Origin of the sequence: Desulforhopalus vacuolatus (assembly GCF_016918505.1) — a bacterium.
Classification (GTDB): domain Bacteria; phylum Desulfobacterota; class Desulfobulbia; order Desulfobulbales; family Desulfocapsaceae; genus Desulforhopalus; species Desulforhopalus vacuolatus.
Map to the genome: position 1 here is coordinate 1 of NZ_JAFFPZ010000013.1, position 85,974 is coordinate 85,974.

The window sequence follows — 85,974 nt, forward strand, 5'->3', positions numbered from 1 at the left end:
CGTAATGAAGCAAGACAGCAGGCAGCAGAACAGGCAGCAGCTATGCAAATACACAAACGAAAATGCAGTCCACGACCACGAAAACGGTTAAAAAAGAAACATGCAATTTTCTAACCGGACACCACTGTTGGTCTCTAAGAGTTGGTACTTTGCAGTGATGTATTTTTTTGCCGCCGTCAACATGTTGTTGACGGCGGTTTTTTTTGTTTGGACGGCAGGGTGGATAACGCCAGTTTTTTATGCGAACGTCCTTCTGGCAGAGGACAGGGGACAATCGGCATCGCAGAAAATCACAGGTTCCAATTGTTTTGCGGAAATGTCAGGAGTTGAAGTAAATGACAGTAAGGGGACGGACTTCACAGCGGCAGCCGATGTCCTCGGATTTTTCCAAATAGAAATCCGATCAAAACGAATGCCGAAGTAAATGCCGCCAGCGACCAAATAACCAGCGCGCCGGTATTGATATTAAGGAATCGGAAAATCAGTCCCAGCAACAGCAGCCAGGGAATTAAGATTGCTGAAATGGTATAAAACTTCGCTCGCCCAGGTTTGTCCTCGTTGTTCAAAAAGATGCTTTCATAGTCATAGCCAGTGTTTGGAATAAGCGGTGCGTCAGAGAGGTCATAGGCACCTTTGTAGATAATGTCGAACAAATCACCAATAACGCGGCGATTATCGAAGTAGGCCAGATGCGACGCGGCGGGATCAGGAAAATGCAGGTTCGAGACATGGACGTTGTCGACCCGGTGTTTAAACTCCCTGCGATTGGCTGGGGAGTATAAGGCTCCGCTGATAATGTCACCTTCGTCCCAATAGTTGATCCAATGGATATAGGGTTTCCTGTTTCGTGAAAACGGGGCGTTTCCGATATCGCCCCGCAACTCTTCTACAACTCGCTTGTATCGGTGACAACGGCTCTTGTAGCTCTCGAAGAAGTAATGGATCTTGTCGATTGGGCTCCCGAGCGTCACGAAATGTTTGATCTTGTCGAGTCGGATCGGTTTCGCGATGGGATCAGTGGGATTATGGGCTCGATTATTTCGTACCGCCTCCAGCAGCGTGTCATGCGCCACGGTTGTCCCAAGGCTGTGGCTGACAATGACGGCTCGTCTGCAATCTGGATTCTTCAGGACGTGGGAAATCAGATCGACGCCACGTTCAATAACCCTCTTCCGGCGCTCGTGCCTGGCGTCTGTCTCTTCATAGGTCGCCCACGACTCGACGTCGCCCATATAGGTTTTGAGAAAACTCCCGACACCTGACAAACCACCCAGCGAGACGGCCAGTCCAAATGCTGTTGGCCAGGTCGGCTGAAGCTTGGAGGCCACGCTTTCCGGCAGCACGTTCAGAAACGGCAGGAGCACTTGCCATCCGGAAAGCTGTTGCAGCACGAGCAGGATCAAGCCTGTGGCGATGCCAGCCAAAAGTAGCAGCAGCAACGCCAGCGTGATGAGCAGGAATGCGTTTTTGGCCTCACGAATACGGTACCTGGATCGCCAGAGTCTGGAAAGGGCGAGACATCGTTTCAACTTGTCCGGACGCTTTCCAAGCTCCCTTTTTTGAAACTCAAGGAAGTCGTCAAAGCTACCTCTGCGAAACACACTGAGCGCTGGAGGTTTCTCAAATTTATTATAGAGTGAGACAAGTTCCTCAATATCATGTCGATTAACACCAGCTGCCCATTTTTCCGGATGCTCGAAAAGATCGACAAGAGTTGATCGACGCAGTCGCTGTCGTTCCCGCCAATTTGCCATAATTGTTTGCAGCGGCCGTCTGATCTGGCTAAAGAGCCACATTAAAACTCGCCGTACCGAACTGTGTTGCGCCATTATTGGTGCCCAATACACCTCATAGAAGCGTACATTCGTTGCGTGCGACCAGTCGTGATCGCTGGCATACCGGTGAATGGCCCGTATATAGGTCTCTGTACGTTTCGAATCATTTAGTGAAAGCTCCAGCCGTGGGCGTATTTTCGTCAGGTAGCCTTTCGCTTCACCACGTTCCCTATAGGAATTGGACAGGTAGATGTCGATGGAGTCGACCAGTCGACTGACCTCTTCATGTCGCCGCTGATTCCCCATCCCGTGCACGTAGATGACAGCAACATGACCTTGCTTTTCAGTATCCATGGTTTCCGTTTGCATTGTTTGTGTCGACATTTTATCTCCAAACTTCCAAGCCAGCGACGTCCGGTCGGGAATCGTCAAAAATCGCCTGACTCAACTCCGAAGGATTATCGTCGGGTAGCGACAGAATCGCGGTGTTCGACGAAGTCAACACCGCGATTCTTACTGACGCAGTTGGCAAGACGTCTTGCTCACCGGCGATTGTGTATGTATCCTGGGAGAGATCTTTATCGAGGCGTACTCCGCGAGCAAAATATTCTGCTGTGCGAAAATGGCAACGTTACCTTCACATTGCTATTGCTCGGGGCAGAGTTTTGTATAGCTGCTGGTCACCTTTGTATTGTAGAAGGCAATGGCCTTTTCCTTGACTTCCTGGTTTTCAGGATATTTGACCTGGTATTTTTCCAGTGTATTCAATGCACTGCTGAAGACAAGGGCCGCTTCCGCAGTGGTGAGGAAAACGGTGATATGGGCATCCTGATGTTGTGACACGTAAACTTTATAATAATAATCTAACACATAACGACCCGACAAATGGGAGCCATTCGAGATCACATGGCGCGGGTATGGAGGATATCCGCCAGGAAGGCTTGTTGAGTCAAATTCCAGCCGTTCAATGGCATCGCCAAAAGATGGATCTTTCTGACCATAGACGGTACGCGGCATACTGGTCAGGAACATCATCCCAGAGCACATGGCGCAAGGCTCCAGGGTGGTGTAAATCGTATATCCTTTCAAGTCATTTGGGCCATGAGTCGCCAGGTAACAGTCCATCAGCCGGACTTCGCCATGCTGGGTCATGTTTTTCGTGACATTGACGGAATTGCGTGCCCAGTAAACGACTTCATTATTCTCGTCGACCAGCACGGAACCGATGTTATAGCCTCGATTATTCGCCATATCAGAATTTTGCCAGTTCTTATAGACAACTGCATAGGCAAGCAACATGAAGATATTGTCGCGTTCCGCCGCCGCATCAATTTGAACCATGGCGACTTGCTTTTCGGCATATGCATTTGCCTCATTCAATAGTTTTTCGTCTACGACGATATTCTGATTGGTGGTCGCGGCTTGTCTGGTCAAATCCTTTGTCGCGCATCCCGATACCATTATAGCGATGAGAACAAACAATGAGATTGTCAGTTGTTTTATTTTGCCGGTCATCATATCTCCTCCTCCTGAATTTTTGTTAACCTGTTGTTACGATATCTTGCCCGAAAAGGGCCGCATAATCGCCGCGCCGTCCTTGCTGGCGCGGAGTGCGAAATCATCAGAGATGACATAACAAATAATCTTCTTTTCATTACACTATCTCCTTTTTGCAAACGCTAATAAATGATTAATTTCAGGTCTAAAATTAGCATAACCGGGCGTGAAAAAGACGAGCACCGCGCAGCTTTTACGTTCTGAATTTATGTGCTTTTCAGACTATTTATGTCACCGCTCTCCTGTGTTTCCCATATATCAACCATTCCTTCGATCTCTTTTTATATATGTCCTGACCATCATGTTTATAAATATTGTATAAGACAAATTAAAGTTGGGTTTAAATGCTACTTGAATAATTCAAAAACCTTAAAAATAGAAAGTATTCATCTGGTAGTAAAAAAATACATAACTGCTCTAAACAGCAACATTATTGGCATAATATTCAGTGTTGATAAACTCAATGATACCCTCTGTAATCATAACCTTTCTGGGCACCCCAAAAACTTTTCTTTGATACCAGTAATAGTCAATTTCGGGAAAATGAATGATTGAAATGCACGTACCCCTCTGCGATGCTCCCGCCAAACATGTAATACGCTATGCTATCAGGTAAATATATTGTGTTATTCAATGCAAGTGGTTAGTGTTATACTTCCGGGTAACACTGCAATAAATAGTGTTACAGGTATGTATAATTTAAAGGCTCATGTTGTGTTTCAGGGTCTTATCTAACCAGCACTTCAACCAGCGAGTGAAGCAAGGTTTTCCCGCGCTTGCCAACATTATGAACAAACTCGAAAAAACCAGGGTAGAAAGGGAGCTTCTCTTGTGAGATACCCCGGTGTGGGCGCAGCCAGCTTCGCAGCAGGGACCAGAAGCCTTCCATTGTATTTACATGGACTTCATGGAAACCATCTCCATCCTCGTCCCTGGCATATTCACCAGCTCCATGGTTCACGCTTTTATGGCTGTAACCCCATTCCTCCAGCCGGAAATAAATACTGTACTCATCGGTGTAAACCAAAGTTCCAGGCAACACAGTGGATTTTATCAATGGCTTGATGGTTACCTGGCGGACATTGGCAAGCATCTGAATCACGACTTGCCCAGTTCGTTGGATCATACCGAAAATGGGTGGTTTTTCTTTTTCGAATGTACTGCGGCCACGAGCACCCTTTAGGCGATTGCGGCGACCTTTACGCCCCTTCTTACTCACGGTTTCAGGATTCCCTTTGTGCCCCGCCACAATATAGACCTCATCGAACTCTACTTCACCTTCAAGGGTCACTTGAGGCTTTTTTTTATCACGCCCTCACGAAGCTGAGTGGTCATCTTTTGAACATCGCTACGATCTAACTCCAGTTCGGCCGAGATCTGTTTGTTAGAGAGGTTTAAACCCATGAAATAGAGGCACAATATCAAGACGTTAAGGGGTTGATGATGCCCGACAAAGAGAGTGCCGGTCAGATCGTCAAAGCGTTTACCACATTCTTTACACTCATAGCGTTGTCTGGCAGGTTCCTTGTCGTCATAACCTCTTTTGATAACTTTCTTCGAAGTACAAAACGGACACTCGCGGCCTTCAGGCCAGCGTAACTCACGCACAGTGGCGTAACATTGGACATCATCCATCAGGGTCTGTATGTGTACCAGCATAGTGCTGGCCTCTTTTCAGTAGTTGGTAAAAGGAAAGCGTGATTTTACCAAATCACGACCCCGAAACGCAACATGAGCCAACTTCAGTTAACTAAAATAATTACCTTTTTTAAACACGTTCAATCCTTGTAAACATTGACAGAATCGGTTATTTTCATCAATTTTATGCACAAAACTGCTACAGATAGGCGTTGATTAATATGGCTCTCAACAAAAATCAGCTGAATGATTGTTTTTTCATGAAAGTACAGCATGTTATTTAAATAAAGGATGCTTTTTCATGAGAATGCCACAGATCTCTTTAATGGAATGGCAGAAACGGTTTGGGACAGAGTCAAATTGCACAAATATTTTGGAAAAAGTCCGCTGGCCACAAAAATACCATTGGTCAAATGGTTTTGGGCAATCTCTCTGACAGTCTCCGGCAAAGGTGGAATTTCTGTTTTAAGAATTTTAAAAAATATCGGAGTTTCATGAACTTGTACCCGTAATATACTGAAGAAAATTCGCACAGCCATGTCTCATCAAGATAGCATTTACCGACTTGAAAATTTTATAGAATTTGATAGTACCTGTGTTCGCGGGAAAAGAGCTGGTTTTGTTGCCATGCAAGCTGTTGACACGTTTTCGGCAGCAACAGTTCGGCCCTTTCTTTCCCGTTATTTAAAACATGGTCAGCATGTTCGGACCGATGCCTTGCAGCCTTGAATTACGTAAGCAAGGATTATACTCACGATAAAAAAGTTACACCGCTCGATATGGCGGCTTAATGGCTGCCGCTTGTTCATATTATGATTGGAAACATGAAAACGTTGCTTAAAGGTACTTTTCATGGAGTTTCATCCAGATATCTCCAAGAGTATCTCGATGAATTTTACTCTCGTTTTAACCGGAGATTCTGGGATCCGAAATTACTTCTCAGACTGCTTAAGGCCTGCTTAACTCATGTTCCTGTCCAAATAACTGAATTTCATTGAGAGCCATATTGATTAATCGCCAAGGCTCTTTTATTATGAATAATTGTGTTTACAAATTAGGCACACCAACTCACATCACAAATTATGACTCAGAAAAAAGCTCTGATTATCGGCGCTGGCCCAGCTGGTCTCACAGCCGCATATGAACTTCTCAAAAATACCGACATCAAGCCCATAATTTTTGAAATGTCCTCTGACATTGGAGGGCTATCGAAGACTGTGAACTATAAAGGAAATAGAATTGATATTGGGGGGCACAGATTTTTTTCTAAATCCAGACGAGTAATGGACTGGTGGCAAAACATTATGCCGCTCCAGGGAAAACCTGCTATCGATGATGTAATTTTAAAAAGGGAAATTCCAATCCCCGTTGAAAATAGTGAAAATGATCCCGAAACAAACGACAGAGTTCTGCTCATCAGAAGTCGGTTATCGCGCATTTTCTTTTTGCGCTCGTTTTTCGATTATCCAATTTCTTTAAAATTTGATACCTTTAAAAATCTTGGAATTGTACGCATAGCGAAAATTGGGTTTTCATATATCTGGATCAATATTAAGCCAATAAAGAATGAAGAAAGCCTTGAAGATTTTTTGATAAATCGCTTTGGCACTGAACTCTATAAGACTTTTTTCAAGGATTATACTGAAAAGGTCTGGGGAGTGCCCTGTGAAGAAATTCCTGCCGACTGGGGAGCCCAAAGAATTAAAGGCCTTTCTATCACCAAAACTCTCATACACGCCTTTAAAACTATTCTATCAAGCGACAAATCCATCGATCAAAAAAATACAGAAACATCACTTATTGAACAGTTTCTTTACCCCAAACTTGGCCCGGGACAACTCTGGGAAGAAGTTGCCAGACTTGTCAAAGAAAAAGGTGGTGAAATTCACATGCAACATGAAGCTGTGGGGATTGGAGTGGACTCTGACTCAGCCGAAACCCTCACAATTCTGAATAATATCAATGGAGAAGAAACAACTTATAAATGTGATTACCTCTTCTCCACTATGCCCATAAAAGATCTCATTAAGAGAATGACCCCGTCCCAAACTCCTGACAAAGTTAAAGAAATTGCCAAGGGACTTGTTTACAGAGACTTTATCACAGTAGGTTTACTGCTGAAAAAACTCCAGATTACCAATAATACTAAAAATAAAACACTAAACAATATCGTACCTGATAACTGGATCTACATTCAAGAAAGCGATGTTAAAATAGGCCGTCTCCAGATTTTCAATAACTGGAGTCCGTACATGGTGGCTGACAAAGACCATATATGGATTGGTCTTGAGTATTTTTGTCAGGAAGGTGACAACCTCTGGTCTAAAACAGATCCTGAATTTATTGAGTTTGCCATCGAAGAGCTTGAAAAAATCGACATTATTTCTAAAGAAGATGTAATCGATTCTACAATTCTGAGAGTCCCTAAGACATATCCTGCATATTTTGGTACCTACGATCAGTTTGATGAACTCTGTGCCTACACAGATTCTCTCAAGAATCTTTTCATGATTGGAAGAAACGGAATGCACAGATATAACAACGCAGACCATTCCATGTTAACGGCAATGGTTGCAGTTGAGAATATCCAACAAGGTCTCACAACGAAAAGAAATATCTGGGAAGTTAATACAGAGCAAGAATATCACGAATCTAAATAGCATCGACTACTATGAATACAAATTTTTTTAAACCTGCTGAACTTACAGAAACCAACAGTAATTGTTTTCTTTTCTGGTGGATGCTTTTTCTGATTCTGGCCCAACTGTGGCTTGTTGAAGCACAGGATTTCGTTGCAACATATACCCCACACGATGATTATCTGTTTGTAAAACTTGCAAAACATATCCTCAGTGGTGCCTGGCTGGGTCCTTATGACCAGGTTACTCTTATTAAAGGACCGATATATCCGTTGTTTATTGCAGTAGCCCACCATACGGGTATGCCTCTGCTTCTTGTGCAGCATCTTCTCTATTCAGCAATCTGTATTCTGGCAACCATGGCTCTCCGTCCCCTGGTTAAGGGGCAATGGTTGTTTATGTTGATTTTTTTTCTTCTGTTATTTAACCCTTTTACTTACTCCTATCCGGGAACAGGACGTGCTTTTCGTTTTGGACTTTCAATGCCTCTGGTACTCGCTCTCTTTTCTTGTATGGGGGGCCTGCTCCTTAGGGTGAAATACAGTCTAAAAAATAAAATAAGCTGGAGTATTGCCACAAGTTTAATATTTTCTCTTCTCTGGTATACCCGGGAAGAAGGTATCTGGATTCTGCCTTCTCTCGCTCTGTTTGTTTTCTGTTTTCTGTTATTAGGCAGTCAAATTACTTTTACTAAAGTATTGACACGTTTTTTTATTCTCTTACCCATACCGCTTGTTTTTATCGCTTTCACAACTACTTTTTCTCATCTAAACCAGAAATATTATGGTGCTCCAGATATCATCGAGATAAAATCTCCCGAATTCCAATCAGCATTAGGAGGACTCATGAATATAGATATCGCAAAAAGTAAACGTTATATTCCCGTCAATCAGGAAAATCAAAATGCTGCCTACGCAGTAAGTCCTACTTTCAAACAACTTCAACCTTATTTTGAAGAAAGTAAAAAGGGGGCACAGCTGCCTGAATCCTTCTATATCTGGGTTCTAAGAGACATGGTCCGAAAGAGCGGCAATGCGAACTCTCTACCTGAAGCATTAGATTTCTATGGTAAGATGGGGGCAGAAATCAATGCAGCCTGTGAGGCAGGAACCATATCTTGTTTAAATCGCAAGGCCACAATAAAACCTGTATGGCGAGCAGAATATATACCGCTCATCCCGGCAACCTTCTGGGATATCTTCAAGCAGGCTATATCCTTTAGAACAGCTCATTTTAGTGAAAATGAGTACAGCAAGTGGAAGACAACAGGTAGCAAAGAAATGGTTGAGGATTACCGTTTTGTCACTCGTGAGAAATTAGTTCCAGGGCACTGGCATCACATACAGGCATATCCCAAATACTACATGCACATGATAGTTGAAAAATTTAGAATTTTATCTGACATTGGTAAAGGTTATAATAAAATAATTCCTCTTTTCTTCGTGCTTTCACTTCTTGTACATCTGGCCTTTCTGGTACGCTCGATCAGGAGCCGCCAGCTCGATTTTGCTTCTATGTTCGGTCTTATTACCTTAGGGGGTATTATCTCTCTGGTAAGTATTCTCACATATATAAAGATCACCCTATGGCCCATCAACAGGCCTCTTTTTTCAGCATATCCTCTTGTCCTGTATTACATCTCAACGATGGCAGTCTTTTCGTACTTATTTTTACAAAAAAGATTTAAGCAAACCAATAATAAAAAAAGAATAGTTGAATCTTAAACGGCCGCTGGATTCAAGTAATAAGTACAACACGTTTTCCAGCGTGGTTAGCCCTTTTAAGGCTTTTCGCGGTGTCAAATTCAACAACAGAACTCCGTTGTCTATTTCCTCTTGAGAAAGAGTCGCCATATCAAATTTTTTGGAGCATTCTCATGTGACGATTAAGATCGTGGTTCGCTCCGCTCTCACGATCTCACCTTGTATGTTTTTTATAAAAGTTTTAATCTTTGTCGAAGATCAGAGAGCGTGTCTTAAAGTGTGATAGATCTTCTCTTTCAAGTATTTGAAGACCGTGAAAACAGAGGTCGTCACACCGCTTATTCGCTAGAAGTTCTCACATCTTTTAAAAAATGTATCATTTGCTGTTCTTGTGCAATTTTTCCCGGCTTTTTTAGCAGCATATAATCCTTTATCTGCCTCCTTAATTAAATCTTTATAGCTTTTCATGTCAGGTAATCGAGACGCAACGCCGACACTAATGCTGCCATGCCAGGCTTCCCTCCCCGTTGGTATTCGAAGTTCTGACACGGTTTTACGGGTGATTTCAGCGATATGTATTCCACCTTCTATATCCGTATCAGGACAGATAGCGAAAAACTCATCCCCCCCGAGGCGATATACGAAATCATCATTTCGCAAAGAATGCTGAAGTGTTTTAGCCAATTTTATTAATACCTCATCTCCGGCATCATGCCCATACGTATCATTAACTTCTTTAAAATTATCTGCATCTATCATCATACACACTAAGGAAGAATCTTTTTGCAATGATTCATCCCAAATTCTGGACAGACTCTGCATGGCATGCCGGCGATTGGGAAGCCCGGTCAAAACATCCGTCAAAGCCAATTCTTCAAAATACAGATTGGCCTCAGAGAGTTCTTTAGTGCGTAGTGCCACTTTTTCTTCAAGCGACTCGTTCAGTTGTTTTAACTCTTTATTTCGTATTGACACTTGCTCGAACAAACCATTCAATGCTTCGAGCAATGGTACCGTTGCGTTATATCTCTCCTGTTTCATTTTTTCGTATGCTTCATGCGGACTCATTCCATATTGTATAGCCTTTATCTGCCTTGTCATATTCTGATCTTCACCAAGAATATGATAGGCAAGCCAATGTATGAGAAAATTCAAAAAAGTGCTGGCTTGATCAAGGTTATCGATAGAGATACTTGAATAGATTGATGTCACGTCATCCAGAAAGCTTTTGTGGATATCAATATGGTGCTTCAAGTGAGAGGCATTCACCCTGGCTTCCAACATCAGTTTTTCTTCTTCCTGGAAATGGTATACAGCATAATCTGCTAATTGATTATAGAGACAATCTACATCCTCTATATGTATTAAATTTTCAGCCAGCAGGTTGCTAAATTTATTAATGATATCGACAAGATGATGGTGTTGTTTATCAACTTCTGCCAATCCAGTTACAAAATGTGATCCCCACTGAAAATATTTCATAGCTATTTTTCCTGGTTTCGATTGTTGGTTATACTTCTAACGTGGAGCTGACGAGCCCGCGAAGGCGCATCAACGAAGCGAAGCCAGCTCTTCGTGTGTTCCGGTTGCGCAGCATGCTGGGCTCTTAATGACCTTATGGGTACATTTAGTAACATATTTGCAATAGAGGGAATTGCTTTCTTTTTTGACCGTTCCGCACTTGTCCAGGATACAGATATTTCCCTGCTCATTCCTGAAGTAAACTTTTGGCCTTTATCTGTGCCGCAAGCGTTTTGGGATCAATCAGACTGTTTGTGGTATCAACAGTTATGCTGCAGGCAACCTCTTCACTCTCCAGCGGCTGCCATTTGGCCATCTGCATCTCCAAGACCCTCAGATCGGCATCTGAAACATCGTTTGTTCTCTGTACAATACGCTGACGCAAGGTTTCGGGGCTTGCGGTAAACTCTAAAATGACAAAAGGTGTTTTGCCTGCCCTGGCCAGTTTCTCAAATTGCTGCCGTTCATGGAGGCGTAGAAATACCGCATCGACAAGTACAGAATATCCGGCGCTGAGCACGCTGCCTGCCAGTGCTGCCAATTTTCTATAGGTCTTTTCTGTGGCCTCGGAGGTGTACATTCCTTCGTCCACAGCGGCCTTTGCATCATCTTCCGGTCGACAAGCAAAGAGGCGCTTGCGTTCAACATCTGAACGAATACGCAGAGCCCCCAGTTGTTCCACAAGGGTTTTGCTCACCGTACTCTTGCCCGAAGCGGACATCCCCCGGGTAATAATGAGTTGTGGCCGTACCGGCTGGATATAGCCACGTGCCAGTTGCAGATAACCAGAAAAATCCCGTTCGGCGGTCTCCTTTTCCACCTGCTTAATTCCCGGCTGATGGATGCGGATGGCATTAATCTTGGCCCGAACCAGTGCCCGATAGACCTGATAAAAGCGCAACACGCTTACTCCTGCATAATCCCCGGTATGCTCTAAATAGTTGTTGAGAAAACGCTGCGCCAGTTCTGCCTGCTTTCTATCCTGCAGATCCATCAGCAGGAACGCGACATCACTTATCACATCGATCCAGCGCAAAGTTGGACTGAACTCGATACAATCAAAGACAATTGGGGCATCATCCTCCCAGGCAATATTTTGCAGATGCAAATCACCATGACATTCACGGATAAAACCATCGATTTTACGCTGGCAAAAGATAGGATGCAGCCGATGGAATTCTGTCGCCACCCATTGCTCCAGCTCTGTAATTTTTTGCAAAATGTTTACATCTGTAACGTGCTCACGTATCTGCCTGAAATTTTCTTCAACAGGCTGGAAAATTACATCGGGATTGCCATACCTGCTCTTCACCTCTGCAACTTCAGCCAGAGCATGAAAATCCGCTATAACCTTTGCCAGGATATCAATCTGCCGGGGTTGTATACCTCCAATGGCCAGTGCACGGTCGAGTTGTGCCTCCTGCGGGAAGGCTCGCATCTTGACAGCATACTCAATCGCCTCTCCCTCACCTGCCCATCTCGGCTGTTTAACCGAGCCGGTGATGGGCACGACTGAGAGATAAATTTCGGGTGCCAGCCTTTTATTGAGGCGAAGTTCCTCTTCGCAAAAAAAATGTCGTTTTTCCAGAGTGGAAAAATCGAGGAATCCGAGATCTATCGCTTTTTTAATCTTATAGACATAAGATCCGGCAAGTATCACCCAGGAGATGTGGGTCTCTATCAATGTACATTTCTCGGGTGGCGGATCAAATTGGTCCGGATGCATCAGGGAAGTAATCAGGGAAGCAGGTTGGAGAGTTTCTGTGCTCATAGTCAAGACCTCCAGTGTTTTCACAACTTGGGTGGATATAACTTATACTATGAGCTAACATGAAATAATGATTGCTGACAAGGGTAAACCTGTTTTTTTACTTAACAGGTTTACTTCAGCAACCAAAGATCATTCGATAATATCTTTACTTACGGGAACCTTGAATATGAACGAGATACAAGATTCTTCAAGGCACCCTGAAGTATTCTCAGATTTTGCCCTTACTGACTGCTCAGCACAGCGAAGGCTGCCGTGCAGATCGCCACTGATGATTCCGCATCTTCAGCGGAAATTTCCTCGCCATCCTTGTAAAAAGTTGCACGCCAATACGTATCGGTCATGCTTCTGGCGCAGAGGTCTTTCAATTGAAAGAAAAATCCTTTTTTTTCCAACACTCCAGCCAGTTCTACAGCTGCGTGAATGTCAGAGACGGCATTAGCAGGGAATGCCTCTCCTAAGAAATTTTTGAGTTCTTTTTCAAGTTTTTCGGGTATAGATTCAGACATTTTGGTTTCCAATATGATGTTTTTTTGTATGCAGATGAAGTCAACGTCCCAATATGCGGGAGGGTTGTTCTCTGTAATTCATTTCTTACAATTCTGGTGAACCTCCTTTATATATAGTTTTTGCTTTAGGTTACCTTTAACCTATCTGATTTATTTATGAGTTTTAACTTATGATCATCAAAATATCTTAACAATGTACAAAACGACCAGAGGATTTCTGGCCAGGGATTCCCATTTCCCTCTCCTGACTCTCTATTGCTTTATCATCGTGTTCATTATTTTTTTAGATTATAACATCAAGAGACATCCAGCACCAGCTCTTCCCACTTTGGTAATAAATCATTGTTTTCACGAATATTACGGGATGGAGAGTATCTCCAGGGATATTTCGATGTGATACCATTTACATTTTGTATTGGCGGATTCAAAGGCAGTGGGATGGGAAAAGGGAGACAGGAGAAAGGAGAAAGGAGACGGGAGAAAGGGAAAAGAGGAAAGACAAAGACTGGATGGCCAGCGAAACACGCGAAATACACGAAAGCTTCTCTATATAAAAGGCCTTTTTTCGTATGTTTAGAGTATTCCTTTGGCAAAAAGTCTTTTCGCTGTGCCGTCTTTCACAAGTATACCTTAAGCCATTTCATTCCACAACGAACTTCATCAGGTTTTGTTGCCCTGCTTTTTCCTGTCTCCTGCCTCCTTTCTCCCTTTTTGTCTTTGTCTTTTTTCGCCTGTTTATCCATTCGTAATCGCCCCAAAAGATGTCCACGCAGTCGCGTTCTCTGAAAAATGTGATTGGGATGAGAAATCCCCGACAGGGACGATCCCAATGATCTGCAACCACTCTTCAAGGATGCCTTCCGAAAAGTACAGCGTGGTAAGGTTCTGAAAAAAAGAAGTAAAAAGAACGGAAAAAACAATCTTTTACCTTCAGGATGTCCGTACTGCTGTTGTGTACCATGATTGCCGGGAGGTGATTGTTCTCATACTGCAAAGGATTGGTTCTCATATATAGAAATAAGGAATTTCTATACATATCGTTGGCACTATGTATAGAAAAGTGGCATTTTGTATGCGTATTATAAAGATTCACTTGCAATGTAGTATTCTATGGTATATAGTAGTAATGCAAACAGAACTTAGGAGGAATTTTATGATGCTATCTGCATATGCCAAGAACCTTGGCATTGGTTATAGAACAGCTTGGAATCATTTTAAAGCTGGCAAGATTAAAGGTGCTTACCAACTGGAATCTGGGACTATTATAGTTCCTGATGATATTGTAGACAACAAACTTGCTACCGTTATATATAGCAGGGTTAGTAGCTCTCAAAATAAAGCGAACTTGGAGGCTCAAGCCAGGAGGCTTAGTCAGTGGGCTACTATTAACGGTTATACAGTAAGTGACGTAGTTAAAGAGGTTGGGAGCGGTCTTAATGACAACCGTAAAAAACTTAACAGGATACTGAGCGATGAGACTATAGGTTTTATTATAGTCGAACACAAAGATAGACTTACGCGTTTTGGTTTTAACTATATAAAAGCATTACTAAACAGTAAAGGCGGTGATATAATCGTTGTTAACGTAGTTGATAATGATAAAGAAGACCTTGTTCAGGATTTTATATCAGTTATAACATCTTTCTGTACCCGAATATACGGGCAACGTAGAAGCAAAAGAAAAACTGAAAAATTATTGGAGAATTTAGAAATTAATGATAAATAAATCTTATAAAATACGCCTCTACCCTAACAAGGATCAGGAGGTGTTAATTAACAAAACCTTCGGTTGTGTTAGGAAAGTGTGGAATGTTTTATTAGATAAAAACATAAGTGGTTATGAAGCCCATAAAGATTTACCTAAGTCTTGAAAACAAAACTACAATACAACAGTTTTAAAAGCAGAGTATGACTTTATTTCAGAAGTTAGTGCTGCTGCTTTGCAGCAAAAGAGTAGAGATTTGAAAAAGACTTCCTCGCAATGATTTAGAAGTGTAACAGGGAAGCGCAAAGCTTCTATAGGCCACCCTAAGTTATCAATAATCCACTCATGGAGTTGTTTATGGATATCCCGGAAATGTAATTGTACACCACAAAAGCAGCGTTTCAACTCGGCCCGTAATGATAAACGCCTGGGTGCACAATAAAATTCATTTTGGAACTACATTTAAAGAGAATTGAATGTACAGTGCATATTCAACTCCCCTGAGTTACAGGCAGGGTAAGAGTTACTCGCAGACCGGGATTCGTGTTACTGACGATAATGTTTCCACCATGGTGATGAATAATAGTTCGCGCAATAGACATTCCAAGACCAACATTCCCTGACTCTGTATTGCGTTCTTTCCCAAGACGAACGAAAGGCTCAAATATCTCCTCTTTTTTCTCTTCTGGTATTCCCGGTCCCTGGTCCTGTATTATGATAATAAGATGGTCATGGCAATCCTCAAAACTCATCTGTACTTCAAAACCGTAGTTTATTCCATTTTCCAGAATATTACGAAAGGCGCGTTTAAGCGATATTCTGCGTCCACTGTATTGGTAAGAAGGAACCCTGGCTGTAAAGGAAACTCCTGAAAATTCATCTGTAAGTTCCTGCAGGGCAAGGACAATATCGAAACTGTTGTTCTTTTCTTTTACAGCATCCTGACTTGAAAAAAGAAGGCAGCTTGCCACCATGTTCTGCATTTCCTCAAGGGTTGCTGTCATTTTATCCCTGAGATCTTTATCTTCTATAAATTCCACCCTGAGGCGAAGGGAGGTGAGCGGGGTGCGGAGATCATGACTGATAGAGGCCAGCATCTTTGTTCTGTCCTGCACAAATCGTGTCAATCGGTGCTGCATAACGTTAAACGCTTCTATGGTGGAGGAGAGTTCCTGCGGCCCCCGTATTTTGAGAGGTTCAACTGTTTCTCCCCGGCCAAGCCGTTCTGCCGCATCTGAGAGGGTGGACAGGGGGGAGGTGATGCGTTTTACGGCAAAGACAACCACAAGTGAAATTCCTGCCAGGGTAAGCAGGGCGGAGAGGAGAACAGGAAACAAAACCAGCGCCTCACCGGGTTCTTGAACCAGCTTCACATTCAACCATTCTGTCGTATTCAGGGGCAGGGAAAGTGCAGTAGAAGGACAGCGTTGCGGCAAGCGTTCGAGATCGCCTGAATCGAAGCACTCATCCATTCTGTCGGAAAACCAGAAAGAGAGCATGGTGGAAAGAGTGACAGGTTTCTCCAGAATATATACAGGTCCCGTATTAATTTTGCTTTTGAGAACCCTTGCAAAATTGTCCCTGCCGGAAATTTCTGCCGTGCTGACAGGATCACTGGAAATGGAAAAAGAGATATCAGGATTGCTGGAGAGATAAAGAGCCTGATCTCTTGTGTCCCCTGAGAGGGATGAAATGATTTTATATGTTGAAATAAGATTGTTCAGGTAGGCCTGTTCTTCCTGTTCTCCAAAGTTTCCTTTTTTTTCGGAGAGAATGAAGAAAAAAATGACTGTCTGGGAAAAAAAGATCGCGGCAACAATCAGCAAGATAAGCTGTCCACCCATGGTTTTGGGTATCTTTTTCATGTTTGTACAGTATCCACTGTCAGCATATAACCTCCACCCCAGATCGTTTTTATGAGTTCTGGGCTTTTGGGGTCAATTTCAATTTTTTTCCGCAGACGACTTACCTGATTGTCAATCGAACGATCGAAGAAATCACTCTCCCTGTTGCTTGTCATATTCAGGAGTTGATCCCGTGAAAGGACAACTTTTGGGTGTTTGAGGAACGTCAATAACAATTTAAATTCAACGGTGCTGAGTGGAATTTCATTTTCATTTATTCCCTTTTTCAAGACTCGGCGATCAACATGAAGAGTCCAATCTGCAAAAGTGATATATCCGGATTCTATTTTAGAAAATTGCCTTGGTACACTGTTTGTTCTTCGTAATACATTCTTTATCCTCGCCAGTAACTCCCTCGGGTTGAATGGTTTTGTGACATAATCATCTGCGCCCATTTCCAACCCTACAATAACATCTGTGTCATCAACTAACGCTGTTAAGAGAATAACAGGAATGTCTTTTGTTTCCCTGATGCGACGACAAATATCCAACCCTCCTTCGCCAGGCATCAATATATCAAGAACTATCAAATCTATTTCGGAACTCCTTAAAAATTTGTTTAATTCCTCACCATTTGCGGCCATACTGACACGATAATTATTTTTTTGAAGATATTCTGCCAGCGGTTCGCGAATGCTTTTGTGATCATCAACAACAAGTATATGTGGATTTGTATTCATAATATGCAGTCTGTACTGTAGGACGGAGAAAGGGAAAGGCGAAAAACGGTAAAATATTTTTTTTCACCGCGAAGAACGCGAAGGAACACGAAGGAAAGCGAAAACGGGAGACAGGGAAAAGCAAAAGGCGGAAAGACAAAGACTGGATGGCTAAAAAATTCTTTTGTTGTTCCGTCTTTCATGGGGATACCTTAAAACAGTCTCATCCCACGACAGATGTCATCGGGTTTTATTGTCCTGCTTTTTGCGGTCTCCTGCCTTCTTTCTCCCTTTTTGTCTTTTTCCCCTCTATTTCAATGTCTCGAAGCCCTTTATATCTCTTTTCAACAAGATATAACAGGAAATTAATGTGTCAAAATATGTCAGGGGGGCCCTTTGGCACAGATTGATACATTTGCAGTGCAATGTGACATATTCTCGTGACACTCTCCTGTTAAGGTACCTGAAATCTCCAGATAAAGGCAGTTTCTATATTCATTCATTACATATTTGTTTGTAGTATTTCAAGGTGACCTGATGAGCGTAAAAAAAATAATGTATGCCCGTTATGGGAGTGTTGTTGTATTTAGCTCCATTTTTCTCCTTCTCGCTTTTATAACGAGGACAACTCTCCTTATTGCGGATTTTTCAAATGTTAATCCTGATATAGTGTGTATTCTTCAAATATATTTTTATGGCCTTTTTTATGATCTTATAGCACTGTCTTATTTTATTATTCCTCTCGTTCTGTATCTTTTCTTTATACCTGATTTTATTTATAGAAACAAGATTCATTTCTGGATATTCAACCTGTTTTTTATCGTTTCAGTAGGAATCCTTGTTTTTTCCTGTATTGGAGAGGGACTCTTCTGGGAAGAATTTGGGGTGCGATATAATTTTATTGCTGTTGATTATCTTGTTTATACCCATGAAGTTATTTCGAATATCAATGAATCATATAACATGCCCCTGATTATTTCTGAAATATTGTTTTTGTCTTTTCTTCTCTTCTGGGGAATACGCAAGTTTCTCAAAAATACTCTTGTTCATGTAACATCTTTCAAGACCAGACTGGCAGCCAGCTTTTTTCTGCTTATGGTGCCTCTCATTTCTTTCTATGCAGTAGATCAAGATACTCTTGAGATAAAGAATACAACGTATGCAAATGAATTGGCGCATAATGGAATGTATCAGTTGTTTGCGGCATTTCGTAATAACGAACTCGATTATAATAAATTTTATATATCCATTCCGAATAAAGCAGCTTTTGCCAATTTACGTACATCCCTGAAAACTCCGAACAGCGTGTATATCAGTAATGATCCCTTTGATATTCGACGTCAGATAAAATACAGCGGAGAAGAAAAAAGATACAACATCATGCTGATCACCGTTGAAAGCTTGAGCGCCTCTTTCTTTACCCGCTTTGGGGATCAGGAAAATATAACACCGAATCTTGATAGTATCGTTAAAAAATCCCTCTTTTTCACGAATTTTTTTGCTACAGGAACGCGAACAGTTCGTGGAATGGAGGCGTTGACCCTCTCTCTGCCTCCAACCCCTGGATATTCAATTGTTAAGAGACCGAATAATGAAGGCTTGTTTTCTCTCGGAAGTGTTTTGCGCAGCAAAGGATATCTCCCTTCTTTTATTTATTCCGGAATGGGCTATTTTGATAATATGAACTCTTTTTTTTCTCATAACGGATACGAAACAGTTGATCGTAAAAATTTTACTGAAGAAGAAGTTTCTTTTGAAAATGCCTGGGGGGTCTGTGACGAAGACCTGTATGCAAAAGCCATGCAGATTTCTGATGATGCCTGGAGAAAAGGAAAACCCTTTTATAATTTTCTGATGACAACATCAAACCACCGGCCCTACACGTATCCTGAGGGGAAGATTGACATTCCTTCGCACAGCGGAAGAAGCGGGGCGGTAAAATATACTGATTATGCTCTCGGAAAATTTTTCCGCGAAGCGCGTAAACACCCGTGGTTTGATAATACTCTCTTTGTAATTGTTGGCGATCATTGTGCTTCAAGTGCCGGAAAAACGGTCCTTCCTGTGGCGAATTATCACATCCCACTGATTATATACGCACCAGAAATTTTAAAACCTCAAGAAATCTCCACACTGTCCTCACAGATCGATTTTGCTCCAACAATTATGGGTTTGTTAAATACAAGCTATGTGTCAAATTTTTTTGGGAAAGATATTTTGTTGAATGAAAAAGGCAGGGCGTTCATTGGGACGTATCAAAAAATTGGAATGTTGCATGATGATACATTAACGGTGGAAATGCCGACGAAGCGCTCAGAATCCTTTACAGTCAGTGGCCTGCAGCAAACAGCATCTTCGATAAACGAGGATGAGTTGAAGGATCTCATCTCATACTATCAATCGGCAAGTTATCTTTTCCATACTAAAAAAGATAAATTTTAACCCCGACAATATTTATCATCACTGCACCGTGCTATACCAGCACATTTTTTACTGATCAGAGAACGCGACTGCGTGGACATTTTTTTTGGCGATTACGAATGGATAGGATGTAAAATTGATCTCAATGGTGATAACAGTGGCATTACATCACCATTGGTGGAAAATCGGTACGGCGGTGGTTTCCCGCAACGTTATTGTGTAGACAAGGCATGCCTTGTCTCTACGGTGGTGGCAATCAGCGAAATGGCAACTATCACCGATAACCCTCGAAATAATACACGCCATGTTGTCACTACGGGGGATAATTGCGGGATTGCATCCGGATCTGTACAATCAATATCCGTAAGATACATTCCCAACATCGTAGAGACGCCCAAATTGGTCGTCTCTACAAAGACCTTTTGCTTTTTCCCGTCTCCCGTCTCCTTTCTCCTGTCTCCCTTTTTCCTGCCTTTGAACCCGCCAATACAAAATGTAAATGGTGTTACTGTGCAAGGTCCGTGCAATGCGCCTGCCCGGGAAGTTCCCCGTTGTCATTCCCGCATTCCAGGTGCTTTGCAGCAGGACGTCTCCCGGCGAGGCCGCTGCAGGCATCTTTGTGCCGGTGCGGTAAAAGATAAAACGAATCTAATTCCGCGAAGTTGTGCGATGGCAGAGACTGACAACCAGGAGCTGTCTCCGCCTGCCCGGTTGTGGTTATGAGGGGTAAGATAAAGTCTTGCAACTTGTTCTTCAGGTGGTATTCTGGGTGGTTTCATTATTATTGCAGCATCCATTCTGGTCTTTCTTGCAGCTTCTTCGTCGCAGCCGAAAAATTTCCCCGGAAGTATCATGCAGCTCTCTGCGGTAAATTTTCTTCTGCTTCCTCGAGCTGATTGAAATCCCTTTTAATTCACCAGGCACCCATGTTGCCGTCAAGTAGCGTGTAAGGAGATATAATATGGACTACAGGGATACCCTCAATCTCCCCAGAACCGGGTTTAAGATGAAGGCAAATCTTGCTCAAAAAGAACCGCAGGTTCTCAAACAGTGGGATAAAGGTGAGCTCTATCAAAAACTGCTGAAGAATGGTGAGGGGAAACCTCTCTTTATTCTGCACGATGGCCCTCCCTATGCCAACGGCAATATTCACGTGGGACACGCCTTCAACAAGATTCTCAAGGATATTATCCTGCGTTCACGGCGGATGACCGGTTTTAATGCTCCCTACGTGCCTGGCTGGGACTGCCACGGCCTGCCCATTGAGATTAATGTGGACAAGGAGCTGGGGGACAAAAAGAAGACCATTCCTGTTCTCTCCAAACGTGCCGCCTGCCGCAAATATGCGGGCAAATGGATCAAGACGCAGAAGGAGCAATTCAAACGGCTTGGGATCCTCGGCGACTGGGATACCCCGTATCTGACGATTAATTACAGCTACGAAGCGGCCATTGCCCGTGAATTCAATAAATTTCTGCTCAGCGGGTCGGTGGTGCGCAACCGGAAACCGGTCTACTGGTGCTCTACCTGCAGAACAGCGCTTGCCGAGGCTGAAGTTGAATACCACGATCACACCTCGCCCTCCATATATGTCAAGTTCCAGGCTGCGGAAGACTTTTCTGATATTGACAAATCCCTCGCCGGAAACAAAACATATTTTGTCATCTGGACGACCACTCCCTGGACTCTGCCAGCCAACCTTGCAGTCGCCATGCATCCCGATTTCACCTACGCCGCTGTTCGTGTGGGGGAGGAGACCTGGGTCATTGCCGAGGCTCTGGTTGAGAAAATGATGGCCGAGATCGGCGTGGATTCCTGGGAGATTGTTGGAACCTTTCCTTCTTCCGGATTTGAAAAACGGAACTGCCGCCATCCCTTTATGGACCGTGACTCCCTGCTGGTACTTGCCGACTATGTTACCGCTGATGCCGGTACCGGGTGTGTGCATACTGCTCCCGGACATGGCGCGGATGACTACTTGACCGGTCTGCGCTATGGCCTTGAAATCCTTTCGCCAGTGGACGCCGAGGGTGTGTATACCGAAGAGGCTGGACGCTACGCCGGAGAGCATGTTCCCGAGGTAAACAAGAAAATCATCGAAGATCTGAAGGCTGAGGGTTCTCTGGTGTTCACTGCACCTATAAACCACAGCTACCCGCACTGCTGGCGCTGCAAGAAGCCGGTGATGTATCGCGCAACTCCGCAGTGGTTCATCTCCATGGAGAAAAATGATCTGCGCAAGAAGGCTCTTGAAGAGATTCGCCAGACATCCTGGACCCCTTCCTGGGGGGAAAACCGCATCTACAGTATGGTGGAAAACAGACCGGACTGGTGCCTCTCCCGGCAGCGGAGCTGGGGCGTGCCGCTCACGGTTATTACCTGCCGCAAATGCGGAGAGATTGTAAAGAATGACGAAGTGGTGCAGAAGGTGGATGCACTCTTTTTGCAAGAGGGTGCCGATGCCTGGTACTCCCACGAAGTAGGAGACTTCCTGCCTGAAGGCTACACCTGTTCCTGTGGTTCCAGCGAGTTTGAGAAAGAGAAAGATATCCTTGATGTCTGGTTTGATTCCGGCACCAGTTTTGCCGCTGTCCTTGAGCAGCGTGAGGAACTGCAGTTTCCAGCCGATCTCTACCTTGAGGGAAGTGATCAGCACCGGGGCTGGTTTCAGAGTTCTCTGCTCTGCTCTGTGGCCAATCGGGGTTGTGCGCCATACAAAGGTGTTCTCACCCACGGCTACACTGTGGATGGTGAGGGCAAGAAGATGTCGAAATCGGTGGGCAACGTCATCGGACCTGCCGAGGTTGTGGAAAAATATGGTGCGGAGGTTCTCCGTCTCTGGGTTGCGTCTGAGGATTACACCGGCGATGTGAAGGTGAGCGATATCATCCTGAAGCAGATCTCCGATTCCTATCGTAAGATTCGCAACACCATCCGCTACTTCCTCAGTAATCTCAATGATTTCGATCCAACTGCCAACCGTGTTGCTCCGGAGGACATGCCGGAGATTGATCGCTGGGCGCTGGCCAAATTTGAAGAGCTCCGCAGGATGGTGACGGAAGATTACGAAAAATTCGAGTTCCATGGGATCTTCCAGCAGGTGAATTACTTCTGCGGTATCACCATGAGTTCTTTCTATCTCGATATTCTCAAGGATCGTCTTTACACTGAGGCACCAGATTCGCAGATACGTCGCTCCGCCCAGACCGTGATGTATGATATCATCAGTGGCCTGTTGCGGCTCATCAGCCCGATTCTCGTCTTTACTTCTTCCGAAGCATGGGACAGCCTGCAGGGGCGTAACGATACATCGCCACTGGAAGAGTCGATTTTCTTCACTGAATTTCCTGGCGCGAACGGTATGGAGCTGGAACCCTTTATGATGGAACGATGGGACAAGCTGCTCAAGGTTCGTTCCGAGATCACCAGGGCGCTGGAGACAGCCCGGCGTGAGAAGGTAATCGGCCACTCTCTTGAGGCGGAGGTTATGCTCCGGGCGGAAGGGGATGTCGGGGAGTTCATCACACGCGAGTGGCAAACTCTCAAGAATATATCCATCATCTCCAAGATGAGCGTCTTTACTGCCGCTGCCGAGGGCGATGTGGTATATGAGAGTGAGGAATTCCCGGGTTTCACTGTTGCAGTTCATCCAGCCAGAGGGGAAAAATGTGAACGTTGCTGGATCCGCTCTGAAGAGGTCGGAGAGAATCCCGAGCATCCACAGCTCTGTGGCCGCTGTTCTTCTGTCCTCAAGGAGCTTGGACTGTAAGTGTGGTATTATCTTTCAGTAATTCTTGCTCTTGTACTGGATCAGCTTTCCAAAGCCTGGATACTTGAGCATTTCGAAAAATTTGATATGCGGGAGATTATTCCCGGTTTCTTCAATTTCTTTTATGTTACCAACACCGGTGCGGCCTTCTCCTTTCTTGCGGATGTTGATGCTTCCTGGCCGCACTGGTTTTTTCTTTCCATCAGCCTGGTTGCAGTGGTTGTAATTACTTTCTACAACCGCTTTTTGCGACACCATGGCGGAGGGATGTTGACATCCATTGCCCTTGGTTTTATTGCTGGCGGGGCTCTCGGGAATGTTATTGATCGGCTGCGTTATGGAGCAGTGACCGATTTTCTCGATTTTTACTACGGCAGCTATCACTGGCCGGCATTTAACCTTGCAGATTCTTTTATCTGCGTGGGGGCAGTGTTGCTTATCGTATTATCTTTTTTCAATTCAGGTCCCAGAGAGGACAACTAAAGGACAACAGATGAAAATTGCTATTCTTTTTCCGGGCCAGGGTTCGCAGTCAATTGGTATGGCCAGAGAATTTCGGGACAAGAGCGCAGCCTGTGCTTCCATCATGGATAACGCTGAGAAGGTGCTTGGTAAACCGCTGGCCAGACTGAGTGACGAGGGGCCGATGGAGGCTCTGATTCCGGCGGATATCGTACAGCCGGCGATCACTGTTGCCAACCTTGTCTGCTGGCAGGCCTTTCGTGAGGCTGTCGGAGGCAAAATGGCAATCAACTCCTTTGCCGGACACAGCCTTGGAGAATACTCCGCACTTTTTGCCGCCGGAGTTATCTCCGCCGATGACGCTTTGCGTCTCGTAACAAAACGCGGTGAGCTGATGGGCCGTGAAGGTGCTGCCCATCCAGGTGGGATGCGGGCCGTGCTTGGTCTTACTATTGACAAAGTGGAAGAGATATTGCGTGAGTATAAAGGTGACGGTGTGGTAGTTGCCGCCAACCACAATACTCCGCAGCAGACGGTTATATCCGGCTCCATGGAAGGACTGAATGGTGTTGAGCCAGGCCTTGTGGAGGCCGGTGCGAAGATTATTCCACTGAAAGTTTCCGTCGCCAACCACAGTCCTCTTGTTGCCGGGTCTATTCCTGATTTCACTGCCTTTCTGGATGATATCAGGTTCAATATTCCGCTGGTTCCAATTTATTTCAACGTTTCTGCACAGAAAGAGTATGCCCCTGTACGGATGAAAGAAATGATGTCCCGTCAAATCGCTTCCAAGGTTCGCTGGTGTGAAATTATCACCCGCATGATTGCCGAGGGCACCGATACTTTTATCGAAATTGGACCGAAAACAGTTCTTAAAGGGATGATGAAAAAGATTGTACCGCGCGGGGTGAAGGTGACCGCTCTGCAGTTTGACACTCCGGAAGGACTGGAGAAGGTGGTGGAGAAACTGGAAATCTGAGTTTTCCCTTTCATCGGTTTCCTGCCCCGCCTCCCTTCCTCTTTGGAAGGGGAGTGAGACCATTCCTATTAAGTTGTGACCTTACTCAATGCCATTTTCACTTTCTATTGGCGAATTCAAAGGCAGGGGGGATGGGAGACAGGAGAAAGGAGACGGGAGACAGGGAAAAGCAAAAGACGGAACAGCGAAAAACTTTTTGCCAAAGGAAAGCTCTAAACATGCGAATAAAGGCAAAAAACTTTAAAAAAGATTTTAAAATTAAACAGAGAATTGCTGTTGTTCTATCTTTACTCGTTCTCTGGTTAATACAAAATGTAAATGGTATGAAATCTTTTACAGAAGGGTATCTTGAAACAGCTTGTATTTCGTTCATATTCGAGGCACAGGAGAAAATTTATTAGAGCAATGTTCGATCTCTCGACGTCTCGTTCCTCGCTTTGTCGGAGGATAAATTTTTGACTGTAACGAAGAAGATGGGCGAAAAACTGGTTATTCAAGGTACCCAGAACAGAAAACAGGAAGAAGCCATGTATAATCAGATTCGTACAATGATAGAGAAGGGCGGTCGTCTGGAGTTTGACGAGGCCCTTGAACTTGCCCGCTCCGCCCAGGGAAATGCCGATAATTTGACGTCCCTTCTTGGCGTTGCCGATATGGTGCGCCGCCATTTCCATGGCAACCATTTCGATCTTTGCTCCATCATCAACGCCCGCAGTGGCAAATGCAGCGAAAACTGCCGATTTTGTGCTCAATCCTCCCACTACGACGTGGAAGTGGAAAGTTACAGGTGCGTCACAGAGGAAGAAACGCTGGCTCTCGCCCGGGAAAACGAGGCACACCATGTGGGCCGATTTTCCCTCGTCACGGCGGGGCACCATGTGAGTGCCGAGGATCTCCGTACTCTTTTTGCACCGCTGTGCCATACCCTGATGGAAAAGACATCTCTCGCGCTCTGCGCCTCTATGGGCTTTCTCACTCCTGAACGGGCACACCTGCTTAAAGAGATGGGTATCAGTCGCTATCACTGCAACCTTGAGACCTGTCGCGACTACTTCCCCAAAGTTTGCACGACCCACACCTGGGAAGAAAAAGTAGAGACACTGGGGATCGCGAAGGAGGCGGGGTTGTCTCTTTGCTCTGGAGGGATCATCGGTCTTGGTGAGAGTCTGGCCCAGCGGCTGGAGATGGCCTTTGAGCTGAGAGAGATCGGGGTGGACTCTGTGCCGATCAATATTCTCATGCCGATCAAGGGAACCCCTTTCGAAATGATGGAACCCATATCCCGGGAAGATGCGTTGATTGCCATCGCCATGTTTCGACTCATTCTGCCGCAGGCGGTGATTCGTATTGCTGGCGGGCGGAACCACCTCGGCGACGAACAGGAAAAACTCTTTCTGGGCGGAGCAGGAGGGGCTATTGTCGGCAATTATCTGACCACTGCAGGTAATGGACTGGTCGGGGATGTGGCGATGTTTAAACGGCTCGGGTTCGTCTTTAACTGAAGGGACCTTGAAAGGAACCCTGAATTCCAACGTTCTCTACAGCGGCTTTGCCAATCGACGCCCCTCACCTCTGAAATTCTGCCGGAATATCTCTCTATGAAACTTCCTGAACACTCTCTTGACTTCGATCGCGAACATATATGGCATCCCTACACCTCGCTGACCAATCCGCTGCCCGTCTTCCTTGTGACGGGGGCAGAGGGCTGCCGCATCACCCTTGAAGACGGTCGCAGCCTTATTGACGGCATGGCCTCGTGGTGGGCGGTTATCCATGGTTACAATCATCCGGAACTCAACAGGGCGCTTAAGGAGCAGATTGACTCCTTCTCCCATGTCATGTTTGGCGGTCTTACCAATAAACCGGCGATTGAGTTGTGCAGTCGCCTTGTTGATATGACTCCGGCGGGGCTGGAGAAGGTTTTTCTCGCAGATTCCGGTTCAGTGGCAGTTGAAGTGGCGATGAAGATGGCCATTCAATACTGGTTTGCACGGGGGCAGCGGGGGAAAAATCGCTTTCTCACCATTCGCAACGGCTATCACGGTGATACCTTTCACGCCATGTCGGTCTGCGATCCCGAAACCGGCATGCACTCGATCTATAAAGGTATCCTGCCGGAATATTTTTTTGCCGATGCTCCGCAGATTCCCTTTTCCGGGGAGTGGGATGAACTCGATATTGCTCCAATGCAAAAGTTGCTTGAACAGCACGCGGAGAGCCTCTGCGCTGTGATTCTTGAACCGGTGGTGCAGGGGGCAGGGGGAATGCGCTTTTATCATCCCTTGTATCTGCGTCGTCTGCGCAGTCTCTGCGATCACTATGGCGTGCTGCTGATTGCCGATGAAATTGCTACCGGCTTTGGTCGCAGCGGCCGACTTTTTGCCTGTGAACATGCAGAAATTACCCCCGATATAATGTGTGTCGGCAAGGCGATAACTGGCGGCTGCATGTCGTTGGCTGCGGTGCTGACCACGGAGGAGGTTGGACATGGAGTTTCCCTTGAAGGGCCGGGAAATCCCGGGGTCTTCATGCACGGGCCGACCTTCATGGGGAATCCTCTCGCCTGCGCGGTTGCCTGCCGATCCATTGATCTGCTGCAGGAAACGAACTGGCAGGCCAATGTCAGCCGTGTTGAACGCGGGCTGCGTGCCGGGCTCACGCCCTGTGCCGAAATGGTCGGGGTGAAGGAGGTGCGCGTACTGGGGGCCATCGGTGTGGTGGAGATGGAAAAACCGGTAGATATGGCTCGCTGCCAGCAGCTCTTTGTCGATCGCGGGGTGTGGGTGCGTCCCTTTGGTCGACTGGTGTATGTCATGCCACCTTTTGTGATGACTGATTCTGAGCTTGAGATCCTTACCGGGGCCATCTGTGAGGTGGTAGAGCTGGAGGGCAAAATATGAAAGAGCGCAGTGATGTGCTGCGTGAACTGGCGGAGCTCGGTCGACTTCGGGATTTTCGTCCCCTTGGCGCTCGTGCCGGGGCCCGGGTAATGCTGGACGGGCAGAGTCTTCTGAACCTCTCCTCCAACGACTATCTCAGTATCGGCGGGGATGAGGAGATGCTGGCCTGTTTTTACGCGGAGATGACTGAGAGCAACCGCATGGAGAGTTTTTCTCCCGGGAGCACCTCCAGCCGGCTGCTCTCAGGGGATAACGTTGTGGCCCACCGCCTTGAAGCGCGTCTCGCGGAGTGTTACGGCGCTGAGGCTGCACTGCTCTTCAACTCTGGTTACCACATAAATATAGGTATCCTGCCAGCGCTTTTTGGCAAACGGGATCTTATCCTTTCAGACAAACTGAATCACGCCTCCATCGTTGACGGCACGCGTCTCTCTCAGGCGACGCTGAAACGCTACCGCCATCTTGATTACGCGCAGTTACGCTCCCTGCTTGAGAAACACAGAGGAGAGGCGGAGCGGGCAGTGATTGTCAGCGAATCGGTGTTCAGCATGGACGGCGACGTGGCCGACATCGCCGAGCTGGTACGGTTGAAAAAAGAGTTTGATTGTGAACTCTATCTTGATGAAGCCCACGCCTTTGGTCTTTTTGGAAAAAACGGGCTTGGCAAAGCTGTCGAATGTGGACTGGCAGGCGAGATTGATTTCCTTATCGGTGTCTTTGGCAAAGCTCTTGCCTCCATGGGCAGTTTTGTAGTCTGCAGCTGCCAGTTGCGTGACCTGCTGGTGAACAGTGCCCGTTCGCTCATCTTTACCACCGCACTGCCACCAGTGATTATTCGCTGGAATCTCTTTGCCTTTGAACAGATGGTGCAGATGGATGGGCCGCGTGCACATTTACAGTCGCTGGCAGCAGCGCTGCGCGATGATTTACGTAAACAGGGGCTGCACACTGACGGTGAGACCAGCATTGTGCCGGTGATTATTGGTGAGGATGCCGAAACGGTACGCCTTGCAGAGCGGATGCGGGAGGCGGGTTTCCTTATTTTCCCCGTTCGTCCGCCGACGGTGCCTGTGGGAACCAGCCGCTTTCGACTCTCGCTTACTGCAGGGATGCGGTGGAGTGACCTGCAGGCACTGCCCGGTCTTATTGCGGAGGAGGTTCGGCGATGAAGGCGCTGTGGAGACGAAACGGTCATCAGAACCTGCTTGTCTTCTGTAACGGCTGGGGAATGGATGCCGGAGTGGTTGAGCATCTCACCTTTGCCGGTGATCTGTTGATTCTCTCTGATTTCACTGACTTTATATTGCCTCCAGACGTTGAAGCGGCCATTAAAGGGTACGCCCGGCGCAACCTTATCAGCTGGTCGATGGGGGTATGGATGGCAGCGCGACTCATGTATAATATCGACTATGAACGAAAAATTGCCGTCAACGGTACACTCAAACCCGTTGATGATGATTTTGGTATCCCGGAAGTGCTCTTTCGTGGTACTCTGCAGCACTTTGATGAGAAAAGTCGCCTTGGTTTTTACCGTAGAATGTGCGGAAGGCAGGACATATTGAAAAATTTTCTCCTGCAGCCACCCGCACGGAAGCTGGAGGATCAGCGTCAAGAACTTGAGTTTTACTGGGCACACCGCCGGGATGAGGCGGAGAATTTCTATGATCTGGCAGTTGTTGCCCGAAAAGATCGCATCATGCCTACGGTCAATCAGCTTCGTTTCTGGCAGGGGACACCTGTACATGAAATGGAGGGAGGCCACTATCCTTTCTTCAGCTTTTCCCGTTGGGAAGAGTTGCTCAACCTACAGAGATGACGTATGTCGCGAAAGCCGTCTCAAACTGCTCCGGTTCCCGATAAGGCTCTTATTGCCAGTTCCTTTGCCGCGAGTCTCAGCACCTACGAAAAGCATGCCGGGGTACAGCTTGCTCTTGCGCAGAAACTGCTTGAAATGGTCTGTGAATATACTGACGATGTCTCGTGGGGCCGGGTGCTTGAGGTCGGCTGTGGTACCGGCTGGCTGGCGGAACGTCTTGTGGCGAGCCGCATGCCGGAACATCTTTATCTTAATGATATTGCGTCAGAACTTTGTACTTATGCAGTCCAGAGACTGCATGCTGCACCCTGCCTCGTTGAATCTCTTGCCGGCGATATTGAGACGCTGGAGTTGCCTGAGAAGCTTCAACTGGTACTCTCCTCCTCAACCCTGCAGTGGATTGAGGACTTGCCAACCCTGTTTGAACATGTTTATCAGTCACTGCTTCCTGGTGGAATTATGGCTTTCTCTATCTTTGCGCCGGGAACCATGGGGGAAATTACCGCACTCTCCGGGCGTGGTCTGCACTATTTTCACCGTCCGCAGCTCTCGGCCATGCTGAAAGATTTTACCATTCTGGCTGAAGAAACTGTCCGGCAGCGCAGTTATTTCCCTTCCCTGCTGGCATTGTTTCGTCACATTCGCAATACCGGCGTGGGCGGGCTGAGCCGTGTACACTGGACACGTGCTTCACTCTCCCGTTTTGAGAAACAGTACCGTGACCAGTTTGGCACTGCCGAAGGACTGCCTGTTACATGGCGGGCCCATTTTTTTGTGGTTGAGAAAAGTAAAGGGTACCTTGATGAAAAAAGTATATGTTGTATCGGGCATAGACACTGACATAGGCAAGACCGTTGCCACTGGAATTGTTGCCACAGCGCTGCAGCAGGCCAAATGCTCCGTGATAACGCAAAAGTTTGTACAGACCGGCTGCACTGGTATCAGCGAAGATATTCTTGTCCATCGCCAGTTGATGGGGATAGAGCCGACGGAGAATGATCGTTCCGGACTCACCTGTCCCGGCGTCTTCCCCGACCCCTGCTCACCGCATCTTGCTGCTTCTCTGGTGGGGAAGGAAATTGATCTGAAGAAAATTGAGGAAGCATCCCGGAAATTGCTGGAGCAGTACGATATCCTGCTGCTCGAAGGTGCCGGGGGCCTTTCTGTTCCGCTGCGGCGCGATTTTCTCTTCATCGACTGGCTGATGGAGAAGAGATATCCGCTGCTGCTGGTTACCAGCCCGCGTCTTGGTTCCATTAATCACACCCTTGGCGCCCTGGAATTGTGTAAATGGCGGGAGATTAATATTGCGGCGGTCCTTTACAATGTGCACGGCTGCAATGTGGCTCCGGCAATTGTAGAAGACAGCCGCACGATGATAGAGCGCTATTTGTGGCGCTTCGGCTTTGCTGCTCCGGTTCTTACTCTGCAGAGTGTCGGTAAGAAACAGCCCGATTTCAGGTTTCTGGGTAACGGCTGCTGAGCAGGATGTTATAAAGGGAACCTTGAATAATCAGTCTTTTGCCCATCTTCTTCGTTACAGTCAAAAATTTATCCTCGGAATATCAGACATATACCTGTGGTAAATTTCTTTCTGTGCCTCGAATATGAACAAAATACAAGATTATTCAAGGTACCCTAAAGTATTCAGTGCAGAGCTTTTTGAATATATTCAATAAATACGAAATAACATGTTGATATTTCGTATTTCTGTCTTTATAAATGGTGCCGGTCAGGCGGCAGAAACAGTTTGTGGAGAAATACGTGCAAATATCAGTAGTCATTCCCCTGTTGAACGAAGAGGAGAGCCTTCCTGTTCTCTTTGAAGAGCTGAAAGGTGCCCTCAATCCCCTTGATGTGGACTATGAGCTGATTTTTATCAATGATGGCAGCACTGACGGCAGTGCTGCTATCCTTGCCGGAATGCACGGGGAAGACAAACGGGTGGTGGTGATCAATTTCCGCCGCAACTTTGGACAGACCGCTGCCATGTCCGCCGGGTTTGACTTCGCCCGCGGCGAGATCATCATCGCCATGGATGCCGATCTGCAGAACGATCCCGCAGATATTCCCAAACTGATCTCCAAAATTGAAGAGGGCTATGATGTGGTTACCGGCTGGCGTTACGACCGCAAGGATACCTTTATCAACCGTCGTCTGCCGTCGATTATCGCCAACAAACTGATTTCCAAAACCACTGGAGTCCGTCTGCACGACTACGGCTGCACCTTGAAGGCCTTCCGGCGCGAAGTGATCAAAGAGCTGCACCTCTACGGAGAGATGCATCGCTTTATTCCGGCTCTCGCCAGCGGTATCGGCATTAAATTTACCGAAGTGAAGGTTAACCATCGTGCCCGGCGCTTCGGCAGTACAAAATACGGTATTGCCCGTACCGTGCACGTAATCCTTGACCTGCTGACGGTCAAATTTCTGCTCAGCTACGCGACGCGACCGATTCAAGTCTTTGGAATGATGGGACTTATCTCTGGTGGAAGCGGCTTTCTCATCGCTCTGGTGATGACGGTCCAGCGCGAGTTTTACGGCATTGGGCTTTCCAACCGGCCGATGTTGCTGCTTGCCATCCTGCTGATTATCCTCGGTTTCCAGTTTGTATCCCTGGGACTGATTGCCGAACTGCAGGCGCGGACCTACCACGAGTCGCAGAATAAACCAATCTATTATGTGAGAAGTGTGCTTCGTGATGGTGACGAAGGGGGCGAGAGCAGCCGTTCATGATTTCGTCGGATGACAGAGTAACCGGCAATCCTTCCTTTGAAATTGTCATTCCGAACTGGAACGGGGCGAAGATGCTTGGCGACTGCCTCAATTCACTTTCCGGGCAGAGTTATCAAAATTTCATGATAACTGTGGTGGATAACGGTTCCACGGATAATTCGCTGGGCATGCTGGCACGGGATTACCCTGCCGTACGGGTACTCTCTTACTCGAAAAACCGTGGTTTCAGTGCAGCAGTCAACGCCGGGATTCGCAAGGCCCGGGCACCGTGGATTCTGCTGCTCAATAACGATATGGAAGTTGAGAAAAACTGCCTGCTGAAGCTCCTTGAAGGAATGGTGGACTTCCCTGACGCTGACTTCTTTGCGTTGAAAATGTATAACTTCTACAACCGGGAGTTGCTTGACGGGGCAGGGGACGCCATACTGCGTGGTGGAGTGGGATATCGTCTTGGCGTGATGGAGCATGACGGCGAACGTTACAGCTTTGATCGTCTCTGTTTTGGTGCCTGTGCCGGGGCTGCCCTTTACAGCAGGCGTTTTTTTGAGCGCGTCGGCTGCTTTGATGAAGATTTTTTCGCCTATGTGGAGGATGTTGATCTCAACCTGAGAGCGGCCCGGGCCGGGGCATGTTGTGTCTTTCTCTGCGAAGCAAAAATATATCATATCGGCAGTGCCACCAGCGGCTCAAAATTCAACGAGCTGACCATCCGTCTCTCCACCCGCAATAATATCAACCTGATGGTGAAGAATTATCCCGGTCGGCTCTTTCTCCGTTTTTTGCCGGCAATTATTGTTTATCAATGTATATGGCTGTTGTTCTGCATAAAAAAAGGTGTATTTGTCCCCTGGTTTCGCGGGGTATGCGAGGCCTTGTCGCCGCGTTCTCTCAGTCTCTTTTACGGTAAACACCGCGAACATTCTGCTGATATGAGTCGGGAGGAGTTGCGTCTTCTCGGTAATCGTATCGTCGATTCGGAGCGGGAGGCTGTTGCCTCCATCATGGCCCGGCGGAATGAAAACGGCAGGAGTAATCGTCTGCTGCGGCTGTATCTGAAACTCTTCTGCTGACTGCATTGTGACTTGTTATATTATTATCGTCAGCCACGATTCCGAAGCTGTATTGCCCCTTTGTCTTGATTCTCTTGCCGCCTGCGGCAGTGAAGTGAGATGCATCCTTGCTGACAGCGGCTCTGCCGATCACCGCTTCCTTAAGACCCTCGTTGAGAGGTCCCCCTTCCCCCTGCAGCTTCTCTTCTGTGGTGATGTTGGTTTCGCTGTTGCCAATAACCGTGCCTTCTCTGAGCTTTCCGCAGATATCGACTCCAATGATGCGGTAGTCTTCCTCAATCCTGACGCCTTTGTTGAAACGGGTACTCTGCAGGCTGCATTGCACGCACTCCATTCTGTGCAGGATGTCGGGGTGGTTGGCGGTCGCCTGCTTGGCTGCAACAGGGACGGAGAGTTGACGGGACGGCTGGACTCCACCGGGATATTCCGCCGCTGGTATGGTCGCTGGTATGACCGGGGCCAGGGGGAAATGGATGTCGGACAGTATATGGAGGACAGAGAGGTTCCCGCTGTCTGCGGTGCCTTTATGGTTTGTCATCCCGCCGCTCTGCAGGATTTGTGGAAAGAGGACAGCACGCTCTTTGATCCTTCCTTCTTTCTCTATAAAGAGGATATTGAGTTGAGTCTGCGCCTGCGTGCCCGTGGCTGGAAACTCCGTTATCTGCCGCAGGCACGGGTGCTGCACAGTCGGGGATGGGCGGAAGAGCGTTCGGTGATGCCGATCTCAAAACGGATAATGGCTGCGGAAAACGAGGTGCGGCTGTACGTGCGGCATCCGTCGCCATATATTTTCTGGGCACTGGCGAAATATCTGCTGGTGCGATTTGGCAGGGTGTAAACGATGATGACACGAATTTCTGTTCTTATCCCTGTCCGCAACGGAGCAAAAGAGCTGCCCGCACTTTTTACAGCCCTTGCTGCGCAGACTCTGCAGCCGTTCGAGGTGATCGTCGCCGATACCGCATCAAAGGACGGCAGTCGCGAGATCTGTCGGCAGCACGGTGCGCGGGTGATTCCCGTCGATCGTGATGAATTTGACCATGGCGGAACGAGAAGCATGCTGGTGCGGGAGGCAGCCGGAGACGTGGTGCTCTTTCTTACTCAGGATGCCATTCCGGCGAATGAACAGGCCTTTAAACTGCTGCTGACGGCACTTCATGCAGAGGAAAATATTGCCTGTGCCTATGGCCGGCAATTGCCGAAAGAAGGAGCTTCGCTGCAGTCCGCTTTTCTCCGCAGCTTCAACTATCCTGAGGTCTCTGAGGTGCGGAGTTATGATGATCGGCGTCGGCGGGGCCTGAAGACGGCTTTTCTCTCCAACTCCTTTTCTGTCTGGAAGCGCGAGCTGCTTCTCGCCAACGGCTGCTTTCGCAACGGGCTGATCTTTGGTGAAGATACCTGTGCTCTTGGCCGTCTGCTTCTTGCCGGCTGGAAGGTCGCCTACTGTGCTGAGGCTGGCGTGTATCACAGTCATAATTACAGTATTGCGGGTGAATTCCGGCGCAGCTTTGATATAGGTGTTCTGCACGAACGGGAGCGCTGGCTGCTGGATTCCTTTGGCGGGGCAACGAGGATCGGCGGCAGTTATATCCGTCTCTCTCTACAGAATATCGCTGCCCTGCAGAAATACTGGCTGGTACCGGACTGGTTCCTCCGCAACGGGATGAAATTCCTTGGGTATAAATGCGGTGGCAACTGGTACCGCCTGCCGCTCTTTCTCTGTCGCAGCATGAGTATGAACCGGCGCTGGTGGCAGCGTTAGGCTCTTTCAATGATGGGTACCCATAAACTGTTGTTTTCAACGTACTGATATTCGGAATAGAATGATTACAACGAATCTTCGTGAGCAGAGCTCGCTCATGGCCAGATTGCTCCACCTTGTCGATTGTCTGCTGATTGTTGTCTATCTCTGGGGACTGGTGCACTGGTTCCATGTCCCATGGAGTATATGGTATACCCGCTTGATGGTTCTTACCGGAGTTGCCACCTTCATCAGTTTTCAGTCCTTTCAACTCTATCGTTCCTGGCGCGGGTGGAAATTTTTTCTCGAGTTTGTCGTTATCCTGCGTGCCTGGGCAACGGTAGTGGGGGTTCTTCTCTTCTACTTTTTCATTTTCAAGATCTCCCACGCCTACTCCCGTTTTGTTATCCTCATCTGGTCGGTAACCACGCCTGTGCTCGTCTTTACGCTGCATACCTTTGCCCGTAAACTGCTGCGCAGCTTCCGTTCCCGTGGAAAAAATGTGCGGCGTGCGGTGGTGGTCGGTGGAGGGGAACTGGGGCGGAACCTGCTTGCAGAGGTGGAGTCGATGCCGTGGACGGGGATCGAGGTTATCGGCTTTTTTGACGATAAACTCGATCTGCGGCCGTATGGAGAGGTGGGAGAAGCAGAAGAACCGCCGGAGATTTATGGTAAACCGGTGCTCGGGACCACCGCTGACATTACTACCTACCTCAAAGTGCACGATGTGGATTATGTCTATATTGCATTGCCCATGCGTGCGGAACGCAAGATCTTCAAGATATTGCGTGAGTGCCGCAGTCTTGGGGCTCGGATTTATCTTATTCCCGACCTCTATCTCTACGGCCTGCACCATGCCGAAGTGCAGTCTCTCGGGAGCATGCTTATCCTCAACTTTAATCCCAACACTGAGTGGAAGCGCAGTTTTGACATCATCTTTTCCCTCGCTGCCATTTGCGGCACACTGCCGCTTACCCTGCTTATTGCACTGGCGATAAAGCTTGCGGACGGCGGGCCGATTTTTTATGGTCATACGCGCATTACTGCCACCGGCAAGAATTTTAAATGCTTGAAATTCCGTACCATGCGTGTCGGTGCGGATAAAATGCTGGAGAAAATTTTCAAGGAAAAACCGGCGTTGCGGAAGGAATGGGAAACTTCCTTTAAGTTGAAGAATGACCCGCGGATCAGCCCTATAGGCCGTTTTCTACGCAAAACCAGCCTTGATGAACTGCCGCAGTTTATCAATGTGCTCAGGGGAGAGATGAGTGTGGTCGGCGCGCGGCCGGTGGTTGGTGATGAACTGACCGATTTCTATAAAGAGAGTGCAGGGTTGTACTGCTCAATGAAACCCGGTATCACCGGTCCCTGGCAGGTGGGGCGGCGTTCCAACGTAGATGATTATCAGGAGCGGGTTGAAATTGATGACTGGTATATCCTTAATTTCTCTCTGTGGACCGATATCAAGATTATTGTCAAGACGGTGGCGTGCATGTTCACCGGCAAGGGGGCCTGTTGATGACTGTTTTTACTGGAAAAAATGTGGTGGTCGGAGTCTGCGGTTCCATTGCAGCCTTCAAGGTGGCGGGCTGGGTGAGTACACTGACGAAGATGGAGGCACTGGTCGATGTCGCGATGACCCCGGCAGCGGAGCGCTTTGTCACTCCGCTGACCTTTGCTTCTCTCTCGGGCCGGAAAGTTTACAGTGCAATGTTCGACGGCGCTGCAGATGGTTCCATGGCCCATATAGATCTCGGTCGTGAGGCGGATATCTTTGTGGTCGCACCCGCTACGGCGGACATCATCGCCAAACTTGCCCATGGGATGGCTGACACACTGGTGACCACGGTTGCCCTTGTCGCCCGCTGCCCGAAGCTTCTTTTTCCAGCAATGAATGTGCAGATGTTTGCCAGCCTGCCTGTGCAGGAAAACTTGAAAAAGCTGCGGGAATCCGGCTGGACAGTTGTGGCACCTGCATCCGGGAGCATGGCCTGTGGCGAGGTGGGAAAGGGCAGGCTGGTGGAGTGGCAGGATGCGCAGGAATACCTCGCTGCGGCGCTCTCAAGGCAGGATCTTGCCGGGATGCGGGTGGTTGTGACCGCCGGGCCGACGCGGGAAGCTATTGACCCTGCGCGTTTCCTCAGTAACCGTTCCTCCGGCAAAATGGGGTACGCTCTTGCCACAGCTGCGGCCCGACGGGGTGCGGTGGTTATGCTGATCAGTGGTCCGTCAAGTCTGCCGGCACCGCCGCTGGTGACGTTGAAGCGGGTGGAGACGGCCAGAGAGATGCACGATGCGGTGATGGCAGAGTCGGCGCATGCAGGGGTAATTATCAAGGCTGCGGCAGTTTCTGATTATCGACCGGAGAATATTGCTCCGCACAAGGTGAAAAAGGAGAATATTGAGACGGAGATGCGGCTCGTACAGAATCCGGATATTCTTTTTGCTCTCGGTGAGAAGAAGCCGAAGGGGCAGATCCTCGTGGGATTTGCGGCAGAAAGCCGCAATCTTGAGGCGGAGGGGAGGCGAAAGCTGACGAAAAAAAACCTGGATCTCATCTGTGTCAATGATATCAGTGCCAGTGATGCCGGCTTTGAGAGTGAGACCAACCGTATCCTGCTGCTTGACCGTGACGGCGGAGAGGAAAGGCTGCCCCTGATCTCCAAGCTGGAGACAGCAGACCGCATCCTTGACCGCGTGGTTGCTCTCCGTTGCACGCCCTGAATTTAAGAGAGATCTGCGTCGGCGTCTCTTCGATGCTGGAAATGTATTTACGTAAAAAGGAGAAACGATGAGCAGGCGGCGGCGTGTTCTGGTTGTGGAGCCCTACTTCGGTGGTTCTCATCAGCAGTTCCTTGAGGGGTTGATCCAACATCTGGATGCTGACTTTGTCTTTCTTGTACTGCCAGCACGCAAGTGGAAAATGCGCATGCAGCTTGCTGCTCCATGGTTGATTGGTGAACTGGAAAAAATGCCGCTGGAAGAGCGTTGCTTTGACACCCTTCTTGCCTCCACCTTTGTTGATCTCGGTTTACTTCGCGCTCTCACTGCCATGCTTCCCGGCTGGGCCCCCCACACCCGTTTTTGTCTCTATTTCCACGAAAATCAATTTGCGTATCCCTCTCAGCTGAAAGACCCGGGATTTTTTCAGTTCACCGGGATCAATTTCAACTCAGCCCTCGCGGCCGATTCGCTGGCCTTTAACTCGGAGTTTAATCGGCAGAGCTTTCTCGCTGGTGTCGCCTCCCTGCTGAAAAAGGCTGCGGACATGAGTTTTCCTGATACGGTAGAGAAATTACGGGCAAAGAGTCGGGTTATTTTTCCGGGAATTACCCTTAGTTGTGTGGAGGCATCGGTGCAGGAAAGTGAAGAAGCTGTGATTGTCTGGAATCACCGCTGGGAGGCAGATAAGAACCCGGAAGAGTTTTTCAGTGCATTGCGGGTACTGCAGGCGCAGGACGTGCCGTTCAAGCTGTTGCTTCTCGGGCAGTCCTTTCGCTTCCACCCCGTCTGTTTTAACGGGGTGGAAGAGGAGTTTGCAGGGAATTTGCTCCACTGCGGCTTTGTCGAGAGCAGGGAAGAGTATCTGCATCTGCTTGGCAAAGGAACGATGGTGGTCTCAACCGCAGTGCATGAGTTTTACGGTATTGCCGTCATTGAGGCGGTTCGCGCAGGGTGTGTACCTCTTCTGCCAGCTCGTCTTTCCTATCCTGAACTCTTCCCGCAGGAAAATCTCTATGGTGAAGGGGAGCTGGTTGAACGTCTGATTCAGCACTGTTGCATGCCCCGGAAACTCTCTGCAGCGACAGCGGTTAAGTTGACCCGGCGCTTCTCCTGGCAGGCCGTTGCCACTGATTATGAGAAATGGTTGTTTACAGTGCTGAGCCCATAATCCGGCTCAGTTCGATAAACTTTTCTACGGGGAGAGTTTCAGGACGGGTGCCTGGATCAATCCCCGCTTTTTTGAGGAGTTCGGCGGCCAGCGTCTTTGCCGCATTTCGATCTGTGTCGACCAGCCTGCGCAGGGTGGGAACATTGGCGAAGGTATTGCCAATGGTTTTGCGCCGCTGGTTGAAGGTGGTGCGGACGATCTCTTTGAAGAGGGGATAGCTGTAGCTCTCCTGCGGGGGGATGCCGGGAGCGGTGCTGCCAAAATTAATAGTGATGACAATGGAATCAATCTTTGGCCTCGGATAAAACTCGTCCGGCCGGAGCAGCAGTTTCTGTTTCACTGTGGCGCAGGAGGCAAGCAGGATGGTCGGCACGCCATACTCTTTGCTGCCCGGTTGTGCCGCGAGACGCAACGCCACCTCCTTCTGCAGCATGACCGTGACGCTCTCAATATAGCGGGCGCTGTCGACCAGCTTGAAGATGAAGGGATTGGAGATAGAGTAGGGCAGGTTGGCGAGAATCTTCAACCTGCCACTCTCGCTGGCGCAACTGCTGCACACCTCTTTCAGGTCTACATCAAGAAAATCTTTGTGGATGAGAGTGACGTTCTCCGGCAGGTCATTCGCCTGGCGGTGAAAGCGTACAATTCCGCTGTCGATCTCAAAGCCGCAGACCCGCTTTGCTGTTTTGGCAAGTGGCAGGGTGAGAGCGCCGAGCCCTACGCCTACCTCTACGATGGTTTCTTCCGGCTTGATATCGCCTGCGGCGACGATGGCTTCTGCTGTGGTCCGATGGACAAGAAAGTTCTGCCCAAAGCGTTTTTTGGGGGCAAGATGGTATTTCTGCAGGGTATCATACGCCTGCTTTCCATACTGCGTCATAAGTTATATCCTTTCTTGTTTTATCTTTAGGGTATCTTTTATTTCTCATTGTGACAGTAAGACCAATCACATTTTTTATTGACCAGAGAACGCAACTGCGTGGACATCTTTTTTGGTGATTACGAATGGATAAACAGGCAGTAAAATGATCTCATGGTTGAAGCGTCCGTTGTGCCTGAGACACCCAAATTGCTCGTCTCTACGGAAATCTTTTGCTTTTTCCTGTCTCCTGTCTCCCTTTTCCCGTCCCTGCCTTTGAATCCGCCAATACAAAATGTAAAGGGTATGACAGTACTGTTTCCAGAATGTATTTGATTACTGGGAACCTTGATTATTCAAGGGACCCTACTGTCCGAGAGGAGAGCGTGAATAGACGTCTGTATCAAGCAGGTTCTCACAGGCCCCGTTTTCAGCAAACTGATGTTGTCCGGCGAGGGCGATCATTGCAGCGTTGTCGGTGCAGAAGGCGAGCTGCGGGGCGTGAAATTTGATGCCGTTTTTTGTGCATTCCCTGGCCAGAGATTCGCGCAGGGCGAGATTGGCACTGACGCCGCCACCGATGGTAATATCCTTAACTTCGTTTTTCAGGGCTGCCTTGAGGGTTTTCACGGTCAGGACCTCTACCACTGCGGCCTCAAAGGAGGCACAGATATCGTTGACGGGAACCTCTTCTCCTTTCTGACGAAAACGGTTGACCCGGTTAAGTACGGAGGTCTTCAGGCCGCTGAAACTGAAGTCGAAGGAATCTCCGAGCCAGGAGCGGGGAAACTTGAAGGCAGCGGGGTTTCCCTCTGTCGCCAGTTTTGACACCTGTGGGCCGCCCGGATAGGGGAGGCCAAGAAGTTTTGCCACCTTGTCAAAAGCCTCTCCAGCGGCGTCGTCGCGGGTGCGGCCGAGACAGCGGAAACGGGTGAAACTCTCCGCAAGGTAAATCGCCGAGGTACCTCCGCTTACAGTCAGAGATACGCAGGGAAAATCCGGGCCAGTTTCGTTGAGAAAGGCAGAGAGAATGTGCCCAGCCAGATGATCCACACATACAAACGGAATTCCGGTAACATAGGATATCGACTTGGCAAAGCTGAAGCCCACCAGCAGCGAACCGACGAGACCTGGTCCCCGGGTGGCCGCAATCAGTTCAATATCGGCAAGTGAGACACCGGCTTCCTGCAGGGTCGCTTCGGTGAGCGGCTGGACAGCCCTGAGATGTTCCCGGGACGCGAGTTCCGGAACCACACCGCCGAAACGACTGTGGATATCCTCCTGGCCGCTGCGCAGGCTGGCAAGCAGACGATTGTCATTCATTACCGCTGCGGCGGTGTCATCACAGGAACTTTCTATAGCAAGGGTAAGCATTGGCGTAGGGGGGGAGACGGTCTTCAGGGGTTTCCTTTTATCCGCTTGCACGGCGGGATTTCTGCAGTAGTATGTGGGTGGTATCTTACAAATCTTCCTTTCACAATACTTTGAGGACATGAATATGAGCGAGAAAATACAATCTATTTCCCCTCTTGTCGACCAGTTTTCCCGAACAATCTCCTATTTGCGTCTTTCTGTCACAGATCACTGCAATTTGCGCTGCATGTACTGTATGCCAGAGCACGATGGTAACGGAAAGCCGATAAAACACGGAAAATTCCTGCGCCATGATGAACTCCTCAGCTATGAAGAACTGTTGCGCGTGGTGCGTGTCGCCGTAGAAATGGGAATGAGCAAGCTCCGCCTTACTGGTGGCGAGCCTCTGGTGCGGCGTGGAATTCTTGATTTTATTAAGGAGCTGTCAAAAATAGATGGTCTTAATCAGGTTCTGGTGACAACCAACGGCGTTCTGCTTGGAGAGTATGCCGAAGACCTGCTGGCCTCCGGGGTGCATCAGGTCAATGTTTCCCTTGATACCATGCAGCGGGATAAATTCAAGCAGATCTCCGGGCGGGACTATTTTGACAAGGTGTGGGAATCGATCTGTACGGTGGAACGTCTTGGTTTTAAGGTGAAGTTGAACGCCGTGGCCATGAAAGGAATCAATGATGATGAGTTCCTCGATTTCGCCCGTCTTTCCCTTGAGCATTCTTTTCAGATACGCTTTATTGAATTTATGCCTGCCGGGGATGCAGGGAGCTGGAGCCAGTGCCGTTTCTGCGATTCCGATGATATAATGAAAAAGATACGTACCATTGGTTCACTGGAGCCCTCTGAGAAACAACGCAGTTCCGGCCCGGCAAAACTCTATACTTTCAGTTCCGGGGGCCGGGAAGGGACGCTTGGTTTTATCAGCCCGATCAGCCACCATTTTTGTGACCAGTGTACCCGCCTGCGGCTTACTTCAGAGGGGCGGTTACGCCCCTGTCTGCTGCACGATATTGAAACAGATCTGCGTGTTCTGCTTCGCGGTAATGTTAGTGACGACGTTATACGCAATGCCATTCGCGACGCAATCTTCAATAAACCAAAAGGCCACCAGTTGAGTACAGTTCAGGATGTTGTCGAGAAGAGTCACTGCAGTGGCGGCATGTCAAAGATCGGTGGCTGAATCTGCCTGCCGCGGGTTGAACTGCGGATAGGAGCCGAGCCACTCAAACCACGAACATTTCTCATGCAGGCGTTTCACGGTTTCGGCTATGATCGGATCTTCAATATGACCGAGCATATCGAGGACAAAGAGGAACTTCCACTGCTTCCCTTTGATGGAACGAGACTCAATCTTGACCAGATTGATATTCATCTCTGAGATAACGGTGAGAATTTCACTGAGGGCTCCGGGACGGTCCATGAGGCCGAGGAGCAGGGAGGTTCGATCGGCTCCGCTGCGTGCCGGAGATTCCTTGCCGATAACCAGAAAGCGGGTGGTGTTGCCCGGTCTGTCCTCTATCCCTTTGACGACAACCTGCAATTCATAGGTTTTGATGGCCAGTGAGGAGGCGATGGCACCTGTACTCGGATTGTTCGCGGCCATCTGCGCTGCCTCTCCGGTAGAAAATACCGGCAGGGTCGGGATATTCGGCAGTTGTTTGCGCAACCATCCGCGGCATTCAGCCAGCGATTGAGAGTGGGAGGCGACGGTTTGGATATCCTCAATATTGCCGGATCTGGAAACGAGATTATAGCTGATCTGGAGGTTTACTTCGCCGCAGATTTTTACGTTATATTTCATGAAGCAGTCGAGAGTGGAGAAAACAGCCCCCTCGATTGAATTTTCCACCGGGACTATGCCATACTGGGTGCGGCCTTTTTCTACCTCAGCAAAGACCTCATCAATGGATTCGCAGGCTTTGTAATCTGCGGAATGGCCAAAATTCTCCATTCCGGCCAGGTGGCTGAAGGTGCTCTCGGGGCCGAGAAATGCGACTTCTACTCTCTTTTGAGAGAGGCGGCAGGTGGTAATGATTTCATGAAAAATTGATTTCAGAGCATCCTCGGGGAAGATTCCGGCGTTGGTGGCAAGGAGACGATCATAGATCTGTTTCTCCCGCAGCGGGTCCCATTTGGCCCGTTTTTCGTTGTTTTTCAATCTGCCGATTTCTTTAGCACAATCAAGACGCTTTTTGAGGAGATCAAGGATGGTGTTGTCGATAGTGTCAATGTCGTTGCGGACGGTGCCGATCTTTTTTTTCTGCTCTGGCATGAATTTATATGGTTTGAAGGAAGAAACGAAAAACCTGGAGCAGTCGTTTTGCTCCGTGAGAAAGACCTCAAGGTACCTTAAGAGAATCTGTTCTGGATAATGTGAAATATGAAAGATGAAACGCTGTCTGTCAAGGAAAGCCCGATAATATTTAAGAATGACACCTTGAAAGAGGTCTGTGAAACTCTGTTTGGGAGTCTGCGATTTCATAACCGGGTGGCAGTGGCTTTTTCCGGCGGGGTGGATTCTACCCTCCTGCTGAGGCTGGCCGTTGAGGCTCTCGGGGCAAAAAATGTCGTGGCCATTCACGGAAAGTCGATTCTTGAGGCGCCTGTACATCAGAGAATGGTACAGCAAATCTATACAGAAAATTTTCCAGAACTCGGGGAGCTGGTTGAGGTCATGCTTCATCCGCTGCTCTATGAAGGTTTTGCGGTCAACGATGAGACGCGCTGCTATATCTGCAAAAAAAATCTTTATACCAGTTTGAAACCCATAGCTGCCAGCCTGAGGGCTGCAGTACTGCTGGACGGCACCAATAAAGATGATCTTTCTGAGGTTCGGCCTGGTCTGCAGGCTGTGGCGGAAGAGGGTATCCTCACGCCGCTGGCGGATGTCGGGATGAGTAAAAAAGAGGTGCGACAGCTGGCAGAAGTGTTTCATTTATCTCATTATTCTTTGCCTTCAGATTCCTGCCTTGCCACACGTCTGCCGACGGGTAAAAAGATCACCAGAGAGGCCCTTGAGCTTACAGCCAGGGCAGAGACAGCATTGAAAAAGCTGGGGTTGCCACTGGCGCGGGTAAAACCTGTAGTCGGAGGTATCCTCCTTGAATTATGGGGAAAAAAAGATGAAACAGCAGAAAAACAAAATATTACCCCGGAGATTCGCGCTATTCTCATACCTCTTATACAATCTGAATCTTTCAGCGAGTGCAAAAAAGGGAGAATAACCTTTTGCAACCGTGGGTAATGCTGAAAAAAGTAAAAATATCAGTATGAGGGCGTGCCGGGTACAAATTTTTTCTTGATTCGTTATGGCTATTCAATTATGGTGCCTTCTTATAAGCGCAATAGCCCGCAGATAAAGGGTTCCGGCGTTTTTAAGAGAATCTTGAAATATCTAATTATTCAACATCTCTCCAATTTTTGTTCTTGTTCCATTGAAAGCATGCTTTTGACGGATGAGAAGAGTGCAGGCAATATTGTTTACGTAAAGCAGAAACAAATGGATGTATTATTCAAACGGTCGGAGGCCATGTCGGTGTCCGGCACAAGAAGAACCCGCAGGGAGGAATCATGAACAAGAAAGAACTTATCGAAAGTATTGCTGATGCTGCAGACATCAGCAAAGCAGATGCCGAAAAGGCTCTAAACGGCACTCTTGCCACTATTGCAGAGACATTGAAAAAAGGTGACAAGGTTACCCTCGTCGGCTTCGGCACTTTCTCTGTGTCCAAGCGCGAAGCACGCACCGGCCGCAATCCCCAGACCGGCAAGGCTATCGACATCCCGGCTCGTAACATTGTTAAATTCAAAGCTGGCTCCAAGCTGTCTGACGCTGTAAACTGATTCAGCACCCGGATTGCCGGGGCATGCAGCCCGGATTTCTCTCCGGTAAGCTCAAGAAATATGTTCTCGCTGCTCTCTTCGGGAGAGAAACATTATTTCAAAAAGGCCGTTCCCGCAGGGAATGGCCTTTTTCCATTTCCCCTCCACTATTTCACTACTATGCAAACCTTTGAAGAACTGCTTGAAGAGTCCACCCGGGTTCACGGGCATATCTGTGCCGGGCAGGTGATAGGAGTGCGGATGTCTCTCCTCGCTCTTTCTCTGATTAAAATTGAAGAGCCCAGAGGTGTTGACCGCAAGAAGTTCTGCATTTATGTCGAGATAGACAGGTGTGCCACCGATGCTATTCAGTCGGTAACTGGCTGCAGCCTTGGCAAGAGGTCGATGAAATTTCTCGACCACGGTGTCATGGCGGCTACTTTTGTCAATCTGGAGACAGGGAAGGCGGTGCGGATAACGGCTCTGGAGGAGGCTCGTGAGGGATCGAAACTGTATTGTAAAGAAATGGAAGATAAATACGCCCGCCAGCTTGAGGCCTACCGCATCATGCCGGAGGAGGAACTCTTCAAGGTGGAGCATGTGAAGGTTGAGATTCCTGTGGCTGACATGCCCGGCCGACCGACCCGCCGCGTGCAGTGTGAAAGCTGCGGTGACTGGGTACAGGATCACCGTGACGTGGAGAAGGATGGCAGAATTCTTTGTAGAAAATGTGCTGAAGGATTTTATTATACCCTGGAAGATGAATGAGGTGAAAGTATGAAAGTAACACTGCTTGATTATGGTGCGGGAAATGTGCGCAGTATTCGCAATGCCATCCTTCGCCTCGGTTATGAAATTGAGGATGTAAACCGTCCCGAAGAGATTCTCTCTGCAGAAAAACTGGTGTTCCCCGGCGTGGGCAGTTTTGGTATTGCCATGGAACAGCTGCGAAAGCGCGGTTATATGGAGCCGTTACGCCGGAGGATTCGTGAAGATAAATCTTTTCTCGGTATCTGCATCGGGATGCAGGCGCTTTTTTCCGGCAGTGAGGAATCGCCGGGTGTAGAAGGGCTGGGCATCTTTCCTGGACAGGTGCGGCGTTTTCCGCAGGGAGAGCTGGCTGTGCCGGCGATAGGCTGGAATGGTCTGCGGCTGGAAAAGGATTCGCCCCTCTTTGGTGGCTGGAAGGGGGAAAAACTCTACTTTGTTCATTCTTATCATGCCCCGGTTGCAGAAACTCCGGCGGAGTGGATTCTTGCACGCACCGACTACGGTTGTGAATTCGTTTCTGCAGTGAGCAGGGGACGGGTTTCGGCCTTTCAGTTTCACCCTGAAAAGTGTGGTACTCCAGGACTCAATATCCTCAATAACTACCTCTCCGACAATGAAACGCTCTGCCTGCGCAGTGAGGATCGGATGAAGACCCGCATGGCGAAACGGATTATTGCCTGTCTTGACGTACGTTCCAACGATGCCGGTGATCTCGTGGTTACCAAAGGAGATCAGTACGACGTGCGCGATGACAGCACAGGCGGGGCTGTGCGCAACCTCGGTAAGCCGGTTACTCTCGCACAGCGTTACTTTGAAGAGGGTGCCGATGAGATTACCTTTCTCAATATTACCGGTTTTCGCAGCTTCCCGCTGAAAGATCAGCCGATGATTGATCTGCTGAAAGAGACCTCAAAGAATGTTTTTGTTCCCTTGACCATCGGAGGTGGAATCCGCAGCTTTACGGACAGTGAAGGAAAGCAATACACGGCACTTGATGTAGCCGCCGCCTATTTTCGTGCCGGAGCCGACAAGGTTTCCATCGGCAGTGATGCCGTGTATGCCGCCGAAGAGTATCTGCGTACCGGGAAAAAAACCGGAACCAGTTCCATTGAGCAGATCTTCAATGTCTATGGTGCCCAGGCTGTGGTTATCTCGGTTGATCCCCGCAGGGTCTGTGTACAGTCGCCGGAAGAGACGAGTCACCACGTTGTGGAGCTCTCTATCCCTGGAGCAGATGGTGAAAAATATTGCTGGTATCAGTGTACTGTCAGCGGCGGTCGTGAAGGACGCGATCTTGATGTCGTGCAGCTCGTTACCGCCTGCGAGGCGCTCGGGGCAGGGGAGATTCTGCTGAACTGCATCGACCGTGACGGTACCGGTGCCGGTTTCGATATGGAACTCATTCGTCAGGTAAAGGCAGCAGTATCCATTCCGGTTATTGCCTCCAGTGGCGCAGGCAGCGCGCAGCACTTCGTGGATGTGTTCCAGCAGACAGATGCCGATGCCGCCCTGGCCGCCGGTATTTTTCATCGTCGGGAGGTGGGGATTCAAGAGGTGAAAGATACGGTCCGCCGGGCCGGTGTGGAGGTCCGCTGATGGATGCGCCACGCAGATTTCAGGTTCTGCTCGCGTCGCCGCGCGGCTTCTGTGCCGGGGTTGAACGGGCAATTGAGACGGTAAAACAAAGTCTTGAAGAGTATCAAAAACCGGTTTATGTCCTTCATGAGATTGTCCATAACCGCCATGTCATTGAAGAATTGCGGGAGTCTGGTGCCATCTTTGTGGAGCATCTTTCCGATGTCCCGCAGGGCGGAGTTGTTATCTTCAGTGCTCACGGGGTGTCAAAGGCGGTGGAGAGGTGTGCCGCTGATCTCAATGTGTTGTCAGTCAACGCCACCTGCCCGCTGGTTACCAGTGTTCACCGCATGGTGGAACGTTATCATGCAGAGGGCTGTAATGTGTTGATCATCGGCCATCACAATCATCCGGAGGTGGAAGGTTCTGCGGGTCGTGTGTCTGATGGTGTACAGGTGGTGGCATCGGTGGAAGAGGCGGAAAAGGTACAGGTGGAGAATCCGCTCAAGGTTGGCTATGTCACCCAGACAACCCTTACGCAGAGTGATATCTCCGGGATTATTACCACTCTCAAACGGCGCTTCCCTGATATTCGCGGTCCCAGATCGAACATTTGTTTTGCCACTCAGAATCGGCAGGATGCAGTACGCGATCTGGCAGAACGTACCGAACTGATCTTTGTGGTCGGCTCGAAAAACAGTTCCAACTCCAATCGCTTAAAAGAGGTGGCAGTCCGACGCAATATCCCGGCGCATTTGATTGATGACGCTTCCGATATTGACCCGCAATGGCTTGAAGGTATCAGGCGAATCGGTATTACCGCTGGAGCATCGGCTCCGGAGCGACTGGTAAAAGGGGTGATTGACTGGCTGAAAGGGTATGGTGATGTAGAGATAGAGCAGTTGAAGGGGGTAAAGGAACATACCCATTTTGCGGCGACATTTCTGCCGAAAAAAATAACGTCCTGAACACGTTATACCATTTACATTTTGTATTGGCGGATTCAAAGGCAGGGGAACGGGAAACAGGAGAAAGGAGACGGGAGACAGGAGACAGGAAAAAGCAAAAGACGGAACAGCGAAAAACTTTTTGCCAACGAATAAAAGCGGTTACCCTTCCGGGCAGCCGCTTTTTTTATATCTTCCCCGTATTTCTCAGCGTAACGCTTCCTTGACTCGCTTCATTGCGGCGATAACGTTCTCGTGGCTGTTGAAAGAGGATATGCGGATATATCCATTGCCACAGGTTCCAAAACCTGCTCCGGGGGTACAGACCACGCCAGCTTTGTTGAGCAGCAGATCGAAGAACTCCCAGGAGTCCATCTTGCCGTCAATCCAGATATAGGGAGAGTTTATACCGCCCACGCACTCATAGCCGAGTCCTTCCATGGTTTGCAGAACCACTTCTGCATTGGCGCGATAAAACGTTATCAGCTCTTCACACTGTTTCTGCCCCTCTTCGGAATAGACGGCCTCAGCGGCTCGCTGTACGGGATAACTTACGCCGTTGAACTTGGTACAGTGGCGGCGATTCCACATATCGTGCAGGCTGTGGGGGGTTCCCGCCTTGTCCCAGCCCACACATTTTTTCGGGACAACTGTATAGGCACAGCGGGTACCGGTAAAGCCAGCGCTTTTGGAGAAACTGCGGAACTCCAGTGCAACCTCTTCTGCGCCGTCAATCTCGTAGATGGAATGGGGCAAACTGCTGTCCTGGATAAAAGCTTCATAGGCGGCATCAAAGAGGATGATTGCCTTGTTTTTCCTGGCGTAATCTACCCACTTTTGCAGATCTTCTTTCGTGGCGGTGGAACCGGTGGGGTTGTTGGGAAAACAGAGGTAAATCAGATCAGCTGGACGATCCGGCAGAGCCGGGACAAAACCATTTTCTTTGTTGCAATCAAGATAGACAATATCTTTGTAACGGCCGTCGACAAAATCGCCGGTGCGTCCCGCCATGACGTTGGTGTCAAGATAGACGGGATAGACCGGATCGGGAATGGCTATGACAATATCTTCGGAAAAAATTTCCTGAATATTACCGGTATCGCATTTGGCACCGTCACTGACGAAGATCTCATCGGCGGTAATCTCTGTGCCACGGCTCTGAAAATCGTGGCTGGCGATGGCTTCACGGAGGAAATCATAGCCCTGCTCCGGGCCATAGCCGTGGAAGGTGGAATCATCGGCCATTTCGTCAATAGCTTTGTGAAAAGCTGCAATACAGGCTGGCGGCAATCCACGGGTAACATCGCCGATACCAAGCTTGATAACGTTCTTTTCTGGATGTTCCTGCTGAAACTTTGCCACTCGCCTGGCAATATCGGAAAAGAGATAAGAAGCTTGAAGTTTAAGATAGTTTTCGTTGATGGTGATCATGGATTTTCCCGGTTGTCAAATTTATGAAATTGTGTACGTTGCTATAAATCAAAAGAGTTTTTACTATAGCCAAAAGAACTTATGTGTCAATTAAAACAGGTGATTTATGAGTGAGCACGACACCATCCGTCTCTCCGATTACAAGCCTTTTCCCTTCGCGCTCGATACCATTGAGCTTGAGTTTCAACTCTACGAAGAATATACCCTCGTCTCTGCCAGAAGTACCTTCCGGCGTACCGGCGAATCTCTCGATCTCCAGCTTGTCGGTGAAGAACTGGAGCTGCAGGGGATTGAGCTGAACGGTAAGCAGTGGCACGACTTCCGTATTGAAGATGGGCTTCTCATCTTGCCAAACGTGCCTGACGAGTTTACCCTTGTTATTCGAACTTTGATTAAACCAGCGGAAAATCGAGCACTTGAGGGACTCTATAAGTCCAGTGGCAACTACTGCTCCCAGTGCGAGGCCGAGGGATTCCGCAAGATCACCTGGTTCCCGGATCGCCCCGATGTCCTTACCTGTTTTACCACTCGTATTGAGGCGGAGAGAAAACTCTACCCGGTACTGCTTTCCAATGGCAATCTTATTGACAGCGGAGATGTGGAAGAAGGGCGCCATTTCGCCGTCTGGCAGGATCCCTTTCCCAAACCCTGCTATCTTTTTGCCCTTGTGGCCGGCAACCTTGTCCCCCTTGAAGACAGCTTCACCACCTGCTCCGGACGGGAAGTTGCCTTGAAAATTTACGTTGAAGAACGTAATCGGGATAAATGTGACCATGCCATGGCTTCGTTGAAACGGGCAATGAAATGGGATGAAGATGTCTTCGGCCTTGAGTATGACCTTGATATCTTCATGATTGTCGCGGTGGACGATTTCAATATGGGGGCCATGGAAAACAAGGGACTTAATGTCTTCAATTCCAAATATGTGCTGACTTCGCCCGATTCTGCTACCGACCAGGATTATCTCGGTGTGGAAGGGGTGATCGGCCACGAATATTTTCACAACTGGACCGGCGACCGGGTGACTTTGCGTGACTGGTTCCAGCTCAGTCTCAAGGAAGGGCTTACCGTTTTCCGTGATCAGGAGTTCTCTTCGGATATGAACTCCCGGCCGGTGCAGCGTATTGATGACGTTCGTCTGCTGAAGAACTTTCAATTTAAGGAGGACTCCGGCCCTCTGGCACACCCGGTGCGACCGGATAACTACCTTGAGATCAACAATTTCTATACCTCTACCGTCTACAACAAGGGGGCCGAGGTCATCCGTATGATCCACACCCTGATCGGAGCGGAGAATTTCCGCTGCGGGATGGATCTCTATATTGAACGTCACGATGGGCAGGCCGTGACCTGTGAGGATTTTGTTGCCGCCATGGCCGATGCCTCCGGGGTTAACCTTGATCAGTTTTTCCTCTGGTACAAGCAATCCGGAACGCCGGTGCTGACGGTGCTGACCGAGTGGCGCCCTGAGCAGGGCGGGTATCATCTTATTATTGAGCAGGAGTGTCCGGCTACCCCCGGGCAACTGCAGAAACAACCTTTCCATATACCGATCACGGCTGGTCTGGTCGGGCGTAATGGTGAGCTTGAGCTGGAGGGCGGCGTTCATGAAGTAGTGTTGGAGCTGCGTGAAGATTGTCAGGAGTTTATCCTCAAGTGTCACTCTGACGAGGAGCCGGTACTCTCCCTGCTCCGTAATTTCTCTGCACCGGTTCGGGTCAAACGTTTTCAGAGTCGTGAACAACTGGCCCGGCTGGCATCTGCTGATGGTAATCTCTTCAACCGCTGGGACAGTATGACACGGCTGGCCTCGGAGGTAATTCTTGAGGTTGCCGAACAGCTTCGCGGGGGAGGCAGGACGGTATCGATAGATCCTGTCTATATGCGTGCAGTACGCAACAGTCTCACCTGTACGCCGGATGACTGTTCCCTTCTTTCGCTTTCTCTGCAACTCCCTGCTGAGACAACTCTCGCTCAGGAGATGGATTCCATTGATCCTGATGCTCTCCATAAGGCTCGGCAGCTGGTGCAGCGGCATATCGCACGGGAGAATCAGGCAACCTTGCAGCGCATCTTCGAAGTCAGTCGGGGCGATGACAATTATCTCGTCACTCCGCAGGAAGTGGGGCGTCGCAGCCTGAAAAATGTCGCTTTGCGGTATCTGATGGCACTTGATCCACTGCCGGAAGAGATCCTTGATCTGTGCCACCGTCAATTTGAAGAAGCCGGCAATATGACCGATACTGTCGCTGCACTGGCCTGTCTGACCAATGTAGCTGGTGAGGTTCGGGAAAATGCTTTTGGTGCCTTTTATGAGAAGTGGAATCAGAATCCACTGGTGATGGACAAATGGTTTGTTTTGCAGGCGACCTCTCTGCTGGAGGATACCCTCGATCGGGTGCGTGAACTGATGGATAATCCAGCCTTCCTCCTTACGAATCCCAACAAAGTGCGTTCGCTGATTGGCAGTTTTGCCTCTGCCAACCATGTGCGTTTCCATGCCCCGGACGGAGGAGGCTACAGCTTCCTTGCTGACCGAATTTTGGAACTCAACGGTATCAATCCGCAGATTGCCGCCCGCCTCTGTTCTCCACTGATCAACTGGCGCAGATATGAACCGGGGCGTACCGCACTGATGAAGGCGGAACTTGAACGGATCGCCAGCGCGAAAAAACTCTCCCGTGATGTCTATGAGGTTGTGAGCAAGAGCCTTGCCAGCTGAGCGGACAGGTTCAGGGGATGTGATGATACCTTTACATTTTGTATTGGCGGATTCAACGGCAGGGGGATGGGAAAAGGGAGGCAGGAAACGGGAGACAAGGAAAGCAAAAAACGGAACAGCGAAAAACTTTTTGCCAAAGGAAAGCTCTAATCATGCGAATAAAGGCAAAAAACTTTAAAAAAAGATTTTAAAATTAAACAGAGAATTGCTGTTGTTCTCTCTTTACTCTTTGCACTCTTCGCGGTGAAATTCTTTGTCTTTTTAGAGCTTCTTTAAGAAGTTACGCTTTTGTAAAAAATGCCCTTTTTCGCATGAATTAGACCATTCCTATTAAGTTATGCTCGTTTTACAGCCTGTTTATCCATTCGTAATCGCCAAAAAATATTTCCACGCAGTCGCATTCTCTGATCAGTAAAAAATGTAATTGTTATTAGTGAAAATTCGTGTCCATTCGTGGTTACAAATTGCAGAAGGAACCACGAATGGACACGGATAAACAAGAATTCCGGTCTTTGTCTTTCCGTTTTTTGCTTTATCCTGTCTCCCGTCTCCCGTCTCCCGCTTTTGCTTTCCTTCGCGTTCTTCGCGGTAAAAAATTGTCTTCCCGCCTTTTGTTTCTTGACCAGGTTCACTGCTACTTGCGGATATGACACAGCAGGCAGCGGTATTTCGGCGGATGGTTTTCTGACAGCGGATATTTCCTGCCCTGGGCATGACACTGTTCACACTGTTTCTCTGCCTCTTTTTTATGCATGCCGGAAAAAATTTGATGGTTTTTATCCTTTGGAACATGGGGAGTGGTCACCTCCGGCGCATTGAAGAGAAAGATGAGAATGACTCCGGCAAGAGTGACAAAGAGGATATTAAGCAGGACTACTGTATTCTTTTTCATAATATTTTTTTCAATGACAGAGAGTGGTAAATGTAACTTTCAGCCGCCCATCTCTGCCTTGTTGATCGGCAGCAGGCCGAGGCGCAGCAGCAGGCAGGTTCCCTCGCTGAGCAGGGACAGACGCTTCGGGTAAGTGCGGGCGTAGCGTACTGCTTTCAGGTGGCGGGCGTGACGCGCTTCGAGACGGGTGAAGATCTCATTTTCCCAGGAGGGGTTTATAATACGATTGCCGACATATTCACCGGAGATGACTGCCGAATAAATCCCTTCGCCGGTGAGTCCTGAAGCAAGACCGGCAGCATCTCCGACGAGGTAAATACGGGAGTCCTTTTTGAATTCGACTCCGCGATAATCAAAATTTATGTTCTCCGCGCGGAGTTGCTGGCCCTCAAGGTCGAAACCTTCGGCTTGCGTCCAGGTCTGGAAGTTCTTGCATAGTTCACGGGCGGAGATCATTTCGCTGTCACCGTAAACACCGATTGAAGTGGTTTCGCGATGAGGAAAGATCCACGCATAACCGCTGGCGAAGAGGGAGGGGTTGAGATGCCATTCCATCTTTTCCCGGGTGATCGGCAGCTGACAGTTGATGCCAAAGCCCTTGAGCTCGACGGGGAGACCGAGAAAACGGCGAACCCTTGAGTTTGAACCGTCAGCACCGACGAGGCAGGTGTAGTGCACCTGCCGCTCCTTTTCTTCTCCGAGTTTGTTTTTTACGCAGACCGTAACAGAACCGGCATTGATCTCTTGCACCTGGGCTCCCACGAAGATGTTCGCCCCGGCCCTGCATGCCTCCAGCGCCATCCTTTCGCCGAGTTCTACTCGATTGAGGGTAGCGATGATTGCCTCTTTCGCATGGATCTCGGCCCGCTGATGACGGGTAACAATGGTCTGGGCAGGAAAGGTGCGCTGGACAATATCCTTAAACCGATCAAGAATCCCGTGCATGGTGATGCCACCGGCACAGACCTTTTCTCCAATCTGCTTCCGGCGCTCAAAGACCGCCACAGTGGCCCCCGCTTCGGCACAGACTCGTGCACAGGCAAGTCCTGCAGGGCCGGCACCGATGATGACCACGTCGTAGTTTTGGAAAATGATCGGATTTGTCCCGGTTTCAGCTTTGGGAATTATGTTATTTTCGTTTTTCAAATTGATTTCTTCAGACATGTTTGATGGGGAGGTGTTATACCATTTACATTTTGTATTGACCAGAGAACGCAACTGCATAGACATCTTTTTTGGCGATGACGAATGAGTAATAATTCGTGTTTATCCGTGTCCATTCGTGATCCCTTCTGCAGTTTGTAACCACGAATGGATAAACAGGATACAAAACGGGGCACAACTTAATAGAAATGGTATAACTTCTTAAAGAAGCTCTAAAAAGACAAAGAATTTCACCGCGAAGAACGCAAAGAGTAAAGATAGAACAACAGCAATTCTCTGTTTAATTTTAAAATATTTTTTAAAGTTTTTTGCCTTTATTCGCATGTTTAGAGCTTTCCTTTGGCAAAAAGTTTTTCGCTGTTCCGTCTTTTGCTTTTCCCTGCCTCCTGTCTCCCGTCTCCTTTCTCCTGTTTCCCGTCCTCCTGCCTTTGAATCCGCCCATAGAAAGTGAAAATGGCATTTATGCGGTCACAACTTAATCGGAATGGTATTAGATGTGTTGTGGTTCCGCAGCATTCAGTTAAATAAAAAAACCTGCTTTTCCCAAAAAAGGGAAAAACAGGTTTATTTCTACATTTTTACTTCTAAAATTGCGACCGCTAAATTACAGGAAAATATGAAGCGTCTGCGTTCAGACCCATTCCTGTATCAGAGGTCTCAGTCGTCACGACCAGTGAAAATTCCTTTGAGGAATTCACGGTTCAGGCGGGCGATATTACTGATGGAGATACCTTTCGGACAAACAGCTTCACACTCTTTGGTGTTCGTGCAGTGACCGAAACCTTCATCATCCATGCATTGGACCATGGCCTGAGCACGTTCCTTGCGCTCTACCTGTCCCTGGGGCAACAGGGCAAGCTGGCTGATCTTGGCTGAGGTGAAAAGCATGGCGGCGCCATTCGGGCAGGAAGCCACACAGGCCCCGCAACCGATACATGCTGCCGCGTCCATGGCCAGTTCCACCTGTTGGGAGGAGATGCGCACGGAGTTGGCGTCCGGGGTACCACCGGTGTTGACGTTTGTATACCCGCCAGCCTGGATAATACGGTCAAGGGCAGAGCGGTCAATCATCAGATCTTTGTAGATGGGGAAAGCTCTGGAACGAAACGGTTCAATAACAATAGTGTCACCATTGTTGAAATGGCGCATGTGGAGCTGGCAAAGAGTTGTTTCTTTTTCCGGACCATGGGCCACACCGTTTACCATTGCCCCACACATACCGCATATACCCTCACGGCAGTCGTGATCGAAGGCGACCGGATCGATCCCTTCATGGGTCAGCTTTTCGTTGAGTACATCGAGCATTTCCAGAAAAGAACTGTCAGTGGAAATATTTTCGACGGAGTAGGTTTCCACCTTCCCCTCAGCCTCAGCGTTCGGCTGTCTCCAGATTTTCAAAGTCAGATTTATTTCACTCATTGTATATTCTCCCTTGTAGGTTTACTTATAGCTCCGCTGAGACGGGGTAACATTTTCGAAGGTGAGAGGCTCTATATTCAATTTGGGCTCAGAGCCTTCTCCTGTGTATTCCCATACAGCGACATGGGAGTAGTTTGCATCATCACGTAGTGCTTCGTTCTCATCGGTCTGACTTTCTTCACGAAGATGGCAACCGCAGGATTCGCCACGGGCGAGGGCGTCACGAACCACAATTTCGGCGAAATCGATGAAGTCAGCAACGCGGCCGGCACGTTCCAGAGACTGGTTAACCTCTTTCGTAGAACCAGGAATATAGACTTTATCCCAGAATTTTTGACGGATACCGGGCAGTTCTTTGAGTGCGTGTTCCAAGCCCTCTTTGTTTCGTGCCATACCACAGTAATCCCACATCAATTTTCCCAGCTCTTTGTGGATTTCGTCAACAGTACATTTTCCGGCGGAACTACCAGTGCTGTTTTTCAACAATTTCTCAAGACGGTCTTCAACCTCGCGACGGGAGGAGAGGAAAGCTTCATTGGTTTCATCAACTTTGTCAAACTTGTTGGTTCCGAGATAGTTGGCAACACAGGCTGCGATGACGAAGTAACCATCAGCCAGACCCTGCATCAGCGCGGAAGCACCGAGGCGGTTGGCACCATGATCTGAGAAGTTACATTCCCCAATGGCGAAAAGACCCGGGATGGTGGTCATCAAATTATAATCAACCCAGATACCACCCATAGCGTAATGGACAGCGGGATAGATCATCATCGGCTCTTTCATCGGGTCAACATTAACGATCTTCTGATACATCTGGAAGAGGTTCCCGTATTTACGAAAGATGACATCCGCGCCATCGCGTTGAATAGATTCAGCAAAGTCGAGATAAACAGCGAGGCCGGTGGCGCCGACACCCTTTCCTAAGTCGCATTGCTCCTTGGCGTTCCGGGAGGCAACGTCACGGGGAACAAGGTTACCAAAACTCGGGTATTTGTTCTCAAGATAGTAATCGCGTTCATTTTCGGGAATATCGGCGGCTTTACGGGTCTCACCCTTTTTCTTCGGAACCCAGACACGACCGTCGTTCCGCAGAGACTCGGACATGAGAGTCAGTTTGGACTGAAAGTCTCCATGTACCGGGATACAGGTTGGATGGATTTGTACATAACAGGGGTTGGCGAAACCGGCCCCTCTTTTGTATGCACGAAAAGCTGCGGTGACATTCGAGGCCATGGCGTTCGTGGAAAGGAAGTACACATTCCCGTATCCGCCAGTACCAAGGATGACCAGATCTGCTGCATGGCTTTCAATTTCACCGGTAATAATATTACGAACGGTGATCCCTCTTGCACGACCGTCCACAACGACGACGTCCATCATCTCGCGGCGGGTGTACATTGTAACCCTGCCAGCTTTTATCTGCCGGGAGAGAGCGGAGTAGGCACCGAGGAGAAGCTGTTGTCCGGTTTGACCGCGGGCATAAAACGTCCGGCTTACCTGAGCACCACCGAAGGAACGGTTGGCAAGGGTTCCGCCGTATTCACGGGCAAAGGGAACGCCCTGAGCAACACACTGGTCGATAATTTCATTACTGACCTGTGCGAGGCGATAGACATTGGCCTCACGGGAACGAAAGTCACCACCTTTGATGGTATCATAGAAGAGACGGAATATGGAGTCACCGTCGTTCTGATAATTCTTGGCAGCGTTAATTCCACCCTGAGCAGCGATAGAGTGAGCACGGCGCGGGGTATCCTGGATGCAGAATGACTTGACCTGATAGCCCTGCTCGGCAAGGGTCGCCGCAGCAGCACCACCGGCAAGACCGGTCCCGACAATAATAATGGAAAATTTTCTGCGGTTGGCGGGATTTACCAGTTTGCTTGAAAACCGGTAATTATCCCATTTCTTTTCAAGTGGTCCTTCAGGCACATTCGATTTCAGTTCCATAATCTATATTCCCTGGATGAATTACTAAAAATAAACGGAGTCACTTTCCTCTGTGCTGCAACGGCAACGGTGAGGAACCCGTAAGATTTCATATCAATAAGTACTTGTTGTTAACAGATAGAGCGCGATGAGGCTGAAAAAGCAGAGAAAACCTCCAGGTACGACCCATGTTGCCCAGGCGATCACTGTGTTATAACGCGGATGGTTGACACCAACCGTTTGCAGCATAGACCAGAATCCGTGGCTCAGGTGGATAAAGAGCGCGGCAAAACCGGCAAGATAAAGCAAAACATAAAAGAAATTGCTCAAGGCCACGTCTATAACGTTGGAGATCATCTGGTCATGAGTTGGAGCTACAGCAAAACCGAAAACGTGAATGAGGACGAAACAAAGGATGAACAGCCCGGTATATGGCATGGTAGACATGGCATACGGGTTTTTGGTCACCCAGGTGTTGACTACGTAACGATTTTTCCCTTCTTTGCGTCCTTCCTGCCAGAGAAGCAGACCGACTCCAATGTGGATTAAAAAGAGTGCAAAGAGCCCGAGACGGAAGATGAAAACAATGACCGGGTGACTGTGCAGGTTTTCCGCATACCCCTGGAAGACTTCACTGCCAACAAAGATAGTCACGTTCCCTGCGGCATGAACACACAGAAAGAGAATGAGACATAGCCCAGTGACAGCCATCACCATTTTCTTGCCAATCGAAGAGGTTAAGAATCTGACGAACCACATAATCGCTCCTTTGTGTAAAAAATTGCATGAAAGCTCTTGGCTTCATGGGGCTGCCGGGAAGAGAAGGCTTTCACGAGTTGAGGGTGCCCAGCTTGAACAGGCACACTTTCAGAAGTGTGAAACTTCGGGGGAAGTGGTCTGTCGAAAAACGGGTTAGGCACGTTGTTTAAAAATGAACCGTCCTTCAGTGGGGTGATTCTATCTTATATACAGAAAAAAAAAAGGGGAAAATCATTTTTTTTTAATCTTTTAATGTATTTTATATGCATTATTGTGCTTGTGCATTGAAGCTGAACCTTAACTCTAATCGTGGAGAAAAAGCAGTGAAAAATCAGGCAGTTATTTTTGATCTGGATGGAACCCTCGTTGATACTCTTGTTGACCTTGCCGAAACGTGCAATGCTATCCTCGCGGATTTTGGTTTTTTACCACACCCTGTGGATGATTATCGCTATTTCGTTGGCAATGGTCTGCGCAGGATGATCGAACAGATTCTGCCGGAGGGTGAAGAGGGAAAAGTGGAACAGGGCCTGGTCCTTTTTCAGACTCTTTATGCGAAAAACTGGCAGAAAAATGCAGTGCCTTATGCTGGAATTCATGAGGCGCTGCAGGGTCTTTCGAGGCGGGGGCTGCAACTTGCGGTGCTTTCCAATAAACCCCACGATTTCACCTGTATGTTTGTCGATCACTATTTCCCCGAGAAACCGTTTCGCCTTGTCTATGGTCAGCAGCCCGGGGGACCCCGCAAGCCTGATCCAGCCATGGCGATAAGAATTCTTGAAGAATTAAAGTGTGATGCGGAAAACTCTGTCTTTGTCGGCGACACCGCCATGGATATTCTCACCGGAGTCCGTGCCGGGATGAAAACCATTGGTGTGAAATGGGGATTTCGCGAAGAGAAGGAACTGCGTGACAGCGGTGCCTCGGTGATAATTCAACAGCCCTCCCAACTTCTGGAGCAGATCTGATTTATGGACTTTCCTACAATACTACACTGGCTCGCTCCTCCTGTTCTCGGCGCTTTCATCGGCTATCTTACCAACCGGGTGGCCATTCGCATGCTTTTCCGACCGCTGAAGGCATGGCGGGTGCTCGGCGTACGTGTTCCGATGACGCCAGGAGTGATCCCCTCAAAACGGAGTGAGCTTGCTGATAACATGGGTGAGGTGGTGGGCGAACATCTGCTCACGAGTGAGGAACTGGGGCAGGCGCTGGGGACCAGTGAGTTTCGTGGCGCTCTGCGGGGACTGCTTGAAGAGCGTCTGAGTGCCTTCCTGGAACGTGACCTCGGTCCATTGCCGCAGATACTGCCGGCTCAGCTGCAGATGTTTGTTACTCTCGGCTTGATGGGGCTGAGCGGCAAGTTGAAAGGGCTGCTCGCCGACTATGTCCTCTCTGAAAAGGTGCAGGAGCATATCCGTGAGGCAGTGCGGGTGCGTTATCGCGAGGCTGTCGCTGCTGAAAGCTGTACCCTCTTGACTGCAGAACTGTGCGACCGCCTGCAGGATTCTGCGCGGCAGGGGCTGGCAGATATCTTTGCCGGGGAAGAGGTCAGCGGGCTGGTCAGGGAATTAATACGGGGCAGGGCGTATGAGATGCTGCGTTCCGGACAGAGTTGCGCGGAGTTGATGCCACAGGAGGTTCAGAACTTTTTCCTTGATGCCATTGAGGAGATGGCCGCCGGAATGCCGGGACGCTCAGCCGTGTTGCTGCGGGATCAGGGTGTGCAGGATCAGATTGTTGCGGGCATCATGGGCGGTGTCGAAAAATTTATCGATTCTCTCGGCAGTGCATCCGACGCAGTGCGTAATTTTGTTAAGCTTGATCTCGTTGAACATCAGATTCGTAAATTCCTGCTGTCGAAAGAGGGAGATATTGCTGCCTGGCTTGGTTCTCAGAAGGTCTCTGGCAACGTAGAGAAAATCGCCAGGGCGAGGGCGGTGGAGCTGCTGAATACTCCGCTGGTTTCTCTGCTGGGAGACGAGAATGAAAATGTGGTTGAGCTGTTGTGCGAGTCTCTGAGCCAGGGTGTGGTCTCGGCCCTGCAGCGTGAGAAAACTGCCGAACGGCTTGTTTTTCTGCTGCGCGAATATACCGAAGAGCAGCTGGCCGGGGGAACTCTGCCCCTCTCTGAACTGATGGACAGACTTTTCGGTGAGGGTGCCTCTGATCATGGAGAAAAACAGGTCGTGGGGCAGGTGACAAAATTCTTTGCCTCTGCGGAAATGCGCACTGCGCTGGACAGTATAGTGGATTCGCTGCTTGCAGCGGTACGTGAAAAGCCCCTTGGCCGCCTTGCCCGGTTTCTACCGCCGATGGTGGTAAGTTCAGTGGCCGGGGCAGCGCAGGGAGTGATTACGAAGGTACTTGCGGCGGAAATTCCAGGGCTGGTGCAAACCCTCGGTATTCGGCGTATTATCACCAGTAAGATCAATTCTCTTGACCTGCTGCGGCTCGAAAGACTGCTGCTCTCCATTATGGAAGAGCAGTTCAAATATATAAATCTCTTTGGTGCGCTGCTCGGTTTTTTCCTTGGTTGTCTTAATCTCGTTTTTCTTCTTTCTTGAAGACAATTATGGGTTTCTTCTTCAAGGTTTCCTTGAGATTTATTCGTTGAGTCTCTATTATGTGTGCCTTGAATCTGAACAAAAGCCTGATTTTTTCAAAGGGTACATTACGCGACCGCAGTTGCGACCGCTTTATAAGGAGCCTCAGGCTCACAAACTGCGACAGCCCGCTTCGCCACTTCCCGGTGTTTCTCCGCTGTCGTGAGAATTTTCCGCAGGTGATTTTTCATGTATAGAAATTTTCGTATTGTTCCTCAGATCATGTTTGGCAGTGGTGCCTTCAACCAGCTTGAGGATGTCCTGAAACCGAAACGGGTAACCGGCGGTGGCTTCATGGTCTTTATTCTTGATGACGTTTTTTCCGGGAAAGAGCTGGAAAAACGCCTGCCGATGCAGGGCAAAGATCTTCTCGTACCGGTAGATGTGACCCACGAACCCAAGACCAAACTTATCGATGAACTGGTGGCACAAATCCGTCACTATGCACCGGTAAACCCGGACGGTGTCATCGGTATCGGCGGTGGCTCCACCATGGATATCGCCAAGGCTGTCTCTCTGATGCTGACCAATCCCGGATCCTCTGCCGATTATCAGGGGTGGGATCTGATTGAGACTCCGGCAATCTACCACGTGGGCATCCCCACACTCTCCGGCACCGGCGCAGAAATCTCCCGGACCTGTATTCTTACCGGACCGGTGAAAAAGCTCGGCATCAACTCCGATTACACCCTTTTTGATCAGCTTATCCTCGACCCTGAACTGATTGAGGGCGTGCCGCAGGATCAGTGGTTCTTCACCGGCATGGACTGTTTCATCCACAACATAGAGTCCCTGCACGGCTGTATGATTAATTCCTTCAGCAAGACCTACGGTGAGAAGTCGCTGGAGCTCTGCCGCGAGGTGTTCGTTGACAACCATCCCGAAAGCGCCGAAAAACTGATGATGGCCTCCTACTTCGGTGGCATGTCCATTGCCTACTCCCAGGTCGGTGCCTGCCATGCACTCTCCTACGGCATATCTTATGTTCTCGGCATTCACCACGGCATAGGCTGCTGCATTGCCATGAATGTGCTGGAAGATATCTACCCCGAGGGAGTTGCGGAGTTTCATGAAATGATGAAACAGCACAAAATTATCCTGCCGAAGGTCGTGCCGGACGACATCAGTCGTAAAGATATGGATTTGATGATTACCACCACCCTTAACCTCGAACCGCTGTGGGAAAACTGTCTCGGCAAAGAGTGGCGTACACAGATGCCGCAGGAACGGGTTGAAGCTTATTTTCGACGGATGTAATGACAAACGTACTTCCTTCAACCGGCAGGCAGATTATCAACGGTCTGCAGCGTTCCTTTCCCATTATACTCAGCTATATCCCCGTGGGATTCACCTATGGGGTGCTGGCGCATAAGGCGGGAATCTCTGATATCAACGTCATCCTCATGTCGATGCTTGTCTTTGCCGGTTCCGGCCAGTTTATTGCGGTGGGCATGATGGCGGGCGGGGCGGGGGCACTGGCGGTGATTCTCACCACCTTTGTCGTCAACCTGCGTCACCTTCTGATGGCAGCTTCGCTGTCGCCGTGGATGGCACAGTGGTCCCGGCCCCTGCTGGTGCTCTTCTCGGCAGACATCACCGATGAAACCTTTGCCATGAATTCCGCAAAGGCGGTTGAACTCAACGACTGCAAGGCAGAGGCGCTGTCGCTGAACATTACCGCCCACAGCTCGTGGGTGCTCGGTGGTGCGCTCGGGGCCCTTGCCTCGGGTTTGATCTCCGATGTCCGACCCCTTGGACTTGATTTTGCCCTCGCCGGCATGTTTATCGGGCTGATCGTTCTGCAGGTGGACAGTACAGTAAAAGTACTCACTGCCATCTGTGCGGGTATTCTCGGCACCGTCCTCTATGCCTGCGGTCTGCAGGAATTTTATATCATTATTGCGACTGTGGTTGCCGCCACTTTTGGCCTTGGAGTTGAGTTATGGATCAAACGCTGATTCTCTGGATTATTATCGGCATGTGGGCTGTCAGTTTTCTGCCGCGCATGCTGCCCCTGCAGCTTCTCAGTGGCCGGCAGCTCCATCCGCTGTTCGCCGCCTGGCTGAAACTGGTACCGGCGGCGGTACTCCCTGCTATCCTTGTTCCCCTCGTGCTGCTGGAAAAAGGGGCAGGGGGTGAGTTGCATTTCAATGCCCTTTTTCTGATTGTCACCCTCATCTGCTTTCCCCTTGCCGCGAAGTATAAATCCCTCTCTCTGCCAGTCGTGCTCGGTATGGTACTTGTTGCCGCAGGCCGCTGGTTTTTTCCTGCATGACGGCATCAAAAGGGCAGGAAAATCTGGCAACGAAATCCTTCGCCCACCTCACCGACACCCTTATCTCCTGGTATCACCAGACCCGCCGCCCCCTTCCCTGGCGCGGCACCTGGGATCCGTATCACATCTGGATTTCTGAAATCATGCTCCAGCAGACGCAGATGGAGCGCGGGGTCGAATATTTCAACCGCTGGATTGCCACTCTTCCTGATGTCGCCGCCGTGGCGAATGCGGATGAACAGCTTATCCTGCGTCTCTGGCAGGGGCTGGGTTACTACGCCCGCGCGCGCAATCTCCACCGCGCTGCGCAGGAGATCGTCGCCCGCTTTGACGGTATCGTTCCTCATCACTACGACGACCTGCTCTCTCTGCCGGGGATTGGTCCTTATACTGCCTCCGCTGTCGCCAGTATTGCGGGCAATCACGATGTCGCAGTGGTGGACGCCAACGTTGGAAGGGTGTATTCCCGTCTCTTTAATATTGCGGAAGTGGTGAAGTCCGGCTCCGGTGAGAAGCGGGTGCGTGAGCTGGCTGAGGCAATTCTTCCCCACGGACGGGCACGGTATTACAACGAGGCAATTATGGATTTCGGAGGTCTGCTCTGCACTGCGAAAGCCCCGAAGTGCGGGAGTTGCCCCCTTGTAACAGAATGTCTTGCCCTGCAACATGGAGTGGTAGACGAACGGCCGGTGACCATGCCTAAAAAGGCGCGGGTGGTGGAAAAAAAACTCATCGGACTGATCCGTTGCGGGAATCGTTTTCTTATCCGGAATCGGGCAGAGGGCAGATTGTGGGCAGGGTTATGGGATTTTCCCGGAACACTCCTCTTTTCTCAAGTGGAAAAGGGCTTTGTTGAACCGGCCGGGCTCTCAAGAAAAAGAAAGGAAGAACTGCTGAGTGCAGCGGCTGACAGAGAGGTAAAGGTTGTGCGTCATGTCGTTACCGTCAACCATCAATACACTCACCACAAGAGAACTGTGGAATGCTGGCTCTGCACTGCGGACGACTGCAGCGATCGGACCGATGAAAAGTGGATTACCCTTGAGGAGATGGAACAGTTTGCCTTTCCTGCGGGGGCGCGGAAGGTGTTGGAGTTTCTTTTAGAAAGAGGGTTCGACAGTGTGGCATCCTGAAAATGATGAATATTTCCTGTAAAAGTTTTACGAGGACAGACAATGACTGAGAAAGAAGAAAACAGCTTTGTAATGGATATACTCAAAAAGGCCTTTCCTGATCGGAAAGAAGAACAGATTGCTCCCATTGGTCTGCTGTATGTAGGGATGCGGTGGGGAAGAGACTGGCGGTATGCAGATGTGCCCGATGATGAACATGGCGCTCCTCTAAATGGCTGCAGTTCTCAGGAGGAGTATGCTCAGTATCTCGACTGGCTCGCTGAATATCTGACAACGCTTGAGGCAACGCCGAACGAAGAACAGCAGGGACTCTGCACATATATAGAAAAGATGATTCCTGAAGATGCCATACAGATGGTGGCGATGAACGCGGCTCTCTATGACGGGGAGATGGAATTTCTCGAGATGTGGCTGGAAGACGGTTACTCCTGTGAGGTGTGTTTCGAAAATATGAAGGAGAATGCAGGCGAAGAGGGTGGTGCACTGAACGAAGAGAGCTTTCGTGATATGTATGCAAAGGTACAGAGTGAGGTCGAGGAGAAAGAGGAGTATGCGGCGAACGTCAGGCATTCCGATGTCTCGTACCGTGTACCGCTCTCCGTTATCCTGAAAAAGGTTGATTCACAAGAGAAGGCTCTTGCTCTCGTCAGGCGGTATTTCGATATTTATAATGAGTATGCGCAGAAATGAGGGGGGGTTACCAATTCTGCTCTTTCTGGTTTGCTTGTAACGTATTGAAACAGCAATGTTTTACAATCAGTTACCGGTTTTACGTGGAATTACCTTATCTGTAAGGACGGTACATCAATACTATTCCTATTAAGTTGTAACCTTACTCAATGCCATTTTCACTTTCTATTGGCGAATGTAAAGGCAGGGGGATGGGAGACAGGAGAAAGGAGACGGGAGACGGGAGACAGGGAAAAGCAAAAGACGGAACAGCGAAAAACTTTAAAAAAGATTTATGGATAAACAGGATATAACTTAATAGGAATGGTATAAAAGCCTTGAAATGATCTCTCAAAAAAACATGATGAATGCTCATTTTGACCTTTCTTTTAGAACTCGTGCCATTTGGTGTGCACAGGCTCGAATTGCAGGAACAACAACACTATTTCCAATCTGTCGGTATGCTTGAGTATTGGATACTGGAAAATGAAAATTATTGGGATCATATCCCTGTAATTGCATAGCTTCTATGATCGTAAGCCTTCTGGGTCTATCACCCTTTTGTTCAATCAGTACTTCTGCACCATCCTTGTGATACCTCGCAGATATTGTCCGTGTGACTGAACCTTTTTTTATTGGGATGGTATGTAAACCATAACCAAATCCATTACCCCTGGAAGAATGATACGCCTTGTGTCTTATGAGAGTATCCCATGTACCCGGTCCTATTGTCCAACCTTCAACCTTATCTTGAATAATGTCTCTTAATTCAGGATAAGCGTAACCTTCCTCCGGTTTTTCTGGAATAATTATGTCATTCTTCGCAATATCTACTTTATCCGGGTTATAACCAACGATAAAAATCCGCTGCCTATGTTGAGGAACCCAACGAGCCCCATCAACAATTTTCCAATTGACAATATAACCTAATTCATCCTCTAAGCTCTTTCGAATGACTTCAAAAGTTTTCCCCTTATCATGGGATAACAAATTCTTTACATTTTCAAGCATAAATGCTTTGGGTTGCTTTATTTGGAGAGTCTTCTTGACCTCAAAAAACAATGTCCCCTGCGTTGGATCTTCAAAACCATGTTTGCGCCCAAGAGAATTTTTCTTTGAAACACCAGCCAGCGAAAACGGTTGACAGGGAAAACCGGCGCAGAGAATATCATGGTCTGGTATTGTACTTTTATCAATATCACAAATATTACCTGATGGCATTTCACCAAAGTTATGACAGTATGTCTGTTGAGAAAATTTATTCCATTCACTCGAAAAAACACATTTTCCACCAACATCTTGAAAGCTAATTCTAAAGCCTCCAATTCCTGCAAATAAATCGATGAAATCGAACAATGGATAATTTGTATTTTCTCTTAAATTTGTTTCCATTAAAACTTAAATTCCTATATTATTTTTGCAAGGTATTCAGCATACAGTATCATTAAGAATAACATATATACTACCTGTTTCGTAACAGATCAAACGGATACAGATGAGAGGGTTCTTTGAATAATTAATACCATTTACATTTTGTATTGACCAGAGAACGCGACTATGTAGACATCTTTTTTGGCAATGACGAATGAGTAATAATTCGTGTTTATCCGTGTCCATTCGTGATTCCTTTTGCATTTTGTAACCACGAATGGACACGAATTTTCACGAACAGGGACAACACATTAAACGAAAACGTTTGCATCCGAAGTTAAGCCGTACAGTGCACCAGGAGTATTAATCAACTTTGGGAGTCATCCGAAAGTCGGGGGTGAGCGTTTTACGCTCTCATATATCAATTACCTCAAAGCAACCACAAGGGCATTCTCTTATGGTTTTTTCAGTAATAATTCGTGTTTATTCGTGTCCATTCGTGGTTCCTTTTGTCGTTTGTAACCATGAATGGATAAACAGGAGACAAAACGGAGTATAACTTAATAGGAATGGTATTACTCCGGGGGCCCGACGAATGACTCAAATGTACCCTTCAAAAGGAAATTCGTTCAGCGCTTAACCTGTGTATGACGGCATCGTACGTTATCGTATGTTTTTTCAGAAGATTATCGAATTCTTTTCCAGACCAGATTTCGACGTCATATTTTTTCCCTTTCTCATAAACTTTACGACTAATTGTGTATGAATTGGTGCATAAAAGAAGCTTTTCAAATTTTTTACTCAGCCGTTGCTCGTATTCGCGACGGGCATTGTAAGGTTCAAGAACGAATTGTGTGGTGTTTAATGAATTGCAGGTACTCTTACATTGGATCAGACAATTCGGCCCGTTGGGGGACATGGTCACGACATCCGCGCCAAAATCTCCACTTATTGGCGTAAGGAAACTTTCACCACTAAATTCTTTGGCCGCAAGTTCACCCGTAAGTGCTTCAAAAAAATCCCAACTCATACCCTCCAGCCATTCCGCTGTAATTGGCGATCCAGAGGGCATTTTCCTGCCAAACATACCCACAGTATCAAAATCTCCAGGAGCAACTTCAGTCGGGCTGACAACTGCGTCTTTTAAATCTACCTTGTTGCTTAAAAGTTCCTGAAGATTTTTGTCAAAGGATTTCAACGCCGGATGGGTTAAAACCGGAATATAGACGTGGACATCCTTTACAGCACCAATACGATACACCCTGTCCGTAGCTTGAGCCTCTTTGGCGGGATTCCAGTGACGCTCCAGGTGGACAACATTGTTTGCGCCGACGACTGTCAAGCCGACACCCGCTGCGAGAGGAGACATAACAATGATACCGAAGCCAGGTTGAGCCTCAAACCGTTTAATAATCTGCATACGTGATTTTGCCCCTCTCTCACTTCGTGAAGACACAGCCTTTGTATCGCCATTGACAATGTCCACTGATAGGCCATAAAGCGTACCAAGGCCGACAGAAAGAAACTTCTGCAGTTTTTTATTCATGGCAAAAACAATGACTTTTTCCTGGCGATCTTTGATTTCATCAATGATTTTAAGCAACAGATGCAGTTTTTCAGATTTGCACAAAAGAGATTTCATCTTCTCCGGGGTGGAAGATACTGGAGGTGCACCACCATCAAGGAGATCTGGATGAAGTGAAACATCCCGTAAACGTCGAAGTCCGGGCAGTATTGCCTGTTGTATTTTACGTGGATCATGAGAAACCCTTGCCGCCGCTACACTGGCAATAACCGTGTCATAACGTTTTTTCTGATGTCCGTGCATTTCTACTCTGTATTTCCAGGAGTCTTCATTTTGCGCACCACCATCATGAACAATCTTTCTGGGGAGACAATCCAGACACTCTTCCTTGGTTCGACGCAGCATGAGGTTGCCGACTGCACGACGCAACTTTTCGCCAACCTTAACCCGAACACTGTTACGTTTTTCAGGAGTTGCCTGATTAATTGGAGATATATAGTTCTTTTGAAAATCTTTGTATGAGCCAAGCAGACCAGGACTGACGGTATCAAAAATAGACCAGAAATCGACAAGATTGTTCTCGACAGGCGTACCCGTTACGGCCAGCCGAAAATCCGCTTTGAGCCCTTTTGCAGCTCGGGATTTCATGGCATTGGGGTTTTTGATATCCTGTGCTTCGTCGAAGATAACCATTCCCCAGTCTATCATACATAAAGAAAACTGATAGTCCCGGAGAGTATCATAATTTGTGAGAACCAATCGTTGCTGCATGTCAAGTCTGTTATTGCCAAAAGTATTTCCGACTTTTAAAGAATAACGGATGGCACTTTCCGGTGCGTCTCCTGCGTCCGAACATCTTATTGTTTCCCTGCCTGCCTTTTCTTGACGAAATCGAGGAAGATCAGCTTCTGCCTGAAGAATAACAATATCTTTGAAAGGACTTTTTTCAAAGACGTTCATCACTTCTTTCTCCCAATTTTCCAGGAGAATCACAGGCGCTACAACGAGAATCGGTTTTTGTTTGCCCGCATCCTGCATGATCTTTTGATACACCTGCAGAGCTGCAAGAGTCATAAATGTTTTTCCAAGACCCATATCATCGGCAAGCAGCGCACCGGCAAAACGATTTTTTTCAGAAAGCTGCAATGCTTCGCAGACGTGTCCGAGCAACCAGCTGATACCTTTTTTTTGATAGGGAAACGGTCTGTATTTGCATCCTTCTCCACAGATAGAACCGGCGTACAGACGAGTTGTGCCTGCGGACAAGGTGAGAAAACCCTCTGGAACGTCTTCTTCATTCAAGTCTATCTTTACTGTGATATTGGGTGAAGATTTTTCAGGATGGAATTCGCTTCCTTTCTTTTCAGACTGTTGTTTTTTTTCTTCGCCTTCATCCAAATCCCCAACGGTTTTATCAAGATTTTTGAAAATATCGTCGAGTTCATCCTTTTTTCCCGGGAGCATTAAGGTCTTTTTCTTAAACGAAACAGACGATTCTCCATGCAAAACAGCGTGGTCAACTTTCTCTTTCAGTTCCTGCAAATCTTTTCTGTCATCGAGCAGGATGTCGACATCACTCAACAAAATGACATCCGGCTCATTCTCGGGATTCCCGAACCATGATTGATTCCGCCCGTCTGTTTCCCCGAAATATGCCTTCTGAAAGACTTCGGCACCGTGTACCCGGATAGAAAGACCAGTGTTCAGATCAACAAGACTGGCATCAAGGAATGCGGCGGGAGTCTTAAGAAACTGCATTTTTTCTTGTGCGGGAATTTGTCTGTTGGACAAAATTTCCTGGACACCGGCCAGCCTTTTTTCATTGAGCAGGATAATACGTCTGCCAATGCGCATTGCCACATTTTCCCCGCCTTCCAGTTGCCCGAGTCGATTCTCGATATCCGCTGGAGCCAGACCGAATCCAAAATCCGGGATGAGCCTCAGACTTCCATCTGATTGTTCCACAATGGAGATTGATACCTTTTCCGGCTGTTCAATTTTTTCCTTCTCGAAATGCCGGAGACCAATATGTACTCCGCCGGACTGCGCCTGTTGCAGAGCATATACTGCCGAAAGATTCGCGCCTTCAGTCTTATGATCAGAATCCAGAGCTGAATGTTTTTCTACAGCATTCAGTGCCAGCATTTGAGCTTCGTCTGGAAGATACATCTCTCCTTCTTCCAGAAGCAGAAACGGCCCTTCAAGACGGTAAGAACGGATCTTCTGCTGATTGGGACGAATAAGGGTAAGGGAAATGGAAAATGAAGACCTGTAACTCATTCCACTGACATCAAGTTCAAAACGTCCAGGCCAGGGATCGGGAAGCCCTAAAATAAATCTGTCTTCAGAGGAAAGGCGCGCAGCAAGCTGGTCGGGAAGGAAGAATCCATTTTTAGCATTTTGAGATTCTCCTTCCTCGCACAGCATTTGCAGCGTGATGTATTGAAGCTGTAACTTTGCCGGAGCTGTTCCGGTCAGACAATCCTGATGTTGCGGAGAATGAAAATACAATCCATAGGAAGAATTTTCAAATTCATATACTGCATCATTTTCTGATTTCGAAAAAAAAGAGTGGAGCATTTTTTTTAAACTCATACACCTATCATCCTTTTATAATCATCACTATCCATAATATCCTGCGGGGCAATTGAAATTCCCAGCTGTGTTAATTGATTGTAGGCTTTTTCTATCCATTGAGAATTATGGATAATACGTGCAAAATTTATACTTTCACCGAACTGATTATAGTATTCTTCTTGAAGTCCAATCCCAAGAGCGCGCTGGTATACACGATTAGTATCATATTTTCCCAGAGGGCTGTTATCTGGAAGTTTGTCCATAATGGACAAGGCAAAAGTGTGTGTCCCTTCGACAAGGTGAACATCTCCCATGCGAAAATAAAATATCGCCAATTTGCTGCTGGGACCGACCAGGTGATGAAAATGGGGTAATTGCTCCTCAGATGAAAAGCGCTTCCGTAAATATTTTTCAGGCCCTGCACTGAGAAACAGCTGCGTATCCTGCACGAGTTTTTTCTGGAATAATCCTTCGAGAAAACGTTTGCGTTTGGGGAACATTCTGCGCATCTCTTCTTCGCCCTTGCGCTCGGAAAATTCCTTCACGATGTCCAAAAAAAGCTCCATGTCCATCCTCGAGAGCCAGCGTCGCATCTGACGTATTCGTTCGACTCCAAAATGACTCCACCATTCCCTGTAATTACGATGACTTGAAGGAATACGCGGGTCTCCTGCTATGGCAAGGATGGTTTTCAGCCACTGATCTGCAGGTTCACCATGATAACCCGTCAGTTTGTCTATAAGCATCATGACTACAGGATGACCGAGCATCTTTCCCTTTTCACAGGGTGCTCTGTGAACTTTGGCATTGCGCACTTCAAAAAGAATATCGTCGATCTGGTTCGGTTTCAAAGCCCGAATTCGTTGCAGATAAAAAATTTGCTGGCTGGCCTCGAATAATCTTGAGTTCAGGAGAGGAATGCCCCGCTGGTCGGCAACATCGGGTAACGTGAGACCAGTCATTACTGCCTGCTCTGCCAGCCAGACATGCCCTCGGGGAGAAATAATATTGGTGGCATCACCATGAAGCAGGTCCAATCCAAAGAGAAGCTCTTTCTTTTCATATCTGTTCAATTGCTGCCGCAAAAAATCACAGAACGGCTCAAGCCCGTTCCCCATTATATCATATCTTTTGAAAAACAATTGACAGGCCTCACGAAGTGCGAGCCTGCCCAAACGCCTGTGCACCGTTCTCTCCAGCATATCTGAAATAACAGCCAGAATCTGTTTGTCTGGAGGAACTTTTAGAAGAAAATTTTCTCGGGTAGCCCATAGTTCAAAGAGAGGCCGAATATATCCGGGTCCGTCAATGGCAGGGCGAATATCATTCCCTGTCAGCACCGTTGTTAGAAGTTTTTCTCTGCGCCTCTGGTAGACATCGGTCTTGCCGACTTTTTTAACGTAACGGTCCAGTCTTTGTGTCAGTGCCTCAAAAAAAATTGTACAATTTTCATCTGCAATATCCGGTAAATCAAGTGTAAATTCTGGTAAATGAAAATTAATCATAACTCTTTTCCCTTCAACGGTTCACTGACCTTCCGCAGTTCCATGAGTGATGGTTGACGCGTGGTAAAACGGATGTCGATACGCCGGTTCTTACGCATAGCCTCTCTTGAGTCTTCCTTTTCAACGACCCGCCTGGTCGAGGAATATCCGCTCACGGAAAAAAGCAACTTTTTCTGCCTGTTCCGTAATCCTTTGAGTTTGACCCCGTAAGAAGTATTCTCAATCCAAAATTTCCACAAAGAAATAGCCCGCATGGCTGAAAGTTCCCAATTTCCCATCTTGTAACTTCTGGCATTGCGACTGTCCGTGTGTCCTTCGACGAAAACTGTTTCCAGGTATTTCCATCGTTCATCTTTAGTGATGGAATAATATAAGACCTGACCTATTCTTTTCGCAGTCTCCCGGTGCTCTGGTTTTATTTCATAACTTCCGGTATCGAAGTGAAAAGCCTGCTCAGGAATGCGCAGTACAGAATCATTGTCTGAAATCTCGACTCTGATGTTCTGTCTCTTTAGTTCAACGACAATCTCATTAAGAATCTCAGAACGGGCTCTGGAAGCCTGCTTCAGCTCATTGATATTCTGTGAAACCTTGTTTTCCATTTGAGTCAACCGCAAAAGCAGGGTGGCACATACCAAAATAAAAATAACAAGGAGTCCGGCCATGATATCCGAAAAGGACATCCAATACGGGTTATCTGCTTCATCAGCAGTACCTCGATATCGTGGAGGAGGAAAAAAATTCATCTATTTTTTCCTCCGCTGCCCATCATCATTTCGCATTTCGATATTGTCGACGACTTCACCCATCGCCTGCACAGCACTTGTCATGTGGTCGCAAAAATTTTTGGTTTGAGAATCCCATGAACTCATGCGATCCGCCACCTGACTTCCTACCTGGTCACTATAATTCTGCAACAGTTGAGCAACCTGTTCCTGCAGGTTGTTTATCTGTTCATGCATACTGTTTTGAATATCCCTGTAATGGCCGGCCAGGGAATCATAACTTTGCCTGGATTCACCTGCAGCTGTCGCCATGTCTTCAGTTGCATCAGAGATGCTGGCACGTAAGGCACCCAGAGACTGCAGAGTCCTTTCCAGATTTCGGGCCACAGTGGAATTTTCTGTGAACTGTTGCTCTGCAAGAGAAATACTCTTTTCGATGCTGCTGGCAGCATGTTCGACAGACTGTCCAATTTCCGTCCCAAGTGTCTTGAGATTGGATGTCGCACTGGCGAGAGCATCGCCGGTCTTGTCCAGATGGGAAACAACCGAGTCCATGGCTTTCTGGCTGTCACCCACATACGTTTGCAATGATTCCCCCTGATCCAGAATAGATTTGGTCGCTGTGACGGTATCCTGAACCAATCCTTCAAGAGTGTGGCTTCGAGTGTCCTGCTCTTCACGAATTTTCATTTGCAACCCATCCAGCGTTTGGATAAATGAGGAAATCTGACCTCCCAATTCGTTTATGGTTTCACGTACCCCGCCAGATACTTTCTCCAGAGAGCCAGCCTGTTCTTTCTGTGTATCCCCCATTTTAGTCAAAAAATCATGGAGCATTTCAGCAATTTTTTGACTGGTTTCACTTTGTGCATCGTCCTGTCTCTGCAGCAGGCGTTGTCCAGCTGTTTCAAGGACTCGTGTACGTTCAGCCTGCTCACTGCCAAGGGCTGCCTGCTGATCCTTCAGAGACTGGAAAAATCCGTCCATGGATCCGGTAAGTCCGGACATGGCTTCCTGAATTTCTTCTGCAGCGGTGCGCATGGCATCGCGTTGCCCTTCTCCTTCCCGTCCCATTTCCGTCATAAACTGTTGAAGCAGATTGGCCATGGTATCTTCGGACCCTTTGGCCTGCCGATCGGCAAGATCTTTGGAGACATCAGCCATGCGGGCAATGGACGGTACCAGAGAATCCTCAATAACCTGCTTCAGTGTGCCGCCAATGGCGGTAGAAATATCGTTTGCTGCCTGGGAGATGTCTTTTGCAATCGAGCCTGTTATTTCCTGGGAAAAAGAGTCCATGGATTCTTGCATCCGGGAACCGATCTGCTCCGCCAATTCATTCAGAGCATCACAGGATTTCTTCCCATTGGAACGTATATCGAGAAAGACATCCACAGGTTGAAACCGGGGGAAAATATTGTCTATACGACATTGCAGAAGGTAAATACGTCGTTTGATATATCCGTGAAAATATTTTTCAAACAAATTAAGAACCAAACTGCTGGATACTCCCCACACAGATGTAATAAAAGCGACAGATGCACTTTGGGCGAGAAGCTTAATTTCTCCTTGTATTTTTGTGACATCGCCATCGAGATTCAGCCCCGTCAATCCCAGCTGTAAACCGAGAAATGTGCCAAGTACTCCCAGGCCTGTCAGGATTGATGCTCCCGTAGGAAAAAGCCGAGATTCAACAATTCGACGGGCAAGTGTGCCACCGTTAAAGAAATACTCGGCATCAATATTGCTGTAGAGCTTCTCATTGTGCTCAACAAGTGTCTCATCAAACTCCTGCCAAAGGCGTGTGGATACGATTTTATTCCACCATGGAGTCTTTTCGACTGCATCGGCTTCCCGCTGAACGAGAACACGCCTTTTGTTGATGGCATTGTTCTTTGATACATCTTTCAATCCCTTGAGATAGAATCTGACCCTCACCCAATACCCACAGGAAATCACAAGTGAAGAAAAGAAAAAAAGAAAAAAAGTCAGGATAATCAATCCAATAAAAAAAGCTGTTACTCCGTCGGTCGTGGTAAAATCAAAAGATAAAATATGATCCCATCCTGGCCAGAATGACCACCAATCCAAAGCCTGTGAAGGCATGTCTTACTCCTTGTGAAAATTCAATCTAAAATAAAAAGGGAGAAAGGAGGCAGGAGGCAGGAAAAAACAGAGCAACAAAATCTGTATTCTCAACTTCTTTTGCTTTCCTTTGAGTTCCTTAGCGTTCTTCGCGGTAAAAAATTGTCTTTCCGCTTTTTGCTTTTCCCTGTCTCTTGTCTCCCGTTTTTCTCGTTTTAATTTCAACGGTTTTTTGAGAAATTATATCCCGCTTATATTCAGGTTGATGACACTGGAACGCGACATACCGGCAAAAATGAATATTTTATCCAGAATGGCAATAATTTTTCCCCTGATTATCTCTGCAAAAATGATATTCGAAAATACGTCAAACGTTGAAAAACATGAAATTCCATCACTTCCAAAATTCGTTCCGGAAGAGCGTGCAGAAGGAACTCCCGTATGGCTGATTTTCTGATGCTTTCCACGAATTTTTGAGGAGTTATGGAAGTGATGGCCTCAAGGCCCATTTTTTATAAAAACGTTCAGATCTCTACAACCCGTAAGGAGGATTCGTTCATGTCAAAAAAACAGGTGCTTCTCGAAGAGTATACCATGGGTAATCTTGAACTGCGCAACAGGATCGTCATGGCTCCGATGACCCGCAGCCGGGCCGACAATCCCGACTGTGCGCCGACAGATCTTATCGCAAAGTATTATGCACAGCGAGCTTCGGCCGGTCTGATTATCACCGAAGGCTCGCAGATCTCCCCCATGGCCGTCGGGTATATCAATACCCCCGGCATCTATTCCAAAGCACAGGTCGAAGGCTGGACAAAGGTAACCCGTGCGGTGCATGAGCGGGGCGGAAAAATATTCCTTCAGCTCTGGCATGTGGGCAGGATGTCTCACCCGGACTTTCATAACGGGGAACTGCCCCTTTCGGCGTCCGCCCTGAATCCAAATTCCCAATCCTTCACCCCGGAGGGGTTCAAGGATACGGTTGCGCCCAAAGCCATGACTCTCGATGAAATAAAAGAGACCATCACCGATTACGGCCGTGCAGCCAAAAACGCCATGGCCGCAGGGATGGACGGCGTTGAAATCCACGCCTCCAACGGCTACCTGCTCCACCAGTTTTTCAGCCCCACCTCCAATATCAGAACAGATGCCTACGGCGGCTCCATTGAAAACAGGGCCAGAATACTCTTTGAAGTCATCAGGGAGGTTACCCGACATGTTCCGGAAAATCAGACTGGAGTTCGTCTCAATCCTTCTCTGCATGGGGTTTTTGGCATGACCCTGAACGAAGAGACTATCCCCACCTTTGATTATATCGTACGACGTCTGAACCATTATGATCTGGCCTATCTGCATCTCTCCGAGCCGTTCACTGATGTAGCCAATATTCCCGGTGCAGAACCTCATATCGCAGAACGATACCGGCCGCTATACCAGGGAACCCTGATGATTAACAGTAATTTTGACCAGGACAAAGGGAACCGGGTTATTGAGGCAGGACTGGCCGATCTGATAGCGTATGGAAAACTCTTCATTGCCAACCCTGATCTGGTGGAACGCTTTACCTTAAATGTTCCCCTGGCGGAATGGGATGAAGCCACCTTTTATACCCCGGGTCCCAAAGGCTATACGGATTATCCTGTCTGTAATGAGAAAGGATCGCTATAAACGTAAACTGAAAAGCTTTGTAGAAATATGCCTGGTCTGGGAGACATCTCTGTTCCCAGGCCAATATTTCCCGAGAAATACTCCGGAACACGGCTGCGGGACTGTCGGTGTAAACGCGCTGATCACTTGAATCCAGGATTATCAAAAAAATTCTACCACAGCCCTTTGTTTGAGGGCCCGATCAGCAGGACAAAAGTATCATTTCTTTCAGGATACTCTTCAGGGTGCCCTTCAGTTACAATGCAGCTGATCTGTAACCGGAAAATTGACATGTGGGTCCCTTGAATAATCTTGTATTTCGTTCATATTCAAGGCACAGGAGAAAATTTACCGGAGCTATATGTTTGATATTGCGAGGATAAATTTTTAACTGTAACGAAGAAGATGGGCGAAAGACTGATTATTCAAGGTTCCCATGTCATGATCGTGTGAGAGAATTTCAGCATCAACTGGGGAACAGAGAGTTCAACCAATCGATAAGGAGAGTACTATGAAAGAAAAATTCAACGTGGCAGGAATCGGTGAGCTGCTCTGGGATGTTTTCCCGACGCACAAAAGCCTCGGCGGTGCTCCGGCCAACTTCGCCTGTCATTGCAACCGGCTGGGGGCAACGGCCTCCCTGGTCAGCTGCATTGGTGCTGACCCGCTCGGTGAGCTGATCTGCAACAGGCTCAGGGAGACGGGCGTTGATACGCTTCGGGTGATGGAGTCGGATATGTATCCGACCGGAACGGTGAAGGTTGTGCTGAATGCTGGAAAGCCGACCTATGAAATTCGCGAGGATGTGGCCTGGGATCATATAACGTGCGGGGATGAATTGAAAACGTTCGCGGCAACGCTGGATGCGGTCTGCTTCGGATCGCTGTCACAGCGAGCGGGTGAATCGCGTGCTGCCATTCGTTCTTTTCTGCAGCATGTCCCAGACGGCGCATTGAAATTTTTTGATGTCAATCTTCGTCAGAATTTCTTTTCGAAGGAGCTGATTGAAGACTCACTCTGCCGCGCAAACATTCTCAAGCTCAGTGACGAGGAGCTGCCGGTGCTGGCCGGATACTTTGGGCTGCAGGGCGACACCCTGGAGCAGTTGCATCAGTTGCACGAAATTTTTAGCCTGAGACTGATCGCGTATACGCGCGGGTCTGATGGCAGCGTACTGGTCAGTGCCGACGAGGTGGATGATTCGCCCGGACTGCCGGTAAAGGTCGTTGATACGGTGGGAGCCGGTGATTCATTCACTGCGGCGCTGTGCATGGGCCTGTTGAGGGGCTGGCCGTTGAAGAAAGTGAATGCGTTTGCGAATGAAGTCGCGACATTTGTCTGTTCGCAAAAGGGGGCGACCCCTGTTCTGCCTGGGCGTCTGGTCGCGTATGGGGTGGAAATGGCAGGGGAAGATCCGTCATGAAATCAAGATTCGAGGGATTGGAAAATATGAGTGAGAAACAGTTACCGATTGCAGAGGGCAAGTTGTACGGCTGGATTCACCAACGGTGTTGTATTTCCACCGTTATCACTCCGTGGTAACAACAGGTTGTCATATCATTGTCATATCATTGTGGCCGGGAGTTCATTCTTTTAAAGTTGTAAAGACCACGTTCTGGCGTTGCTCTGCTTATTCGCAGGACTCTGCTTATAAATAGCGGGATTGTTTTCTATTTGCATGGTAGTTATTCAAGATGCCCATAAGCAATGACACTGTATCTGCAATTCCATTCTTAATCAGGAGTTCCATTGCCAGGTCAAAAGAGTTATTCTTTGTGTGGCAGGTTATTTTTTTTTATTTCGGCTTGAATTTAATAACATGTTCCTGAAATAACAGTTACATCCTTCCATGGAAAACAGCAGCTGGACACGAGTACAAACAGCTGACACTGGACAGGTGTATTCGGAAAAAACAGTGGGCCGAGAGCAACGAAAAAAATTTGAGAAAAATACAATGAAGAAACTGCATCGATACTTTTACACATTCATGAGTACTCTCACCGTGAAATGGGAAATATATCTCAATGCTCCCGGGGCAGTACTTCTTGTCTTACTCTTCTCCTGCTTCTTTCTGACGGGAACGTGCTGGTCTGATTCCAATCCGTCCACACCGTCTCCAAATGTTACAGCCAAGGCCTTACAGCTTGCAGGAACACGGTTACAACTCAAGGGCGATTTGCGAGGGGCGGTACTCAAATATCGGCAAAGTCTGGGCCTCCAACCAAACAAAAAATTGGAGAATATTGTTCTGTTTCTGGAACAGCGACTGGATAAATCTGTTAAAAAGGTACTTTTTGAAGGAAATTTAGGAGATCAATGGAATGAACTGGCTGCTTTCGGCGGTGATTTCAAAAAATTTGTACGTATTGAAGATAACGTGTTAGTTGTTGATGTTCCTGAAGGGAATAGTTGGGGAAAGACAGGCATTCGATCAGTCAAACCATTACTGAAAATACCTGAGAAACAAGGAAAGTTCGCAGAGAAGTTAATTTTTTCATTTGGCCCAAAACGCTCTACTGATTTCGTTCTGGCTATTATTCCTGCTAATTGGGATGGAAACCTGGAGTGGAGATCTCATCATATTCGTGTGGGACTGAAAAACAGCTCATCTCTAACTTTGTGGATTAAGGGACGTGAGGTTATGAGAACAAATCTTACATCAGGGTCTCTTGAGCAAATTGGTATCATCGTGCGACCCGATCGCCTGGTCCTGGTAACAGATGGTACTGACACTATTTTACTTCAGGGGTATTTGCCCGATAATTTACCACTATACAAAGATGGCTATCGTATTTCTGTGCTGACACATGCGCCTGAAAATGGAATGAAAGCTAAACTGGTACTTAAAAAAATAGATTTAGAGCACGTGCCTTATGAGGAGTTAGCAAAAGCAGAAAATGATCCAACAATCTGGTTGGATAAAACACAAAAGACTGTTTTATTTGATGGGCGCATTCTTGATAAACGCTGGAGCAAATATCAGATTGGTAAAGGGAGTAACTTTTCGCAGCATGTGCGTTTTGTCGGGGGGCATCTTTTCGCTGATGTCCCCAAAGGCATTGGCTGGGGTAAGGTTGGTATTATGTCATCCATACCACTCGTCTGGCTGGATAAATTTGGAAAGGGCGCAGAGACACGAGTACGTTTTAATTTTGATCCTGACCAGACAACAGGTTTTGTTGTCGCCCTGGCTTCTATGAATGCTTCAGCTGGTAATGAACCGAGTGAACCTCGCGCTTTATTGTACTGGCGTAAAAATGAGAATACGAACACCACAAAAGCAAGCTTCTTTCTCACTCCTAATAAACCATGGAAGCCTCTATGGGAACAAGAGTTTTCAAATAAGATGCCCGAAGAAGTAAGTTTTATTTTAACGCCAGGCGGTATTCAGATTGAAGCGCCTGGAATATCAAAAGATATTATACCATGGGAGCTGGCAGCAGCATCGCAAAGTTTCCGAATTTATGTTTATTCACAGCCAGAGAAATATAAAGAGCCAGTTAAAATGGCACTCAAGCAGATATTGCTGGAGCGTAAGGCTGGTGAGCCCGTCGAACCCCCAACGTCACAAAAAGGTGTGGAGTCTCTTCCTGTTAAAGTTTTATTTGATGGTAAAATAAATGAATGGTGGGAAGCAGCAGGTGTCGCGGGTGCAGAATTCAGCAAATTTGGTCACTTTGAAAATGATCAAATGAGAGTGGATGTTCCCTCTAAAATATCAAATAAGGCGAGAGCAGGACTTCTCTCAAAGAAACCAATTATAAATTTTAATGAACGTATTTTAAGTACATCTCATAAATTAAAATTAAACATTGACCCCCAAAAAAGCACGGGGTTTGAAATATTATTCCACCCAGGAAAACATGTTGATATGTGGGGAAATAATTTCAAAGCTGCTATGAGTTTAGTTCGTTGCTCTGAAGGTCCATGCGCAGGAAAATATACACTCCTTCTACAAAATAATAGAAATCCTAACCATATCTGGTCTCGAACAATAAATGCTGACTGGGTAGAAAAAAAATGGGATGGAAGATTAACCATTGAAACAGGTAATAGATGGATGGCAGTACATCTTTCAGGAGGCCCATCTGTACGTAGTAGTGGATTTAATATAGGCAAGAATAGCAAACTTTATATGACTGTCTATTCTCGTAATTATAAAAACTATGGGCCAGCAAAATTTGCATTGGAAAAAATTACCAGTGAATGGGTTATGCCAGATGGTATGACTCACATGGATCGATTTGTTTATGTTGATGATGAGGACTTTGATGCAGATGCGTTTTTGGATAATTTGGCCGATGAACTCTCACTAAAAAACCAAAGCACTTTATCAGGCCAGACCAGAAATATTTTGGAGCATAAAAGTACAAAAGATTCAACACGAAGTAGAAGGCAAATGGAAATTGAGGTTGGGAGAGAAATTCGTTTCAGGTCAACTTCTTCAGAGTTGTATATGACAGCCAGGTATGGGGCTGGTAAAATTGAAGTCTCGTGTTCCACAATTGAAGGAAAGGCTGTTAGAACTTTTTCTGGATCTTTGATATCTGATAAAAACAATAAATATAAATTAATTGGTCAGGCTAAATTTAAGCCATCTCCAGGGGGAGATGTCTATTATAAATTTAGTTCAAATGGGCAACTGGTTGAAACACTTTGGCAACCAAAAGGAAAACACCCAGTATTTTTACGCTGGACTCGTGTTTCTAAAACCGATTAGAGACTAATAGATATCTGAAAATGGAGAGAAAGGTTTACCCGATAGACAAATGTTGAAAGAACACTATTGAAAATTGCTCCTGAACTATTTGTGCTTATTGAGGGAATGAGGGGAAAAATGAATACACGATACTTACTCTTAAATTGTTTTGGCGTTTTTGTTATTGTCATACTTTTACTGTTAACCAGTTCCTCTACAAAAGCGGCTAGATTTGGAGAAAGTCCCGAAGATGATATATTTAACGTCTGGGGTAGAGATTCTATGCACCAGGCCGCCAGGGAAGTTGAAGAAAAGAATAAAATTTTTAGAAAATCCGCACAGGAATCCGCTGAAAAAATTATAAATGGTATGAAAAAAGAAATTAAAAAAGTAAGTAAGTCCAGTGATATATGCTTAAAATTAAAGACCTCCGTTCCTGGTTCTCTTCCACTTGTTGATGAAATTAAATATATAAGTGAGAGGACAATAGAGTCTTTATTTATTGATGATTATGAGGTCAACAGGTCGATGTCATACCTTCTGTTTCATTCTGAACAGCCATCTGTTACTGGACTTCAGAATCCATATGTAAAATACACAAAAGGCCCAAGTCAAGTTTCAGGTTTGCCGATAAGTCGGGAGCTGCGATTAGCTCGTATGGTAGCTCAGTCTAAAGGTGATTTGATGCCTGAGGATATTGTTCGGATGGCATTGAAGGCTACCAATGGTGATTATCCAGCGGCAATGCTTACTGCCCATAACTTCCTCAAAGAGACTGCGTACAGCATGCGCGGTGCCTTTCGTCCTTCACCTGCTTACATGGTGATACCTGCCCCATCTTCAAAAAAGGAGGAAGCTCAATTAATCAACAAACTCCAGAGGAAGCTGGGTAGAAGATTTTACGTTTCGGCAAATGACTCAATAGATGGTGATATTCAAATTACAGTTGTTGATAAACACAAAGGATCTTTGGGAAGAAAATTGCGCAATTTTCGATTATCTGATGATAAAAACAAATCAGATAAAATGGGCCCCTGGTATCACATGTTTGGGGTACTTTACGTATCATCTATATCCAAAGGAGGCAGGTTTACTGGCGAAAGCTGGGCAAAAGTTGAAGGGTTGGCACGCAATCTTCCTTTTTTTTCGTCTCCTCCTGATTATTTTAAAACACTCCTGACAGATATTACTGGAGAGCAATCTGGTGCCTTACTCGATGCTGTCAGTCAAGCATCTAAACTGGAAAAATGTCAAAAACTGCCTAAAATGATGAAAAAAATTAACCGTCTTAACCACCCTAAATTTCTGGATACATTGAAAACTTTGAATATCAAGACACCCAATGCCTATTTAAATTGCCTCTGCCGTAATGCAGGGTATGGATCTTCTGGGACACGACAATTCTATCATCCAGATACACTTGGAAAATTTGATGAGAGATATTCCTGCCAACATCCAGGCGAACCATGTGTTGTTGCTGGTTATGGCTGTCTTCGTCACCCATTACCAACGAAAACAAGTGTAATCAATTCTTGTTTGCAATCAAATCCTATCGGTATGAAAAAAGACAAAGAGGGAAAAGATGATCCTAAATCTGGAACACGTCTTGATGATTTAATTATCAAGAAATTGCAAAAAAGATAGTCTGCATGGAAAGGAACTGTAACGAAGAATATGAGCGAAAGACTGGCACAAAGGACGTCATCGTGTTTTGTTGCCCTGCTTTTTCCTGCCACCTTTTTATCTTTGTCGTTTTCCATCATTTTTTGAGAAATTACGTCGCTGGGAGGTAGAGGAGGTATACGAATAAACCTGAAGGGCAATCCGGCAGCCTTTGGAAAAACCGTTTTAAATCCAGCATCATCCCTGTCTTTAGTGTAGAATAAAAATAAACGGAATGGTCATACAGCCTGTGAAGTAAACGGTGCAGTAAGGTCGTTAGCAACAAGATCCGCCGGAGTAACTCACGCAGAAACCGCGTGGGTACCGCAGGAATCCCCGTCCTTCATCCTTCAGGCCGGGGAGAATGTCAATTGGCTTTCAGGTGGCGTTCGCGTCGAAGGCGCGAAACGTCTGAAAGTTTTTATCATACTACACATCATAAGGAGATAAATCATGGCAGCATTACCTGAAGCAGTAAGTAAGGAATGGGAAAATCGAGAAGGACCCTGCATTTTTGCAACTATAGATTCAAATGGCCATCCTAATGCGATATACGTAACCTGCATATCCAAATTCAACGAAGATACTATATTAATTGCGAATAACTTCTTCTCTAAAACATTGGAGAATATACTCTCAGGAAGTAAAGGGTCGATTCTCTTTATAACTAAAGAAAAAAAATCATATCAGATTAAAGGAAGCCTCGAATATCACGATAAAGGTCCTGTTTTTGATGATATGAAAAAGTGGAACCCTGCAAAGCTTCCAGGGCATGGAGCAGTAGCAATAAAAGTGGAAGAGGTTTATAAGGGAGCTGAGAAACTTTTATAGATATTGGGAGTTCGTATCTCAAATAAGAAATTTAATGGGGCTTGCAATTGCGGTTTATTGCAGGCTCCATTAAATTTAGAGGAAATTAATTACACAAAAAAATTTAAGATACAGAATGCTGCAGTTTCTTTTAGAAGAACTCAAGGTTTCGCCAGGGTTGTGCTTGATTTCTTGACAGATTCCTGAAAAGGAGTTGAGGTAAAGTGTATGACATATCACGTGGTTCATCGCTCTCATCGCATAGGCTGGCTTCGCGCGTCTGTACTGGGTGCGAATGACGGTATTGTTTCAACCGGCAGTCTTATAATTGGGATAGCTGCTGCAAATGCCACACAGAGCGATATCCTTTTTACCGGGCTGGCTGGCCTGGTTGCCGGAGCAATGTCGATGGCAGCCGGAGAATATGTCTCAGTCAGCTCACAGGCTGACACAGAAAATGCGGATCTTGCGCTTGAGCAAAAATCTCTGGAAGACAATATCGATTATGAGAAAAATGAGCTGGCTGAAATATATGAGAAACGCGGACTCACTCCAGAACTTGCGAGTCAGGTAGCAGAGCAGCTTATGCTGCACGATGCATTAGGGGCACACGCCAGAGATGAGATTGGAATAACAGCGGATGGCAAGGCGCGTCCAATCCAGGCTGCATTTTCATCAGCGGTGACTTTTACTGTTGGAGCACTCTTGCCTTTACTTGTCGCATGGTTAGTACCAGGGACACGACTCATACCTTTTGTGGCATTGTTCTCGCTGGTCTTTCTCGCAGTATTGGGAAGCCTTGCTGCATGCGCCGGAGGGGCACCGGTACTGAGAGCTGCTGTGAGAGTGACGTTCTGGGGAGCTCTGGCGATGGCACTTACCGCTGGCGTTGGCTGTTTGTTCGGCGTTGCAGCTTGAACCAGGCTGATCTTCTGATAATTAAGCGAAAGAGCTTCCTGTTGTTTCGTCCACAGATATGTCTAATACTATTTACATTTTGTATTGACCAGAGATCGCGACTGCGTGGACATCTTTTTTTGTGATTACGAATGAATAAACAGGCGAAAAAAGACAAAGACAAAAAGGGAGAAAGGAGGCAGGAGGCAGGAGAAAGGGAAAAGCAAATAGCGGAAAAGCAATTTTTACCGCGAAGGACACGAAGAACGCGAAGAGTAAAGATAGAACAACAACAGCAAAGCCCTTTTTAATTTGGCTCATGTTGCGTTTCGGGGTCGTGATTTGGTAAAATAACGCTTTCCTTTTACCAACTACTGAAAAGAGGCCAGCACTATGAAGGTAAACATACAGACCCTGATGGATGATGTCCAATGTTACGCTACTGTGCGTGAGTTACGCTGGCCTGAAGGCCGCGAGTGTCCGTTTTGTACTTCGAAGAAAGTTATCAAAAGAGGTTGTGACGACAAGGAACCTGCCAGACAACGCTATGAGTGTAAAGAATGTGGTAAACGCTTTGACGATCTGACCGGCACTATCTTTGCCGGGCATCATCAACCTCTTAAGGTCTGGATATTGTGCCTCTATTTTATGGGCTTAAACCTCTCTAACAAACAGATCTCCGCCGAACTGGAGCTGAATCGTACCGATGTTCAAAAGATGACCACTCAGCTTCGTGAGGGCGTGATAAAAAAAAGCCTCAAGTGACCCTTGAAGGTGAAGTAGAGTTCGATGAGGTCTATATTGTGGCAGGGCACAAAGGGAACCCTGAAGCCGTGAGCAAGAAGGGGCGTAAAGGTCGCCGTAATCGCCTAAAGGGTGCTCGTGGCCGCAGTACATTGGAAAAAGAAAAACCACCCATTTTCGGTATGATCCAACGCACTGGGCAAGGCGTGATTCAGATGCTTG

65 protein-coding genes and 3 pseudogenes are annotated in these 85,974 nt (G+C 47.6%); 46 read left to right on the forward strand and 22 right to left on the reverse strand.

Translation table 11 applies throughout. From position 1 onward, the window contains the following. Positions 1-356: 356 nt before the first annotated feature. The 3 genes and pseudogenes from JWG39_RS09515 to JWG39_RS17050 all read right to left on the reverse strand — a co-directional run bounded on the left by JWG39_RS09515 (position 357) and on the right by JWG39_RS17050 (position 4,991). Positions 357-2,129, reverse strand: a complete 1,773-nt coding sequence (locus tag JWG39_RS09515; protein WP_205219161.1) for a hypothetical protein — start codon at positions 2,127-2,129, stop codon at positions 357-359. 291 nt (positions 2,130-2,420) lie between these two features. Further along, positions 2,421-3,293 (reverse strand): nucleoside deaminase, encoded by an 873-nt coding sequence (locus JWG39_RS09520; RefSeq protein WP_205219162.1) that lies wholly within the window; start codon positions 3,291-3,293, stop codon positions 2,421-2,423. A 766-nt stretch (positions 3,294-4,059) separates the two neighbouring features. Beyond that, positions 4,060-4,991, reverse strand: a pseudogene (locus JWG39_RS17050) (IS1595 family transposase). A 280-nt stretch (positions 4,992-5,271) separates the two neighbouring features. On the opposite strand from JWG39_RS17050, the pseudogene JWG39_RS09535 reads away from it, so the two are divergent. The 3 genes and pseudogenes from JWG39_RS09535 to JWG39_RS09545 all read left to right on the forward strand — a co-directional run bounded on the left by JWG39_RS09535 (position 5,272) and on the right by JWG39_RS09545 (position 9,333). Then, positions 5,272-5,968: pseudogene (locus JWG39_RS09535) on the forward strand (transposase). Positions 5,969-6,052: 84 nt separating this feature from the next. Continuing rightward, a complete protein-coding gene (locus JWG39_RS09540) occupies positions 6,053-7,630 on the forward strand; it encodes an NAD(P)/FAD-dependent oxidoreductase (RefSeq protein ID WP_205219165.1) in 1,578 nt (525 codons plus the stop codon). A gap of 11 nt (positions 7,631-7,641) precedes the next feature. Continuing rightward, on the forward strand, positions 7,642-9,333 hold the full coding sequence (locus tag JWG39_RS09545) for a hypothetical protein (RefSeq protein ID WP_205219166.1): 1,692 nt from the start codon (positions 7,642-7,644) through the stop codon (positions 9,331-9,333). A gap of 324 nt (positions 9,334-9,657) precedes the next feature. On the opposite strand, the gene JWG39_RS09550 is transcribed toward JWG39_RS09545, so the two are convergent. The 3 genes from JWG39_RS09550 to JWG39_RS09560 form a co-directional block, all read right to left on the reverse strand. Continuing rightward, entirely contained in the window at positions 9,658-10,794 is a 1,137-nt protein-coding gene (locus JWG39_RS09550; protein ID WP_205219167.1) for a GGDEF domain-containing protein, read from the reverse strand. Between the two features lie 226 nt (positions 10,795-11,020). After that, positions 11,021-12,604 (reverse strand): bifunctional aminoglycoside phosphotransferase/ATP-binding protein, encoded by a 1,584-nt coding sequence (locus JWG39_RS09555; protein WP_205219168.1) that lies wholly within the window; start codon positions 12,602-12,604, stop codon positions 11,021-11,023. Positions 12,605-12,825: 221 nt separating this feature from the next. Beyond that, entirely contained in the window at positions 12,826-13,110 is a 285-nt protein-coding gene (locus JWG39_RS09560; protein WP_205219169.1) for a hypothetical protein, read from the reverse strand. Between the two features lie 1,153 nt (positions 13,111-14,263). On the opposite strand from JWG39_RS09560, the gene JWG39_RS09565 reads away from it, so the two are divergent. Both JWG39_RS09565 and JWG39_RS17055 read left to right on the forward strand, forming a co-directional pair. Then, positions 14,264-14,836 carry an IS607 family transposase gene (locus JWG39_RS09565; RefSeq protein ID WP_205219170.1) on the forward strand — a complete coding sequence of 191 codons (573 nt, stop codon included), beginning with the start codon at positions 14,264-14,266 and terminating at the stop codon, positions 14,834-14,836. Next, positions 14,826-14,981, forward strand: a complete 156-nt coding sequence (locus JWG39_RS17055) for a helix-turn-helix domain-containing protein (protein WP_205219171.1) — start codon at positions 14,826-14,828, stop codon at positions 14,979-14,981. Before JWG39_RS09565 ends, JWG39_RS17055 begins: the two co-directional genes overlap by 11 nt. A gap of 325 nt (positions 14,982-15,306) precedes the next feature. On the opposite strand, the gene JWG39_RS09575 is transcribed toward JWG39_RS17055, so the two are convergent. After that, complete coding sequence (locus JWG39_RS09575) at positions 15,307-16,680, reverse strand: sensor histidine kinase (protein WP_205219172.1); 1,374 nt, start codon at positions 16,678-16,680, stop codon at positions 15,307-15,309. Next, positions 16,677-17,399, reverse strand: a complete 723-nt coding sequence (locus JWG39_RS09580; RefSeq protein ID WP_205219173.1) for a response regulator — start codon at positions 17,397-17,399, stop codon at positions 16,677-16,679. Before JWG39_RS09580 ends, JWG39_RS09575 begins: the two co-directional genes overlap by 4 nt. A 516-nt stretch (positions 17,400-17,915) precedes the next feature. Here JWG39_RS09580 and JWG39_RS09585 point away from each other — a divergent pair. The 18 genes from JWG39_RS09585 (at position 17,916) to JWG39_RS09670 (ending at position 39,164) form a co-directional block, all read left to right on the forward strand. Beyond that, positions 17,916-19,820, forward strand: coding sequence for an LTA synthase family protein (locus JWG39_RS09585; RefSeq protein WP_205219174.1), 1,905 nt, complete (start codon positions 17,916-17,918; stop codon positions 19,818-19,820). 72 nt (positions 19,821-19,892) lie between these two features. Beyond that, positions 19,893-20,522 (forward strand): hypothetical protein, encoded by a 630-nt coding sequence (locus JWG39_RS09590; protein ID WP_205219175.1) that lies wholly within the window; start codon positions 19,893-19,895, stop codon positions 20,520-20,522. Between the two features lie 238 nt (positions 20,523-20,760). Further along, entirely contained in the window at positions 20,761-23,568 is a 2,808-nt protein-coding gene (ileS, locus tag JWG39_RS09595; protein ID WP_205219176.1) for an isoleucine--tRNA ligase, read from the forward strand. Next, positions 23,569-24,051: a signal peptidase II gene (gene lspA, locus JWG39_RS09600; RefSeq protein ID WP_205219177.1), complete on the forward strand. Its 483-nt coding sequence runs from the start codon at positions 23,569-23,571 to the stop codon at positions 24,049-24,051. A gap of 10 nt (positions 24,052-24,061) precedes the next feature. Next, the gene (locus JWG39_RS09605) at positions 24,062-25,009 is read left to right on the forward strand and encodes an ACP S-malonyltransferase (RefSeq protein WP_205219178.1); all 948 of its coding nucleotides are present in this window, start codon (positions 24,062-24,064) and stop codon (positions 25,007-25,009) included. Between the two features lie 455 nt (positions 25,010-25,464). Next, entirely contained in the window at positions 25,465-26,511 is a 1,047-nt protein-coding gene (gene bioB / locus JWG39_RS09610) for a biotin synthase BioB (RefSeq protein ID WP_240192073.1), read from the forward strand. A gap of 96 nt (positions 26,512-26,607) precedes the next feature. Next, on the forward strand, positions 26,608-27,909 hold the full coding sequence (gene bioA / locus JWG39_RS09615; RefSeq protein ID WP_205219179.1) for an adenosylmethionine--8-amino-7-oxononanoate transaminase: 1,302 nt from the start codon (positions 26,608-26,610) through the stop codon (positions 27,907-27,909). Further along, positions 27,906-29,078 carry an aminotransferase class I/II-fold pyridoxal phosphate-dependent enzyme gene (locus JWG39_RS09620; protein ID WP_205219180.1) on the forward strand — a complete coding sequence of 391 codons (1,173 nt, stop codon included), beginning with the start codon at positions 27,906-27,908 and terminating at the stop codon, positions 29,076-29,078. Before bioA ends, JWG39_RS09620 begins: the two co-directional genes overlap by 4 nt. After that, positions 29,075-29,725, forward strand: a complete 651-nt coding sequence (locus JWG39_RS09625) for a DUF452 family protein (protein WP_205219181.1) — start codon at positions 29,075-29,077, stop codon at positions 29,723-29,725. The genes JWG39_RS09620 and JWG39_RS09625 overlap by 4 nt, the downstream gene beginning before the upstream one ends. Before the next feature lie 3 nt (positions 29,726-29,728). Next, positions 29,729-30,565, forward strand: a complete 837-nt coding sequence (locus tag JWG39_RS09630) for a methyltransferase domain-containing protein (protein WP_205219182.1) — start codon at positions 29,729-29,731, stop codon at positions 30,563-30,565. Beyond that, positions 30,525-31,208, forward strand: a complete 684-nt coding sequence (bioD, locus tag JWG39_RS09635) for a dethiobiotin synthase (protein ID WP_439099712.1) — start codon at positions 30,525-30,527, stop codon at positions 31,206-31,208. The genes JWG39_RS09630 and bioD overlap by 41 nt, the downstream gene beginning before the upstream one ends. Positions 31,209-31,489: 281 nt before the next feature. Beyond that, positions 31,490-32,461: a glycosyltransferase gene (locus JWG39_RS09640; protein WP_205219184.1), complete on the forward strand. Its 972-nt coding sequence runs from the start codon at positions 31,490-31,492 to the stop codon at positions 32,459-32,461. Beyond that, a complete protein-coding gene (locus JWG39_RS09645) occupies positions 32,458-33,531 on the forward strand; it encodes a glycosyltransferase family 2 protein (protein WP_205219185.1) in 1,074 nt (357 codons plus the stop codon). The genes JWG39_RS09640 and JWG39_RS09645 overlap by 4 nt, the downstream gene beginning before the upstream one ends. Before the next feature lie 7 nt (positions 33,532-33,538). Next, positions 33,539-34,369 carry a glycosyltransferase gene (locus tag JWG39_RS09650; protein ID WP_205219186.1) on the forward strand — a complete coding sequence of 277 codons (831 nt, stop codon included), beginning with the start codon at positions 33,539-33,541 and terminating at the stop codon, positions 34,367-34,369. 3 nt (positions 34,370-34,372) lie between these two features. After that, positions 34,373-35,293, forward strand: coding sequence for a glycosyltransferase family 2 protein (locus tag JWG39_RS09655; protein WP_205219187.1), 921 nt, complete (start codon positions 34,373-34,375; stop codon positions 35,291-35,293). Positions 35,294-35,390: 97 nt separating this feature from the next. Continuing rightward, entirely contained in the window at positions 35,391-36,791 is a 1,401-nt protein-coding gene (locus JWG39_RS09660) for a sugar transferase (RefSeq protein ID WP_205219188.1), read from the forward strand. Continuing rightward, positions 36,791-37,996: a bifunctional phosphopantothenoylcysteine decarboxylase/phosphopantothenate--cysteine ligase CoaBC gene (gene coaBC, locus JWG39_RS09665; RefSeq protein WP_205219189.1), complete on the forward strand. Its 1,206-nt coding sequence runs from the start codon at positions 36,791-36,793 to the stop codon at positions 37,994-37,996. Before JWG39_RS09660 ends, coaBC begins: the two co-directional genes overlap by 1 nt. A 67-nt stretch (positions 37,997-38,063) precedes the next feature. Next, on the forward strand, positions 38,064-39,164 hold the full coding sequence (locus JWG39_RS09670) for a tRNA-queuosine alpha-mannosyltransferase domain-containing protein (RefSeq protein WP_205219190.1): 1,101 nt from the start codon (positions 38,064-38,066) through the stop codon (positions 39,162-39,164). Here the strand turns inward: JWG39_RS09670 and rsmA are convergent. Continuing rightward, on the reverse strand, positions 39,145-40,044 hold the full coding sequence (gene rsmA / locus JWG39_RS09675; protein ID WP_205219191.1) for a 16S rRNA (adenine(1518)-N(6)/adenine(1519)-N(6))-dimethyltransferase RsmA: 900 nt from the start codon (positions 40,042-40,044) through the stop codon (positions 39,145-39,147). The two genes, JWG39_RS09670 and rsmA, sit on opposite strands and share 20 nt — an antisense overlap. A gap of 345 nt (positions 40,045-40,389) precedes the next feature. Continuing rightward, positions 40,390-41,448 carry a tRNA (adenosine(37)-N6)-threonylcarbamoyltransferase complex transferase subunit TsaD gene (tsaD, locus tag JWG39_RS09680; protein ID WP_338032200.1) on the reverse strand — a complete coding sequence of 353 codons (1,059 nt, stop codon included), beginning with the start codon at positions 41,446-41,448 and terminating at the stop codon, positions 40,390-40,392. A 73-nt stretch (positions 41,449-41,521) separates the two neighbouring features. Between tsaD and moaA the strand changes: the two genes are divergently transcribed. Continuing rightward, positions 41,522-42,571, forward strand: a complete 1,050-nt coding sequence (moaA, locus tag JWG39_RS09685; RefSeq protein WP_240192074.1) for a GTP 3',8-cyclase MoaA — start codon at positions 41,522-41,524, stop codon at positions 42,569-42,571. Here moaA and pheA read toward each other — a convergent pair. Next, positions 42,554-43,663: a prephenate dehydratase gene (gene pheA, locus JWG39_RS09690; protein WP_205219193.1), complete on the reverse strand. Its 1,110-nt coding sequence runs from the start codon at positions 43,661-43,663 to the stop codon at positions 42,554-42,556. The genes moaA and pheA overlap by 18 nt on opposite strands. A gap of 108 nt (positions 43,664-43,771) precedes the next feature. On the opposite strand from pheA, the gene larE reads away from it, so the two are divergent. The 5 genes from larE (at position 43,772) to ispH (ending at position 48,527) form a co-directional block, all read left to right on the forward strand. Beyond that, complete coding sequence (gene larE, locus JWG39_RS09695; protein ID WP_205219194.1) at positions 43,772-44,635, forward strand: ATP-dependent sacrificial sulfur transferase LarE; 864 nt, start codon at positions 43,772-43,774, stop codon at positions 44,633-44,635. A 326-nt stretch (positions 44,636-44,961) separates the two neighbouring features. After that, positions 44,962-45,234: an HU family DNA-binding protein gene (locus JWG39_RS09700; protein ID WP_205219195.1), complete on the forward strand. Its 273-nt coding sequence runs from the start codon at positions 44,962-44,964 to the stop codon at positions 45,232-45,234. 159 nt (positions 45,235-45,393) lie between these two features. Beyond that, positions 45,394-45,981 carry an FmdE family protein gene (locus JWG39_RS09705; protein WP_205219227.1) on the forward strand — a complete coding sequence of 196 codons (588 nt, stop codon included), beginning with the start codon at positions 45,394-45,396 and terminating at the stop codon, positions 45,979-45,981. A gap of 9 nt (positions 45,982-45,990) precedes the next feature. Continuing rightward, positions 45,991-47,580, forward strand: coding sequence for an imidazole glycerol phosphate synthase subunit HisF (gene hisF / locus JWG39_RS09710; RefSeq protein ID WP_205219196.1), 1,590 nt, complete (start codon positions 45,991-45,993; stop codon positions 47,578-47,580). Next, positions 47,580-48,527 (forward strand): 4-hydroxy-3-methylbut-2-enyl diphosphate reductase, encoded by a 948-nt coding sequence (gene ispH, locus JWG39_RS09715; RefSeq protein ID WP_205219197.1) that lies wholly within the window; start codon positions 47,580-47,582, stop codon positions 48,525-48,527. Before hisF ends, ispH begins: the two co-directional genes overlap by 1 nt. A 186-nt stretch (positions 48,528-48,713) precedes the next feature. Here the strand turns inward: ispH and JWG39_RS09720 are convergent, their stop codons facing one another. After that, positions 48,714-49,937, reverse strand: a complete 1,224-nt coding sequence (locus JWG39_RS09720) for an LL-diaminopimelate aminotransferase (protein WP_205219198.1) — start codon at positions 49,935-49,937, stop codon at positions 48,714-48,716. A gap of 106 nt (positions 49,938-50,043) precedes the next feature. Here JWG39_RS09720 and pepN point away from each other — a divergent pair, with 106 nt between their 5' ends. After that, positions 50,044-52,659 carry an aminopeptidase N gene (gene pepN / locus JWG39_RS09725; protein WP_205219199.1) on the forward strand — a complete coding sequence of 872 codons (2,616 nt, stop codon included), beginning with the start codon at positions 50,044-50,046 and terminating at the stop codon, positions 52,657-52,659. Between the two features lie 634 nt (positions 52,660-53,293). Here the strand turns inward: pepN and JWG39_RS09730 are convergent. The 5 genes from JWG39_RS09730 to JWG39_RS09750 all read right to left on the reverse strand — a co-directional run bounded on the left by JWG39_RS09730 (position 53,294) and on the right by JWG39_RS09750 (position 58,822). Further along, positions 53,294-53,551, reverse strand: coding sequence for a hypothetical protein (locus JWG39_RS09730; RefSeq protein ID WP_205219200.1), 258 nt, complete (start codon positions 53,549-53,551; stop codon positions 53,294-53,296). 39 nt (positions 53,552-53,590) lie between these two features. Continuing rightward, positions 53,591-54,697, reverse strand: coding sequence for an NAD(P)/FAD-dependent oxidoreductase (locus tag JWG39_RS09735; RefSeq protein ID WP_205219201.1), 1,107 nt, complete (start codon positions 54,695-54,697; stop codon positions 53,591-53,593). A 675-nt stretch (positions 54,698-55,372) separates the two neighbouring features. After that, the gene (locus JWG39_RS09740; protein ID WP_205219202.1) at positions 55,373-56,134 is read right to left on the reverse strand and encodes a succinate dehydrogenase/fumarate reductase iron-sulfur subunit; all 762 of its coding nucleotides are present in this window, start codon (positions 56,132-56,134) and stop codon (positions 55,373-55,375) included. A gap of 21 nt (positions 56,135-56,155) precedes the next feature. Next, positions 56,156-58,084 (reverse strand): fumarate reductase/succinate dehydrogenase flavoprotein subunit, encoded by a 1,929-nt coding sequence (locus JWG39_RS09745; protein WP_205219203.1) that lies wholly within the window; start codon positions 58,082-58,084, stop codon positions 56,156-56,158. Between the two features lie 93 nt (positions 58,085-58,177). Then, positions 58,178-58,822, reverse strand: coding sequence for a succinate dehydrogenase cytochrome b subunit (locus tag JWG39_RS09750; RefSeq protein WP_205219204.1), 645 nt, complete (start codon positions 58,820-58,822; stop codon positions 58,178-58,180). Between the two features lie 323 nt (positions 58,823-59,145). Here JWG39_RS09750 and JWG39_RS09755 point away from each other — a divergent pair, with 323 nt between their 5' ends. From JWG39_RS09755 to JWG39_RS09785, 7 genes are all read left to right on the forward strand, one after another. Continuing rightward, positions 59,146-59,790, forward strand: a complete 645-nt coding sequence (locus tag JWG39_RS09755; RefSeq protein ID WP_205219205.1) for an HAD-IA family hydrolase — start codon at positions 59,146-59,148, stop codon at positions 59,788-59,790. A 3-nt stretch (positions 59,791-59,793) separates the two neighbouring features. After that, a complete protein-coding gene (locus JWG39_RS09760) occupies positions 59,794-61,389 on the forward strand; it encodes a DUF445 family protein (protein ID WP_205219206.1) in 1,596 nt (531 codons plus the stop codon). Between the two features lie 228 nt (positions 61,390-61,617). Then, a complete protein-coding gene (locus JWG39_RS09765; RefSeq protein ID WP_205219207.1) occupies positions 61,618-62,685 on the forward strand; it encodes an iron-containing alcohol dehydrogenase family protein in 1,068 nt (355 codons plus the stop codon). After that, positions 62,685-63,386: an AzlC family ABC transporter permease gene (locus JWG39_RS09770; RefSeq protein WP_205219208.1), complete on the forward strand. Its 702-nt coding sequence runs from the start codon at positions 62,685-62,687 to the stop codon at positions 63,384-63,386. The genes JWG39_RS09765 and JWG39_RS09770 overlap by 1 nt, the downstream gene beginning before the upstream one ends. Continuing rightward, positions 63,371-63,703 (forward strand): AzlD domain-containing protein, encoded by a 333-nt coding sequence (locus JWG39_RS09775; RefSeq protein ID WP_205219209.1) that lies wholly within the window; start codon positions 63,371-63,373, stop codon positions 63,701-63,703. Before JWG39_RS09770 ends, JWG39_RS09775 begins: the two co-directional genes overlap by 16 nt. Further along, complete coding sequence (locus JWG39_RS09780) at positions 63,700-64,836, forward strand: A/G-specific adenine glycosylase (protein WP_205219210.1); 1,137 nt, start codon at positions 63,700-63,702, stop codon at positions 64,834-64,836. The genes JWG39_RS09775 and JWG39_RS09780 overlap by 4 nt, the downstream gene beginning before the upstream one ends. Positions 64,837-64,878: 42 nt before the next feature. Then, positions 64,879-65,526, forward strand: coding sequence for a hypothetical protein (locus JWG39_RS09785; protein WP_205219211.1), 648 nt, complete (start codon positions 64,879-64,881; stop codon positions 65,524-65,526). 351 nt (positions 65,527-65,877) lie between these two features. Here the strand turns inward: JWG39_RS09785 and dcm are convergent, their stop codons facing one another. From dcm to zorA, 5 genes are all read right to left on the reverse strand, one after another. Continuing rightward, complete coding sequence (dcm, locus tag JWG39_RS09790; protein ID WP_205219212.1) at positions 65,878-66,897, reverse strand: DNA (cytosine-5-)-methyltransferase; 1,020 nt, start codon at positions 66,895-66,897, stop codon at positions 65,878-65,880. 592 nt (positions 66,898-67,489) lie between these two features. Beyond that, on the reverse strand, positions 67,490-70,996 hold the full coding sequence (locus JWG39_RS09795) for an SNF2-related protein (RefSeq protein ID WP_205219213.1): 3,507 nt from the start codon (positions 70,994-70,996) through the stop codon (positions 67,490-67,492). After that, entirely contained in the window at positions 70,993-72,483 is a 1,491-nt protein-coding gene (locus tag JWG39_RS09800) for an EH signature domain-containing protein (RefSeq protein ID WP_205219214.1), read from the reverse strand. The genes JWG39_RS09795 and JWG39_RS09800 overlap by 4 nt, the downstream gene beginning before the upstream one ends. Beyond that, a complete protein-coding gene (locus JWG39_RS09805) occupies positions 72,480-73,229 on the reverse strand; it encodes an OmpA/MotB family protein (RefSeq protein WP_205219215.1) in 750 nt (249 codons plus the stop codon). The genes JWG39_RS09800 and JWG39_RS09805 overlap by 4 nt, the downstream gene beginning before the upstream one ends. Continuing rightward, positions 73,230-75,314: an anti-phage ZorAB system protein ZorA gene (gene zorA, locus JWG39_RS09810; protein ID WP_205219216.1), complete on the reverse strand. Its 2,085-nt coding sequence runs from the start codon at positions 75,312-75,314 to the stop codon at positions 73,230-73,232. It abuts the gene before it with no gap. A 244-nt stretch (positions 75,315-75,558) separates the two neighbouring features. Here zorA and JWG39_RS09815 point away from each other — a divergent pair, with 244 nt between their 5' ends. The 9 genes and pseudogenes from JWG39_RS09815 to JWG39_RS17385 all read left to right on the forward strand — a co-directional run. Beyond that, the gene (locus JWG39_RS09815; RefSeq protein ID WP_205219217.1) at positions 75,559-75,750 is read left to right on the forward strand and encodes a hypothetical protein; all 192 of its coding nucleotides are present in this window, start codon (positions 75,559-75,561) and stop codon (positions 75,748-75,750) included. A gap of 101 nt (positions 75,751-75,851) precedes the next feature. Next, a complete protein-coding gene (locus tag JWG39_RS09820) occupies positions 75,852-76,961 on the forward strand; it encodes an alkene reductase (RefSeq protein ID WP_205219218.1) in 1,110 nt (369 codons plus the stop codon). 490 nt (positions 76,962-77,451) lie between these two features. Further along, entirely contained in the window at positions 77,452-78,363 is a 912-nt protein-coding gene (locus JWG39_RS09825; protein WP_205219219.1) for a carbohydrate kinase family protein, read from the forward strand. Beyond that, positions 78,360-78,482, forward strand: coding sequence for a hypothetical protein (locus JWG39_RS16790; protein ID WP_275888995.1), 123 nt, complete (start codon positions 78,360-78,362; stop codon positions 78,480-78,482). Before JWG39_RS09825 ends, JWG39_RS16790 begins: the two co-directional genes overlap by 4 nt. Before the next feature lie 412 nt (positions 78,483-78,894). Further along, positions 78,895-81,660: a hypothetical protein gene (locus JWG39_RS09830; protein WP_205219220.1), complete on the forward strand. Its 2,766-nt coding sequence runs from the start codon at positions 78,895-78,897 to the stop codon at positions 81,658-81,660. Positions 81,661-81,726: 66 nt separating this feature from the next. After that, positions 81,727-83,283: a hypothetical protein gene (locus JWG39_RS09835; RefSeq protein ID WP_205219221.1), complete on the forward strand. Its 1,557-nt coding sequence runs from the start codon at positions 81,727-81,729 to the stop codon at positions 83,281-83,283. Between the two features lie 471 nt (positions 83,284-83,754). Further along, positions 83,755-84,132 carry a pyridoxamine 5'-phosphate oxidase family protein gene (locus JWG39_RS09840; RefSeq protein WP_205219222.1) on the forward strand — a complete coding sequence of 126 codons (378 nt, stop codon included), beginning with the start codon at positions 83,755-83,757 and terminating at the stop codon, positions 84,130-84,132. A 207-nt stretch (positions 84,133-84,339) separates the two neighbouring features. Beyond that, positions 84,340-85,029, forward strand: a complete 690-nt coding sequence (locus tag JWG39_RS09845) for a VIT1/CCC1 transporter family protein (RefSeq protein WP_205219223.1) — start codon at positions 84,340-84,342, stop codon at positions 85,027-85,029. Between the two features lie 372 nt (positions 85,030-85,401). Then, positions 85,402-85,974, forward strand: a pseudogene (locus JWG39_RS17385) (transposase); the annotation flags it as partial.

Excerpts from the sequence above, each read along its gene's own strand:
- JWG39_RS09515 (WP_205219161.1), bottom strand. The coding sequence starts at position 2,129 with ATGGATACTGAAAAGCAAGGTCATGTTGCTGTCATCTACGTGCACGGG.
- JWG39_RS09520 (WP_205219162.1), bottom strand. The coding sequence starts at position 3,293 with ATGATGACCGGCAAAATAAAACAACTGACAATCTCATTGTTTGTTCTC.
- JWG39_RS09540 (WP_205219165.1), top strand. The coding sequence starts at position 6,053 with ATGACTCAGAAAAAAGCTCTGATTATCGGCGCTGGCCCAGCTGGTCTC.
- JWG39_RS09545 (WP_205219166.1), top strand. The coding sequence starts at position 7,642 with ATGAATACAAATTTTTTTAAACCTGCTGAACTTACAGAAACCAACAGT.
- JWG39_RS09550 (WP_205219167.1), bottom strand. The coding sequence starts at position 10,794 with ATGAAATATTTTCAGTGGGGATCACATTTTGTAACTGGATTGGCAGAA.
- JWG39_RS09555 (WP_205219168.1), bottom strand. The coding sequence starts at position 12,604 with ATGAGCACAGAAACTCTCCAACCTGCTTCCCTGATTACTTCCCTGATG.
- JWG39_RS09560 (WP_205219169.1), bottom strand. The coding sequence starts at position 13,110 with ATGTCTGAATCTATACCCGAAAAACTTGAAAAAGAACTCAAAAATTTC.
- JWG39_RS09565 (WP_205219170.1), top strand. The coding sequence starts at position 14,264 with ATGATGCTATCTGCATATGCCAAGAACCTTGGCATTGGTTATAGAACA.
- JWG39_RS17055 (WP_205219171.1), top strand. The coding sequence starts at position 14,826 with ATGATAAATAAATCTTATAAAATACGCCTCTACCCTAACAAGGATCAG.
- JWG39_RS09575 (WP_205219172.1), bottom strand. The coding sequence starts at position 16,680 with ATGAAAAAGATACCCAAAACCATGGGTGGACAGCTTATCTTGCTGATT.
- JWG39_RS09580 (WP_205219173.1), bottom strand. The coding sequence starts at position 17,399 with ATGAATACAAATCCACATATACTTGTTGTTGATGATCACAAAAGCATT.
- JWG39_RS09585 (WP_205219174.1), top strand. The coding sequence starts at position 17,916 with ATGAGCGTAAAAAAAATAATGTATGCCCGTTATGGGAGTGTTGTTGTA.
- ileS (WP_205219176.1), top strand. The coding sequence starts at position 20,761 with ATGGACTACAGGGATACCCTCAATCTCCCCAGAACCGGGTTTAAGATG.
- JWG39_RS09605 (WP_205219178.1), top strand. The coding sequence starts at position 24,062 with ATGAAAATTGCTATTCTTTTTCCGGGCCAGGGTTCGCAGTCAATTGGT.
- bioA (WP_205219179.1), top strand. The coding sequence starts at position 26,608 with ATGAAACTTCCTGAACACTCTCTTGACTTCGATCGCGAACATATATGG.
- JWG39_RS09620 (WP_205219180.1), top strand. The coding sequence starts at position 27,906 with ATGAAAGAGCGCAGTGATGTGCTGCGTGAACTGGCGGAGCTCGGTCGA.
- JWG39_RS09625 (WP_205219181.1), top strand. The coding sequence starts at position 29,075 with ATGAAGGCGCTGTGGAGACGAAACGGTCATCAGAACCTGCTTGTCTTC.
- JWG39_RS09630 (WP_205219182.1), top strand. The coding sequence starts at position 29,729 with ATGTCGCGAAAGCCGTCTCAAACTGCTCCGGTTCCCGATAAGGCTCTT.
- JWG39_RS09645 (WP_205219185.1), top strand. The coding sequence starts at position 32,458 with ATGATTTCGTCGGATGACAGAGTAACCGGCAATCCTTCCTTTGAAATT.
- JWG39_RS09655 (WP_205219187.1), top strand. The coding sequence starts at position 34,373 with ATGATGACACGAATTTCTGTTCTTATCCCTGTCCGCAACGGAGCAAAA.
- JWG39_RS09660 (WP_205219188.1), top strand. The coding sequence starts at position 35,391 with ATGGCCAGATTGCTCCACCTTGTCGATTGTCTGCTGATTGTTGTCTAT.
- coaBC (WP_205219189.1), top strand. The coding sequence starts at position 36,791 with ATGACTGTTTTTACTGGAAAAAATGTGGTGGTCGGAGTCTGCGGTTCC.
- JWG39_RS09670 (WP_205219190.1), top strand. The coding sequence starts at position 38,064 with ATGAGCAGGCGGCGGCGTGTTCTGGTTGTGGAGCCCTACTTCGGTGGT.
- rsmA (WP_205219191.1), bottom strand. The coding sequence starts at position 40,044 with ATGACGCAGTATGGAAAGCAGGCGTATGATACCCTGCAGAAATACCAT.
- moaA (WP_240192074.1), top strand. The coding sequence starts at position 41,522 with ATGAGCGAGAAAATACAATCTATTTCCCCTCTTGTCGACCAGTTTTCC.
- pheA (WP_205219193.1), bottom strand. The coding sequence starts at position 43,663 with ATGCCAGAGCAGAAAAAAAAGATCGGCACCGTCCGCAACGACATTGAC.
- larE (WP_205219194.1), top strand. The coding sequence starts at position 43,772 with ATGAAAGATGAAACGCTGTCTGTCAAGGAAAGCCCGATAATATTTAAG.
- JWG39_RS09700 (WP_205219195.1), top strand. The coding sequence starts at position 44,962 with ATGAACAAGAAAGAACTTATCGAAAGTATTGCTGATGCTGCAGACATC.
- JWG39_RS09705 (WP_205219227.1), top strand. The coding sequence starts at position 45,394 with ATGCAAACCTTTGAAGAACTGCTTGAAGAGTCCACCCGGGTTCACGGG.
- hisF (WP_205219196.1), top strand. The coding sequence starts at position 45,991 with ATGAAAGTAACACTGCTTGATTATGGTGCGGGAAATGTGCGCAGTATT.
- ispH (WP_205219197.1), top strand. The coding sequence starts at position 47,580 with ATGGATGCGCCACGCAGATTTCAGGTTCTGCTCGCGTCGCCGCGCGGC.
- JWG39_RS09720 (WP_205219198.1), bottom strand. The coding sequence starts at position 49,937 with ATGATCACCATCAACGAAAACTATCTTAAACTTCAAGCTTCTTATCTC.
- pepN (WP_205219199.1), top strand. The coding sequence starts at position 50,044 with ATGAGTGAGCACGACACCATCCGTCTCTCCGATTACAAGCCTTTTCCC.
- JWG39_RS09730 (WP_205219200.1), bottom strand. The coding sequence starts at position 53,551 with ATGAAAAAGAATACAGTAGTCCTGCTTAATATCCTCTTTGTCACTCTT.
- JWG39_RS09740 (WP_205219202.1), bottom strand. The coding sequence starts at position 56,134 with ATGAGTGAAATAAATCTGACTTTGAAAATCTGGAGACAGCCGAACGCT.
- JWG39_RS09745 (WP_205219203.1), bottom strand. The coding sequence starts at position 58,084 with ATGGAACTGAAATCGAATGTGCCTGAAGGACCACTTGAAAAGAAATGG.
- JWG39_RS09750 (WP_205219204.1), bottom strand. The coding sequence starts at position 58,822 with ATGTGGTTCGTCAGATTCTTAACCTCTTCGATTGGCAAGAAAATGGTG.
- JWG39_RS09760 (WP_205219206.1), top strand. The coding sequence starts at position 59,794 with ATGGACTTTCCTACAATACTACACTGGCTCGCTCCTCCTGTTCTCGGC.
- JWG39_RS09765 (WP_205219207.1), top strand. The coding sequence starts at position 61,618 with ATGTATAGAAATTTTCGTATTGTTCCTCAGATCATGTTTGGCAGTGGT.
- JWG39_RS09770 (WP_205219208.1), top strand. The coding sequence starts at position 62,685 with ATGACAAACGTACTTCCTTCAACCGGCAGGCAGATTATCAACGGTCTG.
- JWG39_RS09775 (WP_205219209.1), top strand. The coding sequence starts at position 63,371 with ATGGATCAAACGCTGATTCTCTGGATTATTATCGGCATGTGGGCTGTC.
- JWG39_RS09780 (WP_205219210.1), top strand. The coding sequence starts at position 63,700 with ATGACGGCATCAAAAGGGCAGGAAAATCTGGCAACGAAATCCTTCGCC.
- JWG39_RS09785 (WP_205219211.1), top strand. The coding sequence starts at position 64,879 with ATGACTGAGAAAGAAGAAAACAGCTTTGTAATGGATATACTCAAAAAG.
- dcm (WP_205219212.1), bottom strand. The coding sequence starts at position 66,897 with ATGGAAACAAATTTAAGAGAAAATACAAATTATCCATTGTTCGATTTC.
- JWG39_RS09795 (WP_205219213.1), bottom strand. The coding sequence starts at position 70,996 with ATGAGTTTAAAAAAAATGCTCCACTCTTTTTTTTCGAAATCAGAAAAT.
- JWG39_RS09800 (WP_205219214.1), bottom strand. The coding sequence starts at position 72,483 with ATGATTAATTTTCATTTACCAGAATTTACACTTGATTTACCGGATATT.
- JWG39_RS09805 (WP_205219215.1), bottom strand. The coding sequence starts at position 73,229 with ATGAATTTTTTTCCTCCTCCACGATATCGAGGTACTGCTGATGAAGCA.
- zorA (WP_205219216.1), bottom strand. The coding sequence starts at position 75,314 with ATGCCTTCACAGGCTTTGGATTGGTGGTCATTCTGGCCAGGATGGGAT.
- JWG39_RS09815 (WP_205219217.1), top strand. The coding sequence starts at position 75,559 with ATGACACTGGAACGCGACATACCGGCAAAAATGAATATTTTATCCAGA.
- JWG39_RS09820 (WP_205219218.1), top strand. The coding sequence starts at position 75,852 with ATGTCAAAAAAACAGGTGCTTCTCGAAGAGTATACCATGGGTAATCTT.
- JWG39_RS09825 (WP_205219219.1), top strand. The coding sequence starts at position 77,452 with ATGAAAGAAAAATTCAACGTGGCAGGAATCGGTGAGCTGCTCTGGGAT.
- JWG39_RS16790 (WP_275888995.1), top strand. The coding sequence starts at position 78,360 with ATGAAATCAAGATTCGAGGGATTGGAAAATATGAGTGAGAAACAGTTA.
- JWG39_RS09830 (WP_205219220.1), top strand. The coding sequence starts at position 78,895 with ATGAAGAAACTGCATCGATACTTTTACACATTCATGAGTACTCTCACC.
- JWG39_RS09840 (WP_205219222.1), top strand. The coding sequence starts at position 83,755 with ATGGCAGCATTACCTGAAGCAGTAAGTAAGGAATGGGAAAATCGAGAA.
- JWG39_RS09845 (WP_205219223.1), top strand. The coding sequence starts at position 84,340 with ATGACATATCACGTGGTTCATCGCTCTCATCGCATAGGCTGGCTTCGC.